The sequence below is a fragment of the Rubricella aquisinus genome (assembly GCF_014199445.1).
GTDB lineage: Bacteria > Pseudomonadota > Alphaproteobacteria > Rhodobacterales > Rhodobacteraceae > Rubricella > Rubricella aquisinus.
Genome location: NZ_JACIJS010000007.1, coordinates 1 through 110,226, shown reverse-complemented (window position 1 = coordinate 110,226; position 110,226 = coordinate 1). Strand labels below are relative to the sequence as shown.

Below are 110,226 nucleotides of genomic sequence, written 5' to 3'. Positions count from 1 at the left end.
CGGGGATGACATCACCGTTGACGGGACGTGGACCACGCGGCGCTGGTACTGGACCAATCAAATCGTCCTGACCGCCACCGGAAAAGCCATGCCCGACATGGCCCAAGACGCGTCAGGCTGAGTGCTGACGGGTGAAAGCTTCTGGCGCGTCACTAGGCACCATCCTGCTTCGGATCAGCCTGCTGATTCTCATTATCGGATTGGCCACATGGGGCGCGCATGAAATCCGCGACTCGCTCAATCTGCAAATTCGGCCCGATAACGAACAGCAGGTGCACAAGGCCATCATGCTGGGCGCCGTGGCCTATATCGGGCTTTTGGCGCTGCCTTTCGTTCCGGGGGCTGAGATTGGGATTGCACTGCTCGCGGCCTTTGGCGCCGCAATCGCCCCGCTGATCTATATCTGCACCGTTGCGTCCATGATGCTGGCCTTCACCGTCGGGCGTTTCCTGCCGATTGATGCGCTGGAGCGGTTGCTTTCCCTGTTGCGTATGCGCCGCGCCGCAGCGCTCGTCGCGCAAGCAGCGCCATTGTCCGGTGACGCGCGATTGGCCATGCTGCTGGACGGGCAATCGGGGCGCGTGGTGCGCGTGGCCCTGCGCCACCGCTATGTGGCAGTGGCCCTGGCGATCAACACGCCGGGCAATTCGATCATCGGCGGGGGCGGCGGTATCATGCTGCTCGCTGGGCTAAGCGGCATATTCTCACCGATTTGGACGTTTCTAACGGTCGCAATCGCAGTGTCCCCAGTTCCTATTGCCGTAATCTTCTTGGGGCTTCAGATCTAGGCGGTTGGACATTGGCTTAGACTGGTAGTGCATGTTCAAAGGCGCTGATTGGCGTACCGCGACAGCTCCTTGGTCTCCGCCTCCACGACGTAATGGGTTAAGGAGGTGCCTCCCTGCCCCGTCCCACCGTTGTTCTTCCACGCCAAACAGAAGCGCCTTGTCCGCAAAGGGGGAGACGCGCAGCACAAATGGCTAATACTCTTGAGGGGGAAATTTTGGCTCCGGCGGTAGGATTCGAACCTACGACCGATCGATTAACAGTCGAGTGCTCTACCACTGAGCTACGCCGGAACCGTGCACCGTCTCAGATGCTGACGCGTCTCTAACAAACGCGATTTGGGGCTGCAAGCGGGAAAATGCACGCAAGGCAAATTCCCCGCCCTCAGCCGATGCTGCGCAATGCAGGCTCTGTCGTGCCACCAAACTCGGCGGTGATCTCCGCCGCGATTTTCTGCACATTCGCCGCGATCTCGACAATCCGCGCGTCGGTGATCCGCGATGTGGGGCCAGAGACGGAAATCGCCGCAATCGGCTGGCCCAACTCGCCAAACACGCAGGACGCAACACAGCGCAGCCCTTCGGCATGTTCCTGATCGTCAATTGCAACGCCATCGGTGCGCGCCTTGGTCAGTTGGGCAATCAGCTTGCCCTGATCAACGACGGTGTGGGGCGTGATCTGCTCCAAAGGTATATCGGACATAATCCGCGCCTGCCGTTCGGGCGGCATTTGGGACAACAGCGCCTTGCCGGAGCCGGAGCAATGCATCGGCAGCCGTCCTCCCACCTGAGTGATCGCGCGCATGGTGAACCGGCTTTCCACCTGATCAAGGCAAACGACCTGCCCGCCATTCTCGACAAAGATATTCGCGGTCTCCCCCGTCAGGTCCATAAGGCGGCGCAGATAGGGCTTCGCGAGTGCCAAGAGGTTGCGCGTCCGGGTAAAGGCGGAGCCGACGACAAATGCATTCACCCCGATCTGCCAAACGCCCGATCCAGCGTCAAACCGGACGAAGCGTTCGCTCTCAAGCGTTGTCAGCAGCCGGTGCGTGGTCGAGGCGGGCAAGCCCGCACGCTCGGCCACTTCGGTCAGCGTCAGGCCGTTATCGGTCGCGGCAATCGCGCGCAATACGGTCAGTGAGCGCACGACAGACCGTACCTGCCCGGTGCGATCCTGCTCTGCCTCAGTCCTCGGTTGAATTTTCATGTCTGCTCCCACATGTGTGCAACATATCTAGCCCCACGCAGTGCGCTGACCAGTGCATGCGACACTTTTGCGACGTCAGAAGGCAATTACAGTGCAATCAAGCGAAAGAATGGCCCGCGATGGCGTCGCCTTGAAAGACATGCGCATCGGCCCCGCTGATGGGCCATTGGTTCTGTTTTTGCATGGTTTGGGGCTTGACCATCGCTATTGGGGCGATGTGGCGGCGGCCGTGCCCAGCGGGCTGTCGATCATTCTGGCGGATCTGCGCGGGCATGGGCGCAGCGGCTATGGGGCGCCAGTGGGGCTTGGCACGTTTGTTGCTGACGCAATCGGGAGCCTTGACCGCCCTGCGGTGGTCATTGGGCACGGCGTGGGCGGCATGATCGCGCAAGGCATCGCGGCAGAACGGCCCGATCTGGTGCGCGGTCTGGTTCTGGAAAGCAGTGCGGTCAAGCTAGAGACCGAAACCCGTTGGGAGGCCCGGGCCCGCAGCGTGGCGCAAGACGGTCTTGAGGCAGAACGTGACAGGCTCACCGCCGCCTTTCATCCCCGCACGCCGGAGGACACGCGCGACCGGGTCTTGGCCCCGCTCACAGATATGTCCGCTGGGGCCTATGCCGCCGCGTGTCAGGCATTGGCACATACCGACCTTCTGGAGAGTACCGCGCGGCTGACCTGTCCGGCGCTCGTGCTGTCGGGGTTGGCTGACCCGATTGTGCCGCCTGACCTTTCGGGCGAGGTCGCTGCCCTGATCGCGGGGGCGGAGCGTCAGATCATCCGCCGCACGGGCCATTTCCCGTCAGCCGAGGCACCGGGAGATGTGGCGCGCGCAATCGCAGGGTTCATGGACAATCTGCCGCCCGTTGCCGCGCCTGCCCCGCCGCGCCTGATCTGATCCCTTTTCGGGGCCTGTCCGCTCGGATACGCTGCACGCATTGGAACAAAAGGAGCCGACCTTGGCCTTTCACCCTGCCGACAGCCCGCTCTATCGTGACCTTTTCGGCGATGCGGACCTCGCCGCGCTCTTTACCGATGCAGCGGAGGTGCGCGCGATCCTGCTGGTGGAGGCCGCATTGGCCAAGGCGCAGGCCGCCCATGGCATCATCCCGCAAGACGCCGCTGGCGCCATCGAGCGCGCCGCGCGGGAGGGCACGGTCGATCCCGCGTCCCTCGCGGCTGAAACCGCCATGGCAGGTGTGCCGATACCTGCCATTCTCAAGGCGTTCCGCCATGAAATTGGCGATCCGACCTTGGCCGGGTTTCTGCATTTTGGTGCCACATCGCAGGATATGATCGACACCGGGTTGATGTTGCGGTTGCGGCAGGCGCTGACGATCCTTGAGACGCGATTGAGTGCGATATTGACCCGTCTGCGCGCCCTTGCCCTGGCGGAGGCGGATACGGTGATGGCCGCCCGCACACGCGGCCAAATCGCGACCGTGACCACGTTTGGCGCGCGTGTGGCGGGCTGGGCCGATCCGCTCTATCGCCATCACGCACAGCTTGCGCCGCTGCGGCAGGGGGCAATGTGCCTTTCCCTTTCCGGGGCCAGCGGAACGCGCGCTGCATTTGGGCCGAAGGCCCATCAGATCGCGCAGCACATGGCAGACGCGCTGCGCCTCACCCTGCCCGATCAGCCATGGCATACCAGCCGCGACCGGATTGCGGATATCGGGCATTGGCTGGCGAGCGTCACAGGGGCGCTTGGCCGGATCGGACAGGACGTGTTGATCCTGACTCGCAATGAGATCGGGGAGGTTCGGATAACCGGCGGTGGCGGCTCCTCCGCCATGCCGCACAAGGCCAATCCGGTTGCGGCGGAGATGCTGATCGCCCTTGCGCGTGCCAATGCAGATGCCATCGGCAGCCTCCATCACGCGCAGCTTCACGGGGAGGAGCGGGACGGCGCGGCATGGGCGCAGGAATGGCTGGGCCTGCCCCGGATGGTCGTGCAAACGGGGGCGGCGTTGCGCCATGCGGAGGCTCTGCTCACCGGGTTGGAGGTCAATCGCGCGGCGATGGCCCGGACGCTGGACGCAACGCAGGGACTGGTCTTTGCCGAGGCTGCGAAATGCGCGCTGGCCCAGAAAATGCCCATGGCGGAGGCCGCGTCGCTGGTATCGGCCGCTTGTGCGACCGTGCGCGACAGCGGACAGACCCTTCGCGTGGTGTTGGAGCAGATGGTGGACGGTGATCTTGATTGGGATACCCTGTTCGACCCACATGCTCAGGCCGGAGATGCGCCCCGCCGCGCCCGCGCCCTGCCCCCTTTGCCCGGAGACAGCCCATGAAAACCGCCAAAGAGATCATCGCCCAACTCGACCTTGCCCCCCATCCCGAAGGCGGCTGGTATCGGGAGACATGGCGCGCGGACGCAAACCCTGGCACCCGTGCGAGTGGCACCGCGATCTATTTTCTGTTGGAGGCCGAACAGTCCTCTCATTGGCACAAGGTTGACGCGACCGAAATCTGGCATTGGTATGCGGGGGGGCCGCTTGTCCTTTCGCTCAGCGCCAATGGCCATGACGCGGAGGCGCATCTTCTTGGTCCTGCACTGGATCAGGGGCAGATGCCCCAGCGGATCGTGCCACCTGGTGTGTGGCAATCGGCAGCCAGCCTTGGCGCGTGGACGCTGGTGGGATGCACCGTCTCCCCCGGTTTTGAGTTTGACGGGTTTGAACTCGCGCCACCCGATTGGCACCCGACGCCGCGCGCGGCGGACGGGTGAGGGATTGAGCCTTTGCCGACAAGCGCATAAGACACCTCAAACACCAATGCACAGGAGTGCGGCGCGATGACCACGCCCGATGGCCCCCAACTCTACCTTTTGACACCAGAGCGGTTTGAACTGGACAGTTTTGCCCCGCTTCTGGCGCGCGTGATGGATGCGCATCCGGTGGCCTGCCTGCGGCTGAACCTGCCCGATGAGGATGAGGCGGAGGCCCGCCGCGCCGCCGACCATCTGCGCGATCTGGCCCATGCCCGCGATGTGGCCGTGGTGGTCACGGATCACTGGCGCATGGTCGGGCCGCATGGGCTTGACGGTGTGCATCTGAGCGATGGCGCGCGCCGCCTGCGCGATGCGCGCAAGGCGATCGGGCCGGACGCGATCGTGGGGTGCTATTGCGCGGCCTCCCGCCATGACGGGATGACCGCCGGGGAGATTGGTGCGGATTACGTCAGCTTTGGCCCCGTGACCGATGGCGGGCTTTTGGGCGATGGCGAGGTGGCGGAGCCGGAGCTTTTCGCATGGTGGGCCCAGATGATCGAAGTGCCACTGGTGGCCGAAGGGCATATCACGCCCGCAATGGCTGCGGCCCTTTCGGGGGATGTGGAGTTTCTGGCGATTGGCCGGGAAATCTGGGGGCAGGACGATCCGGTCAAGGCGCTCAAGGCGCTGCTGCCCTAACCCGCCTCAATCCCGACTTCTGACAGCCCTTGCCGCACCGATTGTTCGGCAGCGGCGGCGAGCTGTTTGCGATTGGCGAAATTGCTCGGGCGGAGGGCCGGTCGCCAATTGACGATCACACGCCCACGGGAGGACCGACAGGCGATGTGCCAAATGCTGTCCCCCATCCCCATATCGCCCCACCAGCCATAGAAGATACCCGGCTGTCCGGCAGGCGGGATCCAGGCAAGGGAGACGGGTTGTATCTGCATCGTGTCGCGCAGATCGTCAGAGAGATAGACTTGGAACAGCGCCGGCTTGAACGGCACGATATGGCGGCTGTCGGTGCTTGTCCCTTCGGGGAAGAAGCACAGATGCGCGCCCGCGTCGATCCGCTCGCGCATTTCGATCTGCTGGCGATTGGCCTCTGCCGCGCGGCGGGCGATGAACATCGTGTCGTTAAGCTTGGCGATCAGGCCGATGCCGGGCCAGCCCGCGACCTCCTCCTTCGCCATGAAGGTCAGGAATGGGCCGACGCGCAGGGCCAGAATATCCATCCATGTGGAATGGTTCGCAACGACCGCCCCGCCCTCCGGCACGGGTGTGCCGCGCTGTTCGATCCGCACACCCAAAAGCCACAATACCGCCCGCGCCCAGGCCCGCGTCAACTGATAGCGCGGGCCAAAGGGCAGCCCCATCCGCTCTGCCCCTTTCAAGAGCGCGAAAAGCGCCAGCCCCACGACAGTGATCACGACGATCACAAGAAGCCGCAGAATGCCGCGCAGCGCCTGAAAAGGAGTGATTGCCGGATAGGATGGCTCCGGTCCGCCTTCCCACATCTGCATCAGCGGCGCGACGCCCGTGTATACATGTCGCGATATTTCGACTGCATTTTGCCCGTATCCATCAGAAGGCAGACATCCACGGTATTGAACGCATGGTCGATGAACGCGCCCTCCCCCACATAGCCGCCAAGCCTGAGATACGCCTTGATCAGCGGCGGGATCGCCATCAGTGCTTCGCGGCGGTCCACCTCTTCCAGCGGGAGGATGTCCATCGGCGTGAAATGCTCCGCCACCGCGCGCACCCTCAGATCAGCGGGCGCGAGATGCATGTGATGAAGATAGGACAATGGCTGGGCAAGCGGGGCCGCATCGGCACCATGAAAGCTCGCGACACCGAACAGCACTTCGATATCGTGGTCGATGACATATTGGCCCAGACCGCTCCACAAAAGATGCATCGCCATGCCGCTGCGGTAATCGCGATGCACGCAGGATCGGCCAAGCTCCAGAACCTCGCGCGTGCGGCTTTGCAAGGGGGAGAGGTCATATTCATCAGCACCGTAGAACCCGATCCCGTCCCGCGCGACCGCACCGCGCATCACGCGGTAGACACCGACGACCTGATCCATGATGTCGCCCGCGCCGCGCGCCTGATCGACCAGAATGAGGTGATCGAAATAGGGATCAAACCTGTCCCGTTCCAGCCGATCGGCACGATCCGCATCCGAGGCATGTGCGCCCATTTCCTCAACAAAAACGATGTAGCGCAGCCGCTGGGCTGCGCGGATTTCCTCCTCGGAGCGGGCGATCCGCACGGTTAAAGCAGTCTTGGCAACAGTCATACTCTATCCAAAATCCCGGCGCGGCAGACGCGGGCGGACCCTAATCCGCGTGACATAGAAACGCAATCGCGCTGCCGTTAACACTTGAGTAACCACTTCTTCCTAGAGTTCGTGATCATACACGCGAGAGAGGATCACATGCGCGCCATCTATGACGACCTTTCCCTCGTTCTGGAAATTCACCGTGATGCGATTGCCGATGACGGATTGGACCTGCCCGATCCCCCATTCGGCCCGCTCTGGATGGCGCACCAACATTCCCGGTTCTAGAAAGTCATTCACGTGCTATCACTCGCCCTGTCCAAAACATCCCAAGAACGGTCCCCGTCGATGGAAACCCCGCCCTGCCTGACCGAATTGATCACGTCGCGGCTGTGTCATGACCTGATAAGCCCGGTTGGCGCCATCGGCAATGGGGTTGAGTTGCTGCGCGCCCTCGGCCCGGCAGCGGGGGGTGAGGATCTGGACCTGATCGCGGACAGTGCTGACATGGCGCAAGCCCGGATCGGCCTCTTTCGTCGGGCGTTTGGCCAGCCGATGGACGGGGGCGGCATGGCCCATCAGGGTTTGCAAGCCACCTTGATCACAGCCTTTACCAAACCGCGGCTGCAAGCCGATATCACCCCCCTGCCCGAAGACCTGTCTGGCCTTGCGAGCCGTGCGCTGTGCCTTGCCGCACTTTGCATTGATCGCGCATTGCCGCGCGGCGGTGTGCTCACGATCCGCGCGGGCCACCGGATCGAGGTGCTGGGCACCGGCGACAAGGTTTCCCTGACGGAGCGGCAACGCGCCCTCCTGAGCAACGCACATTTGCCGCCCGAAGAGGCGCGAGAGCTGGAATTTCACTTTCTGGCCAAGATGTCCGGCCAATTGGAGATCGACTGGCGCGCGTCCGACAGCGAAGTGCGCGTGCTGATCAATCCAGCGCCTTGAGATCGCGCCGATAGTTGGCGCTGCGCTGCATATAGGCGCGCGCGGACTGGCGCAGCATGTCAATCCCTGCGTCATCAAGGGTGCGGACCACCTTGCCCGGCGCGCCCATCACGAGTGAGCCATCGGGGATCACCTTTCCTTCGGTGATCAGTGCATTGGCGCCGATCAGGCAATTGCGCCCGATTTGCGCGCCGTTGAGCACGGTCGCCCCCATGCCGATCAGGCTATTCTCCCCGATGATGCAGCCATGCAGCATCGCCCGGTGGCCAATGGTGCAGCCCGCCCCGATGGTCAGCGGATAGCCCGGATCATTATGCAGCACCGCGTTTTCCTGAATATTGGTGCCGTCGCCAATCACGATCGGCTCATTATCCGCGCGCAGCACCGCACCAAACCAGATGCTTGTCTCCCGACCGAGGCGCACATCCCCGATCAGCGTGGCGTTCGGGGCGATCCAATGGCTGTCATCTTGTGACAGCGTTGGCGCCTTGCCATCAATTTCATAGAGCGTGCTCATTCCAGCCTCCCCTCAAATTCGCGGTTCAGGCCCTGCACGAAATCGCTTAGGCCCGGTTGACGGTCCCGCCGCAGCCTTTCCGCCGTCAGGATCGCATCAAGTTCAGCGGCGCAGGCGTCGATATCACGGTTTACCAGCACATAATCATAGGCATCCCAATGGCTTATCTCAGAGCGGCTTTCGGCCATCCGCTTGGCGATGACCTCTTCGCTGTCTTGCGCCCGCGCGCGCAGCCGCCGATCCAGCTCTGCGATGGACGGGGGCAGGATGAACACCGACACGACCGCATCACGCAGCGCGGAGTTGCGGATCTGCTGCCCGCCCTGCCAATCCACATCAAACAGCACATCGCGCCCGGCATTGATCGCCTCCTCCACCGGCGCGCGGGGGGAGCCGTAGAGATTGCCGAACACTTCCGCATGTTCCAGCATCCCATTGGTGCGCACAAGCTCCTGAAAATCCTCGCGCGTCTTGAAATAGTATTCCCGCCCATCCTGCTCACCGGGGCGGGGCGCGCGTGTGGTGGCGGAGATGGAGAATTGCACCGTCTCATCGCGCGCCATCAGCCGCTTTGATAGGGTCGATTTGCCCGCACCGGAGGGGCTCGACAGGATGATCAGAAGGCCACGGCGCGGCGGTTGGGTCTGCATGGGCGAAAGGCTCCCCGCTTATTCGATATTCTGGCTTTGCTCGCGCATCCTGTCGATCACGACCTTCATGGCAAGCCCTGTTTGCGTCAAATCCACATCGCCTGACTTGGAACAGAGCGTGTTGGCCTCCCGATTGAATTCCTGCATCAGGAAGTCGAATTTGCGCCCCACCGGGGCATCCTCGATCAACAGCGCGCGGGCGGCAGTGATATGGGCGCGCAGGCGGTCGATCTCTTCGGCCACGTCGGATTTGACGAGGAGGAGCGCCATTTCCTGCTCCAGCCGGCCGGGATCAAGGCTGTCTGCCTCCCCCAAAAGCGCATTAACCTTCGCGCGCAGGCTCTGCCGTGTGGCATTCGCGCGCGCGGCGGCCTGAGTGGCGGCGGTGGCGACGAGCGTTTCAAGCTCATCCAGAGCCGCGCTCAGAACCACGGCAAGCGCCGCGCCCTCGGCCTGCCGCGCGGCGGTCATTGCCTCAAAAAGCGGGCCGATCCCGGCCTTCGCCGCGTCAAGCCAATCGTGATCGGGCGCATCGGGCGTGGCATTGGCAAGCATCGGAAGCGCGAGGATTTCGGCTGCCGTCCCGGCGCGCAGATCGACGCCCGCGTGCTGCGCTGCGGCCTCCACCTGCAAGAGCCGCGCCATGGTCGCGGAGAGGGCCGCCTCGGACAGAGCTGCTTGCCCCGGCTCCTCCTGCGCGCGGCTCAGGCGCAGGCCAATGGTGACGTTGCCCCGCGCCAGCGCGGCCTTTGCCGCCGCGCGCAGCGGAGCCTCCAGACCATCGGCAGCATCCGGCAGGCGCAGTCGTACTTCCAGCCCCCGACCGTTGACCGAACGCGCCTCCCAGACCCAAGAATACGGCCCGGATTGGCCCGGCACTTGGGCAAAACCGGTCATGGATTTCAAAGACATAGCTCACCTTTTGCGTGTAGGGGACAGGACCGGCGCACAGGCGCGTTAACCATTTGGAAAGGAAATACGGGCAATGTTTCTAAAAATTTAGTAGGTTTTTGGCAGAAAGTGACGCAAGCCTACCAACCCCCCGCGTCACTGGCAACGCGCGTCAGGAACAACCTGACCGATAGTGACAGGCAAGGACATGACCGACACATCCCCCGGCGTCATCATTCACGAATACTGGAACAGGCTGCGTGGCGGGCGGCTGGTTCCCATGCGCGAAGAGTTGGACCCCCGCCGTTTCGTTCCCGCGCTCGAACATCTCATTTTGCTTGAGCACGATCTGGACGGACCTGCACGCATCCGCGTCGGCGGTGTCCGGCTCAACGAGTTGATGGGCGCAGAGGTGCGCGGCATGCCAGGCCGCGCCCTTTTTCGTTCAGAGGATCAGCCACGCGCGGAGGCGACCTTCACCCGCGTTCTGGCGGAGCCCGCGATGGCCGATATGCGTGTCATGGTCGTGACCCCCGGCGGCATGACCCGGCGCGGCATCGTGACCCTGCGCCCCTTGGCAACGCAGGAGGCCGGCGTCAGCCGCATCATGGGCACCGTGGCGATTGACGGAAAAGACGTGCTCGACCCGCAGACCAAGCTCACCATCCTTTCGGTCAATGTGATCGCGCTGCGCCATGAAAAGCCCAAGCTGGTCGCTCAACCCGCCTTTGCCGAGGCGCAAGCCCCCTTCACGCCGCGCCCGCCGCGTGGGCGGCCGCAGCTACGGCTTGTGGTGTCACAGGATTAAGCGACGAAATCCGCTTCCGCGATCCCTTGCAGGAACAAGAGCGCCGTAAGGTCCGAATGGTCCAGCGTGGCGGTCGCGGCGGCTTTCAGCGCGGGTTTGGCGTGATAGGCCACGCCGATCCCGGCCACCTCGACCATCGCCAGATCATTGGCCCCGTCGCCGACAGCGATCACATCGGCCTGACCAAAACCGCCCTCTGCGGACAGCGCGTTGAGGCTTTCCAACTTGGCTTCCCGCCCGAGGATCGGATCGCCCACAGCACCCGACAGCACGTCGCCATCAAACAACAGCGTGTTGGCGCGATTGATCGCAAACCCGACCCGCTCCGCCACGCGGGAGGTGAAGAAGGTGAACCCGCCGCTGACCAGCGCCGTGACGGCCCCGCGTGCGTTCATCGTCCGCACCAAAAGTTCGGCACCCGGGTTGAGGCTGATCCGCTCGGCATAGCATTGCTCAAGGGCCGCGCGCGGCAAACCTTTGAGCAGGCCCACGCGTTCGCGCAGGGCCGCCTCGAAATCCAGCTCACCGCGCATTGCGCGTTCGGTAATGTCGGACACTTCGGCCTTCAGCCCCGCGAAATCGGCCAATTCGTCGATGCATTCGACGGGGATCATGGTGCTGTCCATATCCGCGATCAGCATCCGCTTTTCACGGTTTGCGGCAGGCAGGATGTTCACATCGGCCTCAGCCGCCGTGAGGGCGGGGGTCGCGCCGTCAAACGCGATCTCATAGCCCGCCGCGCCCAAGCGCCGCTCGCTCAGGATCACCGCACCGGCATCGCTCAGTTGCGTGGCAATATCGGCGGCAAGCGTGTCAGACACGCCCGCCGCCGCCGTGATAACGGCAACATGGGTCATCGGATCACCCTGCCGCGCGCGCGGCTTCGTGGGTTTTTTCCAGCTCTTCGGCCACGAGGAACGCCAGTTCCAGCGCCTGAGACGCGTTGAGACGCGGATCGCAGGCCGTGTGATAGCGGCTCGACAGATCCTCATCCGTCACGGCGCGCACGCCGCCGGTGCATTCGGTCACGTCCTTGCCCGTCATCTCGAAATGCACGCCACCTGCATGGGTGCCTTCGGCCTGATGAATGGCGAAGAATTCCTGCACCTCGCGCAGCACCGACTCGAAAGGCCGGGTTTTGAAACCCGTCTCCGATTTGATCGTGTTGCCATGCATCGGATCGCAGGACCACACCACCTTTTTGCCTTCACGCTCCACCGCCTTGATCAGGCCCGGCAGATGGTCGCCCACCTTGCCTGCGCCAAAGCGGGCGATCAGGGTCAACCGGCCCGCTTCATTGTTCGGATTGAGCCGGTCGATGAGTTCGATCAACTCATCCGGCTGCAACGAAGGGCCGCATTTCAGGCCAATCGGGTTGATCACGCCCCGGCAATATTCCACATGCGCGCCATCGGGCTGGCGCGTGCGGTCGCCGATCCAGATCATATGGCCAGAGCCCGCGACCCATTTGCCGGATGTGCTGTCGAGCCGGGTCAGCGCCTCTTCATATTCCAGCAAAAGCGCCTCATGGCTGGTGTAGAAATCCACACGGCCAAGGCTATCGACCTTGCTGCTGTCGAGCCCGGCGGCCTCCATGAAGGACAGGGAATCGGAAATGCGCGTGGCCAGCGCCTGATAGGCTTCGGCGCCCTTCTTGTCCGCGAACCCGAGCGTCCAGGAATGCACCCGGTGAATATCGGCAAAGCCGCCTTGGCTGAACGCGCGCAGCAGGTTCAGGGATGCCGCCGCTTGGGTATAGGCCTGCAACATCCGGTCCGGGTCGGGGATTCGGGCTTCGGGCGTGAAATCGAAGCCGTTGATGATGTCGCCACGATAGGAGGGAAGCTCCACACCGCCGACCTTCTCTGTGCCGGACGAGCGCGGTTTCGCGAATTGACCGGCCATTCGGCCGACCTTCACCACGGGCATTTTCGCGCCATAGGTCAGCACGACCGCCATCTGCAACAAAACCTTATAGGTGTCGCGGATCGTATCGGCGGAGAATTCACCAAAACTCTCGGCACAATCGCCGCCCTGAAGCAGAAACGCGCGGCCCGCCGCCACATCCGCCAGCTTGGCCTGAAGCGCGCGTGCCTCGCCCGCAAAAACCAGAGGAGGATAAGAGGCCAGCCGAGCCTCCGCCGCGTTCAGCTTTGCCGCATCTTCATAAACCGGCATCTGGATCCGCTCTTTTGCGCGCCAGTCGGATTTGGTCCATTGCGTGGACATGGGGCTATCCTCATCTCTTGATAGTGATTGTCAGGCAAAGCCCTAGCACGGTGCGCCGGGCGATTGCCAGCATGGGAAAGTGCAAATTTACGACCAGATGTCGTTTCCCGACTTGACCGCGCGTTTTTCCGGGTTTCAAGTCGACGTCCGACGCTATCGGAGGACGTAGTCAGCATGCCACCGCCACGACAGAATGAAGTGCAAACTTTTGTGTTTGCACTCACGAAGAATTACTCGCTTCTGTCCTATGCCTGCGCGATCGAGCCGCTGCGGCTGACCAATTTCACCCTTGGTCGGGAGGTCTATAAATGGCGGCTGGCCTGTGAGGGCGGCGACTCCATCGCCTGCTCCAACGGGACAGTGACGCAGGTGGATATGGGGTTTGACGATATTAATCGTGACGAAATCCTCATGGTCTGCTCGGGTATTGATGTGCAGGACGCCACCACCAAGCCGCTGCTGACATGGCTGCGGCGGGAAGGGCGCAAGGGCATCACCATCGGCGCGCTGTGCAACGCAACCTACATCCTTGCGCGCGCGGGGCTGCTGGATGGGAAGAAATGCACGATCCATTGGGACAATCGCGACAGTTTCGAGGAGGATTTCCCCGAGGTTGAGCTGACCCAAGCGATCTATGTGATTGATGGCAACCGCATGTCGTCTGCGGGCGGCTCCGCCTCTGCCGATTTGATGCTCAAGCTCATTTCCGATCAGCACGGGCCAGAGATCGCGGGGAAGGTCGCCGATCAGATGATCTACACGACCGTGCGGACCGAAAGTTACAGCCAGCGCCTGTCGATCCCCACACGGATCGGCGTGCGCCACCCGAAACTGGCTGCCGTCATTCAGGCGATGGAGCACAACATTGAAGAGCCTGTCTCCCCCTCCGCGCTCGCCAGTGACGTGGGCATGTCCACACGACAGCTAGAACGGCTGTTCCGCCGCTATCTCAACCGGTCGCCCAAGCGGTATTACATGGAATTGCGCCTGCAAAAGGCGCGAAACCTGCTGTTGCAAACCGATATGTCGGTGATCAACGTCGCACTGGCCTGTGGGTTCACGTCGCCCTCGCATTTCTCCAAATGCTACCGCGCGCATTTCGAGACGACCCCTTACCGCGAGCGGGGCACACGGGCCAATGCACAAGGCGGCAGCTAGGACGCGGCGCGCCATGCCGGTCCGGGTTCTGCCCCATGATCCAAGTTGGGCGGACGCGTTCGCCATTGAGGCCGCATCACTGATCCGCGCGCTTGCCCCGCTTCCGCTTGTCCTGCACCATATTGGCAGCACTGCGATTGCGGGTATCCATGCCAAACCGATCATCGACCTTTTGGGCGAGGTTCCCTCGCTCGCGCAGCTTGATGCGCGGGCGGAGACGATGACGCGGCTGGGATATGAGGTCATGGGCAGCTACGGGATCGACGGGCGGCGTTATTTCCGCAAATCCGATGCGGTGGGGCGGCGCAGCCATCACCTGCATATGTTCGAAGCACGCTCTCCCCATGTCGCGCGCCATCTGGCGTTTCGCGATTACCTGCGCGCCCATGCGGATATCGCCCGCGCCTATTCCGACCTGAAACGCCGGATTACCGAAGCCGGTGGCGCGTCATGGGACGACTACATGGATGCCAAAGACCCTTTTGTCGCACGGATCGAGCCTCAGGCGCTGGCATGGTACAACGCCCAACGACGCTGATCCTGATCTTTGAAGGAAGATGGTCGGGGCGATAGGATTCGAACCTACGACCTACGGTTCCCAAAACCGCCGCGCTACCAGGCTGCGCTACGCCCCGACTGTCGCGCGGTGTAGCGCGCTCTGTTCAAGATGGAAAGACCCTAATCGCAGGGCCAGGCCGGATCATTGGCGGCAAAGGCGGGATGGCGCATCACGGCCCCCTCCTCCAACCCCAGCATTGTGCTCATGCCACCGTTGATTTCCAGAACGGCAAGAATGTCATCGCCACCGGGAATGCTCGTCTCATCGAGCGGAATGGCGTTTTCATGGATGCGCTGCACCACGCCATGCTGATCGACAAACAGCATATCAAGCGGGATCAGCGTGTTGCGCATCCAAAACGAAACCGGCTGGGGCCGCTCATAGATAAAGAGCATCCCTTCAAACGCGCCCATTTCAGTGCGGAACATCAGACCCTGAGACCGCTCGTCCGGCTCATCCGCGATCTCGATATCGAAGGCCACGACAGTGGCACCGGATCGCACATCGACCCGCTCCATCTGGCAGGTCGCGGCGGCGGGTGCGGCCAGTACGCTTAAAAGAGCCGCAAGCCCCGCGCCCTTAATTGTCGATATCGTCCTGCCCATGTGCGTCATCCCATGCCCGTGCCAATGTCACGATTGGCCCTTTCGGCCCATCTCCGATCAGCACGGCAAGCGCATCACCCTGCTGCACCTCATCATGGCCATTTTCGCGCAAGGTTTCCATATGCAGAAACACATCCTGCGGCTCCCCGAACACATTGATGAAGCCAAAGCCCTTGACCCGGTCAAACCATTTGACGCGCGCGGGCAACAGGGCCGCGCGTTGCTCCTCGGTCAACGCGGGAACGAGGTGATCCTCTTCTTCCTGCTCGATGACCTCTGCCGACAGGATTTCGGTGGCCAAAAGGCCCCGATCCGTCCGTTCGACCACAACTTCGATTTGCTGACCCGTCACAAGCGGCGGCAACCCCTGCGCCTTGACAACATTGGCATGCACCATAATGTCGCCTTCACCCGTATCTGACAGGATAAACCCAAATCCCCGCTGTGGGTCGTACCACTTTACCCGACCGCTCAACACTCGCACAAACCCCCGATGCGCTACTCCTCAGAATGGACTAAATAAAGGTATGCTTTCAGAATGAACAAGAGAGGCTCAGGCTGACCTAGCGTCATTTTGAACGGCAGAACCGTGAAAAAGAAAAAGCATTGGAATTAGGCGAGTATCTGCCGATGAAAATATCCCAGTTCCTGTTGTGTAGTTGTTGTTTTGTTGTCGTGGCCTGTGCGCCGGTTCAAAATGATCGCCGCCCGCTGGAGCGCCCGGCAGACCCCGCCGCGCTGTTTGATCCGGCCTATCGGCTCTATATCGCGGATGCGCGCGGGGCGTTGGTCTCGGATGATCCGGATATGATCGCGGATGTGGCGCAGGCGGCGACGCGACCCTCCCTGATGGACCTTGCCACGCGGCGCGACACCGACCGCGTGTCGATCCGGCAGGTGCCGTTCCTGTTCGAGTCGCCCGAGGGGCAATCCTATCTGCTCGCTGACGGGGCAAAGGCGCTGGTGCGCGCAACGCCCGCCGAAAGCTGCCCCGTCAGCGTTCAGCTACAGATCAAGGGGCCGGGTGCGGCACTTCAGGATGCGGTCGAAGCGGCACTCACAATCTGTCACGAAAAGCTGGCGCAACGGGACAGCGAGGCCGATTGCGGCTGCGAGGTGCTGGCGCAGGGCGATTTGCTGCGCACGTCGCTGGAGGCATTCGATTATGTCCGCGACTACCCTGCCCGCCTGTTCCGCAATGGGCGGCTTGATCCCTTGCGCTATCTCGCGCGCGAAACGGTGGCGGAGGATGGAACCCTTGGCTTTGTCCTGACCGGACCACAGGGGCCGGAAATGTTATTGGAATATCAGGACGGCGCGGGCGTCACCGCGACCTTCCCCGACGGATCCGAGGCAAGCGGGACAACCGATCGCTCCGGCCTGTCGCGGGGGCGCTATATCGAGGTCATCACCCTCAATACCGAGGACGGGCAAATCCGCATCAGCCTTGGCCCCTGATCGGGTCAGACGTGCTGCCCGCCATTGATCTCGATCTCCACACCAGTGATATAGCTGCTTTCCGGTGTGCACAGATAATAAATCGTTCGGGCGACTTCTTCGGGCGTGCCAAGGCGGCGCAGCGGCAAAGTTTCGGCCAGTTTATCCGTACCGGGAGACAGGATCGCCGTTTCGATCTCTCCCGGGGCGATGGCGTTCACGCGCACGCCGAACGGCCCGAAATCATGCGCCATTTCGCGGGTCAACGCGGCAAGGGCCGCTTTTGACGTCGCATAAGCCGCCCCGGCAAACGGATGAACGCGCGCGCCCGCAATCGAGGTGACGTTGACAATCGCGCCATGTGCCTTTTGCAATTCCTCAAGCAATCCGCGCGCCAGCACCACCGGGCCAAACAGGTTCACGTTGAACACATGCCCCCATGTGCGCAGATCGGTGTCAAATGTGTTGAGCCGCTGGCCCTCCGGCCCTTTGGGGGAGATGCCAGCATTGTTCACCAGCGCCTCAAGCCGCCCCCCCTTGAGCCGCCGCTTGATCTCATCGACGGCATGGATCGTGCTTTCAGGATCGGAGAGGTCCACCTGAATATGATCCTCCTCCCCCGCTTCCCATGGGCAATCCTCGGGAAAGGCGTGGCGCGAACAGGTGATGACCCGCCACCCCGCAGAGGAGAACCGTTTGACGGTCGCGTGGCCAATGCCACGGCTGGCACCGGTCAGCAGCAATGTCTTGCGGTCGGGCATGGGGTCACCTTTTGGGTTTGGTTTACCCGACCATATCAATCGGGATTACGGATTCAAGCGGGTAATGCTCCACTCGGTGTCATTAACTGTCGGGCGTGTCCAGCGAAACCGATCATGGAGCCGCGCCGGACCATCGGCCCAGAACTCAATCTCCAAGGGTTTGATCCGGTAGCCGCCCCAAAATGGCGGACGTTTCGGATTTGGCCCCTTGGTCGCGGTGATCTTGGCCACTTCCGCCAAAAGATGCGCGCGGGACGCCAGAGGCTGCGACTGCTGCGACGCCCATGCGCCCAACCGCGATTGCAGGCCGCGAGAGGCGTAATAAGCATCCGCCTGCGGCCCGTCCTCCCGCATCACCGGCCCGCGCACGCGGATCTGACGATGCAGCGATTTCCAGTGCATCACAAAGGCGGCCTTCCCCGCGCCCTCGATCTCCTGCCCCTTTTGGGAGGTGTAATTGGTATAGAAAACAAAGGCGTTTGCCTCAATTTCCTTGAGCAAGACCATCCGCACATTGGGCAACCCGGTCGCGTCCACCGTCGCAAGCGCGATGGCGTTGGGGTCGTTCGGTTCGGTCTTGGTCGCCTCCGCAAGCCAAGCTTGCGCCAATGCAAACGGATCGTCGCCCGCGAAAATGCCGTCTCGTTTCGCCTGATCAGCCATGTCGTCCCCCAGTATTGCTTCGCCGCGCAGGGTAGTGTTGTTCGGTGCTTGTGCAAGATGGGATGATGACGAAACGCGTACAAGATAGGTCCAGCGGTCGCCTGCGGGAGGCCGCCCGGACGAAGACGCTTCGCGATTTATAGCGCAACCAGCGCCGGGCGGACCCGCTGATTGGATCCGTTGCAAAAGCGGCCGCCCGGGGGGCGGGCGACCGCTGGACCGGCGGCTTCGCCTTGATTCCGGTCCCTTTTCGGACAGGCATTCTTGATGCAGCGCCAAATGTGCCGTACATCCCTACCCTAAGGTGCCAAGCACGAACAAAAGGAACCATGCCCCATGAATATCAGCGGTCTTATGGCAGGAAAACGCGGCCTGATTATGGGCGTTGCCAATGACAAATCCATCGGCTGGGCGATTGCCAAGCATTGCGCGGATGCAGGCGCGGACATCGCGATGACCTATCAGGGGGATGCGCTGAAAAAGCGGGTCGAGCCTTTGGCGGCCTCTGTCGGCTCGGACATGGTGTTGCCCTGCGACGTGACCGATGAGGCATCCATGGACGCGCTGTTTCAGACCATCAAGGAGAAATGGGGCAAGCTTGACTTCCTGCTGCACGCCGTCGGCTTTTCGGACAAGAACGAATTGCGCGGCCGTTATGTCGATAACACGACCGCAGGCAATTTCGCGCAATCCATGGTGATCTCTGCCTATTCCTTCACCGATGCCGTGCGCCGGGCAGAGCCGCTGATGACCGATGGCGGCTCTTGCGTGACGCTGACCTATTATGGCGCGGAGAAGGTGATGCCCCATTACAACGTGATGGGCGCGGTGAAGGCCGCACTTGAGGCATCCGTCAAATACCTCGCGATGGATTGCGGCCCGAATGGCGTGCGTGTGAACGCGCTGAGTGCAGGCCCGATGAAAACCCTCGCCGCCTCCGGCATCGGGGATTTCCGCTACATCATGAAATGGAACGAGTTGAACTCCCCGCTGCGCCGCAACGTGACGCAGGACGATGTGGGCCGGTCGGGCCTGTTCCTCCTGTCCGATCTGTCGAGCGGCGTGACAGGCGAAAACCTGCATGTCGATGCGGGCTATCATGTTGTCGGCATGAAGGCAGAGGACGCGCCGGATATCGACGTTGTGACGGGGAGGAAATAAGCCATGGATAAACTCCCCCACGAAAAGGGTTTTCACGTCTCATGGGACCAAATTCACCGCGACAGCCGTGCGCTTGCGTGGCGTCTTGACGGGAAGGGGCCGGATGACGGCGCGTGGCGCGCCATTGTCGCGATCACGCGCGGCGGCATGGCCCCTGCAATGATCGTGGCACGCGAGCTTGATATCCGCACGGTCGATACGATCTCCGTCAAAAGCTATGACCATCAGGAACAGGCAGAAGCGCAGGTGCTCAAGGCCCCGGATGCGGCGATGATGGGCGATGGCACTGGCATTCTGGTGATCGACGATTTGGTCGATAGCGGCAAAACGCTGGAACTGGTCCGCTCCATGTATCCCAACGCGCATTTCGCCACTGTTTATGCCAAGCCCAAAGGCAACGCGCAGGTTGATACCTTCATCACCGAAGTGAGCCAGGACACCTGGATTTTCTTCCCCTGGGACATGGCATTGCAATATGTGCAGCCCTACCGGGGCCGCGACTGATGCTCGCTGACCTTTTGAAATTGCTCAGGGGCGAGGCGGAGCCGTCTGCCCTGTCCACCGAGGATCAGAAACTCGCGCTCGCAGCCCTCATGGTCCGTGTTGCGCGGGCGGATCACGATTACGCGGCCTCGGAAGTGGCGATGATCGACAGCGTGCTCAAGCGCCGGTTTGAGCTTGATGACGCTGCCGCCGCCGCGATCCGCGCCGATGCCGAAACGCTGGAGGCGCAGGCGCCCGACACCGTGCGCTTTACCCGCACGATCAAGGACACGGTGCCCTATGAGACCCGCGATGCCATTGCGGAGGCGCTGTGGTCCATAGCGCTGGCCGATGGCGACCGTGCGGATGAGGAAAACGCATTGCTGCGGATGGTGGTCAACCTGCTGGGAATCACGGATCAGGACTCAGCACTTGCCCGCCAGCGGGCAGAAGCTGCGATCGGGTCGCAATAATTGTCCGACTGTCGCGGGGTCAATTAACCGAAAAAATCAAATTTCCAAACCGGTTTGATTGTTTCCAAATCCCCAAAAATCTGTCGCAGCGTCATGACTGTGCAACAGTGCCAACTTCGCCTAAACCCCGCCCGGCAGTGACCGTGCTTCCACCTTGGAAGGCCACTGCATCAACTTTCGTTTCGGCAAAAGGGGCTTCTGGCCGATTGTCAGGAGGCGGTGGTGGCGCGCGCAGGTGGGTCTTGACGCGTGGCCAGCCGTGGGTTCGAAGCGGAGGGGGCGTGGGGCTGGCCTATGTCAGCCCCACGGTCTACTGCGGCAAAAGGTTCATTGCAGATGCAATGAATTGCGCTTATCCGCAGCCCGAATGGAAAAACCACTGAACCGATATGGTTTTCTTTTGCGATCAAATGGAGTAATTTGATCTGGATCAATTTTTTGATCGGAATTGGAGGCGCACTGTGAAATTTGATGCAAGGCTGAATACGGTCGAGCAGGACTGCGCCGATTGCCCGATCCGCCACAATGCGGTCTGCGCCCATTGCGAGACCGACGAGTTGGGCACGCTCGATGCGATGAAAACCTACCGCAATTTCGCTGCCGGAGAGACCGTTATCTGGGCGGGCGATGACCTGACCTTTCTTGGCTCCGTGATTGACGGCGTGGCCAGCCTGAGCCGCACCCTGTCCGATGGCCGGCGGCAGATGGTCGGGATGCTGTTTCCATCCGATTTCGTTGGCCGCCCCGGTCGCTCAACCACACCCTATGACGTGGTGGCCGCGACCGATTTGCGGCTTTGCACGTTCCGCAAGAAACCGTTTGAAGAGCTGATCGCGCGCACGCCCTCCATTGAGCGGAGGCTGTTGTCGATGACCCTCGACGAGTTGGACGCGGCACGCGAATGGATGACCCTGCTGGGCCGCAAAACCGCACGGGAGAAAATCTCCAGCGTTTTGTTGATCTTCGCCCGGCGCAGCGCCGCCCTGCAAAAGGATACCGTCGGGGATGGCTTTTCCTTTGCCCTGCCCGTGACCCGCGAAGTCATCGCGGACTATCTTGGCCTGACGATCGAGACGGTGAGCCGTCAGATCAGCGCGCTGAAAAAGGAGGGGCTCATCACCCTGAACGGCGCGCGTCAGGTCGTGATCAATGACCATGACGCCCTGAAAGAGCAGTGCGGCGACGACGATTGATGTGTCAGCCGTAAGGCTTGGGCCAGTCTTCCGTCACCTCCGCCTGAACGGGCCGTTCAAGATAGCTTGTGAGCGCGATATAGCTGCGCGTGGCAGTGACTTCATCCAAGGCATAAAGTTGTGCCAGCAGGTGTTCAAGCGCGTCTGACCCCGCCGTGCGCACCTTCAAAAGCATACAAGTATCGCCCGCGACGGAATGGATTTCCTCAATCTCCGGGTGGCGCGCCATCGCCATAAGGGCCGCACTTTTCCCCCAGCCGACCGTATCGACATGCACGAATGCCAAGAGCGGCTTTCCCGCCGCCTCGGGGGAGATATTGGCGTGGGTTCCGCGAATATGACCCGCCGCGCGCAGGCGTTTGACGCGCTCATGCACCGCAGGGGCCGAAAGCCCCACCTGCGCGCCAAGCTGGGCATAACTTTGCCCCGCATCAGCGACCAAAGCGCCGAGGATTTTTCGGTCGAACCCATCAAGTGCCGGGTGCCGCGCCCGGTTGGACGGAATATTTTCTGTTTTCACGCGCTGCCCCTCTGATCGTGATTGAATGCCGAATGAAATTCCGCATTTTTGCACTCATGACAAATCACGTTCAGCATACTCCCGCGTCACCCTCCCTGCAACTGCATCGCGATACCGCGACGCTGATGGCCGCGATTGGCATTGTTGGGGCAAACTCCCTGTTGATGGGGCCGATTGCGCCCGGGATCGCGGCCGCTTTGGGCATCAGCATCGGGGAGGTGCTGCGCGCGGCGGCGGCCTATGGGCTGGGCACCGCTTTGGGTGCGGTGGCCCTCGCCCCCCTGATCGACCGGATCGGGCCGCAACCCGCATTGCGCGCCGCCCTTGCGGTGTTGTTCGTGGCCCTTGGGGCAAGTGCGGCGGCACCGGGGCTGTTGGCGCTGATCGCGGCGCAAGGTTTGGCCGGGTTGGCAGCAGGTGCCGCCCTGCCCGCGACCTATGCGCTTGCGGTGGCGATTGCGCCTGCGGGGCGTGAAAGCGTCATACTGGGCCGCGTGTTGATCGGCTGGACGCTGAGCCTTGTTGGTGGGGTCGCGGGCGCGGCCCTGTTGGCGGACATCGCAGGCTGGCGGATGGTTTATCTGGTGCTGGCAGCCCTTTGCCTTGGCGTGCTGCTGGGGCTGTCGCGGATGCCAAAGGCGGATCATGCCCCGGTGACAGACGGACCGCTTTTGCCCTTTCATGCGGTTCGGATCGCGCAGGTGCCGCGCCTTTTGATGATCAACGCGATGTTCATGCTGGCTTTCTACAGCGTCTATGGGCTGATGGGCGCGCATCTGGTGGATGTGCTGGGCCAGCCCCTGCGCGCGACGGGTTGGATTGCGCTGAGCTATGGGGCGGGGTTTGGATTGGCCGCTTTTGGTGATCCACTGATTGACCGGTTTGGTGCGCGGCGGATCATGCCCCTAGCCATGGGCCTGATTGCACTGATCCTGACCGCGATCTCCCTGTTGGCGGGGGCATTGATCCCGCTTTTGAGCGTCACCTTCCTTTGGGGATTGGCCAATCATTTCGGATTGAACGTGGTGGTGGCGCGGCTCACCAATGTGGCCGGGCGACACAGGGGTGCGGTGCTGGGCCTCTATAGCGGGGTGACCTATCTGAGCGCGAGTGCTGCGGCCCTGATCGGTGCGGCACTTTATGCGGCGGACGGATTTGCGCTGGTTGCGCGCTTTGGCGCGGGCGCGGTTTTCCTTGGCCTCATTCTGTCGCTGACGCTGCTTCCGTCCCTCAAAAACGCATCCTGAATACGGTTTTCTTCAGAAACCAAGCATTGCGTTGATCCACATCAAGGAGGCTTTCCCGACAAAAGCGCATTCCAACTGCATGGAGCCCCTGCCCGAGGACCGATTCCTCAATCCAAGGCCGGGGCGTAGCAGAAGGAACAAGGGAAAATGGCAGGCTCGCTGAAATTGATAGCCTTGGCCCTTGTCGCGTTTTTCGCGGCAATCGGTGCCAATTTTGCTCAGGACCTTGCCTATCAAGTGCATGCGTTGATCGTTCTCGCCGTTGCGGCGTTTTTGTTCATCCGTCAGATGCGCATGATGGGCAATGGCCCGGCACTCACCCCGGAGACGGGATATATGGATGACGTAATCCGCTACGGCGTGGTCGCCACCGCCTTTTGGGGTGTGGTCGGGTTTGCGGCAGGCACGTTCATCGCGTTTCAGCTCGCATTTCCCGAACTGACCCTCGATATTCCGCAAACGAGCTTTGGCCGCTTGCGCCCCTTGCACACCTCTGCGGTGATTTTCGCGTTTGGGGGCAACGCGCTTTTGTGCACGTCCTTCTACATCGTGCAGCGGACGACCGCCGCGCGGCTTTGGGGCGGAAACCTCGCGTGGTTCGTGTTCTGGGGCTATAACCTGTTCATCGTGCTGGCCGCGACCGGGTACCTTTTGGGCGTGACCCAAGGCAAGGAATATGCCGAGCCTGAATGGTATGTGGATCTGTGGCTGACCGTGGTTTGGGTCGCCTATCTGCTGGTGTTCCTTGGCACGCTGTGGAAGCGGAAAGAGCCGCATATCTATGTGGCCAACTGGTTCCTTCTGGCGTTCATCGTCACCGTGGCGATGCTGCACCTCGTCAACAACCTTGCGGTGCCGGTGTCGATCTTTGGCTCCAAATCGGTGCAACTCTTTGCCGGTGTGCAGGATGCGATGACCCAGTGGTGGTATGGCCACAACGCTGTGGGCTTCTTTCTGACGGCGGGTTTCTTGGGCATGATGTATTATTTCGTGCCAAAGCAGGCAGAGCGTCCGGTTTATTCCTATAAGCTGTCCATCGTGCACTTCTGGGCGCTGATCTTCCTCTATATCTGGGCCGGTCCGCACCACTTGCATTACACCGCGCTGCCCGATTGGGCGCAGACGCTCGGGATGGTGTTCTCGATCATGCTGTGGATGCCCTCATGGGGTGGGATGATCAACGGTCTGATGACGCTGTCTGGCGCCTGGGACAAACTGCGCACCGATCCGGTGTTGCGGATGATGGTGATCTCCATCGGGTTCTACGGCATGTCCACCTTTGAAGGGCCGATGATGTCCATCAAGGCGGTCAACTCCCTGTCGCATTACACCGACTGGACCATCGGGCATGTGCATTCCGGCGCACTTGGCTGGAACGGGATGATCACCTTCGGCGCGCTCTACTTCCTCGTGCCGCGCCTGTGGAACCGCGAACGGCTCTATAGCCTTGCGATGGTCAACTGGCACTTCTGGCTCGCCACGATCGGCATCGTGCTCTACGCAGCATCCATGTGGGTGACCGGCATCATGGAAGGCCTGATGTGGCGCGAAGTCGATGCGCAGGGTTTCCTCGTGAACTCCTTTGCCGACACCGTGGACGCCAAATTCCCGATGTACCTCGTGCGCGGGCTTGGCGGGATCCTCTACCTCGCGGGTGGTGTGATCATGTGCGTCAACCTTTGGAAGACAGCCATCGGCGCGGGCCAAACCCGCACCGCCGCTGCCGTCCCCGCTGAATAAAAGGACAAGGACCAATGCATATCTTTGACTATCACAAGCCGATCGAAAAGCACGCGACGCTGCTGCTGGTTCTGTCGCTGGTCGTTGTCTCCATCGGGGGGATCGTGCAGATCGCACCGCTCTTCTATCTGGAGAACACCATCGAGGATGTGGAGGGCGTGCGCCCCTACTCCCCGCTGGAGATGGCCGGGCGCAACATCTACATCCGGGAGGGGTGCTATGTGTGCCACTCCCAGATGATCCGCCCGATGCGCGATGAAGTGCAGCGGTACGGGCACTACTCCCTTGCCGCAGAAAGCCAGTATGATCACCCGTTCCAATGGGGATCAAAGCGGACCGGGCCGGACCTTGCCCGTGTCGGTGGGCGTTATTCGGATCAGTGGCATGTGGACCATATGGAAGATCCGCGCGCGCTGGTGCCAGAATCGATCATGCCCGCCTATCCGTGGCTCGCCCGGACCGAACTTGATGCCGATGGGATCGAGGCGGTGATTGCGGCCAACCGGATGGTTGGCGTGCCTTATACCGACGAACAGGTCGAAATGGCCGCCGTGCATTTCGAGGCGCAGGCTGATCCTGATCACCCCGCCGCCTTTGATGTGGCGGAGATCTATCCCGGTGCGCAGGTCCGCAATTTCGATGGCGCCCCCGGCGTCAGCGAATTGGACGCGCTCATCGCCTATCTGCAAATGCTCGGAACACTGGTGGATTTCTCCACCTTTGAACCCGATGCGAGCCGCTAAGGAGACCCTGAGATGTACCATATCCTGAGAGAAATCGCAGATAGCTGGGGTCTTTTGTCGATGACGATCCTGTTCCTTGGCGTCGTGGTCTGGACCTTCCGTCCCGGCTCCCGCGAAGTGCATGACGACATCGCAAACATACCCCTGCGCAACGACGAATGGCGGGAGGATTGATCCATGGCCAAAAGAGACGATGACGACTACCCGACAACCGGCCACGAATGGGACGGTATCCGGGAATATGACAAGCCGATGCCCCGCTGGTGGGTGTGGTGTTTCTACGCGACCATCGTGTTTGCGATTGGCTACACCATCGCCTACCCGGCATGGCCCGGCATCACGGGGGCCACGCAAGGTGTGCTTGGCTATTCCACCCGTGGCGCGGTCGCGGAGGATATCGCCCGCTACGAGGCGCAGAATGCCGGGCTGATCAGCCAGATCAACGAAACCGAGCTTTCCACGATCCTTGAGACGCCCGAATTGCTGCAATTCGCCAATGCGGGCGGGGCGGCGGTGTTCCGCAACAACTGCTCCCAGTGCCATGGCGCGGGTGCGGCAGGTGCGATGGGATACTATCCGAACCTTCTGGATGATGACTGGCTCTGGGGTGGTGAGGTGGAGCAAATTCACCAGACCATCGCCCATGGCATCCGCTGGGACGAGGACTGGGATACCCGCCTGTCGATGATGCCCGCCTTCGGCGTTGATGGCATCCTCAACGACGCGGAGATCGAGGCCGTCGCGGACTATGTGATCAGCCTGTCCTCCAGCCCCGCTGCCGGAACGCTGGGGGAGACGCTTTATCTCGACAATTGCGCTGCCTGTCACATGGATAACGGCATGGGCGAGGTCGAGCTGGGCGCGCCGAACCTGACGGATGCGATCTGGCTCTATGGCGGCGACAAGGCGTCGGTCGTTGAGACGATCACCTATTCCCGCGCGGGCGTGATGCCCGCATGGGCAGACCGCCTCTCCGAAGCGGAGGTCAAGCAGGTGGCCGTCTATGTCCACTCCCTGGGTGGCGGTCAATAACCGCCCCCTCCTCCCTTTCTCCCTGACTGGCCGGCCCTTGCTGATCGCATGGGCCGGTTTTTTGTATCCTGATCCACACAGTAAAACGTGATGAGCGAGGGCGCATTTCGCCCTTGCAGATTCCTGCCTGTCCCCGATTATGGGGGCATGACATCAAGACATCGCAAAAATCTGCTTCGCGTGCTCGCCGCCGCCCTTTTCGGCGCGATGATGCCGCAAATTGCCACCTCAGCGACATTGCTGCGGGAGGGTGAGGCGTTTTCCGCGACCTATAACGTGCACGGCATCGTCCTTGCCCCGGCTGACGAGCGAAACCTTTCGCGCGGGGAACGGCAGGCGCGGACGATTTACCTTGGTGTTGGATGTGATGTGCTCAACGCCAATCAGGATCGCGGGCGCTGGCGCTGGTCCGGGCAATATGTGTTTGTCGAATATCTTGATGGCCGGACAGAGCGTTATGTCGGCCGGATCGAGGGTGACCTCGCGGAGCGCTGCGCACTTTGACGCACGCGTCAGTCTGACGGCTTTAAGCTGACTTTCATTGGCAACAATTTGATCCCGATCAAGGTCGACCGGTGCGCCGATCGTGATGATCACTCAAATGCCCGAAATTCGGAGAGAATCGCCCGTGTCCGCAGATACCAGCCAACCGCCCAAACTGTTTGAAGCGCGAGAGCCCATCTTCCCCAAACGTGTGAGCGGCGCCTTTCGTCGGTTCAAATGGTGGATCATGGCCGTCACGCTCGGCATTTATTACCTCACGCCGTGGATTCGCTGGGATCGCGGCCCGAACCTGCCGGATCAGGCGGTGCTGGTCGATCTGGCGAACCGGCGGTTTTATTTCTTCATGATCGAGATTTGGAGCCACGAATTTTATTTCGTGGCCGGTTTGCTGATCATGGCGGGGCTGGGCCTGTTTCTGTTCACCTCCGCGCTCGGGCGGGTCTGGTGCGGCTATGCCTGCCCGCAAACTGTGTGGACCGACCTCTTTATCCTTGTGGAGCGGTGGATTGAGGGCGACCGCAACGCGCGCATCCGGCTGTGGCGGCAGAAATACGATCTGCGCAAATGGCGGCTGCGTCTGACCAAATGGTTTGTCTGGCTGATGATCGCGGTCGCGACGGGCGGCGCATGGGTGTTTTATTTCGCGGATGCGCCCACCTTGCTGGTGGATCTCTTTACCGGGCAGGCCGCATTTGTCGCCTATGCCTCCGTCGCGGTGCTGACGGCGACGACATTCGTGTTCGGCGGCTTCATGCGGGAACAGATCTGCATCTATGCCTGCCCGTGGCCCCGCATTCAGGCCGCGATGATGGATGAAGAGACCATCACCGTCGCCTATCGCGATTGGCGTGGGGAGCCGCGCTCTCACGGCAAAAAGCGGGATGCAACGGAGCCGCATGGCGATTGCATTGACTGCAATGCCTGCGTCGCGGTTTGCCCAATGGGCATCGACATTCGCGATGGACAACAAATGGAATGCATCACCTGCGCGCTCTGCATCGACGCCTGTGACGAGATCATGGACAAGATCGGCAAGCCGCGCGGGCTGATCGACTATTGCACCTTGGGGGATGAAGTGCGTGAGCGGGCGGGCGAAAAACCGATCCCCGCGTGGAAGCATATCATCCGCCCGCGCACGATCCTCTACACCGTACTTTGGGCCGGGATTGGCATTGCCCTTATCGTCGGGCTGTTCATCCGCAGCGACATTGAGATGACCGTCAGCCCGATCCGCAATCCAACATTTATCACCCTGTCGGATGGCACGGTTCGCAACGCCTATGACGTGCGCCTGCGCAACAAGACCGGCGACAATCGCGATTTCCGCCTGTCGCTGACCTCTGAGGCACCGCTGCGCATCCGCGTGTCCGGCACCGATTTGCTAAGCGTGCCGGTGGCGGCGAACGAGACCCGCGTCCAGCGCATCTTTATCGAGGCGAAACCGGGCACGGATGCCGCCGAAACCCATGCCACCGATGTCACCATCTGGGTCGAAGACCTCGGCAGTCGCGAACGCGACAGCGTCGAAACCCTGTTCAACGGAAGGAACTGATCCCATGACCACCGAAACCGAACGCCGCTTTACCGGCAAACATATGGCCATGGTCATGGTCGGCGCGTTTGGCACCATCATCACAGTGAACCTGACGCTCGCCTATTTCGCGGTCGGCACCTTTCCGGGGCTGGAGGTGAAAAACTCCTATGTCGCAAGCCAGAGTTTTGATGACCGCAAGGCGGCACAATTGTCGCTGGGCTGGACCAGCCAAGCGGCATACGAGACCGGCGCACTGGTGATCGCCGTCACCGCCATCGACGGCACGCCCGTGCTGGCGGAGGACGTCCAGATCCGCGTGGGCCGCACCACCCATGGGCGGGAGGACAGCTTTTACGATTTCGCGAGCCTGCGCGCGGCTCAGGCCATTCCGATGGAGCTTGCCCCCGGCGCGTGGCGCGTCGACATCAAGGCAAAGGGCGCTGACGGCACCGATTTCGTGACCCGTCATACCGTCTACGTTCAGGGATAAGCGATGACCGACGCCGCCTATGCCCCCCGCGCGGCCTGTCCGGCCTGCGTTGGCTTGCCCGAAGGGGAACTGGAGCGCGCCACCGCCTCCATCCCCAAAGGGGGCGCGTTGCGGCGCATGGTCCTGTCCCTGCCCGATATCCATTGTGCGGCCTGTATCGACGGGGTGGAGCGGTTTCTCGCCGTGCAGCCCGGCGTGAGTGCCGCGCGCGTGAACCTCAGCCTGCGGCGCGTGACGGTCACGGTGGACGACCCGAGCCTCACCGCAGGCGATCTGGCCGATGATCTGACCCGCACGGGCTACCGCGCGCTGGAGCTGGACAGCGCGACCATTGCCGCGACCGAAACGGATAAGGAGGGCAAGGCCCTGCTCGCCCGGCTGGGGGTTGCGGGCTTTGCCACGATGAACGTGATGCTGTTGAGCGTGGCCGTTTGGGCCGGGGCCACGGATGCGACGCGGGACTTGCTGCACTGGATTTCCGCCGCGATTGCCTTTCCGGTGATCGCCTTTGCCGGGATGCCCTTTTATCGCAGCGCCTTCGCCGCCCTGCGTGGCTGGCGGCTCAATATGGATGTGCCGATCACGCTGGCCATCGTGCTGGCCGCTGGCTTGAGCCTGATGGAGGTGCGCGAAAGCGGGCATCACGCCTATTTCGACGCGGCGCTGACGCTGACCTTTTTCCTGCTGATCGGGCGCTATCTGGATCACCGGACCCGCGCCGCCGCCCGCTCTGCCGCGTCCGAACTGGCCGCTCTTGACGTGCTGACCGCCACCCGGATCGAGGGCGACACCCGCAAAACCGTGCCCGTGGACGCGTTGCGCACGGGCGATTTGCTGTTCGTCGCACCCGGCGCGCGCATCCCGGCCGATGGCCCGATCATCGAGGGGCGGTCCGATATCGACCGCGCCATGCTGACCGGCGAAAGCCTGCCCGACCCCGCCGGGCCGGGTGATCAGGTCAGCGCGGGCATGGTCAACCTCACCGGCCCCCTGACGATCCGTGCCGACGCATTGGGCGACGATACGCTCCTGCGCCAGATCGCGCGGCTGGTCGATGCCGCCGAGGGGGCAAAGAACAAATACACCCTTCTGGCCGACAAGGCCGTCGGCCTTTACGCGCCGGGGGTGCATATCCTGTCCGCGCTCAGCTTCATCGGGTGGTATGTGGCGACGGGCGATCTGCGCACCGCGCTCAACATCGCCGCCGCCGTTCTGATCATCACCTGCCCCTGTGCGCTTGGCCTTGCCGTGCCATCCGTGCAGGCTGCCGCCTCCGGATTGCTATACCGGATGGGCGTGTTGGTGAAGGACGGCGCGGCCCTGGAAAAACTGGCGGAGGTCGATCACGTCGTGCTCGACAAAACCGGGACGCTGACCACCGATCTGCCGCTTTATGCCACCGGGCCGGAGGGGGAGGCGCGCGCCGTTGCCCATGCGCTTGCCCGTGCGTCGCTCCATCCTTTGAGCCGCGCGATCGCGGCGGAGTGTGAGGGAGAAGCCCCCGCGCCCATCACCGACATCACCGAACATCCCGGCGAAGGACTGAGCGCGACCTATCTTGGCCAGCCCGTGCGGCTCGGCAATGCTCGGTTCACCGGTGCGACGGCGGAGGGTCTGTGGCTGCGCATGGGCAAGGACCTGCACCCCTTCACCTTCACCCACGCCCTGCGCGAGGGCGCGGCGGAGATGGTCGCGGGCCTGCGCGAAGCGGGCCTGCACGTCACGCTCCTCTCCGGCGACACGGCAGAGCAGACCGCCCATATCGCAAACACCCTTGGCATCGCCGATTGGCACGCGGGCGCGACGCCCGAAAGCAAAATCGCCCTGATCGAAGGGCTGAGCGCACAAGGCCGCCGCGTGCTGATGGTCGGCGACGGGATCAACGACACCGCAGCGCTGGCCGCCGCCCATGTCAGCATGAGCCCCGGTTCGGCGGCGGAAGCCTCCCGCTCCGTCGCGGATATGGTGCTCGTTGGCCCGTCCATTACGCTGGTGCTGCGCGCGCGCAAAGTGGCCATCGCGGCGCGCAAACGTATCGTGGAGAATTTCCAGCTCGCGAGCCTTTATAACGTCATCGCCGTGCCTGTCGCGATGGCGGGCTACTGCTCCCCCCTGATCGCGGCGATTGCGATGTCGTCTAGCTCCATTTGTGTTACGCTCAACGCATTGCGCCTGCGGAGGGAACCGAAGTGACTATTCTGAGCATCCTGATCCCTGTGTCCCTTCTGCTGGGGGCGGTCGGCCTTGCCGCCTTCCTTTGGTCGATCCGGTCGAACCAATATGACGACATGGACGGCCACGCCAACCGCATCCTCTCCGACCGGTATGACGACAGCCCGGAGGGGTGAGGCCGTGACGTTTCGCGAATGGGTCGGGCTCGATAAGCCTTTCAAATATGAAAATGCCAAGTGGCTCGGGCCGATATGTGCGGTCGTCGTTGGAATCGCGCTGATTGCTTCCATAGGTACGCTGAGCATCCGAGCGTTTGAGTTGGCGTTTGAAGCTGAGGCGGAGATGCGCGCCGTCGTCTACCTGTTGGTGGCCATTATCGGCTTCCCCCTCTTGATTTGGCGCAGCGTTGTGGCTCAGAAATCCGCAAACATCGCGGAGCAAGGCAACATCACCACCCAATTCACCAAAGCGGTGGAACAGTTGGGCGCGGAAAAAACGGTGAAACGGCGAGTATGGGAGCCGGAGTATGTCTCTGATACCGCTGAGGGCAACCGTACGGTTCGTGTCGACGAGCATGGGCGCGAAATTGGTCTTTGGGTCTTTAAAGAAGAAACCGTCCCCAACCTCGAAGTGCGCCTTGGGGCCATCTACCTCCTAGAGAAAATCGCCCGTGATCATCTGGAAATGCATATCAGCGTGATGGAATTGCTGTGTGCGTATGTGCGGGAGAATGCTGCTCTTAATTCTCAGTATGCCGAAGATTTCAAAGAAAGATCACCGCGCGTTGATATTCAATCTGTCCTGACTGTAATTGGGAGAAGAAATGCAACTCAGCTGGCGCACGAAAATTCACTTCGATTAATTGGTAAAGAAATTTATTTTGATTTCTCCATGAGCCATTTAGTAAAATTAAAAATGTCCAAAGGGAATTTCAATTTTTCAAATTTCGAAGGTGCCAGACTGAACAACTCAATGATTATGGGTGCAAAGATTGAAAATTGCTGGTTTTTTCAATCGGACTTACAAAATTCCTTCTTAGAAGATGCCTACTGCAAACAGTCTCTTTTTTCGTTGGCAAACCTCGAAAATTGCTATTTGGGTGGTGCGGAAATGCTGACTTATCCTTGTCTGGATAAACAGCAATTGTCCGACGCTATCGGGAGCGACGACACATTACTACCAGAAGCCTCTGAAAGGCCGCCAAAATGGCCAACTCACAAAGAGCAGGCACGAGAGGTATGGATGAAACGTACAGCCGCAACCGGATTGCCCACCTCAAAATAATCCTCCATAACCCCCGCCAAACCAACCAGCCTAACCCGGAGGCACCCCCATGCATGACATTCGCATGATCCGTGACAACCCTGAGGCGTTTGACGCGACCCTCGCGCGGCGGGGGCTGTCGGGTGTGTCCTCTGACATTCTGGCCATCGACACCGCGCGCCGGGCGGCCATTCAGGCGGCTGAGGCCGCCTTGGCCGAGCGCAACGCCGCCTCGAAACAGGTGGGTGCGGCCAAGGCAAAGGGTGATGACGCGGAATTTGAACGCCTGCGCGCCCTCGTCGCCGCCAAAAAGGACGAAATCGCCGCTTTGGAGGCAGAGGCAAAGGCGGCGGATGAGAAGCTGACCGAAATCCTCCTAACCCTCCCCAACCTGCCCCATGATGACGTGCCCGACGGCGCGGATGAGGCGGATAACGTGGAAATTCACCGTTGGGGCACGCCGCGCACGCTCGATTTCGCCCCGAAGGAGCATTACGAGCTTCCCGCCGTGCAAGGTGCGATGGATTTCGAGACGGCGGCGAAACTGTCGGGCAGCCGCTTTGTGATCCTGTCGGCGGCCACCGCCCGCCTGCACCGTGCGCTCGCGCAATTCATGCTCGATACCCATGTGGAGGAGCATGGCCTGACCGAGGTTATCACGCCCGTTCTGGTGAAATCGGAAACGATGCTTGGCACCGGGCAATTGCCGAAATTCGCCGAGGACAGCTATCAGACCACGAATGGCTGGTGGCTGATCCCCACGGCGGAGGTGACGCTGACCTCGATCCCGGCTGGGGAGATCATGGATGAGAGCTACCTGCCGCGCCGCTATACCGCGCATACCAACTGCTTCCGCTCGGAGGCGGGCAGCGCGGGCCGGGACACCGCCGGGATGCTGCGCCAGCACCAGTTTGAGAAGGTCGAAATGGTGTCGGTCGTGCATCCTGAGGAAAGCCGCGCGGAACTCGACCGGATGACGGAATGCGCGCAGGCGATCCTTGAGAAACTCGGCCTGCCCTACCGCACGGTTGTGCTGTGCACGGGCGATATGGGCTTTGGCGCCCAGCGCACCCATGACATCGAGGTTTGGCTACCGGGGCAGAACACCTATCGGGAGATTTCGAGCTGCTCGACCTGCGGGGATTTTCAGGCGCGCCGGATGAATGCGCGCTTCCGCCCGGCAGAGGGTAAGCCTGAGTTTGTGCACACGCTGAATGGCTCTGGCCTTGCCGTGGGGCGCGCGCTGATCGCGGTGCTGGAGAATTATCAGGAGCCTGACGGCGCGGTCACGATCCCCGAGGTGCTGGTGCCCTATATGCGCGGCAAAACCCGGATCGAGGCGGACGGCACGCTGTCCTGACGGATGGAGGTCACGCGCGACATCCCCTTTGCCACACGGCTGCGCGCCGATGGGCGGGAGGAGGTGCTGCGCGCGGAACTGACCCATCCAGGGGCTGACGCGCCGCTGGTCCTGCTCGCCCATGGTGGCGGGTTTCGGAAAGGATCGCGGCACAATCCCGGCCTTGCCCGAATAGGGATGGCGCTCAATGAGGCGGGCTTTGCGACCGCGACTGTCGATTACCGTCTTAACACGAGCATGGACGAACTGCCCGAGCAGGTGCACCCCATCCTGACCCAAAACATCCGCCGCGTGAAAAAGCGCGGCCTGCCGGTGCCGGACAATCTGATGAGCACGCGGATGATGGGCGCGGTGCTGGACCTGTCGGAGGCCGTTGGCTTTTTCTCCACACAACCGCAGATTTCCGGCCCGCCGATGATCCTTGGCGTGAGCGCCGGGGCGATTGCGGGCATGACCCTTGCCCATCCACCTGCGGGGATGGACCTGCACCAACCGGCAGCGGTAATCTCCATCGTTGGACTTGTCCCGTTTCCGTGGAACCTCAGCGCGGCTGGCGCGCCTGCCCTGATGATCGGGGCGGGGCGGGACCGGGTGATCCCCGCCAAATCCCTGCCCATCGCCGGGCGCTGGGCCGCGCGCAATGCAGCCCCGGTTGAGCGGCACATGCTGCCCGATGCGCGCCACAACAAGATCAACCTGGCGGAGGCCACGCTCCCCAATGGCGTGAACGCCCTTTCGCATTGCATCGCCTTCTTGCGGACACATGCAGGCTAACGCACCACCCCGGTGTTTCTTTTTTCCCTAAATACCTCCCGCCGGAGGCTCCGACAGAGGCAGCGCAGGATCCGGGTGGCGTCAACGCACCCCGTCCGCCACACCGGTTTGAGCAAACCGGAGGACAAAATGCTGACCTACACCCCTCTTGATGGCGATCATGTCGCCCGCCTGAAACGTGTTGACGATCATGGCAACACGCCTGAACGCGCCCTATCGGGCGGCACGGGAACGCCCTGCCGTCATTGCTTGTGTGACGTGCCCGAGGGGGAGGAGATGTTGATCTTGTCCCTCCGCCCTTTCCCGGACCTTCACCCCTATGCCGAACAGGGGCCGATCTTTCTCTGTGCTGCGGACTGTGCTGCGCATGATCCCCGGCGCGTTCCGCCTGTCCTGACGACATCGCCCGATTATCTGGTGAAGGGTTATACGTCGGCGGATCGCATCCTCTATGGCTCGGGCGGGATCGTGCCTGCCCATGAGATCGCGGACTATGCGACACGGCTGTTCACCAATCCCGACATCGCCTATATCCATGTGCGATCCGCACGAAACAATTGCTATCTGTGCCGGATTGACCGCGACGCGCCCGAACCATAAGGCCCTCCCGCGCGTTGGGTCGGGAAAGGAGACCTTTCATGCCCACCCTGCGTGCCTTATCCGTGCTGTTGTTCACGATTGCCTTTGCCGTCAGCCCGATCCTGTCTCCCGGCTTTAACGGGTTTGACCCGGATCGGTATCCGGTGCCCCAGATTGATCCGGCGGCCCAGCCTGCGGGCTATGCCTTTGCCATCTGGGGGCTGATTTATCTCGCGCTGATTGCCCATGCGGTCTGGGGCCTGTGGAAGCGGCGCGATGATCCGACATGGGATGAGGGCCGCTTGCCCCTGATCGTGAGCCTTGGCGTGGGTGCAATCTGGCTGCCCGTCGCTCAGGTCAGCCCGGTTGCGGCCACCATCATGATTTTCGTCATGCTCGCGGGCGCGCTGGTTGCCCTGTCGCGCAGCGTCCCTGCGCCGGATTTCTGGATGATGAACCTGCCCCTCGGGCTTTATGCTGGCTGGCTGACAGCGGCGAGTTTCGTCTCTGTCGCGCTTCTGGGGGCAGGCTATGGCGTGATTTGGGGAGAGACCGGCTGGGCCGTCGTCTCCCTCAGTCTGACTGTGATTGTGGCAAGCGCCTTTATCGGGCGCACAGGCTGGGTGCCGTTTTATGTCGCTGCCCTGATCTGGGCGCTCATCGCGGTGATCATTGCCAATCTTGGATCGAATTGGACCATCGCCATGGTCGCAGCCATCGGGATCGTCATCGTCGCCGCCATTCTATCAAGCGTCCGGCATCAGCGCGGGTAATTCGCGCACTGGACGCGCCCGGCGCATCCCCTTACACCAAAGCGCAACAGAAATTGCGGCAAACGGGGTAAGCAATGCGCATTTTGGTCACGAATGATGACGGGATCACCGCGCCCGGGCTTGTGGTGGCCGAAGCGATTGCAGCCCATCTGGCCGGGCCGGAGGGCGAAGTGTGGACCATCGCGCCCGCTTTTGAGCAGTCGGGCGTGGGCCATTGCATCAGCTATGTGCGCCCGATGCGGATTGAGCAGATGGCGGAGCGCCGCTTTGCCGTTGAAGGCTCCCCTGCCGATTGCGTGATGGCGGGCCTGTTCGACATCATGAAGGACGCAGCCCCCGATCTGGTGCTGTCCGGCGTCAACCGGGGGCATAACGTGGCCGAGGACACGCTTTATTCCGGCACAATCGGGGCCGCGATGGAAGCCGCACTGCACAAGACCCGCACCATCGCGATGTCGCAATATTACGGCCCGCCCGATCAGGGCCCCGCCGATCCGTTCGAGGCTGCGCGCGTGCATGGCCCCGGCATTGCGCAGCGCCTCTGGGACCACGCGAAATGGGAACAGGACGGGCGCTATGGCGTGTTCTACAACGTGAATTTCCCGTTTTGTGCCGCCGATGACGTGAAGGCCGTGAAAGCCACCGCGCAGGGGGAGCGCGGCGGATCACCCTTTGGCGGGAAGGTGCAAGTCGCCCCCAATGGCCGCCGCTATATGTGGATCACCCATGGCATGGGCAACCACACTTGCGCGCCGGGCACCGATGCGCGCGAAGCGTCCGAAGGCAACATCACCGTGACGCCCTTGCGCGCCGATCTGACCGCGCGCGATATGATATCCGACCTAGATATCCTCTTGAACAAGGACGCCTGAGCCATGCCCGTTGATCCCGATCTGCGCGAGAAGAAGATGCAGTTCATCTTTGCCCTGCGGCAGGGCGGATTGCGGGACAAGACGATCCTTGACGCGCTCGAAGCCACACCGCGCGATCTGTTTCTGGATGGCATTTTCCGTGCCCGCGCATGGGAGGATATCCCATTGCCGATCTCCTGCGGGCAGACGATCAGCCAGCCCTCTGTTGTGGGGCACATGACACTCGCGCTGGAGGTCACGCCGCGCTGCAAGGTGCTGGAGGTCGGCACCGGCTCCGGCTATCAAGCGGCGGTGCTGTCATTGCTGGCGCGTCGGGTCTATTCCGTGGAGCGGCACCGCCCGCTTGCCCGGCAGGCCCGCCGCGTGATGGAGGCGCTTGACCGGCACAATGTCACCATCCTCACGGGCGACGGCACCAGCGGATTGCCCGAGCAGGCCCCCTTTGACCGCATCATCGTCACCGCAGCGGCAGAAGACCCGCCCGCAGTGCTGTTGGAACAGCTCAAGCCCGGCGGGATCATGATCCTGCCCGTTGGGCAAAGCGATACGGTCCAACATCTCATTAAAGTCATTAAAACACCGGCCGGTTTGGACTATACTGAGCTTGGCGATGTGCGTTTCGTGCCCCTGCTGGAAGGCGTGGCCGAGGATGTCATCGACTGAGGCAAACAAAGCTGCCAAAGGCGGCATATGAGTAATGAGCAGAACCATGACCCGCGCAAATCTCCTTATCCCGCTGACATCATTGGCTTTCCTTGCCGCCTGCGCGGTGGAGGAAACCGCCACGCCAGCGCCGATCCAGTTTGAGGGAACGAACCCTTCCGTGTCGCAAATCCCGGTCGAGCGGCCCTTGCAGCCGGGTGAGCCGGATGCGCGCGGTGTGATCTCCTATCCCGGCTATCAGGTGATCCGGGCGCGCGAAGGCGACACCGTGGCCTCTATCTCCGCGCGGGTTGGCGCGGATGCGGCGACCGTGGCCTCCTATAATGGGTTGGTGCCGGATTATACGCCGCGCGCGGGCGATCTGATCGTTTTGCCCCCGCGAGACGACCGCTATGGCGTGAACCTTGCCGGAAATACGAGCGACACGGGCGGCTGGAATATCGGCCTTGCCGCTGCGGCCATCGCGCGAGCGGGCGACAGCACAAGCGGGCCGACGCCCGTCGCCTTCCCGAATGAACCCGCGGTTGAGGCCGCGCGGGTCAGTTCCAACGATCCCTCCGTCCCGCGCAACGGTATCCAGCCGGTGCGCCACCTTGTCGGCCCGGCAGAGACGCTGTTCTCCATCGCGCGGCTTTATGATGTGAGCGTGACCTCGATCACCACATGGAACGGAATGAGCACCAATCTGGTCGTGGCACCGGGCGATGTGATCTATGTCCCCCTGCCCGAAGACCCCACCGCAGAGGCCGCGCTGGCCGCCGCAACACCCGCCCCGGCAGTGCAGCCGGTGGCCGTGACGCCAAGTGCCAACAGCGCGCCGCCCCCACCGCCAAGTGCGACCAATGCCCTGCCTCAGCCCGTGACGGCAACCGTGCCACCGCTCAGCCCGAATATGTCGGCGGCCGCTGCGACTGGCGCGTCTGACGCGATCTTCATGCGGCCGGTGGATGGGGAGATTTTGCGCCCCTTCTCCGCCGCGCCGGGTGCAAGCCGCAATGACGGGATCGACTTTGCCGCGACCGCAGGCACGCCGGTGCGCGCCGCCGATGATGGGGAGGTGATCTATGTCGCCCGCTCCGTCGGGGATTTCGGCAATATCGTGATGATCCGTCACCCCAATGAGATCGTCACCGCCTATGCCCGGCTTGGCGCGGTGACCGTGGCCAAGGGCGACATGATCTCGCGCGGCGCAACACTCGGTGAAGTGGCCGCGAATGCTTCCCCCAGCATGCAGTTTCAGGTGATGCGCAACATGGCCCCGGTCGATCCGGCACCGTTCCTTTAAGCGCGATATCGGAAACAGTTTGTGGGTTCAGGCGGGATTTGTTCCCGCCTGAGGATGCGCTACCTCTTCTCACACCATTGAGGAGAACCACCATGTCCCTGCGCCCCGTCACCCACCAATCCCACGCCCAACCCACGATGGAGGGCGCGGGCGTGCATTTGCACCGCGCCTTCGGCTTTGGCGAGCCGGAATTGAGCGATCCTTTCCTGCTGTTCGACGATTTCCGCAATGACGTGCCAGAGCATTACGAGCGCGGTTTTCCGTGGCATCCGCATCGGGGGATCGAGACGATCACCTATGTGCTGGCAGGCGAGGTGGCCCATGCCGACAGCCTTGGCAACGCGGGCACGCTCGGGGCGGGCACTGTGCAATGGATGACCGCTGGCTCCGGCATCCTGCATCAGGAAATGCCTGCGGGCGATTTCGCGGGCCGGATGCATGGCTTCCAACTTTGGGCCAACCTGCCCCGCGATCAGAAAATGACCGCCCCCCGCTATCAGGACATTCAGGCCAGCGATATTCCCGAGGTTATAGATGATGACGGCACCAAAGTGCGCGTGATCACGGGCGCGTTTTGGGGTGCGAAAGGGCCGGTCGATGGGATTGCGACCGATCCGCAATACCTCGATATCACGGTCCCGCCCCTGAAAACCAAGCGGTTCAAGGTCGATACCCGCCGCCGGGCCTTCGCCTATGTGTTTGGCGGTGAGGGGCGGTTTACGGATGCGGCCGCCCCCACGGGCGTGCTGGTGGAAAAGGAATTGATGGGCGAAGAAATCCTCATGCGCGACAATTCCGGCGACCGCACCCTCATCCGGCTTGGCGCAGGCGACGAGGTGCAGGTGACGGCGGGAGAGAAAGGCATCCGTTTCCTTCTGGTGTCAGGCGCGCCGATCAATGAGCCGGTTGCCTGGCATGGGCCCATCGTGATGAACACCCGCGCCGAACTGGAACAGGCGATGCGCGATCTGCGCACCGGGAATTTCATCCGCGCGCATTAAACAAAGGCCGCGTCAAACAGCGCGCGGGTATAGGGGTCGCGGGGGGTGGTGAACACATCCTCCGCCGCACCGGCCTCCACGACATCGCCCTGTTTCATCACCATCACCTTATGGGACAGCGCGCGCACGACCCGCAGATCGTGGCTGATGAACACATAAGCCAGCCCATGCCGCCGCTGCAAATCCCGCAACAAATCAACGATTTGCACTTGCACGGTCATATCCAGCGCGCTGGTCGGTTCATCAAGGATCACCAGTTTCGGGCGCAGGATCATGGCGCGCGCAATCGCGATGCGCTGCCGTTGCCCGCCGGAAAACTCATGCGGGTAGCGGTCCATGGTTGCGGGATCGAGGCCAACCTCGGACATGATCTCCGCCACCCGCGCGCGGGGGTCCGGCTCATCGGGGAAGTGGATGGCCAGCCCTTCGGCGATGATTTCGACCACGCTCAGGCGCGGCGACAAGCTGCCGTAGGGATCCTGAAACACGACCTGCATGTCCCGGCGCAAGGGGCGCATGTCTTTTGACTTCAGCCCCTGAATGTCGCGCCCCTGAAACACAATCGGCCCGTCCGATGAGATGAGCCGCAGCATAGCAAGCGCCAGCGTCGTTTTGCCCGAGCCGCTTTCGCCGACAATGCCCAGCGTCTCCCCCGCGCGCACGTCGAGCGTTGCGGCATTCACCGCCTTCACATGGCCCGTAACCCGGCGCAAAAACCCTGTCTTGATCGGGAACCAGATGCGCAGATCGTCGGTGCTGAGGATTTCGGGGCCGGGCGCGGCAGGCTCCGGCGTGCCCTTTGGCTCTGCCGCGAGCAGCATCTGGGTATAGGGATGCTGGGGCGCATCGAACACATCGGCCGTGCGGCCCGTCTCCACGATCTCCCCGTCTTTCATGACGCAGACCCGATCCGCGATGCGCCGCACAATGCCAAGGTCATGGGTGATGAACAGCATCGCCATGCCGACATCGCGCTGGATGTCTTTCAACAGGTCCAGAATCTGCGCCTGAATGGTCACGTCAAGCGCGGTGGTCGGTTCATCCGCGATCAGCAGGTCCGGGCCGTTGGCAAGCGCCATGGCGATCATCACCCGCTGCCTTTGCCCACCCGACAATTCATGAGGATAGGCGGTGAGGCGGCTTTCCGGGTCGCGGATGCCCACCTTGGTGAGCAGATCAAGGATACGGGGCCGTGCAGCCTGCGCATCCAACCCCTGATGCAGCGCAAGGCTTTCGCCCAACTGTTTTTCGATGGTGTGGAGCGGGTTGAGCGATGTCATCGGCTCCTGAAAGATGAAGCTGATGTCATTGCCCCGGACCCGGCGCAGGGTCCGTTCCGGCGCGCCGATCATCTCTTCTCCCGCGTATTTGACAGAGCCGCCGATGGTCGCCGTGTCGGGCAGCAGGTTGACCGTAGAGAGGGCCGTGAGCGATTTGCCGGAGCCGCTTTCGCCCACAATCGCCACCGTCTCCCCCTTTTCCAGAGTGAAGGACACGCCGCGCACCGCTTGGGCCGCCCCGAAAGAGATCGTGAGGTTTTCGACCGATAAAAGGCTCATTGGAACGTCTTTCTGGGGTCGAACGCGTCACGGATGCCCTCAAAGATGAACACCAGCAAGGACAGCATGATCGCGAAGGTGAAAAACGCGGTAAACCCGAGCCACCACGCGCTGAGCGCATTTTTGGCCTGAAGGGTCAATTCGCCCAAGGACGGGTAAGAGGCGGGCAAGCCAAAGCCGAGGTAATCGAGCGTCGCAAGCCCTCCGATTGCGCCTGTCACCAGAAACGGCATCAGGGTCACGGTCGCGACCATCGCGTTAGGCAGCACATGGCGGAACATGATCTTACCATCCGACAGGCCCAGCGCGCGGGCGGCGCGCACATATTCGAAATTCCGCGCACGCAGGAATTCTGCGCGGACCACGCCCACCAGCGCGGTCCACCCAAACAGCGCGATCAATAATGTCAGCGACCAGAAACTCATGGTGAAAAAGGCCGACACGATGATGAGGATGTAGAGGGTCGGCGTGGATGTCCAAATCTCCACCACCCGCTGGAAAATCAGATCGGTCAGCCCCCCGAAATATCCCTGCACCGCCCCTGCCGCGATCCCGATCACGGAAGAAATGAGCGTCACCGCAATCGCGAACAGCACCGAAATACGAAACCCATAGATCACCCGCGCCAGCACGTCTCGCGACTGGTTGTCAGTGCCAAGCCAATGGTTCGCATCGGGTGCCGAGGGCGCGCGCAGCACTTCGTAATTGATCGTGTTGTAGGAATAACGGATCGGCGGCCAAAGGATCATGCCCGTGTTGACCTCTTGCCCGTCCACGACGCCATCGGCGGCATCTTCGATCACGCCCTCGGGATCATCGAAACAGGCGTCGAGCCCTTGCGCGATGATGAGGCATTGCACCTCGGGCGCGGGATATTCCGCCTCCGTCTCGAACTCCCCACCGAAGGTGGTTTCGGGATAGGCGGCAAAAACGGGCATGAAATATTCACCGTCATAGCGCACCAGCAGCGGCTTATCATTCGCCACGAATTCCGCAAACAGCGTGATCAGGAACAACACGCCAAAGATGCGCAATGACCACAGCGCGCGGCGATTGGCACGAAAGGTCGTGATCCGGCGGCGGGCAAGGGGGGACAGTTTCATGTCTCGCGGCTCTCGAAATCAATGCGCGGATCGACCAGCACATAGGTCAGATCACTCAACAGCCCGACAATCAGGCCGATCAGGCCGAACACATAGAGCGTGCCGAACACCACCGGATAATCCCGCTGCACCGCGCTCTCAAACGCAAGGCGGCCAAGCCCATCAAGGCTGAAGATTGTCTCGATAATCAGGGAGCCGCCAAAGAACACGCTGACAAACAGCCCCGGAAAGCCCGCGATCACGATGAGCATCGCGTTGCGGAAGATGTGACCGTAGAGCACCCTGCCCTCGCTCAGCCCCTTGGCCCGCGCGGTCATCACATATTGCTTGCGGATCTCGTCAAGGAACGAGTTTTTCGTCAGCAGCGTCAACGTGGCGAAGGCCGCGATGGTGGAGGCCGTCACGGGCAGCGCGATATGGTGGAAGTAATCGAGCACCTTGCCAATCGCGCTCAACTCCTCCCAATCATTGCTGACCAGCCCGCGCGACGGGAACCATTGGAAAAAACTGCCCCCCGCGAACAGGACAAGCAGCATGATGGCGAACAGAAATCCGGGGATCGCATAGGCCACCACGATGATGGCGGATGTCACGGTGTCGAATTTCGTGCCGTCATTCACCGCCTTGCGAATGCCCAGCGGGATTGAGATCAAATAGGCGATCAGCGTGGACCACAGCCCCAGCGTGATCGACACGGGCATCTTTTCGAGTACCAGATCAACGACGGAGATAGAGCGGCGGTAACTTTCCCCCAAATCAAAGACAAGGTAATCGCCAATCATAAGGAAGAACCGCTCAAGCGGCGGCTTATCCAGCCCGAACTGTGCCTCAAGCTCTGCGATGAATTCGGGCGGCAGCCCGCGCGCGCCGCGATAGCCCGACTCTTCACCAGCACCCGCATCGACCGTGCCGCCGGTGAACCGTTCGGTCGCACTTCCCGCCCCTTCCAGATCCGCGATGATCTGTTCAATCGGGCCGCCGGGCACGAATTGCACCAGCGTGAAATTGATCAGCAGGATGCCGAACAGCGTGGGAATGATCAGCAGCAATCGCCGCAGGATATACGCACCCATGGATTAATAGACGCCCCGGTCGCGCAGCGCCTGTTCCTTTTCCTCCGAATACCACCAGAAATCCGTCTCCCCGAGCAGGTAGGGCGGCAAGGGATCAGGGTGGTCAAACACATCGACATAAGCGACCCAGTTGGAGTTTTTGTACCATTGCGGGATGCCGATCCGCTCTGCTCGCAACACGCGATCCAGCGCGCGGGCAGCGACCTGCATCTCCTCGCGGGTGGCGGCGTTGATGACCTCCTCGATCAGCGCATCAACCGCCTCGCTTTGCAATCCGGCAAGGTTGCGCGACGGCACCATCGCATTTTCAGAGCCGAACCATTGGCGCAGCGACAGACCCGGCGACAGATCATTCACAAAGCTGGAGGTGAGCATATCGAAGTCAAAGCTCCGGCGGCGTTCAACGAATTGGCTGACCTCGACCCGCTCCAATTGCGCGTTCACGCCCAATGTCTTGAGGTTTTCGACAATCGGGTTCGAAATCCGCTCAAACGCGGTGGAAAACAACAGGAACGACACATCCAGCGTTTCCCCGTCCGCATTGCGGCGCAGCCCGTCCTGCACCGTCCAGCCCGCTTCATCAAGCAGGCGTCCGGCCTCCCGAAACACACTGCGCGAAATGCGATCCGGGGAATTGACGATTGGCTCCAGCGCCGGATCGGTCAGCACACCCTCAGGCAAGAGATCGGCAAGTGGTTCCAAAAGCGCCAATTCAGCGTCACTCGGTGGGCCAACGGCCTCCAACGGGGAGCCGGGCCAGAAACTCTTGGACCGCTCATAAAGGCCATAGAACTGCGTGCGATTGGTCCATTCGAAATTGAACATCATGCTGATCGCCTCGCGCACGCGCGGATCGGCAAATTTCTCTTCTCGTAGGTTAAAGAGGAAATTCTGCGCGTTCGACACGTTGCCATCGGGGTAGTCGCGCTTGACGATCCGGCCCTCTTGCACAGCCGGGAAATCATATTCGAGCGCCCAAATCGCGGAGGTGTTCTCCACCCGGAAATCATACGCCCCCGCCTTGAACCCCTCAAACGCGGCGGTGCCATCGGCATAATGCTCAAAGCGGAGCGTGTCGAAATTGTGCCGTCCGCGATTGATCGGCAGATGCCAGCCCCAATAATCGGGATTGCGCGTGTAGATGATCTGCCGCCCCGGATCGACACTTTCCAAGATATAAGGCGCGCTGCCTGGTCCAGGCTCAAGCGTGGAGCGGGAAAAATCCTTATCCGCCCACCAGTCTTCCGAAAACACCGGCAGACCTGCGGCGGTCATCGGCAATTCGCGGGTATTGGCCCCATCGCGGAAATCAAAGCGCACGCGGTGGGTGCCTATTGCCTCCACCGTCTCGAAATCGGCAAACACGCTGCGCAGCGCGGGAATGCCCTTTTCGCTCAGAATGTTGAAGGTAAAGACCACATCATCAGCGGTGATGGGTGTGCCGTCCGAAAAGGTCGCCTCGGGCCGCATGTTGAAAACGGCCCAAGAGCGGTCCGCGGGGTATTCGATGGTCTCAGCGATCAGACCGTAAAGCGCGTCCGGCTCATCCGCCGTGGCGACCATCAACGGCTCAAAAAGGATCGCAGCACTCGCCGCACCCGTTCCAGCGGTGGTGTAGAGATGGAGCGTATCAAAACTGCCAATCGCCCAGGTCGAAAACTCCCCCCCTTTGGGCGCGTCAGGGTTCACATAGTCGAGAAGCTCGAAATCCGCGTCATATTTCAACTCGCCAAAGGTGGAGATGCCATGGGCAATAATCACGTCCTCCTGCGCCCAGACGGCAGCGGGCAGCGCGAGGGTGACACAAAGGGCGGGCAATCGCAGAGTGAACATACGCAAGGCAGTCTCCTTTTGGTGAATTCCCATATTGTAATGGTTATGGGGCGATCCGAGATGTTTCAAGGCGCGATCCTGTGAGCGGGCCGTGAGGTGGGGGCCCTCCCGCCCGTCGTTCCGTCGCTGACGCTCCGTCCTCCCGTTTGGCCGGGCCGCCCGCTGGCGCGGGCGGGTGCCTCCGGCGGGGTATATTTGAAGAAAGTGAATTGGACTGGGTGGAGCAAGAGCAGCCCCCGCGATTCGGCCGTGGGTCAAGGTCCGAGGAACGAGCGGCCTTGACGCGCGGGCGAATCGTAGCCGCACAATTGAACGGGTGATTTGAGGAACAGACCTGTTCCTCAAACACCTCATGACAGGCGAAGCCCCAGCGCCGAAGGCGCTGCCGGGCCAAACGGGAGGAGGGAGCGTCAGCGACTGAACGACGGGCGGGAGGGCCCGCTCGCCGCTGAACACCTAGGCGCGGCCATATCCGCCGCCCGAGGGGGTATCGAGCCAATAGGTGTCACCCGGATGCATCTCTGTCTGATCGGCGGAACGGAGGGTTTCGACAGCGCCATCCGCCCGCACCACGCGGCTCACGCCCAGCGCGCCCGGCCCGCCGCCATCAAGCCCCGGAGGCGGCACCACCCGGTGGCCCGTCAACACGGCAAGCGTCATCCCCTCAAGGAACCGGATGCGGCGGCGGGTGCCATCCCCGCCCCGGAAGGCGCCCTCCCCACCGGAGCCGCGCCGCAGGCTGAACTCCTCCAACACCACCGGGAAGCGCCATTCCAGCACTTCCGGATCAGTCAGGCGCGAATTGGTCATATGGGTATGCACCCCGCCCGTGCCCGCGTGGCCGGTGCCATCATTCAGCACCCCAGCCCCGGACCCGCCGCAGATCGTCTCATAGTACTGATAGGTCGCGTTGCCCCAAGTGGTGTTGTTCATCGTCGATTGCGCCGCTGCCTGTACGCCGAGGGCGAGGAACAGCGCCGATGTCACGGCTTGCGATGTCTCCACATTGCCCGCGATCACCGCCGCCGGATATTCGGGGCTAAGCATCGTGCCTTTGGGCAGCACCACATTCAGCGGTTTCATCACCCCTTCGTTCATTGGGATGTCATCATCCACCAGACAGCGGAACACATAAAGTACCGCCGCTTTCGTCACCGGCTCGGGCGCGTTGTAATTCGTCGCAAGTTGACCCGTCGTACCAGTAAAGTCGATCGTGGCCTCGCGCGCGGCCCGGTCCACCGTCACCTTCACGCGGATTTCGCGCGGATTGCCGTCAAAATCGGAGTCCATCGGGTAGACATATTCCGCGTCCCGCAACGTCTCGATCGCGCGGCGGACGCATTCTTCGGCGTTGTCCTGCACATGATCCATATAGGCGCGCACCACGGGCAGGCTGAACAGATCGACCATCCGGCGCAATTCGCGCGCACCCTTTTCGCAGGACGCGACCTGCGCCTTGAGATCCGCGATGTTGATATCGACGGCGCGCACCGGGTAGGCCGCACCGGTCAGCAGCGCGCGGGTCTCCTCCTCCCGGAAGCGGCCCTTCTCCACCAGTGTCCAATTGTCGATATAGGCGCCTTCTTCCTCCACCCGGCGGCTGTCAGGCGGCATGGAGCCGGGGGTGAGGCCGCCCACATCGGTGTGATGGCCACGCGCGGCAGTAAAGAACAACACCTCTTCCCCCGCATCATCCCAAACCGGCATCACCACCGTGATATCGGGAAGATGCGTGCCGCCATTATAGGGCGCGTTGAGGCAGAACACATCGCCCTGCCCCATGCCGGGGTTCTCACGGATCACCGTTTTCACCGACGCGCCCATGGAGCCAAGATGCACCGGCATATGCGGCGCGTTCGCAATCAGATCGCCGGATGCATCAAACACCGCGCAGGAGAAATCCAACCGCTCCTTGATCGTGACCGAAACGGCGGTGTTTTCCAGCACCGCGCCCATCTGCTCCGCGATGGACATATAAAGGTTGTTGAACACTTCGAGCATCACCGGATCGGCCTCTGTCCCGATGGCGTGCTGATCGGCGCGGGCCTCGATCCGGTGGAGTTTGACATGGTCATGGGCGGTGATGCGCGCCTGCCAGCCCGGCTCGATCATGATGGAGGTGTGTTCCTCGACCAGCACGGCCGGACCAGTGAGCGTATCGCCGGGGCGCATATCGCCGCGACGGACAAAGCGGGCCTCGTGCCAGCCCCCGACATAGACAGGTGCTGTGAGCGCGGTGGGGTAGGCCGCCTCGTCCCGCACCGCAGTGTCTGTTGCCGTCTCCGAAAGGTCGGCGGCCTGACCCACCGCCTCCACCGAGACGCTTTCGATGACCAAGGTCGCCTCGCCCGGATCAAAGCCAAAGCGCTGGCGATGCTCCACGGCAAAACGTGCGGTCAGATCATCGAGATCGCCGAACGGGATCGGAAGCGCGGTATCTGTCCCCTGCACTTTCAGGTGCAGCATCGGGGTGATGCCGATGCGCGCCTCTGCCACGCCCTGCCCCTCAACCTCCCCGAGTGCGGAGACGGACAACCCTTCGATCAGGCTTGCCGCCTCAAGCCGCGTGGTCGGGTCGAGCGGTTTTTCCAGTGCCTGCTGGCGGCTTGCGCGAATATCGGCAAGGCCCATGCCATAGGCAGACAGAAGCGAGGCAAAAGGATGGATCAGGCACGTCTCCATCCCCAAAGTGTCGGCAATCGCGCAGGCATGTTGCGCCCCCGCCCCGCCAAACACCGTCAGACAGTAGCGCGACACGTCATAGCCACGCTGGACGGAGATTTTCTTGACCGCGTTGGCCATGTTCTCAACCGCGATGCGCAGGAAGCCGTCGGCCAGCTCCTCTGGGCTTTTGCCAACCTCAGCGGCCATGTCCTCAAACCGCGCGCGGGTTGCCGCCACATCCAGCGGGCGGTCGGCATCGGGACCGAAAATCGCCGGGAAGAACTCTGGCCGCAATTTGCCCGTCATCACATTGGCGTCCGTCACGGCCAATGGCCCGCCACGCCCGTAGCAGGCAGGGCCGGGATCGGCACCTGCGCTTTCAGGGCCGACGCGCATCCGCTGCCCATCAAAGGTGAGGATCGAACCACCCCCCGCCGCGACCGTGTGAATATTCATCATCGGCGCTGTGATCCGCACGCCTGCGACTTCTGTGTTCAGCACCCGCTCATAGTCACCCGCGAAATGGCACACATCGGTGGAGGTGCCGCCCATGTCAAAACCGATGATATTCGGCTCCTCCGCGATCTGGGACGTGCGCACAGCCCCGACCACACCACCCGCCGGGCCAGACAGGATCGCGTCCTTGCCCTGAAACAGCCGCGCGTCGGTCAACCCTCCGGAAGATTGCATGAACATCAGTCGCCCCGCCGGATCCCCGTCAAAGGCCGCCGCCACACGGTCCACATAGCGCCGCAAGATGGGGGAGAGATAGGCATCGACCACGGTGGTATCACCGCGGCTGACCATCTTCATCAGGGGGGAGACTTCATGGGACACGCTGACTTGCGTGAAGTCCATCTCCCGCGCGATGCCCGCGGCTGCGGCCTCATGGGCGTGGTGGCGGTACCCGTGAACGAACACGATGGCGAGCGCGTCGATGCCCTTTGCCCGCACGGCCTCCAGATCGGAGCGGAGGGCGGCCTCATCGAGCGGGTGTTCCACATGCCCATCGGCGCGGACACGCTCCTGCGCTTCGATCACATGGGAATAGAGCATTTCAGGCAGGATAATCTGCCGATCAAAAAGGCGCGGGCGGTGCTGATAGGCCAAGCGCAATTGATCCGCGAGCCCGCGCGTGATCACCAGCGCCGTCGGCTCCCCTTTCCGCTCCAACAGGGCATTGGTGGCGACGGTCGTGCCCATCTTGACCGAGGCGACGCGCGACAGCGGGATTTGCTCGTCCGCCCCCAACCCCAGAAAGCGCCGGATGCCATGCAGCGCCGCATCGGCATAGACTTCGGGGTTTTCGCTCAGGTGTTTGGCCGTATGCAAGTGCCCCTCGGGATCGCGCGCGACGATATCGGTGAACGTGCCCCCACGGTCGATCCAGAAATCCCAAGCGGTCATCATGTGCTCCCTCGACGCAGGCCAGTAACTTGGCCTAGGTTTTGGCGGGTTCAGGCAAGGAGGGCAAGCCATGGTTGTGGAAATACGCGAAGCGACCGATGCCGACCTGCCCGGAATTGCCGCCATCTGGAACCCGATCATCCGCGACAGCGTGGCCACATTCACCACTGCTGAGAAAAGCATTGACGATCTGCGCGCATGGCGGGCGGAACGGCTGGCCAATGATCATCCCATTCTTGTCGCGCGCGACGCGGAGGGGATCACGGGCTTTGCCGTCTATTTCCAGTTTCGCGGCGGGCCGGGTTATGCCCATACCATGGAATTGACCATCCATCTGGCCAAGCGCGCCCGTGGGCAGGGAACCGGGCGCGCGCTCATGGCCGCACTTGAGGAGGTGGCCCGCGCACGAGGTGTGCATTCCCTATGGGGCGGATGTTCGGGGGAGAATCCGGGGGCTGTAGCGTTTCACGAACGCTGCGGCTTCACCCGCGTGGCGACACTGCCCCAAGTGGGTCGCAAATATGGGCGCTGGTTCGATCTGGTTCTGGTGCAGAAAATCCTCGCCTGACGTCACGATTTGGAATGCTACACATCTGCAATCGTCGTTTGTGATCCGCCGCCGGGTCGGTGAGGCTGCGGACCAAACGAAGGAGACCATCATGAACATTCAACGCATCGCCGCTTTTTCGCATGGAACAGAGGGCGGCAATCCCGCGGGCGTCGTGATCGCGGACACGCTGCCAGAGGCGGCGGATATGCAGCGGATCGCGGCCGAAGTCGGCTATTCGGAGACCGCATTCGCCACACCGCAGGGAGACGGCTTTCGCGTGCGTTATTTCGCGCCCGACATGGAAGTGCCGTTCTGTGGTCACGCCACGATTGCCCTTGGCGCGGCTCTCGGTGCGGCCTATGGCGCGAAATCCTATCCGCTGATCCTGAATGAGGCGGAAATCACCGTGCGCGCCTACCGTGAGGGGGAGCAATGGGGGGCAGAGCTGACGTCCCCCCCGACCTCCCATGCGGCACCGGGGCGGGATGTGCTGCGGGACGTTCTGGACCTGTTTGCGCTCACAGCAAGCGATCTGGATCAGAGCCTCCCGCCGATGCTCGTGCATGGTGGGGCACCACATCTGGTGGTGCCTTTGGCCAGTCGCGCGCGCCTGTCCGAGATTGCCTATGACCAGCCCACCGGGGCTGCGATCATGCGTGCGGCTGGACTGGTGACGATCAACCTCATCCACCGCGATGCGGAGGGCACGATCCATTCGCGCAATGCCTTTGCGGCGGGTGGGGTGTATGAGGATGCAGCCACCGGTGCGGCGGCGGCGGCCCTTGCCGGATGGCTGCGCGACACAGGGCGCTGGACAGCACCCTTGAGCATTCATCAGGGCGACGACATGGGCGTGCCATCCCGCCTGACCACATCGCCCTTGCCCGCGAAGGGTGCGGGCGTGCGGGTGCGTGGCCTTGCGCGGTCCATTTAACGCGGAGCTTGCCATGGCGGCGGGCGCGGGACGTGATATAGTCAGCCCCATGTCGATTTGGTCCCGCATTGCTGACGCGATTTCGGCCCTCGCCTCGGGCGAGGGTCTCTCAAAGGTGTTTGAGCGCCTGCGCACCCCGCCCGAACGCTCCGTTGCGTTCACTATTGGCGTGATCGCGCTTGGCGCCAAGATGGCCAAGGCGGATGGCCATGTGTCGCGTGCGGAGGTGTCTGCGTTTCGCGAAGTGTTCCACATCCCGCCCGAAGACCTGCCAAAAGCGGCGCAGGTCTTCAACCTCGCGCGGCAGGATGTCGCCGGATATCGCCAATATGCGCGCCAAATCGGGCGAATGTTTGCCGATGACCGGCCCGTTTTGGAAGATTTGCTCGAAGGTTTGATGCATATCGCGGTCGCCGATGGGGTCTATCATCCCAAGGAAAACGACTTTTTGCGCAACGTGGCAGAGGCGTTTGGCATTGATGAGCGCAGCTTTCTGACCCTGCGCGCGCGCCATGTGCCCGACGCTGAACGCGATCCGCATGACGTTCTGGGGATCGAGCCGGACATGAATTATGCTGAGAAAAGAGCACGTTGGCGGGAATTGGTCAAAGAGGCCCACCCCGACCGGATGATGGCTCGCGGCGTCCCGGAGGAGGCGGTGAAGCTTGCGCAGGCCCGGCTGAGCGCCATCAACGCGGCATGGGAGAAAATCCAAGACACTGAAAATTCTTCTGTTTCCAGTGGAACTGTCTGACGGGATACACTGTTGTTAATGTGTACCATCTGGCTATAATTTTGCTGGATATGTGCGGTGACGTGTGAAGTTTGTTGTAAACGGAAACACTTTGTCCACATGTGTGCGTATCGCGAATTTTCGCGTATGGAATCAATGAGGCATGCCGAGTGGGTGCCCTGAAATATCGGAGAGTGGGATGAAAGCAGTATCCTCAATCATGATCGCTGGTGCGGCGTTTGCGCTTGCAGCATGCGGTGGTTCGCAGATGGACGACTCCTCTGGCACGTCGACGACAATGGCACCGCCGCCGCCGGCAGAGTACACCGTGTACTTCGGCTTTGACCGGTCTGACCTGTCCTCGCTGGCAGCAGCAACCGTGAACCGTGCGACTGAGGCGGCTGTCTCGACCAGTGCAAACGTTTCGCTCGTGGGTCACACCGACACCACCGGCTCCAACGCCTATAACCAGGCGCTGTCTGAAGCACGCGCCGCAACCGTGTCCGCAGCAATGACCGCTGGTGGCGTGAACCCGGCAGTGATCTCCGCATCCGGCCGTGGCGAGATGGACCTCGCAGTGGCAACCGCCGATGGCGTGCGCGAGCCGCGCAACCGTCGCGTGGAAGTCACCCTCTCCGACATGATGATGGCGGAAATGGAAGTGGCAATGGAAGCAGCACCGGCCATGGCTGACACCGCAAACTGCGTGATGTCCGGCGGCAAGTGCGTGGTTCTGACCAACCACCCGGACGAAGAAGTCACCAACTAATCTGTTCTGACGGATTAGCAGAATTTGAACGCCCCGGCCCTAGCGCCGGGGCGTTTTTCGTTTGCCCCCTTTGAACCCGCCTCGCCACGGGTTACCTGTCAAGAAACTGTCCATCAAATGTAGAGGTCCTGCGCCATGTTCACCCTTCCCTTGCCCCGCCCTGTTCTGGATGCTGAACCGACCGGAGGGGCGGGCGCATTCGGTGCGCTGCCCGAATGGGATTTCAGCGCGCTCTACGCCGGCGAGGACGACCCGAAACTTCAGGATGACCTTGCGCAGCTTGACACGGATACCGCAGGCTTCGCCGCTGATTATGAGGGCAAACTCGCGACGCTGCCCGCCTCCGCGCTGGCACAATCCATCCTGCGCTATGAAGCGATGGATGTGGTGATGGGGCGGGTGATGTCCTTTGCCGGATTGCGCTATTACCAGAACACGACCGATGCGGCCCGGTCCAAATTCATGGCCGATATGCAGAACAAAATCACGGAGCTGTCGGCGCGTCTGGTATTCTACACGCTTGAACTGAACCGGATCGAGGATGCCACGCTTGACGCCGCGCTGGCGGCGGATGAGACGCTCGCGCGGTATAAGCCGTGGATTGACCGTGTGCGCGCGGCAAAGCCTTATCAGCTTTCCGACGAGATGGAGAAATTCCTCCATGACAAATCGGTGGTCGGCACAGCCGCCTGGAACCGCCTGTTTGATGAGACCATGGCCGGGCTGACCTTCACCGTGGATGGGGAGGAATTGCCACTTGAGGCGACGCTCACGCTTTTGTCGGACACCGACCGCAGCAAGCGGGAGGCTGCCACCCACGCGCTGATCGCTGTGTTTCGCGGTCATCTGCCGCTTTTCGCCCGCATCACCAACACGCTGGCCAAGGAGAAAGAGATTGAGGACCGTTGGCGCGGCCTGCCTACCCCGCAGGCCGGGCGGCACCTTGCCAACCATGTGGAGCCGGAGGTGGTGGAGGCCCTGCGCAACGCCGTGGTCGCCGCCTACCCGCGCCTGTCGCACCGCTATTACGCGCTGAAAGCCAAATGGATGGGGCTGGAGCGGATGCAGGTCTGGGATCGCAACGCCCCCCTGCCCGACAGCGATGACCGCAAGATCGGCTGGGACGACGCACGGGACATGGTCATGCAGGCCTATGCGGGGTTTGATCCGCGCATGGCCGATTTGGCCGAGCCGTTCTTTACCGAAGGCTGGATTGATGCCCCCGCCAAGGCGGGCAAGGCCCCCGGCGCCTTCGCCCATCCCACCGTGACCGACGCGCACCCGTTCGTGATGCTCAACTATCTGGGCAAGCAGCGGGACGTGATGACACTTGCCCATGAGCTTGGCCATGGCGTGCACCAGCGGCTGGCCGCATCGCAGGGGGAATTGCTGTCCTCCACGCCGCTGACGCTGGCCGAAACCGCCTCGGTGTTTGGGGAGATGTTGACCTTCCGCCGTCTGCTGGATCAGGCCCCGGACCAGAAGGCGCGCAAGGTGCTTTTGGCAGGCAAGGTCGAGGATATGATCAACACGGTCGTGCGCCAGATTGCGTTCTATGATTTTGAATGCAAACTCCACGCCGCCCGGGCCGAGGGCGAGTTGACCCCCGATCAGATCAACGACATCTGGATGAGCGTGCAGGCCGAAAGCCTTGGCCCCGTGTTCGATTTCGTGGACGGGTATGAAACCTTCTGGACCTATATCCCCCATTTCATCCATTCGCCGTTCTACGTTTATGCTTACGCGTTTGGCGATGGGTTGGTGAACGCGCTCTATGCCCGCTATGAGGAGGCACCCGAAGGCTTCCAAGACAAGTATTTCGACATGCTGCGCGCCGGTGGATCGAAGCACCATAAGGAGCTTTTGGCCCCGTTCGGCCTTGATGCGTCCGACCCGGCATTCTGGGACAAGGGGCTGTCCCTCATCGAGAGCATGATTGACGAGTTGGAGGCGATGGACAGCTGATACTTTCGGTTGAATCGGGGTTAATGTGGTCGCGCGTTAACCCCAGCTTTACGAGAATCTTGCGAGAAATACCCCCGCTGGGCCGTAGGGGTGGCCGCAGACTTTTTCGGGGGATGAGATGCCGGATATTACCTTTCACCATGTACGCGCCGAAGATGTGGGATTGCTCGCCTTCCCGTCGCCGGACCTGTTCGATGCACAGATCAACCACGAACGTTTGAAGGTCTATCTGGACCGTCCGTGCCATTTTCTGTTCGTCGCCCTGCATCGCGGCATGGCTGTCGGCATGATGATGGGGGTGGTCCATTATCATCCGGATGTTGAGACGGATTTCGTGATTGAGAATTTTTATGTGGACAGTCGTTTTCGCGGACGGGATATCGGCCGCAGGCTGCTTGCCACGGCACGGGTGGAGGCACAGGCGCGCGGGTGCAGCACGATCCTTTTCACAACCACGACGGACAACGCATCCGCGCGGCGGTTCATGCAGACATCAGGGTTCGTCAAAGTGCCCAGCGTCACCTATCTGCAATCGGTGGACCAACTGGATGCTAACGTCACTGAGCCGCTGACGCCCCTGCAAACCGCGTTCGCCCAGAAACAACGCCCCAGCAACACGCTGCGATCCGCGGGGCAATAACCGGGTACAAGCAGAAACGAAAAACCCCTCCCTGTGGGTCAGGGAGGGGTCTGATTTTTTACCACCGGTCCGGCGATCAGGCCATTTCTGGCAACATGCCCTTTTCCTTGGCCAGTTCGAGCATCTTTTTCTGCACCTTTTCAAAGGCGCGCACTTCGATCTGGCGGATACGCTCCCGGCTGACATTGTATTCCTGGCTCAGATCCTCAAGCGTGACCGGATCGTCGCGCAATTTGCGCTCCGTCAGGATATGTTTTTCGCGATCATTCAGCTCACCCATCGCGGCGATCAGCAGCGCGCGGCGGCCCTCAAGCTCATCCTGCTCCTCATAGGCTTCCGCTTGATCGGCATCATCATCGGTCAGCCAGTCCTGCCATTCCGACGCGCCCTCGCCATCGGTTTTCAGGGGCGCGTTGAGGGACGCGTCGCCCCCCGACAAGCGCCGGTTCATGGAGGTCACTTCGGCTTCCGTCACGCCAAGGTCATTGGCGATCTTGGCCACATGCTCGGGCCGCAGATCGCCCTCTTCCAGCGCGCCGATCCGGTTTTTCGCCTTGCGCAGGTTGAAAAAAAGCTTTTTCTGCGCGGCGGTGGTTCCCATTTTCACGAGCGACCATGAGCGCAGGATATATTCCTGAATGCTCGCACGGATCCACCACATCGCATAGGTCGCAAGGCGGAACCCCTTTTCAGGGTCGAAGCGTTTGACGGCATGCATCAAGCCGACATTCGCCTCCGACACCACCTCCGCCGTGGGCAGGCCATACCCGCGATAGCCCATCGCGATTTTCGCGGCCAGACGCAGGTGAGACGTTACGAGTTTATGCGCGCTCTCCTTGTCCTGATGATCGACCCAAGCCTTGGCGAGCATGTACTCCTCCTCCGGCTCAAGCATCGGAAATTTACGAATCTCAGAGAGGTAGCGGCTCATCCCCTGTTCGGGGGACGGTGCGGGAAGGTTTGAATATGCCATGTCTGTATTCCCTGAACGACTTTTGTTGAGATTAAGTTAATGGGCTTCACATCCGATTCAAGAGGTTGGAAACATTCCCTCTCAATCCTGTGAGTTTTCCCGCAGTTCCCGCAACAATTCCGCGAAATCCGGCGGTAAATCGCTGATGAAAGTCAGGGTTTCGCCCGTGACCGGATGCACAAATCCCAATCGCAGCGCGTGCAATGCCTGCCGTGGAAAGGCCGCGATCGCCTCGCGCGCCGGGGCGGGCAGCCCCTGCCCCACTTTGCGACGTCCTGCATAGACCGGATCACCGATCAGCGCATGTCCCACATGGGCCATATGCACGCGGATCTGATGGGTGCGCCCCGTCTCCAGCCGACAGGAGATCAACGCCGCCTGCCCTGCGAACGGCTCCAACACTTGCGCACGGGTCACCGCATGGCGCCCCTCCGCCCCGACCGCCATCTTTTTCCGATCCGCACGGTGGCGGGCGATGGGGGCCTCGATTTTCAGCACGGGCCCCTCAAAGGACACACCCGCAATCCCCGCAAGCCGCGCCGACGCGCGCTCCGGCACGCCAAAGGACAGCGCGCGGTACTCACGATCCACCGAATGGGCGGCGAATTGCGTCGAAAGCCCCTGATGCGCCAGATCGGATTTCGCCACGACCAACAGGCCCGACGTGTCCTTGTCGATCCGGTGCACGATGCCGGGCCGCCGCTCCCCCCCGATCCCAGACAGGCTGTCGCCGCAATGGTGCATCAGCGCGTTGACAAGCGTTCCATCCGGCGCGCCGGGGGCGGGATGCACCACCATGCCCGCAGGCTTGTTCACAACGATCAGCGCGTCGTCCTCAAATACCACATCAAGCGGGATATTCTGCGGCAGGGGCGCGCTGTCCGTGACCTCCGGGATCAGCAGCGTCACCATGGCCCCCGCACGCACCTTTTGCGACGGATTGGCCAGAGAGGCGCCGTCCACGGTCACAGCGCCGCCTTCGATCAGCGCGCGCAGACGCGACCGGCTCACGGCCAAATGATCGGGCAAGTCCGCCGCCAGCACCTTGTCAATCCGGCCCGAGGCCGTCAGGTTGAGCGCAATCTCATTTTCATCAGGATCCGACATGACGGGCAGTTACACTCCAGAACCCGAAGAAGGGCAAGAGCCGCCGCAGATAAGGCGCCTGCGCCAGCTTGTCATGGTGCTGACGGGCACGCTGACGCTCGCCATTATCATCGTCGTCGGCTTGATGACCATACGGCTTCTGGCACTTGGAGAGACGTCTGGCCCCAGCCTGCCGCCCGACCTTACCCTGCCCAGTGGCGAACGCGCGCAGGCCGTCACCCTTGGCACCGGATGGGTCGCCGTGGTGACGCGCGACGCGGAAGGACAGGAGCGCATCCGCCTGTTTGACAGCGCAGGCACCCCACTCACGACGACGGAGATTACACAATGACCGCAACCCTGATCCTGGTGGATATTCAAAAGGGCATGGACGTGTCCGATTATTGGGGGCCCCGCAACAACCCCGACGCCGAACAGCGCGCCGCTGACCTTTTGCACCATTGGCGGGCGCAGAATTGGCCCGTGATCCATGTGCGCCATGACAGCACAAACCCGAAATCCCCGCTGCAAGGACCGGGGATCGAGATCAAGGACGAAGTCGCCCCCCTCCCCCATGAACCGGTCCTGACCAAGAGCGTCAATTCCGGTTTCATCGGCACCGATCTTGAGGCCCGGTTGCGCAACGCGGACGCGACCGATCTGGTGATCTGCGGGATCACGACGCCCCATTGCGTGTCCACCACCGTGCGCATGGCTGCAAATCTCGGCTTTACCGTGCAGGTCGCCGCCGATGCCTGCGCGACCTTCGCAGCGGCCGCAAACACCTCCTTCGATGATGGGCCAAGCCCCACGGCAGAGGAAGTGCACCGCGCCGCCTTGTCGCATCTTCACACCGAATTTGCCACTGTCACGACCTCAGACAAAATCATCGCCGGATGACCCCAGATCAGATCAAACGCAAGCGCCTGCGCAACGGGATCGTGAGCGCCATCGTTCTGATGGTGATGATGATCCTTGTGGGCTATCAGATGCTGTCGAGTTGGGGGGAGATGGATTTGCCGGGGCAGATCATCTTTCTTGGCTGGTTGGCGGTGGCCGTGTTTCTGTTTGCGCGCAGCCTCAAACGGCTCTCCGCGCTGTTTGCGGATATGGTCCCCCCCGAAGAGGCCGCCGCCGATCGCTACCGCGCGCAATCCGACGAAAAGGATCCGCCCGCATGACGGCTTTTCTGGGCGTGGAAAGGTCACTCTCCGGTCGGCGCTGGCAGGGGCCGGACGCGGCGCAGGATCGTGCGGCCATGGCGCTGACACAGGCCACGGGGCTGCCCGAACTGGTCTGCCGCCTTTTGGCCGCGCGGGATGTGACGGCAGGGGAGGTCGCGGCCTATCTCACGCCCCGGCTGCGCGATCTGACCCCCGATCCTTCCAGCCTCAAGGATATGGATAAGGCGGTCGCGCGCCTGCTCACGGCATTACGCGGGAAAGAGCGGATCGCGGTGTTCGCGGATTATGACGTGGATGGTGGTGCCTCCGCCGCACTTTTGCTGACATGGCTGCGCGCGTTGGGGCATCGCGCGACGCTCTATATCCCTGACCGGATCGACGAAGGTTATGGCCCGAACGTGCCTGCGATGGAGGAACTTGCCACCGCGCATGATCTTATCATCTGCGTCGATTGCGGAACCCTCTCCCATGACCCGATTGCCGCCGCGCGGGCGAAAGGCGCGGATGTCATCGTGCTTGACCATCACCAGGGCGGGGAAACCCTGCCCCCCGCGCTGGCCGTGGTGAACCCGAACCGACAGGATGAGGACAGCCCGCTTGGGCATCTGTGTGCTGCGGGTGTCGTGTTCCTGATGCTGGTCGGGGCCAATCGGGCTTTGCGCGCGGCGGGGGCCAAAGGGCCGGATCTGATGGCCATGCTGGATCTGGTGGCGCTGGCGACGGTGGCGGATGTGGCACCGCTTCAGGGGCTCAACCGCGCGTTCGTGCGGCAGGGGCTGGCTGTGATGGCCGCGCGGAGCCGACCGGGCCTGACGGCGCTGGCCGATGTCGCAAGCATGACAAGCGCCCCAAGCAGCTATCACCTTGGCTATCTGCTGGGGCCACGGGTCAACGCGGGCGGGCGGATCGGGGCTGCTGATCTGGGCGCGCGGCTCCTTGCGACGGAGGACGCGCAGGAGGCGGCGGACCTTGCCCAACGGCTCGATCACCTAAACGCGGAGCGGCGCGCGATTGAGGCGCTGGTGCTTGAGGAGGCTAAGGCGCAGGCCGAAGCGCGCGGCCTTGACGGCCCGCTCGTGTGGGCAGCGGGGGATGGGTGGCACCCCGGTGTCGTCGGTATTGTCGCGGCCCGGCTTAAGGAATGGGCCAACCGGCCCGCCGTGGTCATCGGGCTTGATCAGGGCGAGGGCAAGGGATCAGCGCGCTCCGTCGCGGGCGTGGACCTTGGCGCGTCCATTGCGCAGATCACGCGCGAAGGATTGCTGCTGAAAGGCGGCGGGCACGCGATGGCCGCGGGCCTCACCGTGGATGCGGCGCAGCTGCCCGCGGCGATGGAACGGCTTGGCGTGCTGTTGGCAAAACAGGGCGCGGGCGCGACGGGGCCGCAGACATTGCGCATTGACGGCGCGTTGCAGCCCAGTGGATGCACGCTTGATCTTATACAGCAGCTTGAACAGGTCGGCCCCTTTGGCGCGGGCAGCCCCGCCCCCCGTTTCGCGCTGCCCGATGTGCGCATCACTTTCGCCAAGCGCGCGGGAGAAAAGCATCTGCGCCTCAGTTTCGCGGATGATCAAGGGGGCCGGATCGACGCGATCGCCTTCAACATCTGCGACACCCCTATGGGCCACGCGCTGGAGCAGCATAACGGCGCGCGGTTCAACATCGCGGGCAAGATCGAGATCGACGATTGGGGCGGCAGATTGAAGCCGAAACTCAAGCTAGATGACGCGGCCCCGGCGCAAGCCCAGCCCTGAAACCAATGGGCCAATACGCCCCGGATGCCGGTTTTTTCCGACCGGGAAAAGGAAGTGTAAAAAAGCGTCAAAAGCCTCTTGCGCGGCCCCGTCGATTCCCCTAAACACCGCCTCACGCACAGCGATGCGCCCTTCGTCTAGTGGTCTAGGACGCCGCCCTTTCACGGCGGAAACACGGGTTCGAGTCCCGTAGGGCGTACCACCCTCCCGCAGGAGGGGGCGACGCGAAATCCCAAAAAATGAAGTTGTTTCAGACCCTTATTAGGGGATGAGCACGATCTTTGGCGTTGCCGCACGGCCCGCCGCGATATCGTCAAAGGCCCCCGCGCCGTCGGTCAGCGCGCGCTGTTCGGTCCAATCGAGCGGACCAAGGCTGCCGTCAAAAATGGCGGCTGCCGTGTCGCGGAAATCCTGCTTGGTGTAGGTATAGGTGCCGATAAAGGTGATTTCCTGAAGCGTCATGCGGCGGATATTCAGCCCCGCCCCTCCGCCGCCAAGGCCGACATGCACGATCACCCCGCCGGGGCGCGCCATGTCGCTCGCGGCGGCCCGTGTCGCCTCGAATCCGACGCCATCAACCACGAAATCCACATCGCGCGGCGCGTCCTGCGCCATCGGGTTGAGCACCTCGAAGCCTTGCGCCGCGACAATCGCGCGGCGGCCCGGATGCGGCTCACTCACGATGATCTGTTTCGCACCCTGCGCACGCAGCACAAGGGCTGCGCCGAGCCCAATGGCCCCGCCGCCCTGCACCACGCAGACAGCCTCGCTCAAAGGTATGTCGAGCGCATGTGCCCCCAACCGGACCGCGTGCCAGCCACAGGCCAAAGGCTCCGCCAAGGCGGCCTTTTCCAGCGGTACGCCATCGGGCACTTCAACAAGGTTTTCGGGCGGCATCGCCACCATCTCGGCAAAGCCGCCTTCGCGCGGCGGCATGGAGATGATCTGCCGTGTCGGGCAAAGGTTGTCGCGGCCCGCCTTGCAGGCCCGGCAGGTGCCACAGGTGACCAGTGGATTGACCGTCACACGTTTGCCCATCATCGGTCCTGCGATGACCTCTCCGGCGACCTCATGACCAAGGATCAGCGGCGCCGGGCGGCGGTCATCATGCCCCGCCCATGCGTGCATGTCAGAGCCGCAAATGCCCACGGCCGCGATGCGGATCAGCGCGTCCTCGCCCGGCTGGGGGTCCGGCATGTCTCGCATCTCAAGCTGATGCGGCCCTGTATACACGAGCGCCTTCATTTTGCGGTATATCCCCCGTCAACATAGAGTATCTGCCCGGTCACATAGCGGCTTGCCTCCGAGCAGAGGAACAGCGCCGGGCCGACCAGATCATCGCCCTCGCCATTGCGCCCGATGCAGGTTTGCGCCGCGTTGCGCGCCGCGCGTTCGGGATCGGCAAACACCGCGCCGGTCAGTTCGGTCGGAAAGAAACCGGGTGCCAGCGCGTTTGCGGTGATCCCATGCTTTGACCATGCTTCGGCCATGGCCCGGGTCATCTGCCCAACCCCACCCTTTGACGCGCCATAAGCGATGCCACCGGGAAAGGCGCGCTCGGTCTGGAGCGACGCGAAGTTCACGATCCGGCCCCAGCGCTTTTCCTGCATCGCAGGTACCAGCGCCTGAGCAAGGAAAAAGGGCGTCGAGAGGTTCAGATCAATCGTGACCTTCCAGCCTTCGGCGGTCACGTCATCGGCGGCTTCACGCGTGTTGATCCCCGCCGCGTTCACGAGGATATCGGGCGCGCCGAATGGCTCTGCCGCGGCCTTTGCGATTGTGGCCATTTGGGATGGGTCCGACAGGTCACAGGGCAGGATAGCCGTCTCCCCCGATGTCGCATCGGACCAGTCTTCCAACTGGCCCGCGCGGCGGGCAAGGCCCACGACCTTTGCCCCCCGCTCTGCCAATGCCGTGGCGATGACCTGACCAAGGCCAGAACTGGCCCCGGTCACGCAGGCCACACGGCCTGCCACATCGAACATCGCGTCAGCCATTTGCCGTCAGGTCGAACTTTTCGTTCGGGAAGTATTTTTCCAGACGAATATCCGCAGCTTTTGCGTGCCCTTCCATCCCTTCAAGGCGGGAAATGCGGGCCGTCGCCTCGGCCACGTCTTTCGACGCGGCTTCGGTCGCGCGCTGCCATGTCACGAGCTTCATATACTTGTGCACCGACAGACCACCAGTGTAGCGCGCGGCCCCCGATGTGGGCAGAACGTGGTTCGGGCCAGCGGCCTTATCCCCGAAGGACACCGTCGTCTGCTCCCCAAGGAAGAGCGAGCCATAGCACTGCAACCGGTTGAGGAACCAATCAAGGTCCGCGGCCTGCACATGCAAATGCTCAGGCGCGTAATCGTCGGCAACCTGCGCAAGACCCTCACGATCGGGCACGACCATCACTTCGGCCATATCGGCCCAAGCGCGCGCTGCATTCTCCGCGTTGAGGTTCGGCAGCTCGCTAATCATCTGCGGCACCATCTCCATCACCTTCTCGGCCAAGGGGCGGTGCGTCGTGGCGAGCCATACGGGCGAGTTGTAGCCATGCTCCGCCTGGCTCACCAGATCCCACGCGACCATGTAAGGATCGGCGGTTTCATCCGCGAGGATCAGGCTGTCCGTCGGACCGGCGAACATGTCGATGCCAACGCGGCCAAAAAGGATACGCTTGGCCTCTGCAACAAACTGGTTGCCGGGGCCAACGAGGATGTCCGCTTTTGGCAGGCCAAACAGGCCAAACGCCATCGCGGCAATTCCCTGCACACCGCCAAGGGCGAGGATCTTATCCGCGCCGCACAGATCAGCGGTATAGATGATCGCAGGCGCAATCCCGATCCCCGGACGCGGCGGGGAGCAAGCGGTGATGTGACCACAGCCTGCGACCTTCGCCGTGGTAACGGTCATCAATGCGGATGCGATATGGCTATAGCGCCCACCGGGGGCATAACAGCCCGCCGCCTGACAGGGGATCGCGCGCTGCCCCGCGATCAGACCGGGGCGGATTTCGACCTCCATATCCTGAATGGTCGATTTCTGCGCTTCCGCAAACATCCGCACATTGTCATAGGCGAACCGGATATCGTCCTTCAGCTTTTGCGGCACTTCGGCAGCGGCAGCGTCGATCTCGTCGCGGGTGAGGACGACATTGCCCTCATAGCGGTCGAACTTGGCTGCGTATTTCTTGGCTGCTTCGTCACCACCTGCCTCGATCTCATCAAGGATGGCCTGCACGGTTGCCCGCACGTCGCCCGCATCGTCAGTTGCGTGTTTGGTCGCTTTTTTGAGGTAGTCCACACTCATTGGATCAATCCTATTTATAGATATCTGGAAGCATCGCTGTGGAGATCACCGGGATGTAGGCAATCATCAGCGTCACGATCAGCATGAAGAAAACGAAGGGAATGGCGCGGTAGGCGATCTTGAGGATCGATTCACCCGTTATCCCTGACACCACAAAGAGGTTCAGCCCCAGTGGTGGTGTGATGAACCCGACACCCAGCGCCGTAATCATCATGATGCAGAACTGGATTTCGTTCATTCCGATATTCTCGGCCAGTGGCAACAGGATCGGCGCGAGGATCACGATGTTCGGCGTCGTCTCCATCACGCAGCCCGCTGCAATCAGGATGCAGATCATCATCAGGATCAGAACCCACGGCTCCTCGCTCACGCCTGTGGCGACAGCGACAAAGCCCTGCGGAACACCGATAATGGCCAGTGCTTCGGCCAGCGGGATGGAGAAGGCGATGATCGGGAGGATCACACCATTCACCTTCGCGGAGCTGACCAGCATCGCCGGGAAGTCGGAGAATTTCAGCGTGCCAAGGAAGAAGCCCATCCCGATGGTCACAACCACCGCTGTGGCGCCTGCCTCCGTCGGGGTCAGACGACCCGAGAAAATGCCATAGAAGATGATGCCGGGTACGATGAACGCATACCAACCCGATTTCAGCGCCTGCCACAGGCGGGAGAAATACTCCCCAGCGGAAATGTTCCCGCCCCCTTCCCAGCCATAGAGCCGGTTCATGATGATGTTGGTCACTAGGATCGAGACGAGGATCGCTAGCCCGGGAATGACCGCGGCAAGGAACAGCGTGGAGGCCGATATGCCCAGCACAAGACCGATGATGATATAGGCGATGGAAGGCGGGATCAGGATACCGGTACAGGCACCCGCCGCGACCAGCGCACAGGCATAGGGGCGCGGATAGCCGCTTTCGACAAGGCGGTCGATGGTCATCCGACCGACCGCGGCAGCGCCAGCGGCATCAGACCCGGAGATCGCCGCGAACATACCACAGACCAGAACGGTCGCGGAGCCAAAGCCACCCTTGGCGAATTGCGTCAATGCCTCCGCCACGTCGAGGAATTTTCGACTGAGCCCGGTTCGGACCAGCACGTCGCCTGTCAGGATGAACAATGGCACGGCGGTCAGCGCGAAGGCGTCGATGCCGGAGAAAAGCTTCTCCCCGACAAGGCTGAGCGGCAGCGCGCCCGACCACATCAGCATAAGGATGGCGGAGGTGCCGATGGCCGCCCAGACGGGCACGGCAAGTGCGACCAACACCACGAAAATCAGAACCGGGCCGTAAAAATCCCACCCAAGTTCGACGGTCTGCGGACCAAGTTGAGCCCAAAGCATAGCGATACCCCCCTTAGTCGAACAATTTGTCGCCTTCGTAAACGTCATTGCCGTTTCGAAGGTCTTTGATGTCGCGCAGGAGCGACTGGATCAGGCGGAAGATCACCATGGCGAAACCGATCGGCACAGCGGCAAGGAACCAGACCTGCCCAATGCGCAACCCGTGGGTCACGTTGCCGAATTTTTGCGCGATATGCGCGGTTTCGTAGGAATAATAGAACGCCACGACGGCCACGGCGAGCATCACCAGATCGCCAAAAATGTAGAGCAGCGTCTTTATCCGCTTGCCCAGATAATGCAGTAGCACGTCAATGCGGATGTGCCCCCGCTCCTTTACAGCAGCGGCGGCACCAATCCATGCCAGATAGATAAAGGAGTATCGCACGATCTCCTCACCCCAGATCGACGAGTAGGAAAACACCTCCCGCCGGATCACTTCGATGAACATCGTCGCGACCAGCATGACGTAGAAAACCAACAGCGCCCAGCGCTCCAGATTTCTGTCAATGGCCTTGAGTGTAGGTGACATACAATCCTCCCGTCTGGATGCGGATGGACCCCGCACCACTCACGTTACCGGCATAGGTATTCTTGTTTTTATTGGATCGTCATGTGAGCGGGGCGGCCCCTGCGCAGGACCGCCCCGTCAACATTATGCGTCGTGGACGTAGTAGCGGCCCATGGTGCCGGCGGCCTCTTCAAGCCGCGCGAACGCGTCCATGGAGCCCGCGAGATCGACCTTGAACTGGTCCCACTCGCTGTTCTGGTAGCCACCAGCGGCCTGCCACTCGGCCAATTGATCGTCGGAGAGGGAGTGGAACTGCACGCCCGCCTTGGCAAGCTCGGCCATGGCGTAGGTGCGTGCGGACGGCACTTTGGCGAGGTTCTGGTGCGCGGTCAGCTCACCCGCGAACTCAATCCCTTCCTGCACGTCCATCGGCAGGCTGTTAAACCACTCAAGGTTCATGGAATAAACCTGACTGTCCGGCACCGCCTGAGTGAAGGTGACATGGGACAGGATGTCCTTGAAGCCGAACACATAGAGTGCGCCGACGGACGGATCGAGTGCGTCTGCAACGCCCTGCTTGATCGCGGACGGGGTTTCGCCCCATGCAACCGGCGTCGGGTTCGCGCCGACCATGCGGTAATACTGCTGAAGCATCGCGGAGCCCGGCACGCGGAACTTCACGCCATCCAGATCGCCCGGCGTCAGGACAGGGCCTGCACCGCCTGCGCGGACTGCAACGACGCGCGGGTCGATGTTGATATACATCAGCGCCTTGAAGCCTGCGGCTTCGACCTTCGGGTGCACTTCGGTTTTCCAGGTGTCGGAGGTCACGAGGTTGGTGAAGCGCTGGTTGGACCCGCACAGATAAGGCATGTTGATCAGATCAACGGTGGAAGCAAACGGCGCGAAGTTCGCCAGCGAATGCTGCGCACACTGGATCGTGTTTGCCTGCACCGCCTGTGCGAGCGCGCCACCTGCACCAAGCTGCCCACCGGGTGCGAGCTTGACATAGACCTTACCGTTGGTCGCGTTCTGGATGTTTTCTTTCAGGTCGAGTTGCATGATCGGATAGGACCGGGATGCACCCAGCACATAGGCTGTTGCCAGCGTCATGGTGTATTCGGCGGCTGCCTCACGCTCACGCTCTTCATTCGCGGATTGCGCAACGGCCTCGGACGACCACAGGGTGCCTGCCGCACCAGCCACAACGGCTGCGGTGAAGCCGCCCGTGCTGGCCAGCTTGAGGAAGTTGCGTCGCTCGACGGATGCGATCTCCGCCTTGGTCTTTTGGTCTGTCATGGAAAATGTCCTCCCTATTGGACTTGGTGTCGTCTTATTTTCTGGATTTCCCGGGGGCGTTTGCTTCTTTGATGAGCACACCGGCGACAAAAAAGATCACGGAAAGCAGCAAGGTCAGCATCTCCGGCACATCCGAGAGGAATTTGGCCTGATCCGCCGCGCCAAGCGCCACATTTCCGAAATAGATGAGAAAGATCACAAGCGAGATCAGCAGCAGTCCAGTGCCGTTGCGAGCCATGTTCTTCTCCCTTTTGTCGCGGATCGAATCGTCCGCCTATGAAATTTGTAAGCGCTTACATATCGCAAAGCAAGCGTTTACATTTTCCGTATCCTTCCGGCCAATTCCGTGTACCATGCCCGAAAATACCCAAGAGGAATGAGACAGGCGTGAAACGACAGCCGACCATTCAGGACGTGGCGACCCTTGCGAATGTTTCGACAGCGACGGTTTCGCGCGCATTGAACTCCCCTGACCGTGTGCGTGAGACGACGCGAGATGCGGTGCAACAAGCGGTGCAAGCCCTTGGCTATACGCCCGATTTTGGCGGACAGGCGCTTGCCTCGGGACGGACCAACACGATCGGCGCGGTGATCCCGACGATGGACAACGCGATTTTTGCGCGCGCCTTGCAAAGCCTTCAGGAAGAATTGACGACCATGGGCGTAACGCTTCTGGTGGCGACCTCGCAATATGATCCAGAGCGCGAAGAGCAGCAGGTCCGCGCGCTCCTGTCGCGTGGCGTGGATGGATTGATCCTGATCGGGCAGGCGCGCGCGGCACGGGTCTATGAGCTTCTGGAGGGGCGGGCGGTGCCCTATGCGCTTTTATGGACCACCGCGCCATCGGGTCAGCAGTTAAGCATCGGGTTCGACAACAGTGCGGCGGCGGCAAAACTGGTCACGCAGGCGCTTCAACTCGGGCACCGGCGGTTCGCGATGATCGCCGGGATCACCAAGGGCAATGATCGTGCCCGCGCCCGTGTGGACGGTGTGCGAGCCACTCTTGCCGACGCGGGGCTGACGCTTGAGCCGCCTTATCTTGTCGAGGGCAGCTACGATATCGAGCAGACCGTAGGCATCGCGCGGGCCCTGATTTCGCTGCCGGAGCCGCCAACGGTGATCCTATGCGGCAACGACGTTCAAGCTGCTGGTGTGCTCAAGGCCGTGCGGCAGGCGGGGCTGAGCGTTCCGCGCGATGTGTCCGTCCTCGGATTTGACGACATCGAACTGGCCACGGCGGTGGATCCGGCGCTGACGACGATCCGCGTTCCGCACCGCCGGATGGGCCGGATGGCCGCGCACCTCCTGATCGGCTGGATCAAGACCGGACAGCGGCCGGACTCCGTCCAGTTCGATACGGATTTGATTTGGCGCGCGTCGCTTGGCCCGCCCCCGGCCTGACACTGCCTATCCCGGTGCCGCGGCAGACCCCGCAAGGATACCGCCGTCAATCGTCAATTCCGATCCGGTCATATAGGCCGCCTCGTCGGAGGCCAGCAGGACGGCCAATGCTGCGACCTCCTCCGGGCGACCAAAGCGGCGCAGGGGCGTGTCAGCCACGAACGCATCCGCGCGCGCCTGCCGATCCGGCCCGGTGCCCAGCATCGGCTCCCACATCGGCGTCATCACAGCGGCAGGGTTGATGGAGTTACAACGGATCGCCAACCCCTGCCCCGCGCAATAGAGGGCCACGGTTTTGGTGTGATTGCGGATCGCGGCCTTGGACGCAGCATAAGCCGCTGCCATCGGAATACCGACCTGCCCCGACCGGGAGGAGATGTTGATGATCGACCCCGCCCCCATGGCCCGCATCGCCGCAATCGCGTAGCGACAGCCTAGAAACGTGCCATCAAGGTTGACCGCATGAACGGCGCGCCAATCCTCGAGGCTCGCGCGTTCAGGATCATGCGGCACAGCCCCGTCCTCAAACCCCGTGACGCCCGCGTTGTTCACCAGAACATCAATCTGGGGATGGGCGGTGGCGAGCGCATCCCAGTCCTCCTCCGCGCGCACGTCAAGGCGCATGGCCTCAGCGCCGATGCGCGCGGCGACAGACTGCGCCGATGCTGCGTCCTTATCCGTGACGATAACATGTGCACCCTCATGGGCGAATGCCGTGGCGATCGCGGCACCAATGCCGCGACCCGCGCCGGTGACGACGCAGAGTTTCGATGTAAGTCGGGTCATGAGACCTCCAGTGTATAGATGTAAAGCATCACCCCGCGCGATTGCAGGGCGGACAAGCGGTTCATGCTGCTTTGGTCATCGGCTTTACTCCATCTGGATGCGAAGCTGATACCACAGGGCAGCCCCAAACGGCAATGCGCAATCCCCGACACGCCACCGCGCCGCTCAAATCCGGGGTTTTTATCCCGCCCCTCCGCCGCTACGGTCACTCCCAACACGCGCGAGGGAGGCAGATATGCTGGCCGGTCATCTTTTGGTGAAATGTCTTGAGGTACAGGGGGTGGAACGCGTGTTTTGCGTGCCGGGCGAAAGCTACCTCGCCGTGCTCGATGGGCTGCATGACGCCGCGATTGACGTGGTCAATGCCCGTCACGAGGGCGGCGCAGCGATGATGGCCGAAGCGGATGGCAAGATGACCGGGCGGCCCGGCATCTGCATGGTCACGCGCGGGCCGGGGGCGACCAATGCGGCGGCGGGCGTGCATGTCGCGGCACAAGATTCGACCCCGATGATCCTGTTTGTGGGCCAAATCGGGCGCGACATGCGCGGGCGCGAAGCGTTTCAGGAGGTCGACTACCGCGCTCTGTTCGGCGGCATGGCCAAATGGGTCGAGGAGATCGACCGCGCCGAGCGTATTCCCGAAATCATCAATCACGCGTGGCATGTAGCCCTCTCGGGTCGCCCGGGCCCCGTGGTGATCGCGCTGCCGGAGGACATGCTGCGCGATGCGGTCGCCGCCCCGCCCGGCCCGCGTGTGGAGGTGGCCGCCCCTGCCCCAGCACCTGACGATGCGGCAAAGGTCGCGCAGATGATCGCGGCGGCGGAGCGGCCGCTCCTGATCCTTGGCGGTAGTCGTTGGCAACAGGCTGACCGGGCGAAACTCACCGATTTCGCGGAAGCGTTCAGCCTGCCGGTTGCCGTGTCCTTTCGCAGGCAGGATCTGTTTCCGCAAACCCATGACCACTATGTCGGGGATGTGGGATTAGGGATCAATCCGGCGCTTAAGGCGCAGGTCGCTGAGGCCGATCTTGTGATCCTTCTAGGCGCGCGTTTCTCGGAAAATCCCAGTCAGGGGTTCAGCCTCTTTGGCATGCCCGATCCGGGGCGCGCGCTGATCCATATCCATCCGGGAGCGGAGGAATTGGGGCGGATCTACACCCCCACACTTGCCATCAACGCAACACCCGGCCGGTTCCTTGATGCGATGAAAGGCCAGTCTGCGCCCAAGCGCGATGTGCCGGGCCGTGCGGCCTATCTGGAATGGACCGCCATGCCCCCTGCCGGGGTCGGGCAGGCGACCATGTCCCACACCATCGCCGTGCTGCGCGAGCAGTTGCCCGAGGATGCGATCCTCACGAATGGTGCCGGGAATTACGCGATCTGGCTGCACCGGTTCTGGCGCTATGGGGCGGACAGCCAGTTGGCCCCGACAAGCGGGTCAATGGGCTACGGCATGCCCGCCGCAGTGGCTGCCGCTGCCCGCTATCCCGGGCGGGAGGTCGTGTGCCTTGCCGGGGACGGCTGTTTTCAGATGACGGGAATGGAGTTTGGCGCGGCGGTCGAACGGGGCCTGCCCCTGCGCGTGATCCTGTGTGACAACGCGCTCTACGGCACGATCAAGATGCATCAGGCGCGCGATTACCCCGCGCGCTCGGTCGCGACGCGGATCACCAACCCCGATTTCGCCGCGTGGGCGCGCAGCTATGGCGCGGTTGGGGTCACGGTGGACCGGGACGCGGATTTCGCAGAGGCGCTCGCCACCGCTCGCGCCGCCGACGGCCCGTCGCTGATCCATATCAGGCTTGATCCGCGCGACATAGCCCCCGGTCGGACCATTGCGGAGACGGAGCTTTAGCGCAGGCACCCACTCACAAAAGCCGCTAATCGCGCGTGATACTCCCGCGCGATCTCCAGATCGAACGCATCAAACGCATGCACGCCACCGGGATAGACTGCGAGCGACGTCTCATTCCCGGCACCCGCCCAGTGCGCGGCCATCAGCAGCGTATCGTCCAATAGCGGATCAGCAGTGCCGATCTGGAACAGGGCGGGCGGCATGTCGGACACATCCGCCAGAAGCGGCGACAGGCCAGGCCCGCCGCGATGCGCCGCACCCGGATCAAGCATATCGGCAAACCATTCGACCACCGGCGTGTTCAGGATGAGCTTGCGCGTGCCCCAGTTCCGCATGGAACCCGTCAGCCGCAGGTCAAACAGCCCGTAATTCAACACCAGCCCCGCGAGGCGATCCGCCAGCCCGCGCTCCTTGAGCGCCAGCGCGGTCACGGCGGTCAGGTGTCCGCCCGCGCTTTCGCCGCCGATCAGCACCTGATCCGTGCCGAATTCCGCGACGCCATGCTCCAGCAGCCATAGGGCCGCGTTCAGGCAATCATCGCGGCAGGCAGGCCATGGGTGCTCCGGCGCGAGGCGGTACTCGACAGAGACGACCGTCACCCCCGCTGCCGCCGCGAGCCTCTGACATCCTTTGTCGAAATGCGAAGGGCGGCCAAGCGCCCAGCCGCCGCCGTGGATGTGCAGATAGAGCGCGCGCGGCGTGCCCGGGGCCGGGCTGATCCGCACGCGCCCGCCGGGAATGTCGCGCCATTCGGACCCGTCGAGCGGCCCGCCCGATGGAAACACGCCCTGTCCCGCATCCCGCGCGGCGCGGGTCTCCTCCACCGGCATTTCGTTGGTGGCGGGCAGGTCGGCCAATTGCGCCTCCAACCGGGCGAGGAAAGCTGCCGTTTCCTCACTGATCGCGCTGGGATGGAAAAGCTTGGGATCTATGGTGAGCATGGGGCCTCCGGCGGTGTTTGAAACACGTTGCCCCCAAACGACCACAGAATGCGCGAAACGAAAAGCCCGTTCAGATGGCGCGCAACAGGCGCGCGCGCGCCGGCGGGATGCCCTTGATCTCCAACCCGGTAAAGACGTGGAGCGTGTTCAGATCGGTATCCACGACCGCGTGATCGCTGACCCACCCCCCCATGGCGAGGTAGCTGCGCAAGAGCGGTGGCATCGCGCGCTGCGCGGCTTTCAGATCCGGTTTGCGCAGGCTTTTGGCGAATTGGATGACGCGCGGTGCCTTGACCCGTGGCAGCCAGCGTTTCGGCGCAAGGTGGCGCTCCCGCAACAGGGCCAGCGCATCAAGATGGGCCTCTGCCTCCGCCCCCTGAAAGGAGGAACAGCCAAAGAGCAGCTCCACGTCATGGGCATCCACAAACTTGGCCATCGCCCCCCATGCAACGCGCAGAATATCCGCGTCCCCCTGATATTCAGGCGCGATGCAGAAGCGGCCCATCTCGACAATCGGGCCGCTGAACCCTTCAAGCGCGCTGAGGTCATAGAATTGCGCGGAATAACTTTTGCCGATCTCGGCCCCCGATTGCAGATGGATCAGCCGAAAACAGCAGGCCAGCGATTGCGTCCGCGCATCCTCGATCATCACATGGAGGCATTGGGCGTCGAACGCGTCCGCGTCCGGCTGTGCGCCGGGGCCGCGAAATGTGCGGGCGCGCAGGGTCTGAGCAGCGAGCACATCCGCGCGCGTGTCGGCAAAACGGGTCTGGTAACGACCTCGTGCAAAGACACCCATCGGTTCGCCCCTCCAATTGATCCGGCCTTGTCCTATATAGGGCTTGAGGCCGCCATATCACTTAGGTGGGATCAGCTAGGAACGATTTGCAAGGGAAAGCAGCGACATGCATGAAAAGTTCACAAAAACCGATGCCGAATGGCGCGCGCAACTGTCTGATCTTGCGTATAAAGTGACGCGAAAGCACGGGACGGAGCGGGCAGGCACCCATGACAATTTCCCGAAAATGCCGGGCCGGTTCCACTGCATTTGCTGCGATCAGCCGCTGTTCGATCAGGATGCAAAATTCGAATCCGGCACTGGCTGGCCCAGCTTTTTCGCACCGCTCGACGCCGAAGTGGTGGAGGAGAAAGAGGATCGCAGCCTGTTCATGCGCCGCACGGAGGTGCTTTGCGCACGCTGTGACGCGCATCTGGGCCATGTCTTTCCCGACGGGCCTGCACCGACCGGTCTGCGCTATTGCATGAATGGTGTGGCCCTCCGGTTTGAACCGGAGGATTAACGCTTATTCCTGAACCTGTAGGTTCAGCACGTTGCGCAGCAGCTGCTGGACCGCAGAAATCTCACTGCCGAAGGTCGGTGTCGTGCGCACAACTAGCGGCACAGTCCGCCCGTCCTCCAGCCCCGCTTCGGCGATGTCTTCGACAATGCCGAATTCGTCAAAGGTGATGGTGACAAGCCGCCGTTCAGTCACTTCAGGCTCGTTATAGGTGTAATTGCGCACGCGCGAGGCTGCGTAATACCACGCTTCATTGGTGATCAGCCCCTCATTGATGGGGCGGCCGATCTTTTGCTCGACGCTGATCTTGTCATCGACGCCGGGCTGAACCAGCGCGAGTTGCGCCTCTGGCGGGGCATAGCCGTGATTGACGAATGTGGGCGCGCAGGCACTCAGCATTGCGACGGTTGCCGCAATCGCAACTGGGCCAATGATGCGTGATCGTGCCATTCTTGTTCTATCCCCGTTTTTATGCCCCCCGGAGTATCTTGCCCCCGGTGCCAATTCAAGCAATCTTGCGCCCCGAGATAGGAGAGACCGCATATGAATGACAGCCTGCCCTCCCCCACCCCGGAATTTTCACGCCGGATCGACCTGCGCCGTGCCAATCGTGGCGCGGCCATCCCGATAGATGAAACCGCAACCCCGGCGGAACAAGAGGCGCTCGCGGCGATTTTGGATGCGATCGAGGTGCCGAAATTCCGCATGACGGCGACGCTCTCTCCACTGGGGCGCGACGGATGGTCGTTGAAAGGGTCGGTGCGGGCCACCGTGATCCAGCCCTGCGTCGTGAGCCTGCGCCCGGTGGTCAGCCGGATTGATGCGCCGATCTCCCTGCGCTACATGCCCGAGGAGCGGCCAAATGCGGATATCGAAGTGATGACCGAATTGTCCGACGATGTGGATACCGAGCCATTGACCCCACAGATCGACGTGGGACTGGCCGCGCAAGAGGCGCTGGCCCTCGCATTACCGCCCTATCCCCGGCACAAGGATGCGTCCCTTCCGGCGATGGATGACGCAGGCGACACGCCCGACGCGGCGGAAGAAAAGCCAAATCCCTTCGCCGCACTGTCAGAACTGCGTGACAAGCTCGAAGGAAAAGAGTAATCGGGCGTCATATGGGTGAGAAAGGGCTTGCGCCCTGCACGGCAATGACTATTTTGCCGCTCTCATTCGACGCTTGCGAGTCAACGGGTTTGTGACCTTCGACGGGTTGGCGCGAAATCGAAATTTGGGCAAATTGGCCCCTGAACGAATAAGGTGTGGCATGGCTGTCCCTAAGAGTAAGATCACCCGGATGAAGCGTGGCTTCCGCCGGTCCCACGATGCCCTGACGGCATTCAACCCGAATGAATGCGCAAACTGCGGTGAGCTGAAGCGCCCGCATCACGTTTGCTCTGCATGCGGTCACTACGACAACAAAGAAGTCGTTGCTCAGGCAGACGAGATCGATTTCGAGGACGACGCGGCATAATCCGCCGATTGTCGCCCACACCTTCCCCGTGGAAGCAAGTGAGCGTAGCGCAGCATGCCTCGTGACATCGTAATATCTGTCGATGCCATGGGCGGCGACGCCGGCCCTGCCGCCGTTATTGGCGGCATGGCCAAATCTGCCCGAAAGAACGACGAGATTCGTTTCATCGTTCATGGGGATGAGGCCATCCTCCAGCCGCTGATCGCAAAGCGGCGCGAATTAACCGACATCGTGGAAATCCGGCACGCACCCGACGTGGTGTCGATGGACGCAAAGCCAAGCCGCGTCGTGCGCAACGGCAAGACCACCTCCATGTGGGCCACATTGCAAACGGTGGAGGCAGGCGACGCGCCCGTGGCCGTGTCGTGCGGCAACACCGGCGCGCTGATGGCCATTGCGATGCTACGGCTCCGCAAGGCCCCGGGCGTGGACAGACCCGCGATTGCCGTCCTGTGGCCCAGCCCGCGCGCGGGCAGTCACAAGGTGGTGCTTGACGTGGGCGCCGATATCCGTGCTGAGGCGGACAACCTGTTGCAATACGCGATCATGGGCGCGGAATACGCGCGCATCGGGCTTGGCATCGACATGCCGCGTGTTGGCATCCTCAATGTCGGCACCGAAGAGCACAAGGGCCGCCCCTCCCTGCAAGACGCCAACAAACTGCTCGAAGCTGCCGCACAGGGCGATGGGTTCACCCATGTCGGCTTCGTCGAAGGCGGCGATCTGGCCTCGGATACGGTGGATGTGATCGTGACAGACGGCTTTACCGGCAATGTCGCGCTGAAAACCGCTGAAGGCACAGCGAGCCTCATTCGCGGCTTCCTCAAGGAAGCGATGATGCACACGATTTTTAGCCGCATTGGCGCGCTTTTTGCCCTGACATCCCTGCGCCGCTTGCAAAAGCGGGTCGATCCGCGCCGGGTGAATGGCGGCGTGTTTCTGGGCCTGAATGGTGCGGTGGTGAAATCCCATGGTGGCGCGGATGCGACCGGTGTGTCCGCCGCGATCAAACTGGCCTTCACGATGGCCAAGGGAGGGTTCTCCGAAACACTGGCTCAGCGTATTGCATCCCACGCGACAAAGCATGAAGATGCCCCGAAAACACAAGGGGATACCGCATGACAACGATCCGCGCCGTGCCTGTGGGCTGCGGGCATTACTTGCCCGAACGCGTCGTTGAAAACGTGGAATTCGAGAAAACCCTCGATACGTCGGATGAATGGATTCGCGCCCGCACCGGGATCGAGCGGCGCCATTTCGCCGCCGAGGGTGAAAAGACATCCGACCTAGCGATTGCAGCCGCCAAAGCAGCGCTCGCCGATGCGGGGCTTGAGGCGCATCAGATCGACGCGATTGTCGTGGCGACCGCCACGCCCGACCAGACATTTCCGTCCACGGCGACCCGTGTTCAGGCCGCTCTCGGCATGGAGAACGGCTTTGCCTTTGATATGCAGGCCGTCTGCGCCGGTTTCATCTATGCGCTGGCCAATGCGAACGCGATGATCATGGCAGGCCAAGCCAAGCGCGTGATGGTGATCGGGGCGGAGACGTTTTCGCGCATCATGGACTGGACGGATCGCGGCACCTGCGTGCTGTTCGGGGATGGTGCAGGCGCGCTGATTTTGGAGGCGCAAACCGGCGCAGGCGATCAGAGCGATTCCGGTATCCTCTATACCGATCTGCATTCCGACGGGCGCTTTAACGATATCCTCTATGTCGATGGCGGCCCCTCCACCACAGGGACCACGGGCCATCTGCGGATGCTGGGTCAAGACGTGTTCAAGCACGCGGTGGCAAAGCTGTCCGCCTCGGGTGAGGCCTCCATGTCAGCGCTTGGCATCACGGCGGATGACGTGGATGTCGTGGTGCCCCATCAGGCCAATCTGCGGATCATCAAGAAGGTCGCGCAGAAGATGGGCATCCCGCTTGAGCGGGTGATTCTGACGGTGCAGGACCATGGCAACACCTCTGCTGCATCCATCCCTCTCGCCATGTCCGTCGCCCGCCAGCAGAAGCGAATCGCAAAGGGCGACCTGATCCTGATCGAGGCGATTGGCGGTGGTTTGGCATGGGGTTCCGCGCTGATGCGCTGGTAATTCCGCCTAACGGCAGTTGTTTCCGCTTCTCACCTCCCCGCTGCAAGCCGTTGTTATTGACTCCCTTTCCCCCCGCACCGTACCGTCACGGGATAACAGCGCAGGCGCAATCCATGTGCCGCCCATCATGGAATAGGGAACAGCAGAATGAGTGGAAAAACCCTCACACGGATGGATTTGAGCGAAGCCGTCTATCGTGAAGTTGGCCTCTCCCGCAACGAATCTGCACAATTGGTCGAAGATGTGCTGGAGCATGTGGCGAGCGCGCTGGTCAGTGGCGAGAACGTGAAAATCTCCTCCTTCGGGACGTTTACTGTCCGCTCCAAGACGGCGCGTGTCGGGCGGAACCCGAAAACCGGCGAAGAAGTGCCGATTGAGCCGCGCCGTGTGATGACCTTCCGCCCGTCTCATTTGATGAAAGAGCGCGTGGACGCGGGCAATAAAAGCTAACCCTCAATAGGGCGTTAACCAGACATGGAGAAATCGCCGCAAGCGTTTCGCACCATTTCCGAAGTGTCGGAAGTCATCAACGTGCCCGCGCATGTCCTGCGGTTCTGGGAGAGCCGCTTTAGCCAAGTGCGCCCGGTCAAACGCGGCGGCGGGCGGCGCTATTACCGGCCCGAGGATGTGGACCTGCTGCGCGTGATCCGCGAGCTGCTCTATACCGAAGGGCTGACGATCCGGGGTGTGCAAAAGCTGCTGAAAGAATCAGGCCAAAAGCAACTGATCGAAAAATATGCCGATGGCATCACGATTGACGATTTCGGTGCGACGCAGGATGAGGCCGCTGCTGAGGCCGACAGCCCCGATGAGGCGCTTTTTGACGACATGTCCGGTGTCGAACTCGTGGATGAGACGCCCGAGGATGACAGCCCTGCCCCCGCCCCCATGGCGGCGGAAAAGCGCGCGGCGCTGGCGCGGATCCTTGGCGATCTGGAAACGCTGCGCGGGCGTATGGCCACGCCGGTATCCCTGTCCGATCCCGAATGAAACAGGGCCGTTTCGCGCTTGCCCTCCCCGATCAGATGGGGCATTACACCGCCCAGTGTCGGGCCATAGCGCAGCTTGGTAGCGCGTTCGTCTGGGGGACGAAAGGTCGTGGGTTCGAATCCCGCTGGCCCGACCACTTCACCAAAATGCGGAGGACAGGATGACCGATAATCCGGGTGTCATCGCCTCTCAGGGTATCGCGCGGATGATCGCGGCAGGGCAGATTACGTCCGCCACACCGATCCCCGATCCCCAAATCCAGCCCGCGAGCCTCGATTTGCGGCTTGGCACGGTTGCATGGCGTGTGCGCGCGTCCTTCCTGCCGGGGCGGGGCAACACGGTGGCCGACCGCGCCCGCGATTTCGAGATGCATGAGATTGATCTGAGCCGGGGTGCCGTGCTGGAGAAAGGCTGCGTGTACCTTGTGCCGCTCAATGAAGGGCTGGCGCTGCCCACCACCGTCAACGCGGTCGCCAATGCCAAAAGCTCCACCGGTCGGCTTGATCTATTTACTCGCCTGATTGCGGATCACGCGGTGGAATTTGACCGTGTTGACGCGGGCTATACCGGCCCCCTTTATGCGGAGATCAGCCCGCGCTCCTTCTCCGTCTTGGTGCGGCCCGGGATGCGGCTCAATCAGATCAGGTTCCGGGCTGGCAAAGTGGCGCTTGATGACGCGGCCCTCGCCGCCCTCCATGATGCGGAGACGCTGGTGAATGGTCCCGCGCAGATCGACAATGGCCTTGGCTTTTCGGTCGATCTCAAACCCGGCAAGGGCGATATCGTGGGCTACCGCGCCAAACCGCACACCGCGCTGATCGACCTTGATAAACTTGGGCATTATGCCGTCGATGAGTTCTGGGAGCCGGTGCGGGCGGAGGATGGCCGCATCATCCTTGATCCCGGCGCGTTCTATATCCTTGTCAGCCGTGAGGCGGTCCATGTGCCGCCGCAATACGCCGCCGAAATGGCCCCTTACCTTGCGATGGTGGGCGAGTTCCGGGTGCATTACGCGGGCTTCTTTGATCCGGGATTTGGCAATGCCACTGCGGGCGGTGCCGGATCACGCGGGGTGCTGGAGGTCCGCTGTCATGAGGCGCCCTTCGTGCTTGAACACGGGCAAAGCGTCGGGCGGCTTGTCTATGAGCAGATGCAGGAGGTGCCAGAGCGGCTTTATGGTGCCGATCTGGGCTCAAACTATCAGGGCCAAGGGCTGAAACTGTCCAAGCATTTCAAAGCGCCGGAGTGACCCGACGCTTGGATGAGGTATTTATGGAAAAAAGAAACGATCAGCGATCTTCGCGCCGCTGATCCTGATCGGGCATGGTTTCGCTCATCGGCGCCTTTTTCTTTTGCCCGATCTTTTTGATCTGGCCGGAGGCCGCGTTGATGCCCTGCCGCGTCAGCGTGTTGACGACCTGACGGATCACCATGTTGAGAATGCGTTCGAGATTCATCTGATAGTCTCCGTCCCTCAGTCGAACAATTCGTCCTGATCTTCGTCTTCGTCCTCCTCCCCATCGGGGAGGGTCGGTGCTGGGCGATTGTCCAAAAGGCCCGCCGCCCGCAACTCCTTCAAATCGGGCAGGTCACGCGCATTTTCAAGGCCAAAGTGGTCCAAAAATCCTTGCGTCACGGTAAACGTGACGGGACGTCCCGGTGTTTGACGGCGGCGGCCCAGTTTGATCCAGCCAAGTTCCATCAACAGATCAACCGTACCGCGGGACACGCTAACGCCCCGGATTTCCTCAATCTCTGCCCGCGTCACGGGCTGATGATAGGCAATGATCGCGAGCGTTTCGATGGCCGCGCGGGAGAGTTTGCGCTGCTCCACCGTTTCGCGCTGCATCAGGTGGCCAAGGTCAGGTGCCGTGCGAAACGCCCATTCATCCCCCGCCTTCATCAGCCGCACGCCGCGCCCGTCATACCGCTTTTGCAGCATGGTCAGCACCTGCGCCACCTCGCACCCATGGGGCAGGCGCGCGGCAAGCTCAGCTATTTTCATCGGCTTTGCTGTCGCGAACAGGATCGCCTCGACCATGCGTTCCTGTTCGGCCAGCGGCGGGGCCTCGAAAAGGCTTTCGGGCTCCATCACACAGCCCGTTTTCGCATCTGGATCGGCTCGAACGTCCCAGATTGGCGCAGCTCAAGGCTGCCTTCCTTCGCCAGTTCAAGCGATGCCGCGAAGGTGGCCGCGATGGCGGAGCGGCGCTTTTTCGGGTCGTGCCGCCACTCTTCGGGCAGGAAGCTTTCCAGATCGGACCAATCGACGATGGTGCCGATGATCCCTTTCATGCGGGTCAGCGCCTCCTCCATCGACAGGACAGGCTCCCGCTCGAAATGAAGGGGGCGGAAATCTTCGCGGGTGCGGATCCCCGCATAGGCGCGCATCAGGTCCACCAGAGTGGCCTCATATTCCACGCGGCGGGTGGCGCGGACCTCCTCGATCTGGCCGCGCGGGAAGAAATCCCGGCCAAGCTGATCACGCCCCATGATTTTTGCCGCCGCCCGGCGCATTGCCTCCAACCGTTCCAACTGAAAGGCCAGATGCGCGGCAAGGTCTTCGGCACTGGGGCCGTCCTCCTCGGGGTCGGGCGGCAGGAGAAGGCGGGATTTGAGGTAGGCGAGCCACGCGGCCATCACCAGATAATCCGCCGCCAATTCGATGCGCAGGCGCTTTGCCGCCTCCACAAACACAAGATATTGCTCGGCCAATGCGAGGATGGAGATTTTGCGCAAGTCCACTTTCTGCGTCCGCGCGAGCGTCAAGAGCAGGTCAAGCGGACCCTCATAGCCATCCACATTGATGACCAGCGCTTCGGCCTGCATCCGCTCATCGCGGTTGTCGAACAGGAAATCATCCGGCATCGCGCACCTCCATCAGGGCGGTGACTTCGGCCAGAGCGGTCGCGAAATCAAAGGGTTGCGGGGTGGCGCGGGCTGCAGCGGCAGCATCCGCGCGACGCGCGGCATCACCCGCCAGACGCGGGGTTGCCTCGGCAATTTCCAGCATCTCCGCCCGGTCCGCGTTGCAATGAAGGATCATGTCACAGCCTGCATCAAGGCTGCCTGCGACACGTGCGGCAAACGGACCGCCCAGCGCGTGCATCGACAAATCATCCGTCATCAGCAACCCGTCAAAGCCGATCTCATCGCGGATCAGCCCGATCATGGTTGGCGACAGTGTCGCGCAGCGGTCCGCATCAAACGCGTCATAGACAAGATGCGCGGTCATCGCCATCGGCAGGTCGTTCAGCGCGCGAAACGGGGCGAAATCCACATCGCGCAGCGTCTCAGCCGACACATCGACACGCGGCAGCGACAAATGGCTGTCCCCTGCCGCACGGCCATGGCCCGGAATATGCTTGAGGATCGGCGCGACCCCACCGGCCAAAAGACCATCAGCGACCGCGCGGCCCATCTCCGTCACCGTGTCAACGCTGGTGCCATAGCAGCGGTTTTTGAGGAACGGATGCGTTTGCGGGGTCGCGATATCGGCCAAGGGCGCGCAATTGACGTCAATCCCCAGCGCCAACAACTCAGCCGCCATGATCCGGGAGCGCAGCCAAAAGGCGCGCGCGCGATCGGGGTGCCCATCGGCATAGTGCAGCGCCGGGCTCCACCCTTGCCAATGCGGCGGTTCCAGCCGCGCGACGCGCCCGCCTTCCTGATCAATCAGGATGGGTGCATTGCGGCCCACGGCCTCCCGCAATTGGGTGGTCAGCTTGCGGATTTGATCTGGCGTATCGAGGTTACGCTTGAACAGGATAAAGCCCCACGGGTCACTGTCGCGAAAAAACGCTTGCTCCCATGGGGTCAATTCCAGCCCCTCTGGCCCGAATATCGTGGCGCGGGCGGTCATCGTTTCACCGTGGGGATGCAATCCTGCCCGCGCGATTGCAGCGCGGCACAGGCGGCGCGCGTCTCTGTCCCATCGGCAAACCCGACCGCGCGCAGGCGGAACAGGGTCGCGCCACCAGAATTCACCGGCTCGATATAGCGCTGGAGATTGCCAAGGATGACCGGGTGCGCCTCAACGAAAGACACCCATTGCAGGATCGCGATCTGCTCGGAATCAAACGCGCCAAGCTGGATCAGCGGAGTGCCTGCGGGCACCTGATCGGCGGTCAGCGGCTCCTGACTTCCCGGTGTAATAACCGGGGCGGGCGGCTCCGGCTGGGTCGTGCGCAGGCTCGCGGGGCGCGGGCGCGGGGCAAAGGCGGCGCTTGGGGCCACGGCGCTGTCGGTCGTCGGGGCCTCTGCCAGATCGGTTTCGGGGGCCGCGGCCGGCTCTTCTTCAGTCACAGCTTCGGTCACGGCGGGCGGGATCGGGTCTTCCTCCACCGGGAGCGGCGTTGCGAGTTCGGCCAAGGGCGCGTCCTCCTCCGCCGGGGCAATCGGTGCGGGAGCGAGGGCCACATCGCGGCGGGTTTCGGCCTCGCCCGAGATCAGCGCATTGACCGCGCGGCCCTGATGCGGTGCGACAGTGCCGCCCGGATCATCCGGCACGATCCGCATCGGGCCAAGTTCCGCCTGAATGACCGGGATCTCACCCACATCGCGGGTATAAAGCGACCATCCCCAATACCCGACAACCGCCAAAAACCCGACCGAAAGCGCCGCGCCCAACCAGCGCAACCCCTTCGCTACCGTTCCTTCACGGAGCTCATAATCCGAATCTTCTGCTGCCATATCGCGCATTGGTGCTGTCGCCTGTTGACTGCGTACACTCTATATTGTGTACGACACTGCTCCAACCCCTAAATCCTTGCGCCTCTACAAGGGATGCGGATGCGTTCAGCGCATCTCATTCATCGGGGTGACGCCAAGGATACCAAGTCCTGCGGCAATAACAACTTGCACGGCGCGGATCATTGCAAGGCGCGCTGCGGTTTCCGCGGGCTTATCCTCTTGGATAAAGCGGATCTCCGGCTCGTCATTGCCCCGGTTCCACAGGCCATGCAGCGCTCCGGCAAGGTCATAGAGGTAGAACGCGACCCGGTGCGGCTCATGGCTGTCCGCTGCCTGCTCGACCAGACGCGGGAACTCCGCGACCTTCTGGATAAGCGCAATCTCCGCCGGGTGTTGCAACAGACCCAGATGCGCCGCATCGGGTGCGACGCCTGCCTTGCTCATCACCGAATGCACCCGCGCATGGGCGTATTGGACATAAAAGACCGGGTTGTCCTTGGACTGTTCGAGCACCTTGTCGAAATGGAAATCAAGCGGCGCGTCGTTTTTGCGCGTCAGCATGGTAAACCGCGTGACGTCCTTGCCCACCTTGTCGATCATGTCGCGCAAGGTGACGAAAGTGCCCGCCCGTTTCGACATCTTGAACGGCTCGCCCTTGTTGTAGAGCTTCACCAGTTGGGTGAGCTTGATATCAAGCGGCACTGTACCGCCCGACAGCGCGGACACAGCCGCCTTCATCCGCTTCACATAGCCGCCATGATCCGCGCCGAACACGTCGATCAGCATATCGAACCCACGCTCGACCTTGTCGAAATGATAAGCGATATCGGGGGCGAAATACGTCCAGCCGCCATCGGATTTCTTCACCGGGCGGTCCACATCATCGCCATGGGCGGTGGAGCGGAACAGGGTCTGTTCGCGTGGCTCCCAATCCTCGGGCAGTTTGCCCTTAGGCGGCTCCAGCGTGCCCTGATAGATCAGGCCCTTGTCATCCAGGGATTTCAGCGCCGCCTCGATCCGGCCCGTGCCGTAGAGCGACTTTTCGCTGAACCATTCGTCCATCACCACGCCGAGCGATTTGAGGTCGTCCCGGATCATATCGAGCATGGCCTTGGTCGCGAAATTGCGCACTTCGGCCAGCCAGATGTCCTCCGGCTGATCCATCAGGCTGTCACTGTATTTCGCCTTAAGCGCCTCACCCACCGCGACAAGGTAGTCGCCGGGATAGGTGCCTTCAGGAAATTCGACAGCCTTTCCGTGCGCCTCAAGATACCGCAGATAGACCGACCGTGCGAGCACATCGACCTGCGCGCCGCCATCATTGATGTAGTATTCGCGCGTCACGTCAAAGCCCGCAAAATCCAGCAGGCTCGCCAGCGCGTCGCCAAACACCGCGCCCCGCGTATGGCCCACATGGAGCGGCCCCGTCGGGTTGGCGGAGACGTATTCGACATTAACGCGCTTGCCCTGCCCCAGCGTGGAGCGGCCAAAATTGGTGCCCTGCTCCAGCACGGTGGGGATAATCGCGCGCCATGTGTCTGCCGTGAGCCGCAGATTGATGAAGCCGGGGCCAGCCACCTCGACAGTCTCGACCCGCGCATCGGCGCGCAGCTTTTCTGCCAGCGCCTCGGCAATATCGCGGGGTTTCAATTGCGCCGGTTTGGCCAGCACCATCGCCGCGTTTGTCGCCATATCACCATGGCTTGCATCGCGCGGCGGCTCTACCGTGACGTTGCGCAGATCAAGCCCGTCGGGCAGGCGCCCTTCGGCTGCGAGCGCGGCAAGGCTATCGGTGACAAGCGTGCGAATATCGGCAAAGAGGTTCATCGGTCTACTCTGTGTGAATGCTGCCTCGCGGTGTAGTCCCACCACCGCGCGGGGTCAACGCTGGCAAAGCCGCGCATGCTCCTGAATCGCGAACCGGTCGGTCATGCCCGCGATATAGTCCGCCACGATCCGCGCAAGCGCCGTCTCATCCACGGCGTCCTCCACATCCTTGCGCCATTGTTTCGGCAACAGATCGGTGCGCTCCATGAACAGCGGGAACAAATCGTTGATCATCGCGGTCACATCGCGGCGCATTTCTACCACTTTGGGCGCGCGGTACATGCGGTGGAACAGGAAGCTGCGGATCACCTTCAGATCCTCCCACAGCGCAGGGGTGAAGGCGATGATCGGGCGGCCCGCATGGCGGATATCTTCGACCGACCGGGCGTCAATCTCCGCCAATGCCTTACCGCTGACGGCCAGCACATCCTCCACCAACACACCGAAAAAGCGGCGCAGGGTTTCGTGGCGGCGGCGGTAATAGTTGAGGCCGGGATAGCGGCGATCCACCTCGGCAAAGCAATCGCGCAGCACCGGCAATTCGGCCAGCTCATCGGTCGAAAACAGCTCTGCCCGCAGCCCGTCATGCAGATCGTGATGGTTATAGGCGATGTCATCGGACAGGGCCGCGACTTGCGCCTCCGGCCCCGCATGGGTGTCGAGTTCCAGATCGTGCCGGGCGTTATATTCTGCGAGCGCGAAGGGCAGCGGCCCGGTCACCGGGCCGTTATGTTTGGCGATCCCTTCAAGGGTTTCCCATGTCAGGTTCAGCCCGTCCCATTCCGCGTAATGCCGTTCCAGATTGGTGACGATGCGGATGGCCTGCGCGTTGTGATCGAACCCACCATAGGGCGCCATCAGGGCCTCAAGCGCGTCCTCCCCCGTATGGCCGAACGGTGTGTGGCCAAGGTCATGGGCCAGCGCCACGGCCTCCGCCAGATCCTCGTTGAGGTGCAGCGTGCGCGCAATCGTGCGCGCAACCTGTGCCACCTCAATCGAATGGGTCAGGCGGGTGCGAAAATAATCGCCCTCATGTTCGATGAACACTTGGGTCTTGTGCTTGAGCCGCCGAAAGGCCGAGCAATGGATGATCCGGTCGCGATCCCGTTGGAAAGGCGTGCGATGGGCGCTTTCCTCCTCCGTGAACAGGCGGCCGCGCGTGGCATGTGACTGGGTTGCAAAAGGCGCGCGCATGGATCACTCCGGCAGGGGCACCCTTGCAAGGCAGGGGGCCGGTTTCTACATTGCCTATGTGACACCGCATCGCGTGAGGATCAACCAATGGACATGACCGTACCCCCGCAAGTCTCAGATCGTGCTTTCGCCCGGCTGGCAGAGATCAATGACGGGGCCGACGCCCCGCAGGCGCTGCGCGTGGCCGTGGATGGCGGCGGCTGCTCCGGGTTCCAGTATGACATCAAGCTCGAAGAGCGTGCCGCCGATGACGACCTCGTGCTGGAACGGGACGGGCAAAAGGTGCTGGTCGATCCGGTTTCCCTCCCCTTCTTGTCGAATGCCGTGATTGATTTCAGCGAAGAGCTGATCGGCGCGCGTTTCGTCATCAACAACCCGAATGCGACGTCAAGCTGCGGCTGTGGCACCAGCTTTTCCATGTGACGCCGCGCCCAGGGGCGACAGTCTTTCGTAGCCGTAGGCCGCCATCAGATCGGCGGGCACCTGATCGTTGATCATGCGGATTGCCTCATCATTGAGGGCCGCGCGCCATCCTTCCTGCTGGTAATAGGCCTGAATGTCCGCGACGCTACGACCATCCGATTTGGTATTCTCCACCGGTTCGGGCTGTTCGTCCGCATGGCCAAGGGCGGTCAGGGCCATGGTTGCCTGCGCGACGGGATCGGCCACGAAATCCTCGAACCGGATAAAGGTGGAGGGCACGCCCTCCATCTCCGCCAATCGGGCGAAGCGGCGATAGCTGATCACTTTCTCCACCCAAAGCGCCATGATGCCGGGCATCAACGGCTCCAGCCCTTCCCGCCCCACGGTGGCCCAGGGCCGGGCGAGCAATTCGTCGAGGGTTTCGGGCCGGGGGCCGCGTATGTGATAGGGACGGCGCAGCATCGACACGGCCCATGAATAGGGATTGCGGATCGTGAACACCGCCGCGGCCCCCGCATTCGCGAAACTGCCATCATAGCTGGGCGCTGCGTGTTTCCATTGTGCCAGCGCCCCACGCCGGGCTGCGCGCGTATCGCGTAGAAGGTCGGTGTAGAATTGCCGCCAAGTGCCATCGAAACAGCACTCGATCCGGTCCTGCAACAGCAATTCATCGGGATGCGCCCCGCGCATCACCGGGCCGGGCGTGGTGCGAAACCCGCAGCTTTCGATCATCGCGGCAAGGGCGCGCGTGCCGGTATTCCGTTCCCCAAATACGCGGATCAATTGACGTGACATTCCGGCCTCCCCTGCAATCCATGTCGATGCTGATGAGCCTAGTCCGCCAAACCTTGATACAGGGTTAACGCCCCTTGCCGCGACCCTGCCGCCCCGTTACCGTCGCCCGCGCGGATCAAAGGAGTGGGCCGATGTGGATTGCGAGTTTCAACATCAACGGGATCAAGGCCCGCGCAGGCCAGCTTCCCAAATGGCTGGAAGAGGCGCAGCCCGATGTCGCGGTCCTGCAAGAGATCAAATCGAGCGATGAAACCTTCCCGCGCGGCCTGATCGAGGATCTGGGCTATAACCTTGAAACCCATGGGCAAAAGGGCTTCAACGGGGTCGCGATCCTGTCGAAACGCCCGATGTTTGACGTCTCACGCGGCCTGCCCGGTGACCCGGAGGACGCGCAAGCGCGCTGGATCGAAGCCAGCGTCGAGGGTGATCATGGCGCAGTGCGGGTCTGTGGGCTTTACCTGCCCAATGGCAACCCCGCGCCGGGGCCGAAATATGACTATAAACTGGCGTGGATGGCGCGGTTGCAGGCGCGGGCCGCTGACTTGATCGCCTCCGAAGAGATCGCCGTGATGGGCGGGGATTACAACATCATCCCGCAGGCCGAGGATGCCGCGCGCCCGGATGCGTGGCGGGAGGACGCGTTGTTTCGCCTCGAAAGCCGCGACGCGTTCCGCCGGATCATGACGCTTGGATTTACCGATGCGCTGCGCGCCACCACAAATGCCGCCGAAACCTATACATTCTGGGATTATCAGGCGGGCGCGCGGCAGCGTAATGACGGCATCCGCATTGACCATATGCTGTTGACCCCACAGGCCGCAGACCGGCTCACGGAATGCACCATTGATGCCCATGTCCGCGACTGGGAGAAGCCATCGGATCACGTCCCGATCCGCATTAACCTTGACGTTTAGCGGGTCACATCTCCGCCATAGATCCAATCATATCGTCCCGCGCCAAACCCCGGCGCCACGGCGTTGACCATGCGCATACCAAGCTGCACCAGAGGCCGGACCGGCCCTTCAAGGTGATAGAGCGTCGATTGATCGGCAGAGGCCGCCTGCACTTTGCCCGCCCGTGGCATCCGGGCGGATTGATAGGCCAATAGCCCGGTGGGCACGTCATCTGCCTGCTCCAGCGCTTCGGCCAGAACCCACGCGTCCTCCAGCGCCATCACCGCCCCTTGCGCGAGGAATGGCAGCATCGGGTGCGCCGCATCACCGATCAGCGCCATATTGCCGTCAACCCAACGCGGCAAAACGGGATGCGCGAACAGCCCCCAGAGGAAGGTTTCCTCACAGGCCGCCAGCGTTTCGGTGACAAGCGGGCACCACCCGGCAAAGGCCGCGCGCAGGTTTGCCGGATCATCCGCTTGGGTCCAGCTTTCTTCCGTCCAGGTGTCGCGTTCCTCAATGGCCACGAAATTCACCAGATCGCCGCCGCGCAGGCGGTAGATCACGATATGCTTGCCCGGTCCCATGATGAGGGAGGTCACGGGGGGGACTTTGATGCCGATCCGGCTTGCCGGGATTGTCCCGCGCCATGCGACCTGACCGGTAAAGCGGACCTCCTGCCCTTCCCACATCTGGGAGCGCAGGGCAGAGCGCACGCCATCAGCCCCGATCACCGCATCCGCTGCGACGTCTCCGCCCTCAAGGCGCAATGCGCCGTTCGGCATGTCGAAGCCCAGCGCGGTTTGGCCCAGCGCCACCGTGACACCCGCCGCGCGGGCCGCTTCGGTCAGAATCCGGAGCAGATCCGCGCGGTGCAAATGCAGATAAGGGCGACCCCAGCGCTCCTCCGCCCTGCGGCCCAACGGCACGGTCATCAGAACCGCGCCTTTCTTGTGGGAACAGACATGGATCGCCTCAGGCCGGGTGCCTGCCGCGCGCACGGCCTCCCCCAGCCCAAGCGCGTCGAGCACCGCCATCCCATTCGGCCCGATCTGAAGGCCCGCGCCGACCTCCGCCAATTCCGGGGCGCGCTCATGCACGGTGACGGCGGCCCCCCGCTGCGCGAGCGCAAGCGCGCTTGCAAACCCGGCGATGCCGCCGCCCGCGATTGCGATCTTCTGTCCGTTCAGTGCCATGATGTCCGCTCCCCTCCTATCGGGCAATGCGCCCGCTTGCCCGCCAGTATGCATGCCGCAGGCGCCCTACCCTTGAGCCTGATCAAATCGTGGTCAGCCGCGGTACAAGCAAAACGCCGCCCCGGGTGCGCGAGGCGGCGTTTGACTGTTTCGGTGCGTTTTGGTCAATCAGCGGTCGTCGCGATAGACCTTTTCCTTACGCTCATGACGCTCCTGCGCCTCAAGGCTCATGGTCGCGATCGGGCGCGCGTCGAGCCGTTTGAGGCTGATCGGCTCACCGGTGACTTCGCAATACCCAAAGGAGCCGTCTTCGATCCGACGCAGGGCGCTGTCGATCTTGGCCACCAGTTTGCGCTGACGGTCGCGGGTGCGCAATTCGAGCGCGCGATCGGTTTCCTCGGATGCGCGATCCGCGATGTCGGGGATGTTGCGCGTCCCCTCCTGCATCCCTTCGATGGTGCCGCGGCTGTCATCGAGAAGCGAGCTTTTCCAATCCAGAAGCTTCTGGCGGAAATACTCAAGCTGACGGTCATTCATGAACGGTTCGTCTTCGGCTGGCTTATACTCGGAGCCTTCAACAACGTCTTGTTTCATTGTTTTTCACCCTTGCCCTATGGGTTCGGCCGCCTGCGAATTGGGCCAAACAGGGGGCCATAACCGGTCTATGGCCCCCACATACTGGGGTTTTGAAGGGTTGTCATCCCAAACCTACGGAAAAATGAACAAGCGTTAACACTAGTGGCGATGGGGGCGCTTCACGCCGCGGGCTTCGTCGCACATTCCCCGCTATTGCCGATTGTCGCGCCCGGTTCGCCATGTCATGACTGCGCAGACCCGATGTGAGGAGGACGATATGCGGTTTGATGGCACGAGCGATTACATCTCCACCGATGACCTGACCGTGGCGGTGAACGCGGCGATTGCGCTGGAGCGCCCGCTTTTGGTCAAGGGAGAGCCGGGCACAGGAAAGACCGAGCTTGCCCGTCAGGTGTCCTCCGCACTTGGGTTGCGGATGATCGAATGGTCGATCAAATCCACCACCCGCGCGCAGCAGGGCCTCTATGAATATGACGCGGTGAGCCGCCTGCGCGACAGCCAGCTTGGCGATGCGCGGGTCGAGGACGTGGCCAATTACATCAAGCGCGGAAAGCTTTGGGAAGCATTCGACGCTGATGAGCGGGTCGTGCTGCTGATTGATGAGATCGACAAGGCGGATATCGAATTTCCCAACGATCTGTTGCAGGAACTCGACCGGATGGAATTCTTTGTCTACGAGACCGGAGAGACGATCCGCGCGAAACACCGGCCCATCGTCATCATCACCTCCAACAACGAAAAGGAGCTGCCGGATGCGTTTTTGCGCCGCTGTTTCTTCCACTATATCCGCTTTCCTGACGCGGAAACGATGGCCGCCATTGTGAATGTGCATTTCCCCAACCTGAAGCCCCGCCTTCTGGAGACGGCCCTCACCCAGTTTTTCGAGATACGCGAAACCCCGGGATTGAAGAAAAAGCCGTCCACCTCCGAAGTGCTTGATTGGATCAAGCTGTTGCTGGTTGAGGATCTGGAGCCGGAAGACCTGCGCCGGGACGGGAAAGACGCGCTGCCGAAGCTGCATGGTGCGCTGCTCAAGAACGAGCAGGACGTGCATCTGTTCGAACGGCTCGCCTTCATGGCTCGCTCCCGCGCGCGGTGATCGCGGCCTCAGCCGCGATGCCTTCGGCGAGGCATATTTTAAGAAAGTGAAACCGGGGGTGGCGCGCTGCCCTGACTGCGTTGGATACCTGACATGCTGCAAACCCTCGCCAATCCGATCCTGCCCATCTTTGCCATTTTGGGCATCGGCTTTGTCGCCGGGCGCGTGGGCTGGTTTGATGCAGGCTTTGCCAAGAGCCTCAACCGCTTCGTGTTCTTTATCGCGCAGCCCGCTTTGGTGTTTTATGTCGTCGCACGCGCGCCCTTTGCCGCCTTTGAATGGGGGGCATTGGCGATTTATTTTGTCAGTGAAGTGGCGGTTTACGCGCTGGGCACATGGGTGGCCTACAAGATATTCAAGCGCCCCTTCCGCGAGGCGCTGCTCCTTGGCATGACCTGTGCCTTTGTGAACCATGTGTTCTACATCCTGCCGATTGCCGAGCTGATCTATGGGCCGGATGCGGCCATGCCGATTGCGGGTGTCATCGTGATCGACGTCGCCATCCTGTTTTGCGGAACGATCCTGATCCTCGATATGCTCAAGGCTGGGTCAGCGCGGCCCGTTGCGGTGATGGGGATGATGCTGCGCAATCCGGCCCTGCTGGCGATCCTCGCAGGGATCGGGGTGAATATCGCCGCGGGGCTCGCTCCGCCGGGGCTGTTTACCTTTGCCGAATTTGTCGGGCAGGCCGCCCCGCCAGCATCCCTGTTTGCGCTTGGGATCATCATGGCCGCAGCCAAGTTCTGGCCGATCGGCGGGGCGACCGTCAGCGTTGTCGCGATCAAGGTCATCATCCATCCCATGATCGCCTTTGGCCTGTTCTGGCTGATGCAGACCGAGGTCGAATGGGCCGACATCCTGCTGCTGACCGCAGCAGGGCCATGTGGCGCGATGCCCTTCGTCATTGGCTTGCAGTATGGGGTCAAGACGGACACCATCGCCAAGGCGATCTTGATCTCCACCGTCTTGACGTTGTTCACGCTGGCAGCACTCACGGCCTGACCCAGAAGGAGCCAACCATGCTTACCATCCGACCGCTGACGAAGGACGACGAGGCGCATTGGCGGCGGCTATGGACCGCCTATCTGGCGTTCTATGAAGCGACCGTGAGCGAGGACGTGTACCAATCCACATTCGCCCGGTTGCTGGGCGATGATCCACAGGATTTTTCCTGCCTTCTGGCGGTCGAGGACGGCAGGCCCGTAGGTCTGGCGCATTACCTGTTCCATCGGCACGGCTGGAAGGTGGAGAATGTGTGCTACCTGCAAGACCTGTTCGTCGATCCAGAAATACGCGGCACTGGGGCCGGGCGCGCCTTGATCGAGGCGGTTTATGAAGCAGCAGATGCAGGCGGCGCACCTTCTGTCTATTGGCTGACGCAGGAGTTCAACGCGGTCGGGCGCAGGCTATATGACCGGGTGGGTGTGTTGACGCCCTTCATCAAGTATCAGCGCCCATGATCCATGCGCAGATCAGGACGCCGCGCCTGCTCATCCGCGCCGCGACGCGGGCCGATGCGGGCCTGCTTGCCCAACACATAACACCCGCGATCAGTCGTTGGACAGCCGCGTGGCGCCCTGACATGACGACAGACGCGGTGGAGCAGCTCATCACGCCATGGCTTGAAGGGGCCGCGCGCGGGGACACGTTTCCCGGGATCATCGAGAGGCGGGATCGCGGTGAGATGATCGGCTGGATGAAAATCGGACTGGCAGACGGTTTAGCGGATCTGAGCTACTGGATCGCCGCGCCCGCGCAGCGACAGGGATTTGCGCGCGAAGCGGCGGACGGCACGATCCGGTTTGCCTTTGACACGCTCGGGGCCAACGCCGTTACTGCGGGCGCACAAAGCAGCAATGCAGCGTCTCATGCGCTTTTGGCGGCACTCGGCCTGCGGCCGGATGGCAGGCGCGACGTGTATGCCCCCGCGCGCGACCGGATGGAGCCCTGCGACTTCTGGCGCATCGACCGCCCCGGCTGATTGCATCCCCCCTGCCCCCGGCCTATCTTCCGCGACAGGTTTACAGGAGAGGCTCCATGCTCATTCCAATCGTTTCCCTTGCCGTTCTGGTCGGTGGGTTCTTTGGCGGATATCGCGCGCACAAACGGGGGGGAGAGATCCTCGATATCCTGCAATACGGCTTTGGCCATGCGGTCGCGTTCGGGCTTGTCGCGTTGTTGGGAATGCTGATCCTCGATCTGTTCCTCTGATGTTTCTGACCCTGTTCGACAATATGCGTCGGGCAAAGCTGCCCGTGTCGTTGCGCGAATACCTGTCGTTGCTGGAGGCGATGTCGCGCGGGGTCGTGCAATATGATGTCGAGGGGTTTTACTATCTCGCGCGCACAGCCTTGGTGAAGGATGAGCGGCATCTTGATAAGTTCGATCAGGTGTTTGCCCATACCTTCAAGGGGTTGGACGCCATCAGCACGGGCGACATGCTGGAGGCAATGGGCCTGCCCGAGGATTGGCTGCGCAAAATGGCCGAAAAGCACCTCTCCCCCGAAGACATGGCGGAGATTGAGGCGCTCGGTGGGTTCGACAAGCTGATGGAGACCCTCAAACAGCGGCTTGAGGAGCAGAAAGGCCGCCATCAGGGTGGCTCGAAATGGATCGGCACGGCGGGCACCTCGCCCTTTGGCGCCTATGGCTACAATCCCGAGGGCGTGCGCATCGGGCAGGACAAATCCCGCCACCAGCGCGCGGTGAAGGTTTGGGACAAGCGCGAGTTTCGCAATCTTGACGACAGCGTCGAGCTTGGCACCCGCAACATCAAGGTTGCACTCAAACGCCTACGCCGCTGGGCGCGTGATGGCGCGCAGGAAGAGTTGGACCTTGGTGGTACGATCCGCGCGACGGCGGAGCATGGCTATCTCGACGTGAAAACCCGACCCGAGCGGCGCAACGCGGTGAAGGTGCTTCTGTTCCTCGACGCAGGCGGCTCGATGGACCCGCATGTGAAGGTGGTGGAGGAGTTGTTCAGCGCCGCCCGCGCCGAATTCAAACACCTTGAGCACTACTATTTCCACAACTGCGTCTATGAGGGCGTGTGGAAAGACAACCGGCGCCGCTGGGCCGAGCAGACACCGACTTGGGACGTGCTCAACAAATACGGGCCAGACTACAAGGTGATCTTTGTCGGGGACGCGTCGATGTCCCCCTATGAGGTCGCCATGGCGGGTGGCGCGAATGAACATTGGAACGAGGAGGCCGGGCAAGTCTGGCTCGCGCGGTTGCGGGACAAATGGCCCGATGCGATCTGGATCAACCCAATCCCAGAGCGGCATTGGGGCTATACCCAATCCATCCAGATGATCCGGGAGATTTTTGCGGATCGGATGTTCCCGATGACCCTCAAAGGGCTGGAGTCGGGGATGAAGGAGTTGGGGCGCTAGGGCGCATCCGGTATCACCGCTTTACAAAACTAGAAATATAGTTATATTGAGTCGCATGATGCAGGATCACGATATCGCACATGCGCTTGCCGCCCTTGGCCATGAGGCCCGGCTTGGCGTGTTTCGCCTTTTGGTGCGCGCCGGAAAGGATGGCCTGACGGTTGGTGAGATCGGCACGCATATGGGCCTGCCGCCATCGACGCTTGCCCATCACCTTGGCACGCTCGTGGATGCCGGGCTGGTGGTGCAAGAACGCCACGGACGCAAGATCGTGAACCGGGCCCATTACGCCGCAGTCCGGCGCACTTTGGCTTTCCTGACCGATGAATGCTGCGTCGGGGTCACACTCACTCAGGAGGATGCCGCATAACACGCGGCCTCCTTTTCTTTCGCTCAAATATAACGACAAAACTGGATATATCGCTATGACGGAACTTGCACTCACCCTCCGCGCCCGCGCGACCGACATGGCGCAGAGCCTTTGGTCGAAAGAGCGGGTCTGGCTTTTGACCGCTTCGATCGTTGCGGGCCTTTTGATCTTTGCCCCGGCTCAAGGGGTCGAGACCGCGCAATTTGCCCTGACAAGTTTTGCGGGCGTTTTGCCCTTTCTCCTTCTGTCGATCGGGATCGCGGCCTATGCGGCGGCAAGCTCGGCGGATGGGCTGATCGCGCGGGCCTTTACCGGCTCCCCCCTTGTGATGATCGGGATTGCAGCGATTGTCGGCGGCCTGTCGCCCTTTTGCTCTTGCGGGGTGATCCCGCTTATCGCGGCCCTCTTGGTGATGGGCGTGCCGCTCTCTGCCGTGATGGCGTTCTGGCTGGCCTCCCCCATTATGGACCCGTCGATGTTCGTGCTCACCACTGGCGTCTTGGGGCTGGAATTTGCCATTGCAAAAACGGTTGTCGCGGTGGCGCTTGGTTCCTTTGGCGGGCTTGTGGTGCATATGCTGATGCAGGCGGGCCACCTTACTGATCCGCTGCGCGACGGCGTGGGCAATGGCGGTTGCGGCGGCGCGGCGGTGCGCACCCCCGCGCCGGTGGTCTGGGCGTTCTGGAACGATCCGGCCCGGCGCAGCAAATTTCAGCGTGAGGCCGTCAAATCGACGCTGTTCCTTGCCAAATGGCTGCTCTTTGCCTTCGTTCTGGAAAGCCTGATGCTTGCATGGCTGCCTGCGGATGTGATCGCCGGAGTGGTGGGCGGCACCGGCATCGCCCCGATCCTGATCGCCACGCTGGTTGGCGTGCCGGCCTATCTCAACGGTTACGCCGCGCTGCCCCTTGTCGGTGGTCTGATCGAGCAGGGCATGGCACCGGGTGCGGGCCTTGCCTTTCTGGTCGCGGGCGGTGTGTCCTCCCTTCCGGCAGCGATTGCGGTCTGGGCTTTGGTCAAGCGGCAGGTCTTTGCGCTCTATATCGCGCTGGCGCTCGTGGGGTCGTTTTCCGCCGGGCTGATGTTCCAGATGTGGTCGGTGCTGTGAACTGGGTTCCTTGACCCATTCCCTCTTTCGGGCGCAGGGTTGGACCATGTCCACAGTGCCCGAATTCCCGATTGATCCGGCCTCCTTTGCCGCCGACCCGTATCCGACCCTGAAGCGGATGCAGGCAGAGGCGCCGATTGCTTACGTTCCGCAACTGGGCGCGACCCTTTTGACCAGACGCGCCGATATTTTCCTCTGTGAAAAGAACACGGAGGTGTTTTCCTCCCATCAGCCCGCGGGCCTGATGAATGTGCTGATGGGCCATAACCTGATGCGCAAGGATGGCGCGGCGCATCTGGCCGAGCGTAAGGCGATCTTTCCAAGCCTCTCCCCCCGCACCGTGCGCGATCATTGGGCCGGGCTGTTTCGTGCCGAGGCGGAGCGGATCCTTGATGCCCTGCCGCAGGAGGCGGATCTGGTGACCGACTATGCGATGCCCGTCTCCGCTGAGGCGCTCAAGCATATCACGGGCCTCACGAACATGGATTTTCGCGACATGGACGCGTGGTCGCAGGCGATGATCGACGGGATCGCGAATTACGCGGGCGATCCGGCGGTGGAGGCGCGTTGCCATGCGGCCACCGCTGGGATTGACGCCACAATCGACGCGCGGATCGCGCTGGGCTTCGCGCCCGATGACCCGAGCCTATTGGCCGTCACACTGCGCGCCGGGATGCCGATGGACAGCATCCGCGCCAACATCAAGCTGACGATTTCCGGCGGGCAGAACGAGCCGCGCGATGCCATTGCCGGGGCGGCTTGGGCGCTCTTGGCGCATCCAGACCAGCCGCGCGCGGATTGGCGCCGGGTGTTTGATGAGTATGTCCGATGGATCAGCCCCATCGGCATGTCCCCGCGCCGCATCGCCATGGCGCACAGCTATGGCGGTGTGACCTTCGCAGCCGAAGATCGCGTTTTCCTGATGTTCGGCGCGGCCAATCGCGATCCTGATGTGTTCGATAACCCGGACAGGTTCGACCTGAGCCGCGATCCCGGCCAGCATATCGCCTTTGGCGCAGGGCCACATTTCTGCGCGGGGGCGGCCGCGTCTCGCAGCCTCGTGGCAGAGGTGGCTCTGCCGCTCCTGTTCACGCGCTTCCCCGAGATGACGCTAACGGGACCGGCCCCGTTCGCCGGATGGGCGTTTCGCGGGCCAACACGCGTCCCGGTCAGACTGTCAGGCTGACCCTGCGTTTCTTTTTTCCACAAATACCTCGCCCGCGCGGCGAGCGCGCATCTCTCCATCTTGCGGAACGGTGCCGATTTACGCGAATTGCTCCCGGATCAGGCGCTCTTCCAACCCGTGACCAGGATCAAACAGGATGTGATGCACCACGTCCGGCTCGGACTGGATATCGACACTCAGGACATCGCGCACCTCAAGCCCGTCGGCAGTGGCGGCAACCGGGCGCTTTTCATCCTCCACCACCTCGAACCGAACCCGCGCCCGGATCGGCAAAAGCGCGCCACGCCAGCGCCGGGGTCGGAAGGCCGAAATCGCCGTCAGCGCCAGAATATCCGCCCCGATGGGCAGGATCGGGCCATGGGCGGAATAATTATACGCGGTGCTGCCTGCGGGTGTGCAAACCAGCGCGCCATCGCAGACCAGTTCGGCCATCCGCTCCCGCCCATCGACGAAAATGCGCAATTTGGCCGCTTGTGGGCCCATGCGCAGCATCGACACCTCGTTGATCGCGAGCGCCGTGCGCGTCTCCCCCGCGCGGGTCTGTGCGGACATGCGCAACGGATGGATGCTGGCATCTTCCGCCGCCTCCAGCCGCGCGCGCAGATCCTCCAGCGCAAACGCGTTCATCATGAACCCGACCGTGCCCCGGTTCATCCCGTAGACTGGCGCGCGCAGATGTTCGGTGTCGTGCAGGGTTTGCAACATGAACCCGTCGCCGCCCAGCGCCACGATCACATCCGCTTCCTCCACCGCGCAATCGCCATAGAGCGACACCAGCGCCTGACGCGCCAGCTCGGCCTCCTGCGCGTGGCTAGCCACGAAGCTGATGTTTTGAAATCGCACGGCGCTGCCCTGCCTTTTGTTGCATCCCGTTTTCCTCTGACTACACCCGATCCCCCAGCGCGTGCCAAGGGAAATGCGCCGCAATTGGAAACGAAGTTTCCTCCCCTGCCCCCTTTTGACGTTTTTATTGCGGAGAGTGACGTAAAGGTCGTTTGCACCCACCCCCGCGCCGCGTTACATCCTGCGCCAAGATTGACCCTTCAGGAGTGGCCCAATGCTCAAGACCGTCCGTGACACTGGCTTTTTCACCGAAACCCTCGCTTCCCGCGATCCCGAGCTTTGGGGCTCGATCACCGACGAGTTGACGCGCCAGCGCGACGAAATCGAACTGATCGCTTCCGAGAACATCGTCTCTGCCGCCGTGATGGAAGCGCAGGGCCATGTCATGACCAACAAATACGCCGAAGGCTATCCTGGCCGGCGCTATTATGGCGGGTGTCAGCATGTGGATGTGGCCGAAAACCTCGCCATTGAGCGCGCCAAGCAATTGTTCAACTGCGGCTTTGCCAATGTGCAGCCCAATTCCGGCTCGCAAGCGAACCAAGCGGTGTTCATGTCGCTGATGCAGCCCGGTGACACGTTCATGGGCATGGACCTGTCCGCCGGGGGCCACCTGACCCATGGGGCCAAGGTCAACCAGTCGGGCAAGTGGTTCAACGCGGTGCATTACGGCGTGCGCAAGCAGGACAGCCGGCTTGACTATGATCAGGTGGCGGAGCTTGCGGCAGAACATAAACCGAAAGTCATCGTCGCAGGCGGCTCCGCCGTTCCGCGCCAGATCGACTTTAAGGTATTCCGGGAAATCGCGGACAGCGTCGGCGCCTATCTGCATGTGGACATGGCCCATTTCGCGGGTCTTGTGGCGGGCAAGCAGCACCCGAATCCGCTTGATCACGCGCATGTCGCCACCACCACGACGCATAAGACCCTGCGCGGCCCGCGCGGCGGCATGATCCTGACCAATGACGAGGCCTTGGCCAAGAAATTCAACTCCGCCATCTTCCCCGGCATTCAGGGTGGCCCGTTGATGCATGTCATCGCGGCCAAGGCTGTTGCCTTTGGCGAAGCGCTCCGCCCTGAATTCGAGACCTATCAGGCGCAGGTCATCCGCAACGCGCAGCAGCTTGCCGAGACGCTGATGAAAGGGGGGCTTGATATCGTCACGGGCGGTACAGACACCCATGTCATGCTCGTTGATCTGCGGCCCAAGGGCGTAAAGGGCAACGCCACCGAACAGGCACTTGGCCGCGCGCATATCACCTGCAACAAGAACGGCATCCCGTTTGATCCCGAGAAGCCGATGGTCACCTCCGGCGTGCGCCTTGGCACGCCCGCAGGCACCACGCGCGGGTTTGGCGAGGCGGAATTCGCTGAAATCGGTGAGATGATCGTCAAGGTCGTCGATGGCCTTGCCGCCAACGGCGAAGAGGGCAATGGCGAAGTTGAGGCGCAGGTCAAGGCGCAGGTCAAGGCGCTCTGCGACCGCTTCCCCATCTACCCGAATATGTGATCTGATACCGGGCGCGCGGCCATCGCGCGCCCAGCTTCGGAAAGGAGCGGAAGTGCCCGCCCCGTTTGTGGATCAGATCGACTGGACCGACCCGCGCCCCAATTGGAATGACGCGCCCCGCGCAGCCGCGTTTCGCCTGCATGTCGCGGCCCTTGCGCAGGGACCGGGGCAAAACCAGATCGCCGCTTTCTACAATCGCTTTGCCGAAACCATGCAGGACGCGGGCATCCGCTTTGACTGGCAGGTGCAGCGCGAAAACCATCCTCGCTATTTCGAACATGCGCTGCGCCGCGCGCCACGGACCAAGCATATCCTGTTCCACGGACGTCAGCGCCACCCGAATGCGCTCTATCTCAGTCAGGATGCGCTGCCGGGATTTTTCCGGCTGGACCGGCACGGATTTGCCGCTTTCTCACATCTGGCGCAATCGCGCTATGAGCCGGAGGCGGCACCCATCCAGCCGGGCCTGCGCGTGGCCCTGTTGCAGCGGTTTCGCGCGGCGAACCTGTCGAAACTGGCGCAACCGCCGCAAGGTGCCTTGCCCCTGCCCGACACCAGCGACGCGATTGCGGTGATGCTGCAAGTGCCCGGCGATCTGGTCCTCTCGCTCACCACCCTGTCGCGAGAGGATATTCTGCGCGGCGTTCTGGCCGCACGCGGCACGCGGCCCGTGATCGTGAAGCCGCACCCGGCGGCCCCACCGGATCAGGCGCTCGCGCGGTTGCACGATCCGGCACATGGGGTCTGGGTCACGCAAGCCAGCCTGCATGACATCTTTCCCCGCGCGCGCACGGTCGTGACGGGCAATTCCGGCACGGGGCTTGAGGCGCTTTTGCACGGCTGCCATGTGATCACCTGCGGGATGGCCGATTATGGACATGCCACGACCCGCTGCGACACGGGCGGCGCGCTGGCCCGCGCGCTTGATTTACCCCGACCTGCGCAGGCGGCTCTTGATCGGTATCTTGCGTGGCGATTGGGGCAACAGGCGCTGGACCTGTCATCGGAGGATTTTGCCGAACGCCTGCTTTCCACCCTGCACACGCACGGGTTTCTTTAGGATTATTCGGCCACGGCCAGCATGGGCACATGCGCGCCCGCAAGGCGCAGCGACATGGAAATGTAATGGGCCGCAATGTCATCCGGCCCCAACCGGCCCCCTTCGCGGAACCATGTGCTGACCCCGGTGAGCATCGCGATCATCGCCATGGTTGTGACCCGGATATCTTCCATCACGAACACGCCCTTGGCCGCGCCATCGCTCAGGATTTCGCCCAGCACATCCTCATAGAGCCGCCGCAATCGCTCAATCTCCACGAAATTATCGGGGGAGAGGTTGCGCAACTCCATATAGGAGATGAAAACCCGGTCCTGCCGGGAGATATGATACCGGATGTGGAAGCGGACAAACCGCTCCAGCCGGGCCTCGGGTGCCATATCGGAACCGGGCGCTTCGTCCTGCCAGGAAGATAGCAGATCCTCCATATGGCTTTTGAGGATATCGAACAGCAGCGATTGCTTGTCCGGGGTGTAGAGGTACAAGGCCCCTGCCTGAACGCCCACTTCCCGCGCGATCTGGCGCATGGAAACGGCCGCAAACCCGTGCTGGGCAATCAACCGGATGGCTGCCTCCCGCACGGCAATCGCCGTTTTCTCACCGCTTGATCCGCTCTTGCGCGCCATCGGCTTTGCTCCCTTTGATCGGGAGCATAACTGAACGCTCGTGCAGTAAGCAAGACTTCGGTTAGCCCAACCGCCCATAGAAGGTCATGCGCGCATTCTCGGACAGGGCCACCCCCGGCTGTGCGTTATAGGCAAGGACCGCCAGCATTCGCGTCGTTTCCCCCTCATTGGGGGACACCCGGTGGATCGCGTTGCGCCCCCGAAACAGCACCAGCGTTGCGGGCTCCATCGTAAGAACCGTTGGCGTCATTTCCTCATCCAACAGCTTTCGAACGCCCTCGAAATTCATCTCCCCCGCATCGGCGCGGCGCAGGTCTTTCACATACTCAAACCGGCTGCCGGCCTCGGGTTTCTGGATCAACAGCGTGATCGCGAAGGACGAATTGTCGAAATGCCAGCCAAGCTCCTGCCCCCGATGCGCATAGTGAATGTTGATGGAGGACAGCGGATCGGCATAGGGATAGAGCGCGGCCTCTCCGGTGACAGCGGCCACGAATGCCCGAAACCCCGGATCATCATAGAGCGTGCGCAAGGGCGAATTTGCCCCGATCACGTCGTCACAGATACAGCCTTTGGACGATTCCACTTGCCGGTTTGCGGGATGCTCTGCCGGATAGGCCGGATCGGCGGGCGTCAGATAAACCGAATGCCGGGAGGTGCAGAAATACGCCTTATCCTGCGCCCCACGCGCCTCATTGAGCATCGCCTCCAATGCTGCCGGTTGGATGAAATCGGGCAGGCAGAGCACACCGTCACGATCCAGCGCCGCGCGACACGCCTCCCGGAACGGGGCCGCGCCCATTGGATGAGTGACACCATCAACGATCTCGTCCATCCGCATTAGCACGCCTCCCCTGCTCCACAGGCTATCCTGCGGCGCAAGGGATGCTGTCGTAAAGGCGGCTTGGCCTGATCGGCTTCTTTTTTCCCCAAATACCTCCCGCCGGAGGCATCAATCCTTTTCGTCGAAACGGACCTTCACATAAGACCCCGGTGCAGGCTCAATCGTGCCAAGCACCTTGCCCGGTGTGCGCGCGTTCACCTTGCGGCCCGATTGCTTAGACAGCCACGCGTCCCAATCGACCCACCAGGAGCCGGGGCGTTCTTCGGCCTGTTCGAGCCATCCGGTGATGTCCTCCGACGAATAATCGTCATTCACCCAATACTGGTATTTGCCAAGGGCAGGCGGGTTGACCACGCCCGCGATATGGCCCGAGCCTGCGAGCACGAAATGCACATCCGCCCCCGTCATCATCCGCGCCCCGCGATAGACGGACGCGGCAGGGGCGATGTGATCCTCTTTTGCGGCAACGTGGTACACCGGCACGTTGATATCGGACAGTTTCACGTTCAGACCGCCGATTTTCAGATCGCCACAGGCGAAATTATTGTCTTGATAGAACTGCTCCAGATAGAAGCGATGCACCCGCGCGGGCATGCTGGTGCTGTCACTGTTCCAATACAAAAGGTCGAACGGGAACGGCTCTTTCCCGAGCATGTAATTGTTGATCACATAGCCCCAGATCAGATCGCTGGAGCGCAGCATGTTGAACGCGCTCGCCATGCTTTGCGCAGGCAGATAGCCCTTTTCCATCTGGCCCTCGACGGCCTCGATGGTCTGCTCGTCCACAAACACCTGCAATTCGCCGGCATCCTCGAAATCAAGCTGCGCGGTAAAGAAGGTGGCAGAGGCAACGCGCTTGTCCTTCGTCTTGCCCGCATGGGCAAGGAAGGTGCCCGCCATCGTGCCGCCAATGCAGTAGCTCGCAATATGGGTCTGCTTCTGGCCTGTTTCCTCCAGCACCTTGTCGATCGCGGTCGACACACCCTTTTCCCGGTAGCTTTCCCATGTCTCCCCGGCGGAGCGTTCATCGGGGTTCACCCATGAGATGATGAACACGGTGTAGCCCTGCTCCACCAGCCATTTCATCATGCTCTTCTTCTCATTGAGGTCGAGCACATAGTATTTGTTGATCCACGGCGGGATCATCAAAAGCGGCTTGGCATAGACCTTTTCGGTCAGCGGCGCGTATTGGATCAGTTGCATCAGCTCGTTTTCGAACACGACCTGTCCTTCGGTCATCGCCATGTTCTGGCCGACCTTGAACTGCTCCATATCGGTCTGACGGATCAAAAGTTGCCCTTTGCCCCGGTCCAGATCCTGCAACATCATGTTGAGACCCCGGACAAGGTTTTCACCCTTCTCATTCATCGTGCTTTCCAGCACTTCGGGGTTGAGGCCGAAAAAGTTGGTCGGGCTCATCGCCTCCACAAAGGTGCGGGTATAAAACTCGACCTTCTTGCGGTCGCGCGGGTCCATTTCCCCCAGATCATGCGCGTTCTGCTGAAGGTGGTTGGCGGTCAAGAGGTAGGATTTCTTGAGGTAGTCGAACAGCAGGTTCTCCGACCATTCCTTGTGTTTGAACCGCTTGTCGGGGCGTCCCTGCTCCTCCGGCATCTCGGCACCCAACCAGCGCAGCGTCGTGTCGCGCCACAACTCCCCCATGGAGGTCCAATAGGCCAGCGTCGCCTCCGCCACCTCATTGGGATGGGCGGCGAGCGTGTTGGCAAATTCGGTGAAGGCCGGCATCGTGTTGAGCGGATCGCTGTGCATCGGCCCCGTGCTATCGCCCTGCGCGCTCAAGAACCGGGTCCAGATTTCCTGCGATGTCTCGGACACTTTCGCCATGTTCGCGGCAAACTCGGCGCTGGATTGCATCCATTCGGGCACGTCTTTCGCGATATCCTCGGGCAGTGTGATCTTTTGATCGGCCATGATTTCCTCGTGCGTCCAACGATCTTGCGCGTTGGTTTAGGGGGTGACGTTGATGTCAGCGGTCTGATACGCACAGGAGTATAGGGAAAACCTCGATCTTGCGCAAAACGCGGATCGTCGCAGCTAGGTAAGTGATGTTGACGCAACCAAAAATTCTCTGCACTGCCCTGTGTGTCATTCTTGCCGGGTGCAGCATCGGGGAGGTGTTCGGTGCCTATGACCTGCCGGACGAAGTGGTCACCTCCGGCGATACATTCCCCGAACTCGTGGATCGCACCACCGGGGACGCACGCCCCCCCGCCCCCCTGACGGAGGCGGAGAAAGCAGCATTACAAGCGGAAATCGACGCGCTCGAGGGCAGCCTCGATTAAGCGCAAATCATCAGGTCAAGGTTTTGCACCGCAGATCCCGACGCCCCTTTGCCAAGGTTATCGAGCACGGCCACGGCCACCATTTGACCCGTCTCTGCGTTGCCGCGCACATGGATAGACATCGTGTTGGTGTCATTATGCATCTGCGGGTCAAGCCGCGCCTCGGTATCGGAGACCACGATCACATCGCCACCATGGGCATAATGCGCCTGATAGACCGCCAGCAGGGCCTCCCGATCACCATCGACCATCCCTTTGGGCAAAGAGAGCGTGAGCGCCATGCCTTGCGCATATTTTGCCACGGCTGGCACAAAAATCGGCGGGCGCGAGAGCAGCCCGTATTTCGTGATCTCCGGCAGGTGCTTGTGCCCCTGATCAAGACCGTAGAGGAAAAAGTCGGACGATCCTGCTGCTTCCATCTCCGCAATCAGCGCCTTGCCGCCGCCAGTATAGCCCGAAACGCCATGGATCGTCAGACCGGCATCCGCCGCCAGCAATCCCGCCTCGACCAAGGGCCGGATCAGCGAAATGGACCCGGTGGCATAACAGCCCACATTGGCCACGAACCGCGCGTTGGCCACAGCCTCCGCGTGGCCTTTGGTCAACTCCGGAAAGCCATAAACCCATCCATCGGCCACGCGATGCGCGGTCGAGGCGTCGATCACCCGCGTGGTGTCATTCTCGATCATCTCCACAGAGTCGATTGCGGCGGCATCCGGCAGGCACAAGATCGCCACATCCGCTGCGTTCAGCGCATCGCGCCGCGCGTCCAGATCCTTTCGGCGGTCTTCGCCCAGTTGGATCAGCGAAATGTCGCTCCGATCCTTCAACCGGTCAAAGATTTGCAAACCGGTGGTGCCGGCTTCCCCGTCGATAAAGACTTGCGTGGTCATCTGGTTGCTCCTTGGGTACCCGCCCGCATCTACACTGCGCGGAACCCTGCCGTCAAATACTCCCGCCCCCGTTTCTTTTTTCCAAAAATACCTCCCGCCGGAGGCATTCCGACGCGCGCAGATCAGATCACCATTGCCGTTTAGGGCCTGCCCCCTATAAAGCGAGGATCAACCCCTAGCCCGAAAAGCCCTGCCATGACCGAAGAATTCTACCGCATCAAACGCCTGCCCCCTTATGTGTTCGCCGAGGTGAACCGGCTCAAGGCGGAATACCGAGCGGACGGGATGGACATTATCGATTTCGGGATGGGCAATCCGGACATGGATACGCCGCCCCATATCGTCCAGAAACTGATCGAGACGGTGCAGCGCCCGCGCACGCATCGCTATTCCTCTTCCAAGGGCATTCCGGGGCTGCGCCGCGCGCAGGCGGGCTATTATGAGCGCCGCTTTGGCGTGAAGCTCAACCCGGAGACGGAGGTGATCGCCACGCTTGGCTCGAAAGAAGGGCTTGCCAACCTCGCCATGGCGATCACGGCGCCGGGTGATGTGATGCTGGTGCCAAACCCCAGCTATCCGATCCATCCCTATGGTTTCATGATTGCGGGCGGGACGCTGCGCCATGTGCAGGCGCTGGTCAATGGCCGCTTCGATCCAGAGGATTACATCCGCAGCCTTGAAAAAGCGGTGATGCACTCGGTGCCAAAGCCCGTGGCGATCGTCGTGAGTTTCCCGTCGAACCCGACCGCGCAGGTCACTGATCTCGATTTCTACAAGGATTTGGTTGCCTTCGCGAAGAAGCATCACCTTTGGGTGCTGAGCGATCTGGCCTATTCGGAGATCTATTTCGACGACAACCCGCCGCCTTCAGTGTTGCAGATCGAGGGGGCAAAGGACATCGCGGTGGAATTCACCTCCCTGTCCAAGACCTTTTCGATGCCCGGTTGGCGCATGGGCTTTGCGGTGGGCAATGAGCGGTTGATCAGCGCGCTGACGCGGATCAAATCTTATCTTGATTACGGCGCATTCACACCGGTGCAGGTGGCAGCCGCCGCCGCGCTGAATGGGCCGACAGAGTGCATCGACGAGGTGCGTGACATCTATCGCTGCCGCCGGGACGTGCTGATCGACGCGATGGGGCGTGCCGGATGGGACATCCCCTCCCCGCCCGCAACGATGTTTGCATGGGCCCCGGTCCCTGCGCAATTCGCGCGGCTTGGCTCGATGGAGTTTTCCAAAATCCTGCTGCGGGAGGCCGAGGTCGCCGTCGCCCCCGGCGTCGGATTTGGGGAATATGGCGAAGGCTATGTCCGCCTCGGGTTGGTGGAGAACGAACACCGGATCCGGCAGGCCGCACGCGGCGTGAAGCGGCTCTTGGCGCGGGCGGATGACATTCTGTCCGAATATGACAATGTCTGACCTGCCCGAGCAATTGTCCCCGCAAGAAGCCTATGCGCTGACCGCGATGACGCTGGAACAGATTTTCGGGGATAGCGATGTGGCCGAAGGCACCCCGGTGACGCTGGATTTCGATCTGCTGGCGGGACCGGAGGCGCGCGCCGCTGACCTGACCCGCGCATTGGGCATGTTCGGCTATCAGGTGAGCGAGGGCGACGGAAAGGTCACCGCGAGCGTATCGGACGTGCCGCTGACACTTGCCGACATATGGACCCATGAGGAGCGGATCACGACGATTGCGGTGGCGCGCGGCTATATCTCCGACGGGTGGGGTTTTCTTGAGCCATAGGGCGCTCCCGCACGCCGCTGGGCCTTGCGGCCCGCGCCCTTTGGGCGTGGCCCGGCAGATGCGATGCATCCGCCGGGTGCGCTCGCCGCGCGGGCAGATATTTTTGGAAAGTGAATTGGCGCTGAGGCGCTCCGCATGAAGGCGACGCTGGCGCAGAACCTGCGCGGCGCGGTCCTGATGATCGCGGCGATGGGCGCGTTTCGCGGCAATGACGCGGCGATGAAGGCAGTATTGCAGGATCTGCCATTTTCGCAGGCAGTGTTCCTGCGCGGTCTTTGCGCCACGCTCCTGTTGTTTGTCATCGCGTGGCGCAGCGGTGCGCTCGCCGCATTGCCACGGGGGCGGGACCGGCGGGCGGTGGCGCTGTGCGTGACAGGGGAGATGGGATCGACCCTGACCTATCTGACAGCCATCGCGCTCGTGCCGCTCTCCGTTGCGGTGGCGATCCTTCAGGGTGTGCCATTGATCCTGACTATTGCCGGGGCGCTGTTGTTCGGGGAGACAGTCGGCTGGCGGCGCTGGATCGCGGTGTTTGTGGGCCTCGCGGGTGTGTTGATGATCATCCAGCCGGGGGCGGACGGGTTCAACGTCATGTCCCTTCTGGTTGTGGCAACCGTGTTCTGCATCGCTCTTAGAGACCTCGCTGCGCGCAGCCTGACCGCCGCCGTACCGTCGCAGGTCATGGCACTTATCACCGGGGCGATGGTCACGCTACTCGCACTTGTCCTATCCATTGGCTCGGATTGGGTGATGCCCACGCCGGGGCAAAGCGTGATCATCGTGACAGCAGCCGTCCTTGTGTCCCTCGCATATATCTTTGCCGTCTCGGCAATCCGGGCGGGGGATGTGGGGTTCGTGGCGCCGTTTCGGTATAGTGGGCTATTGTGGGCGGCCGCCCTCGGTATCCTGTTGTTTGGGGAGCGACCGGGGCCATGGCAACTGACCGGAGCGGCCATCGTGGTGGCCACCGGGTTGTTCATCCTGCATCGGGAGCGGGTCGCGGCGCGGTGACGCAGCGACAGGGCGCGGAACGACCCTACTTCTCCGGTATGAGCAAGAACCAAAACATATCCGCCATCTATTACGATGGGGCCTGCCCGATTTGCAGCCGCGAAATCGCGATGTACAAATCCTCCGGGACGGTCCCGGAGGAGGCCTTTCAGGACATCGCCACTGGCCCCGTGCCCGAGGACGCGACGCGCGAGGCACTGCTGGCCCGGCTTCATGTGCGGCTGGCGGATGGACAAATGGTGAGCGGCGCGCGGGCTTTTCTGGCGATTTGGCGCACCCAGACCGCGCTGCGCCCCTTTGGCATTTTGTTGGATCGTCAGCCGTTCATCTGGTTTCTGGACCTCGGCTATGCTGGTTTTTTGAAAATACGCAAACTCTGGCGCTGAGGGTGCGTTGCCCTTGACCCGCCCATCGGATACGACCTGAGCACCATTACTCAAGCTGTTCGAAAGAGGCATTCCATGACATCCCCCCTGCGCATCGCAATCGCTGGCCTTGGCACTGTTGGCACGGGGGTTGTGCGAATGATCCAGACCCATGGGGAGCTGATCGCGCAGCGCGCTGGTCGGCCCGTGGAGATTGTGGCTGTCTCTGCTCGCAGCAAGGACAAGGCCCGCGACGTGGACCTGTCCGCTTATGCTTGGGAAGATGACGCCGCAGCGCTCGCGCAGCGCGCCGATGTGGACCTTGTCGTCGAAGTGATTGGCGGCACGTCCGGCCCTGCACGGGATGCGGTGGAGCAAAGCCTCGCCAATGGCAAACATGTGGTGACCGCCAATAAGGCGCTGCTCGCTGAGGGGGGGCATGCGCTGGCCAAAGCGGCGGAAGCGGCGGGCGTTGCCCTGCGGTTTGAGGCGGCGGTGGCAGGCGGTATCCCGATCGTCAAGGCGCTGACAGAAGGCCTCGCCGGGAACCAGATCACCCGGGTGATGGGCGTGATGAACGGCACCTGCAACTATATCCTGACCACGATGGAGCACACGGGTGCGGCCTATGCGGATGTGCTCGCGGATGCGCAGAAACTCGGCTATGCGGAGGCCGATCCGAGCTTTGACGTGGGTGGCATTGATGCGGCCCAAAAGCTCGCCATCCTGTCCTCCATCGCCTTTGGCACCGAGGTGGATTTCGACGGTGTGAAGGTCGAAGGGATTGAGCGTGTGAGCCTGATGGATATCGAGCAGGCTGCCGAGATGGGCTACCGGGTGAAACTGCTCGGCGTGGCGCGGATGAATGGCGCGGCCCTTGAGCAGCGGATGCAGCCTTGCCTTGTTCCCGCGACCTCCCCCATCGGCCAGTTGGAGAGTGTGACAAATATGGTCGTCGTTGAGGGCGACTTTATTGGTCAGACGGTCTATCAGGGCCCCGGCGCGGGCGAAGGACCGACGGCTTCCGCAATTTTGGGAGATATCATCGACGTGGCCCGTGGCCTGATGATCCCGGCCTTTGGCCAGCCCGCCACCAATCTGGTCAAGGCAGAACGGGCAGAGACGGGGCTAGGGGCCGCTTATTACCTGCGGCTGACATTGGAGGACGCGCCCGGCGTCCTTGCCCGTGTTGCGGATGCGCTGGGGCGGCAAGGCATTTCCATCAATCAGATGCGCCAGAATGCGCATGAGGCAGGGACAGCACCTGTGTTGATCGTGACCCATCCGTGTGGGCGGATCGCACTCGACAAGGCGCTTGAGGAGATCGCGGCGCACAAGACCTCCCTTGATCAGCCGGTGGCCCTGCGGATCGAACAGGTCTGACCGCTCCTGCCCCGCCCGGGGCCATGTTACGCATGACCCTTGCGGCCTCTTTCCTTGAAAAATGGGACGGCTCGGCGCAAAAGGGGCGCGGCGCATGGCCCGCGCCCACAAACAGGAGTTTAGTATGACATCCCCGACCCAAGAATTTGCAGACCGTTTGCTGTCCCTCGGGCTTGCCCGTGTGTCCGAGGCAGCAGCGATTGCCTCCGCCAAGCTGATCGGGCGGGGTGACGAGAAAGCTGCCGATCAGGCGGCGGTCGATGCAATGCGCACCCAGCTTAACATGCTCGATATCGCGGGTGTCGTTGTGATCGGTGAGGGGGAGCGGGACGAGGCTCCGATGCTCTATATCGGTGAGGAAGTCGGCACCGGCAATGGCCCCGGCGTCGATATCGCGCTTGACCCGCTGGAAGGCACGACACTGACCGCGAAAGACATGCCGAACGCGCTGGCGGTGATCGCGATGGGGCCGCGCGGCTCCATGCTGCATGCACCGGATGTGTATATGGACAAGCTGGCCATCGGGCCGGGCTACGCGAATGAGGTCGTGACGCTGGATATGACACCAACGGAGCGGATCCACGCGCTGGCACAGGCCAAAGGCGTGCAGCCATCCGAGATCACGACCTGCGTGCTGGAACGCCCGCGGCATGAGGATCTGGTCCGCGAAATCCGCGAAACCGGCGCTGCGATCCGCCTGATCACGGATGGGGACGTGGCCGGCGTGATCCATTGCGCCGAGGCCTCCACCGGGATCGACATGTATATGGGCTCTGGTGGTGCACCCGAAGGTGTGTTGGCCGCCGCGGCGCTGAAATGCATGGGTGGGCAGATGCAGGGGCGGCTGTTGTTCCGCAATGATGACGAACGGGGCCGCGCGACCAAGGCAGGGATCACCGACCTCGACAAGATCTACGCCCGCGATGAGATGGTGCGCGAGGATGTGATCTTTGCCGCGACCGGGGTGACGGACGGCTCCATCGTGCGCGGCGCACGGCGGGACGGGGCTTATCTTGAAACGGATACGATCCTGATGCGCTCCAAAACTGGCTCGATGCGGCGCCTGACCTATCGCAGCATCGTCTGACGCCCCGAACGGAGCGCTCCCGCACGTCAAAGGCCCGCTCACGCGTGCCTTTTCCCTTTGGGCCGGGCGCCGCGCCTTGCGGCGCCGCGATGCCTCCGGCGGGGTATATTTGAAGAAAGTGAACCACTACCGACTGACGTCGGTAGCATCTGGGCTGTGCGTCGCGAGGTACTGAAGTACCAGGT

The 110,226-nt window shown here is 62.1% G+C and carries 122 protein-coding genes and 4 tRNA genes (1 of these 126 only partly in view); 76 read left to right on the top strand and 50 right to left on the bottom strand.

The genetic code is table 11. From position 1 onward, the window contains the following. Both FHS89_RS12295 and FHS89_RS12290 read left to right on the top strand, forming a co-directional pair. A protein-coding gene (locus FHS89_RS12295) for a hypothetical protein (protein WP_184012064.1) crosses the window boundary here: on the top strand, positions 1–121 show its final stretch. It extends 362 nt beyond the left edge of the window; 121 of the gene's 483 nt are visible here — the last part of the coding sequence; its start codon lies beyond the left edge, outside the window; its stop codon occupies positions 119–121. 10 nt (positions 122–131) lie between these two features. Beyond that, positions 132–788, top strand: coding sequence for a hypothetical protein (locus tag FHS89_RS12290; RefSeq protein ID WP_184012062.1), 657 nt, complete (start codon positions 132–134; stop codon positions 786–788). 216 nt (positions 789–1,004) lie between these two features. Here FHS89_RS12290 and FHS89_RS12285 read toward each other — a convergent pair. Beyond that, a tRNA-Asn gene (locus tag FHS89_RS12285) sits at positions 1,005–1,079 on the bottom strand. Between the two features lie 91 nt (positions 1,080–1,170). Beyond that, positions 1,171–1,992: an IclR family transcriptional regulator gene (locus FHS89_RS12280; protein WP_184012060.1), complete on the bottom strand. Its 822-nt coding sequence runs from the start codon at positions 1,990–1,992 to the stop codon at positions 1,171–1,173. A 109-nt stretch (positions 1,993–2,101) separates the two neighbouring features. Here FHS89_RS12280 and FHS89_RS12275 point away from each other — a divergent pair, with 109 nt between their 5' ends. The 4 genes from FHS89_RS12275 to FHS89_RS12260 all read left to right on the top strand — a co-directional run bounded on the left by FHS89_RS12275 (position 2,102) and on the right by FHS89_RS12260 (position 5,401). After that, positions 2,102–2,887, top strand: coding sequence for an alpha/beta fold hydrolase (locus tag FHS89_RS12275; RefSeq protein ID WP_184012058.1), 786 nt, complete (start codon positions 2,102–2,104; stop codon positions 2,885–2,887). Positions 2,888–2,948: 61 nt separating this feature from the next. Further along, on the top strand, positions 2,949–4,283 hold the full coding sequence (locus FHS89_RS12270; RefSeq protein ID WP_184012056.1) for a class-II fumarase/aspartase family protein: 1,335 nt from the start codon (positions 2,949–2,951) through the stop codon (positions 4,281–4,283). Beyond that, entirely contained in the window at positions 4,280–4,720 is a 441-nt protein-coding gene (locus FHS89_RS12265) for a cupin domain-containing protein (RefSeq protein ID WP_184012054.1), read from the top strand. Before FHS89_RS12270 ends, FHS89_RS12265 begins: the two co-directional genes overlap by 4 nt. A 66-nt stretch (positions 4,721–4,786) precedes the next feature. Beyond that, complete coding sequence (locus FHS89_RS12260; RefSeq protein ID WP_184012053.1) at positions 4,787–5,401, top strand: thiamine phosphate synthase; 615 nt, start codon at positions 4,787–4,789, stop codon at positions 5,399–5,401. Here the strand turns inward: FHS89_RS12260 and FHS89_RS12255 are convergent. The 3 genes from FHS89_RS12255 to FHS89_RS12245 form a co-directional block, all read right to left on the bottom strand. Further along, complete coding sequence (locus tag FHS89_RS12255) at positions 5,398–6,225, bottom strand: lysophospholipid acyltransferase family protein (RefSeq protein ID WP_184012051.1); 828 nt, start codon at positions 6,223–6,225, stop codon at positions 5,398–5,400. The two genes, FHS89_RS12260 and FHS89_RS12255, sit on opposite strands and share 4 nt — an antisense overlap. Continuing rightward, complete coding sequence (gene olsB, locus FHS89_RS12250; RefSeq protein ID WP_184012049.1) at positions 6,225–7,007, bottom strand: L-ornithine N(alpha)-acyltransferase; 783 nt, start codon at positions 7,005–7,007, stop codon at positions 6,225–6,227. The genes FHS89_RS12255 and olsB overlap by 1 nt, the downstream gene beginning before the upstream one ends. Positions 7,008–7,109: 102 nt before the next feature. After that, on the bottom strand, positions 7,110–7,265 hold the full coding sequence (locus tag FHS89_RS12245) for a DUF3553 domain-containing protein (protein ID WP_184012414.1): 156 nt from the start codon (positions 7,263–7,265) through the stop codon (positions 7,110–7,112). A gap of 72 nt (positions 7,266–7,337) precedes the next feature. On the opposite strand from FHS89_RS12245, the gene FHS89_RS12240 reads away from it, so the two are divergent. Further along, positions 7,338–7,940: a histidine phosphotransferase family protein gene (locus FHS89_RS12240; protein ID WP_184012047.1), complete on the top strand. Its 603-nt coding sequence runs from the start codon at positions 7,338–7,340 to the stop codon at positions 7,938–7,940. Here FHS89_RS12240 and FHS89_RS12235 read toward each other — a convergent pair. The 3 genes from FHS89_RS12235 to FHS89_RS12225 are packed head-to-tail and all read right to left on the bottom strand — an operon-like array spanning position 7,924 to position 10,019. Continuing rightward, positions 7,924–8,457, bottom strand: a complete 534-nt coding sequence (locus tag FHS89_RS12235) for a gamma carbonic anhydrase family protein (RefSeq protein WP_184012045.1) — start codon at positions 8,455–8,457, stop codon at positions 7,924–7,926. The two genes, FHS89_RS12240 and FHS89_RS12235, sit on opposite strands and share 17 nt — an antisense overlap. Continuing rightward, positions 8,454–9,107 carry a guanylate kinase gene (gmk, locus tag FHS89_RS12230; RefSeq protein ID WP_184012043.1) on the bottom strand — a complete coding sequence of 218 codons (654 nt, stop codon included), beginning with the start codon at positions 9,105–9,107 and terminating at the stop codon, positions 8,454–8,456. The genes FHS89_RS12235 and gmk overlap by 4 nt, the downstream gene beginning before the upstream one ends. Positions 9,108–9,125: 18 nt before the next feature. After that, positions 9,126–10,019, bottom strand: coding sequence for a YicC/YloC family endoribonuclease (locus FHS89_RS12225; RefSeq protein ID WP_246413837.1), 894 nt, complete (start codon positions 10,017–10,019; stop codon positions 9,126–9,128). 187 nt (positions 10,020–10,206) lie between these two features. On the opposite strand from FHS89_RS12225, the gene FHS89_RS12220 reads away from it, so the two are divergent. After that, positions 10,207–10,806, top strand: a complete 600-nt coding sequence (locus FHS89_RS12220; RefSeq protein ID WP_184012041.1) for a PAS domain-containing protein — start codon at positions 10,207–10,209, stop codon at positions 10,804–10,806. Here FHS89_RS12220 and serB read toward each other — a convergent pair. Next, positions 10,803–11,663 carry a phosphoserine phosphatase SerB gene (gene serB / locus FHS89_RS12215; protein ID WP_184012039.1) on the bottom strand — a complete coding sequence of 287 codons (861 nt, stop codon included), beginning with the start codon at positions 11,661–11,663 and terminating at the stop codon, positions 10,803–10,805. The genes FHS89_RS12220 and serB overlap by 4 nt on opposite strands. Positions 11,664–11,667: 4 nt before the next feature. Beyond that, positions 11,668–13,035, bottom strand: a complete 1,368-nt coding sequence (locus tag FHS89_RS12210; protein ID WP_184012037.1) for a class II 3-deoxy-7-phosphoheptulonate synthase — start codon at positions 13,033–13,035, stop codon at positions 11,668–11,670. A gap of 174 nt (positions 13,036–13,209) precedes the next feature. Here FHS89_RS12210 and FHS89_RS12205 point away from each other — a divergent pair, with 174 nt between their 5' ends. Both FHS89_RS12205 and FHS89_RS12200 read left to right on the top strand, forming a co-directional pair. Beyond that, positions 13,210–14,193 (top strand): GlxA family transcriptional regulator, encoded by a 984-nt coding sequence (locus FHS89_RS12205; protein ID WP_184012035.1) that lies wholly within the window; start codon positions 13,210–13,212, stop codon positions 14,191–14,193. 13 nt (positions 14,194–14,206) lie between these two features. Next, complete coding sequence (locus FHS89_RS12200) at positions 14,207–14,731, top strand: GrpB family protein (protein WP_221229428.1); 525 nt, start codon at positions 14,207–14,209, stop codon at positions 14,729–14,731. Between the two features lie 20 nt (positions 14,732–14,751). Here the strand turns inward: FHS89_RS12200 and FHS89_RS12195 are convergent. From FHS89_RS12195 to FHS89_RS12185, 3 genes are all read right to left on the bottom strand, one after another. Beyond that, positions 14,752–14,828 (bottom strand) — tRNA-Pro (locus FHS89_RS12195). A gap of 43 nt (positions 14,829–14,871) precedes the next feature. Next, entirely contained in the window at positions 14,872–15,357 is a 486-nt protein-coding gene (locus FHS89_RS12190) for a DUF192 domain-containing protein (RefSeq protein ID WP_184012031.1), read from the bottom strand. Beyond that, positions 15,332–15,835 (bottom strand): cold-shock protein, encoded by a 504-nt coding sequence (locus FHS89_RS12185; protein ID WP_343051475.1) that lies wholly within the window; start codon positions 15,833–15,835, stop codon positions 15,332–15,334. Before FHS89_RS12185 ends, FHS89_RS12190 begins: the two co-directional genes overlap by 26 nt. 152 nt (positions 15,836–15,987) lie before the next feature. Between FHS89_RS12185 and FHS89_RS12180 the strand changes: the two genes are divergently transcribed. Beyond that, positions 15,988–16,815, top strand: coding sequence for a hypothetical protein (locus FHS89_RS12180; protein WP_184012028.1), 828 nt, complete (start codon positions 15,988–15,990; stop codon positions 16,813–16,815). 5 nt (positions 16,816–16,820) lie between these two features. On the opposite strand, the gene FHS89_RS12175 is transcribed toward FHS89_RS12180, so the two are convergent. Next, complete coding sequence (locus tag FHS89_RS12175; protein ID WP_184012026.1) at positions 16,821–17,555, bottom strand: SDR family NAD(P)-dependent oxidoreductase; 735 nt, start codon at positions 17,553–17,555, stop codon at positions 16,821–16,823. 45 nt (positions 17,556–17,600) lie between these two features. Continuing rightward, on the bottom strand, positions 17,601–18,218 hold the full coding sequence (pdxH, locus tag FHS89_RS12170; RefSeq protein ID WP_184012023.1) for a pyridoxamine 5'-phosphate oxidase: 618 nt from the start codon (positions 18,216–18,218) through the stop codon (positions 17,601–17,603). A 336-nt stretch (positions 18,219–18,554) separates the two neighbouring features. Here pdxH and fabI point away from each other — a divergent pair, with 336 nt between their 5' ends. From fabI to fnrL, 4 genes are all read left to right on the top strand, one after another. Beyond that, on the top strand, positions 18,555–19,379 hold the full coding sequence (gene fabI, locus FHS89_RS12165) for an enoyl-ACP reductase FabI (protein WP_246413832.1): 825 nt from the start codon (positions 18,555–18,557) through the stop codon (positions 19,377–19,379). Positions 19,380–19,382: 3 nt separating this feature from the next. Then, positions 19,383–19,883, top strand: a complete 501-nt coding sequence (gene gpt / locus FHS89_RS12160) for a xanthine phosphoribosyltransferase (RefSeq protein ID WP_184012021.1) — start codon at positions 19,383–19,385, stop codon at positions 19,881–19,883. Next, the gene (locus tag FHS89_RS12155) at positions 19,883–20,335 is read left to right on the top strand and encodes a tellurite resistance TerB family protein (RefSeq protein ID WP_184012019.1); all 453 of its coding nucleotides are present in this window, start codon (positions 19,883–19,885) and stop codon (positions 20,333–20,335) included. Before gpt ends, FHS89_RS12155 begins: the two co-directional genes overlap by 1 nt. Before the next feature lie 461 nt (positions 20,336–20,796). Then, positions 20,797–21,528 carry a transcriptional regulator FnrL gene (gene fnrL / locus FHS89_RS12150; protein ID WP_343051464.1) on the top strand — a complete coding sequence of 244 codons (732 nt, stop codon included), beginning with the start codon at positions 20,797–20,799 and terminating at the stop codon, positions 21,526–21,528. Between the two features lie 4 nt (positions 21,529–21,532). Here fnrL and FHS89_RS16455 read toward each other — a convergent pair whose 3' ends face one another. Then, the gene (locus FHS89_RS16455) at positions 21,533–22,048 is read right to left on the bottom strand and encodes an AsnC family transcriptional regulator (protein WP_184012017.1); all 516 of its coding nucleotides are present in this window, start codon (positions 22,046–22,048) and stop codon (positions 21,533–21,535) included. 56 nt (positions 22,049–22,104) lie between these two features. Here FHS89_RS16455 and FHS89_RS12140 point away from each other — a divergent pair, with 56 nt between their 5' ends. From FHS89_RS12140 to FHS89_RS12050, 19 genes are all read left to right on the top strand, one after another. Beyond that, the gene (locus FHS89_RS12140; RefSeq protein ID WP_184012015.1) at positions 22,105–23,295 is read left to right on the top strand and encodes an MFS transporter; all 1,191 of its coding nucleotides are present in this window, start codon (positions 22,105–22,107) and stop codon (positions 23,293–23,295) included. 147 nt (positions 23,296–23,442) lie between these two features. Then, positions 23,443–25,035, top strand: coding sequence for a cytochrome-c oxidase, cbb3-type subunit I (ccoN, locus tag FHS89_RS12135; RefSeq protein WP_184012013.1), 1,593 nt, complete (start codon positions 23,443–23,445; stop codon positions 25,033–25,035). Positions 25,036–25,049: 14 nt separating this feature from the next. After that, positions 25,050–25,778, top strand: a complete 729-nt coding sequence (gene ccoO / locus FHS89_RS12130; protein WP_184012011.1) for a cytochrome-c oxidase, cbb3-type subunit II — start codon at positions 25,050–25,052, stop codon at positions 25,776–25,778. Positions 25,779–25,790: 12 nt separating this feature from the next. Next, positions 25,791–25,952: a cbb3-type cytochrome c oxidase subunit 3 gene (locus tag FHS89_RS12125; protein ID WP_184012009.1), complete on the top strand. Its 162-nt coding sequence runs from the start codon at positions 25,791–25,793 to the stop codon at positions 25,950–25,952. Between the two features lie 3 nt (positions 25,953–25,955). Next, positions 25,956–26,810: a cytochrome-c oxidase, cbb3-type subunit III gene (gene ccoP / locus FHS89_RS12120; RefSeq protein ID WP_184012007.1), complete on the top strand. Its 855-nt coding sequence runs from the start codon at positions 25,956–25,958 to the stop codon at positions 26,808–26,810. A 180-nt stretch (positions 26,811–26,990) separates the two neighbouring features. Beyond that, entirely contained in the window at positions 26,991–27,314 is a 324-nt protein-coding gene (locus tag FHS89_RS12115; RefSeq protein WP_184012005.1) for a hypothetical protein, read from the top strand. A gap of 124 nt (positions 27,315–27,438) precedes the next feature. After that, complete coding sequence (gene ccoG / locus FHS89_RS12110) at positions 27,439–28,866, top strand: cytochrome c oxidase accessory protein CcoG (protein WP_343051463.1); 1,428 nt, start codon at positions 27,439–27,441, stop codon at positions 28,864–28,866. A 4-nt stretch (positions 28,867–28,870) separates the two neighbouring features. Next, a complete protein-coding gene (locus FHS89_RS12105) occupies positions 28,871–29,338 on the top strand; it encodes a FixH family protein (protein WP_184012001.1) in 468 nt (155 codons plus the stop codon). 3 nt (positions 29,339–29,341) lie between these two features. Next, positions 29,342–31,531, top strand: a complete 2,190-nt coding sequence (locus FHS89_RS12100) for a heavy metal translocating P-type ATPase (protein ID WP_184011999.1) — start codon at positions 29,342–29,344, stop codon at positions 31,529–31,531. Further along, on the top strand, positions 31,528–31,686 hold the full coding sequence (gene ccoS / locus FHS89_RS12095; protein WP_184011997.1) for a cbb3-type cytochrome oxidase assembly protein CcoS: 159 nt from the start codon (positions 31,528–31,530) through the stop codon (positions 31,684–31,686). Before FHS89_RS12100 ends, ccoS begins: the two co-directional genes overlap by 4 nt. A gap of 4 nt (positions 31,687–31,690) precedes the next feature. Beyond that, the gene (locus FHS89_RS16450) at positions 31,691–32,794 is read left to right on the top strand and encodes a pentapeptide repeat-containing protein (protein ID WP_184011996.1); all 1,104 of its coding nucleotides are present in this window, start codon (positions 31,691–31,693) and stop codon (positions 32,792–32,794) included. A 49-nt stretch (positions 32,795–32,843) separates the two neighbouring features. Further along, positions 32,844–34,133: a serine--tRNA ligase gene (gene serS / locus FHS89_RS12085; protein ID WP_184011994.1), complete on the top strand. Its 1,290-nt coding sequence runs from the start codon at positions 32,844–32,846 to the stop codon at positions 34,131–34,133. Between the two features lie 3 nt (positions 34,134–34,136). Then, a complete protein-coding gene (locus FHS89_RS12080) occupies positions 34,137–34,907 on the top strand; it encodes an alpha/beta hydrolase (RefSeq protein ID WP_184011992.1) in 771 nt (256 codons plus the stop codon). A 129-nt stretch (positions 34,908–35,036) separates the two neighbouring features. Further along, on the top strand, positions 35,037–35,507 hold the full coding sequence (locus FHS89_RS12075; RefSeq protein WP_184011990.1) for a DUF1203 domain-containing protein: 471 nt from the start codon (positions 35,037–35,039) through the stop codon (positions 35,505–35,507). 38 nt (positions 35,508–35,545) lie between these two features. After that, positions 35,546–36,259, top strand: a complete 714-nt coding sequence (locus tag FHS89_RS12070; RefSeq protein ID WP_184011988.1) for a hypothetical protein — start codon at positions 35,546–35,548, stop codon at positions 36,257–36,259. A gap of 74 nt (positions 36,260–36,333) precedes the next feature. Then, entirely contained in the window at positions 36,334–37,131 is a 798-nt protein-coding gene (gene surE, locus FHS89_RS12065; protein ID WP_184011986.1) for a 5'/3'-nucleotidase SurE, read from the top strand. A 3-nt stretch (positions 37,132–37,134) separates the two neighbouring features. Next, positions 37,135–37,794 carry a protein-L-isoaspartate(D-aspartate) O-methyltransferase gene (locus FHS89_RS12060; RefSeq protein WP_184011984.1) on the top strand — a complete coding sequence of 220 codons (660 nt, stop codon included), beginning with the start codon at positions 37,135–37,137 and terminating at the stop codon, positions 37,792–37,794. Positions 37,795–37,840: 46 nt separating this feature from the next. Next, positions 37,841–39,079 (top strand): LysM peptidoglycan-binding domain-containing M23 family metallopeptidase, encoded by a 1,239-nt coding sequence (locus FHS89_RS12055; protein WP_184011982.1) that lies wholly within the window; start codon positions 37,841–37,843, stop codon positions 39,077–39,079. Between the two features lie 92 nt (positions 39,080–39,171). Further along, a complete protein-coding gene (locus FHS89_RS12050) occupies positions 39,172–40,080 on the top strand; it encodes a pirin family protein (RefSeq protein WP_184011980.1) in 909 nt (302 codons plus the stop codon). Here FHS89_RS12050 and FHS89_RS12045 read toward each other — a convergent pair. The 5 genes from FHS89_RS12045 to FHS89_RS12025 all read right to left on the bottom strand — a co-directional run bounded on the left by FHS89_RS12045 (position 40,077) and on the right by FHS89_RS12025 (position 49,719). Then, positions 40,077–41,639, bottom strand: coding sequence for an ABC transporter ATP-binding protein (locus FHS89_RS12045; RefSeq protein WP_184011978.1), 1,563 nt, complete (start codon positions 41,637–41,639; stop codon positions 40,077–40,079). The two genes, FHS89_RS12050 and FHS89_RS12045, sit on opposite strands and share 4 nt — an antisense overlap. Continuing rightward, positions 41,636–42,742, bottom strand: a complete 1,107-nt coding sequence (locus tag FHS89_RS12040) for an ABC transporter permease (RefSeq protein ID WP_184011976.1) — start codon at positions 42,740–42,742, stop codon at positions 41,636–41,638. Before FHS89_RS12040 ends, FHS89_RS12045 begins: the two co-directional genes overlap by 4 nt. Further along, positions 42,739–43,815, bottom strand: a complete 1,077-nt coding sequence (locus tag FHS89_RS12035; protein WP_184011974.1) for a microcin C ABC transporter permease YejB — start codon at positions 43,813–43,815, stop codon at positions 42,739–42,741. Before FHS89_RS12035 ends, FHS89_RS12040 begins: the two co-directional genes overlap by 4 nt. Before the next feature lie 3 nt (positions 43,816–43,818). Then, complete coding sequence (locus FHS89_RS12030; RefSeq protein WP_246413861.1) at positions 43,819–45,648, bottom strand: extracellular solute-binding protein; 1,830 nt, start codon at positions 45,646–45,648, stop codon at positions 43,819–43,821. Between the two features lie 456 nt (positions 45,649–46,104). After that, positions 46,105–49,719: a hydantoinase B/oxoprolinase family protein gene (locus tag FHS89_RS12025; RefSeq protein ID WP_221229425.1), complete on the bottom strand. Its 3,615-nt coding sequence runs from the start codon at positions 49,717–49,719 to the stop codon at positions 46,105–46,107. A 70-nt stretch (positions 49,720–49,789) separates the two neighbouring features. On the opposite strand from FHS89_RS12025, the gene FHS89_RS12020 reads away from it, so the two are divergent. The 6 genes from FHS89_RS12020 (at position 49,790) to FHS89_RS11995 (ending at position 55,310) form a co-directional block, all read left to right on the top strand. After that, a complete protein-coding gene (locus tag FHS89_RS12020) occupies positions 49,790–50,287 on the top strand; it encodes a GNAT family N-acetyltransferase (RefSeq protein ID WP_184011968.1) in 498 nt (165 codons plus the stop codon). Between the two features lie 91 nt (positions 50,288–50,378). Continuing rightward, positions 50,379–51,203: a PhzF family phenazine biosynthesis protein gene (locus FHS89_RS12015; RefSeq protein WP_184011966.1), complete on the top strand. Its 825-nt coding sequence runs from the start codon at positions 50,379–50,381 to the stop codon at positions 51,201–51,203. 49 nt (positions 51,204–51,252) lie between these two features. Then, a complete protein-coding gene (locus tag FHS89_RS12010; protein WP_184011964.1) occupies positions 51,253–51,957 on the top strand; it encodes a molecular chaperone DjiA in 705 nt (234 codons plus the stop codon). A 178-nt stretch (positions 51,958–52,135) separates the two neighbouring features. Continuing rightward, entirely contained in the window at positions 52,136–52,705 is a 570-nt protein-coding gene (locus tag FHS89_RS12005) for an OmpA family protein (RefSeq protein WP_184011962.1), read from the top strand. A gap of 135 nt (positions 52,706–52,840) precedes the next feature. Continuing rightward, complete coding sequence (locus FHS89_RS12000; protein WP_184011960.1) at positions 52,841–54,670, top strand: M3 family oligoendopeptidase; 1,830 nt, start codon at positions 52,841–52,843, stop codon at positions 54,668–54,670. A 118-nt stretch (positions 54,671–54,788) separates the two neighbouring features. After that, on the top strand, positions 54,789–55,310 hold the full coding sequence (locus FHS89_RS11995) for a GNAT family N-acetyltransferase (protein ID WP_184011958.1): 522 nt from the start codon (positions 54,789–54,791) through the stop codon (positions 55,308–55,310). Positions 55,311–55,386: 76 nt separating this feature from the next. Here the strand turns inward: FHS89_RS11995 and rpoH are convergent, their stop codons facing one another. Beyond that, positions 55,387–56,283: an RNA polymerase sigma factor RpoH gene (gene rpoH / locus FHS89_RS11990; protein ID WP_184011956.1), complete on the bottom strand. Its 897-nt coding sequence runs from the start codon at positions 56,281–56,283 to the stop codon at positions 55,387–55,389. A gap of 81 nt (positions 56,284–56,364) precedes the next feature. Further along, positions 56,365–57,390: an RluA family pseudouridine synthase gene (locus FHS89_RS11985; protein WP_184011954.1), complete on the bottom strand. Its 1,026-nt coding sequence runs from the start codon at positions 57,388–57,390 to the stop codon at positions 56,365–56,367. Here FHS89_RS11985 and FHS89_RS11980 point away from each other — a divergent pair. From FHS89_RS11980 to FHS89_RS11960, 5 genes are all read left to right on the top strand, one after another. Continuing rightward, positions 57,389–57,721: a DUF6476 family protein gene (locus FHS89_RS11980; RefSeq protein WP_184011952.1), complete on the top strand. Its 333-nt coding sequence runs from the start codon at positions 57,389–57,391 to the stop codon at positions 57,719–57,721. The two genes, FHS89_RS11985 and FHS89_RS11980, sit on opposite strands and share 2 nt — an antisense overlap. Then, positions 57,718–58,269, top strand: a complete 552-nt coding sequence (locus FHS89_RS11975) for a cysteine hydrolase family protein (protein ID WP_184011950.1) — start codon at positions 57,718–57,720, stop codon at positions 58,267–58,269. Before FHS89_RS11980 ends, FHS89_RS11975 begins: the two co-directional genes overlap by 4 nt. Continuing rightward, the gene (locus tag FHS89_RS11970) at positions 58,266–58,550 is read left to right on the top strand and encodes a hypothetical protein (RefSeq protein ID WP_184011948.1); all 285 of its coding nucleotides are present in this window, start codon (positions 58,266–58,268) and stop codon (positions 58,548–58,550) included. Before FHS89_RS11975 ends, FHS89_RS11970 begins: the two co-directional genes overlap by 4 nt. Beyond that, positions 58,547–60,307, top strand: a complete 1,761-nt coding sequence (recJ, locus tag FHS89_RS11965) for a single-stranded-DNA-specific exonuclease RecJ (RefSeq protein ID WP_184011946.1) — start codon at positions 58,547–58,549, stop codon at positions 60,305–60,307. Before FHS89_RS11970 ends, recJ begins: the two co-directional genes overlap by 4 nt. A gap of 126 nt (positions 60,308–60,433) precedes the next feature. Beyond that, positions 60,434–60,509, top strand: a tRNA-Glu gene (locus tag FHS89_RS11960). 59 nt (positions 60,510–60,568) lie between these two features. Here the strand turns inward: FHS89_RS11960 and FHS89_RS11955 are convergent. The 7 genes from FHS89_RS11955 to FHS89_RS11925 all read right to left on the bottom strand — a co-directional run bounded on the left by FHS89_RS11955 (position 60,569) and on the right by FHS89_RS11925 (position 66,991). Further along, the gene (locus tag FHS89_RS11955) at positions 60,569–61,552 is read right to left on the bottom strand and encodes a zinc-dependent alcohol dehydrogenase (protein ID WP_184011944.1); all 984 of its coding nucleotides are present in this window, start codon (positions 61,550–61,552) and stop codon (positions 60,569–60,571) included. Beyond that, positions 61,549–62,304 carry an SDR family NAD(P)-dependent oxidoreductase gene (locus tag FHS89_RS11950; protein ID WP_184011942.1) on the bottom strand — a complete coding sequence of 252 codons (756 nt, stop codon included), beginning with the start codon at positions 62,302–62,304 and terminating at the stop codon, positions 61,549–61,551. The genes FHS89_RS11955 and FHS89_RS11950 overlap by 4 nt, the downstream gene beginning before the upstream one ends. Further along, positions 62,297–63,604, bottom strand: a complete 1,308-nt coding sequence (gene hisD, locus FHS89_RS11945; protein ID WP_184011940.1) for a histidinol dehydrogenase — start codon at positions 63,602–63,604, stop codon at positions 62,297–62,299. Before hisD ends, FHS89_RS11950 begins: the two co-directional genes overlap by 8 nt. Before the next feature lie 10 nt (positions 63,605–63,614). Beyond that, on the bottom strand, positions 63,615–64,946 hold the full coding sequence (locus FHS89_RS11940; protein ID WP_184011938.1) for a TRAP transporter large permease: 1,332 nt from the start codon (positions 64,944–64,946) through the stop codon (positions 63,615–63,617). A gap of 13 nt (positions 64,947–64,959) precedes the next feature. After that, a complete protein-coding gene (locus FHS89_RS11935; RefSeq protein WP_184011936.1) occupies positions 64,960–65,475 on the bottom strand; it encodes a TRAP transporter small permease in 516 nt (171 codons plus the stop codon). A 123-nt stretch (positions 65,476–65,598) separates the two neighbouring features. Continuing rightward, positions 65,599–66,753: a TRAP transporter substrate-binding protein gene (locus tag FHS89_RS11930; RefSeq protein ID WP_184011934.1), complete on the bottom strand. Its 1,155-nt coding sequence runs from the start codon at positions 66,751–66,753 to the stop codon at positions 65,599–65,601. A gap of 34 nt (positions 66,754–66,787) precedes the next feature. After that, the gene (locus tag FHS89_RS11925) at positions 66,788–66,991 is read right to left on the bottom strand and encodes a hypothetical protein (RefSeq protein ID WP_184011932.1); all 204 of its coding nucleotides are present in this window, start codon (positions 66,989–66,991) and stop codon (positions 66,788–66,790) included. Between the two features lie 149 nt (positions 66,992–67,140). On the opposite strand from FHS89_RS11925, the gene FHS89_RS11920 reads away from it, so the two are divergent. Next, complete coding sequence (locus FHS89_RS11920; RefSeq protein ID WP_343051460.1) at positions 67,141–68,154, top strand: LacI family DNA-binding transcriptional regulator; 1,014 nt, start codon at positions 67,141–67,143, stop codon at positions 68,152–68,154. Positions 68,155–68,160: 6 nt separating this feature from the next. On the opposite strand, the gene FHS89_RS11915 is transcribed toward FHS89_RS11920, so the two are convergent. Both FHS89_RS11915 and FHS89_RS11910 read right to left on the bottom strand, forming a co-directional pair. Further along, complete coding sequence (locus tag FHS89_RS11915; protein ID WP_184011929.1) at positions 68,161–68,940, bottom strand: SDR family NAD(P)-dependent oxidoreductase; 780 nt, start codon at positions 68,938–68,940, stop codon at positions 68,161–68,163. Continuing rightward, positions 68,937–69,155 (bottom strand): hypothetical protein, encoded by a 219-nt coding sequence (locus FHS89_RS11910; protein ID WP_184011927.1) that lies wholly within the window; start codon positions 69,153–69,155, stop codon positions 68,937–68,939. Before FHS89_RS11910 ends, FHS89_RS11915 begins: the two co-directional genes overlap by 4 nt. Before the next feature lie 20 nt (positions 69,156–69,175). Between FHS89_RS11910 and FHS89_RS11905 the strand changes: the two genes are divergently transcribed. Next, the gene (locus FHS89_RS11905; protein ID WP_184011925.1) at positions 69,176–70,795 is read left to right on the top strand and encodes a thiamine pyrophosphate-dependent enzyme; all 1,620 of its coding nucleotides are present in this window, start codon (positions 69,176–69,178) and stop codon (positions 70,793–70,795) included. Here the strand turns inward: FHS89_RS11905 and FHS89_RS11900 are convergent. Both FHS89_RS11900 and FHS89_RS11895 read right to left on the bottom strand, forming a co-directional pair. Beyond that, positions 70,792–71,736, bottom strand: a complete 945-nt coding sequence (locus FHS89_RS11900; protein WP_184011923.1) for an alpha/beta hydrolase — start codon at positions 71,734–71,736, stop codon at positions 70,792–70,794. The genes FHS89_RS11905 and FHS89_RS11900 overlap by 4 nt on opposite strands. Before the next feature lie 70 nt (positions 71,737–71,806). Then, entirely contained in the window at positions 71,807–72,535 is a 729-nt protein-coding gene (locus tag FHS89_RS11895; RefSeq protein WP_184011921.1) for a GNAT family N-acetyltransferase, read from the bottom strand. 106 nt (positions 72,536–72,641) lie between these two features. On the opposite strand from FHS89_RS11895, the gene msrB reads away from it, so the two are divergent. Next, entirely contained in the window at positions 72,642–73,037 is a 396-nt protein-coding gene (msrB, locus tag FHS89_RS11890; RefSeq protein ID WP_184011919.1) for a peptide-methionine (R)-S-oxide reductase MsrB, read from the top strand. A gap of 3 nt (positions 73,038–73,040) precedes the next feature. On the opposite strand, the gene FHS89_RS11885 is transcribed toward msrB, so the two are convergent. Further along, complete coding sequence (locus FHS89_RS11885) at positions 73,041–73,484, bottom strand: outer membrane protein assembly factor BamE (protein WP_184011917.1); 444 nt, start codon at positions 73,482–73,484, stop codon at positions 73,041–73,043. A 93-nt stretch (positions 73,485–73,577) separates the two neighbouring features. Between FHS89_RS11885 and FHS89_RS11880 the strand changes: the two genes are divergently transcribed. From FHS89_RS11880 to FHS89_RS11845, 8 genes are all read left to right on the top strand, one after another. Then, positions 73,578–74,144: a YceD family protein gene (locus FHS89_RS11880; protein WP_184011915.1), complete on the top strand. Its 567-nt coding sequence runs from the start codon at positions 73,578–73,580 to the stop codon at positions 74,142–74,144. Positions 74,145–74,304: 160 nt separating this feature from the next. After that, a complete protein-coding gene (gene rpmF / locus FHS89_RS11875) occupies positions 74,305–74,511 on the top strand; it encodes a 50S ribosomal protein L32 (protein ID WP_184011913.1) in 207 nt (68 codons plus the stop codon). A 54-nt stretch (positions 74,512–74,565) separates the two neighbouring features. Continuing rightward, positions 74,566–75,633: a phosphate acyltransferase PlsX gene (gene plsX, locus FHS89_RS11870; RefSeq protein WP_184011912.1), complete on the top strand. Its 1,068-nt coding sequence runs from the start codon at positions 74,566–74,568 to the stop codon at positions 75,631–75,633. Further along, entirely contained in the window at positions 75,630–76,607 is a 978-nt protein-coding gene (locus FHS89_RS11865; RefSeq protein ID WP_184011910.1) for a beta-ketoacyl-ACP synthase III, read from the top strand. Before plsX ends, FHS89_RS11865 begins: the two co-directional genes overlap by 4 nt. 147 nt (positions 76,608–76,754) lie before the next feature. Beyond that, the gene (gene ihfA / locus FHS89_RS11860) at positions 76,755–77,057 is read left to right on the top strand and encodes an integration host factor subunit alpha (protein ID WP_184011908.1); all 303 of its coding nucleotides are present in this window, start codon (positions 76,755–76,757) and stop codon (positions 77,055–77,057) included. Positions 77,058–77,081: 24 nt separating this feature from the next. Beyond that, a complete protein-coding gene (locus FHS89_RS11855) occupies positions 77,082–77,597 on the top strand; it encodes a MerR family transcriptional regulator (protein WP_184011906.1) in 516 nt (171 codons plus the stop codon). Between the two features lie 59 nt (positions 77,598–77,656). After that, positions 77,657–77,733, top strand: a tRNA-Pro gene (locus FHS89_RS11850). A 24-nt stretch (positions 77,734–77,757) separates the two neighbouring features. Next, on the top strand, positions 77,758–78,846 hold the full coding sequence (locus tag FHS89_RS11845) for a 2'-deoxycytidine 5'-triphosphate deaminase (RefSeq protein ID WP_184011904.1): 1,089 nt from the start codon (positions 77,758–77,760) through the stop codon (positions 78,844–78,846). A 40-nt stretch (positions 78,847–78,886) separates the two neighbouring features. Here the strand turns inward: FHS89_RS11845 and FHS89_RS11840 are convergent, their stop codons facing one another. The 7 genes from FHS89_RS11840 to FHS89_RS11810 form a co-directional block, all read right to left on the bottom strand. After that, a complete protein-coding gene (locus tag FHS89_RS11840; protein ID WP_184011902.1) occupies positions 78,887–79,054 on the bottom strand; it encodes a hypothetical protein in 168 nt (55 codons plus the stop codon). Positions 79,055–79,071: 17 nt separating this feature from the next. Continuing rightward, a complete protein-coding gene (gene scpB, locus FHS89_RS11835; RefSeq protein WP_184011900.1) occupies positions 79,072–79,689 on the bottom strand; it encodes an SMC-Scp complex subunit ScpB in 618 nt (205 codons plus the stop codon). Then, positions 79,689–80,465, bottom strand: coding sequence for a segregation and condensation protein A (locus FHS89_RS11830; RefSeq protein ID WP_184011898.1), 777 nt, complete (start codon positions 80,463–80,465; stop codon positions 79,689–79,691). The genes scpB and FHS89_RS11830 overlap by 1 nt, the downstream gene beginning before the upstream one ends. Continuing rightward, positions 80,455–81,459: a glycoside hydrolase family 3 N-terminal domain-containing protein gene (locus tag FHS89_RS11825; protein WP_184011896.1), complete on the bottom strand. Its 1,005-nt coding sequence runs from the start codon at positions 81,457–81,459 to the stop codon at positions 80,455–80,457. Before FHS89_RS11825 ends, FHS89_RS11830 begins: the two co-directional genes overlap by 11 nt. Next, positions 81,456–82,289 carry an SPOR domain-containing protein gene (locus FHS89_RS11820; RefSeq protein ID WP_184011894.1) on the bottom strand — a complete coding sequence of 278 codons (834 nt, stop codon included), beginning with the start codon at positions 82,287–82,289 and terminating at the stop codon, positions 81,456–81,458. Before FHS89_RS11820 ends, FHS89_RS11825 begins: the two co-directional genes overlap by 4 nt. 105 nt (positions 82,290–82,394) lie before the next feature. Then, positions 82,395–84,116 (bottom strand): arginine--tRNA ligase, encoded by a 1,722-nt coding sequence (argS, locus tag FHS89_RS11815; protein WP_184011892.1) that lies wholly within the window; start codon positions 84,114–84,116, stop codon positions 82,395–82,397. 54 nt (positions 84,117–84,170) lie between these two features. After that, positions 84,171–85,310 (bottom strand): deoxyguanosinetriphosphate triphosphohydrolase, encoded by a 1,140-nt coding sequence (locus FHS89_RS11810; protein WP_184011890.1) that lies wholly within the window; start codon positions 85,308–85,310, stop codon positions 84,171–84,173. Between the two features lie 93 nt (positions 85,311–85,403). Here FHS89_RS11810 and erpA point away from each other — a divergent pair, with 93 nt between their 5' ends. Next, positions 85,404–85,733, top strand: coding sequence for an iron-sulfur cluster insertion protein ErpA (erpA, locus tag FHS89_RS11805; protein ID WP_184012406.1), 330 nt, complete (start codon positions 85,404–85,406; stop codon positions 85,731–85,733). Here erpA and FHS89_RS11800 read toward each other — a convergent pair. Continuing rightward, positions 85,698–86,528, bottom strand: a complete 831-nt coding sequence (locus tag FHS89_RS11800) for a hypothetical protein (protein WP_184011888.1) — start codon at positions 86,526–86,528, stop codon at positions 85,698–85,700. The two genes, erpA and FHS89_RS11800, sit on opposite strands and share 36 nt — an antisense overlap. A gap of 131 nt (positions 86,529–86,659) precedes the next feature. On the opposite strand from FHS89_RS11800, the gene xth reads away from it, so the two are divergent. Further along, positions 86,660–87,442: an exodeoxyribonuclease III gene (xth, locus tag FHS89_RS11795; protein ID WP_184011886.1), complete on the top strand. Its 783-nt coding sequence runs from the start codon at positions 86,660–86,662 to the stop codon at positions 87,440–87,442. Here the strand turns inward: xth and FHS89_RS11790 are convergent. Both FHS89_RS11790 and dksA read right to left on the bottom strand, forming a co-directional pair. Beyond that, positions 87,439–88,617 carry an FAD-dependent monooxygenase gene (locus FHS89_RS11790; RefSeq protein ID WP_184011884.1) on the bottom strand — a complete coding sequence of 393 codons (1,179 nt, stop codon included), beginning with the start codon at positions 88,615–88,617 and terminating at the stop codon, positions 87,439–87,441. The two genes, xth and FHS89_RS11790, sit on opposite strands and share 4 nt — an antisense overlap. Before the next feature lie 168 nt (positions 88,618–88,785). After that, a complete protein-coding gene (gene dksA / locus FHS89_RS11785; protein ID WP_184011882.1) occupies positions 88,786–89,211 on the bottom strand; it encodes an RNA polymerase-binding protein DksA in 426 nt (141 codons plus the stop codon). 259 nt (positions 89,212–89,470) lie between these two features. Here dksA and FHS89_RS11780 point away from each other — a divergent pair, with 259 nt between their 5' ends. The 9 genes from FHS89_RS11780 (at position 89,471) to FHS89_RS11740 (ending at position 96,372) form a co-directional block, all read left to right on the top strand. Continuing rightward, positions 89,471–90,313, top strand: coding sequence for an AAA family ATPase (locus FHS89_RS11780; RefSeq protein ID WP_184012404.1), 843 nt, complete (start codon positions 89,471–89,473; stop codon positions 90,311–90,313). A 93-nt stretch (positions 90,314–90,406) separates the two neighbouring features. Next, entirely contained in the window at positions 90,407–91,315 is a 909-nt protein-coding gene (locus FHS89_RS11775; protein ID WP_184011880.1) for an AEC family transporter, read from the top strand. A 17-nt stretch (positions 91,316–91,332) separates the two neighbouring features. Continuing rightward, positions 91,333–91,773 (top strand): GNAT family N-acetyltransferase, encoded by a 441-nt coding sequence (locus tag FHS89_RS11770; protein WP_184011878.1) that lies wholly within the window; start codon positions 91,333–91,335, stop codon positions 91,771–91,773. After that, the gene (locus FHS89_RS11765) at positions 91,770–92,294 is read left to right on the top strand and encodes a GNAT family N-acetyltransferase (RefSeq protein WP_184011876.1); all 525 of its coding nucleotides are present in this window, start codon (positions 91,770–91,772) and stop codon (positions 92,292–92,294) included. Before FHS89_RS11770 ends, FHS89_RS11765 begins: the two co-directional genes overlap by 4 nt. A gap of 56 nt (positions 92,295–92,350) precedes the next feature. Then, the gene (locus tag FHS89_RS11760) at positions 92,351–92,524 is read left to right on the top strand and encodes a hypothetical protein (RefSeq protein WP_184012425.1); all 174 of its coding nucleotides are present in this window, start codon (positions 92,351–92,353) and stop codon (positions 92,522–92,524) included. Next, positions 92,524–93,708, top strand: a complete 1,185-nt coding sequence (locus FHS89_RS11755; protein ID WP_184011874.1) for a vWA domain-containing protein — start codon at positions 92,524–92,526, stop codon at positions 93,706–93,708. Before FHS89_RS11760 ends, FHS89_RS11755 begins: the two co-directional genes overlap by 1 nt. Before the next feature lie 55 nt (positions 93,709–93,763). Beyond that, positions 93,764–94,078 (top strand): ArsR/SmtB family transcription factor, encoded by a 315-nt coding sequence (locus FHS89_RS11750; RefSeq protein ID WP_184011872.1) that lies wholly within the window; start codon positions 93,764–93,766, stop codon positions 94,076–94,078. Between the two features lie 55 nt (positions 94,079–94,133). After that, on the top strand, positions 94,134–95,186 hold the full coding sequence (locus FHS89_RS11745; protein ID WP_184011870.1) for a permease: 1,053 nt from the start codon (positions 94,134–94,136) through the stop codon (positions 95,184–95,186). 46 nt (positions 95,187–95,232) lie between these two features. After that, positions 95,233–96,372 carry a cytochrome P450 gene (locus tag FHS89_RS11740; protein WP_184011868.1) on the top strand — a complete coding sequence of 380 codons (1,140 nt, stop codon included), beginning with the start codon at positions 95,233–95,235 and terminating at the stop codon, positions 96,370–96,372. A gap of 78 nt (positions 96,373–96,450) precedes the next feature. On the opposite strand, the gene FHS89_RS11735 is transcribed toward FHS89_RS11740, so the two are convergent. After that, positions 96,451–97,215: an NAD kinase gene (locus tag FHS89_RS11735; RefSeq protein ID WP_184011867.1), complete on the bottom strand. Its 765-nt coding sequence runs from the start codon at positions 97,213–97,215 to the stop codon at positions 96,451–96,453. A gap of 214 nt (positions 97,216–97,429) precedes the next feature. On the opposite strand from FHS89_RS11735, the gene glyA reads away from it, so the two are divergent. Further along, complete coding sequence (glyA, locus tag FHS89_RS11730) at positions 97,430–98,725, top strand: serine hydroxymethyltransferase (protein ID WP_184011865.1); 1,296 nt, start codon at positions 97,430–97,432, stop codon at positions 98,723–98,725. A gap of 52 nt (positions 98,726–98,777) precedes the next feature. Then, positions 98,778–99,785 (top strand): capsular polysaccharide export protein, LipB/KpsS family, encoded by a 1,008-nt coding sequence (locus FHS89_RS16370; protein ID WP_184011863.1) that lies wholly within the window; start codon positions 98,778–98,780, stop codon positions 99,783–99,785. A gap of 2 nt (positions 99,786–99,787) precedes the next feature. Here the strand turns inward: FHS89_RS16370 and FHS89_RS11720 are convergent, their stop codons facing one another. The 3 genes from FHS89_RS11720 to FHS89_RS11710 form a co-directional block, all read right to left on the bottom strand. Then, on the bottom strand, positions 99,788–100,408 hold the full coding sequence (locus tag FHS89_RS11720) for a TetR/AcrR family transcriptional regulator (protein WP_184011861.1): 621 nt from the start codon (positions 100,406–100,408) through the stop codon (positions 99,788–99,790). Between the two features lie 61 nt (positions 100,409–100,469). Beyond that, a complete protein-coding gene (locus FHS89_RS11715) occupies positions 100,470–101,243 on the bottom strand; it encodes a HalD/BesD family halogenase (RefSeq protein ID WP_246413826.1) in 774 nt (257 codons plus the stop codon). 117 nt (positions 101,244–101,360) lie between these two features. After that, positions 101,361–103,184, bottom strand: a complete 1,824-nt coding sequence (locus FHS89_RS11710) for a PHA/PHB synthase family protein (RefSeq protein ID WP_221229422.1) — start codon at positions 103,182–103,184, stop codon at positions 101,361–101,363. A 134-nt stretch (positions 103,185–103,318) separates the two neighbouring features. On the opposite strand from FHS89_RS11710, the gene FHS89_RS11705 reads away from it, so the two are divergent. Continuing rightward, complete coding sequence (locus FHS89_RS11705) at positions 103,319–103,555, top strand: hypothetical protein (protein WP_184011857.1); 237 nt, start codon at positions 103,319–103,321, stop codon at positions 103,553–103,555. Here the strand turns inward: FHS89_RS11705 and argC are convergent. Beyond that, a complete protein-coding gene (gene argC, locus FHS89_RS11700) occupies positions 103,552–104,448 on the bottom strand; it encodes an N-acetyl-gamma-glutamyl-phosphate reductase (protein WP_184011855.1) in 897 nt (298 codons plus the stop codon). The two genes, FHS89_RS11705 and argC, sit on opposite strands and share 4 nt — an antisense overlap. A gap of 195 nt (positions 104,449–104,643) precedes the next feature. On the opposite strand from argC, the gene FHS89_RS11695 reads away from it, so the two are divergent. The 6 genes from FHS89_RS11695 (at position 104,644) to glpX (ending at position 110,041) form a co-directional block, all read left to right on the top strand. Continuing rightward, a complete protein-coding gene (locus FHS89_RS11695) occupies positions 104,644–105,867 on the top strand; it encodes an LL-diaminopimelate aminotransferase (protein ID WP_184011853.1) in 1,224 nt (407 codons plus the stop codon). After that, entirely contained in the window at positions 105,854–106,195 is a 342-nt protein-coding gene (locus FHS89_RS11690) for a hypothetical protein (RefSeq protein ID WP_184011851.1), read from the top strand. Before FHS89_RS11695 ends, FHS89_RS11690 begins: the two co-directional genes overlap by 14 nt. A gap of 135 nt (positions 106,196–106,330) precedes the next feature. Continuing rightward, positions 106,331–107,206: a DMT family transporter gene (locus tag FHS89_RS11685; protein ID WP_184011849.1), complete on the top strand. Its 876-nt coding sequence runs from the start codon at positions 106,331–106,333 to the stop codon at positions 107,204–107,206. 38 nt (positions 107,207–107,244) lie between these two features. Next, positions 107,245–107,592, top strand: a complete 348-nt coding sequence (locus FHS89_RS11680) for a thiol-disulfide oxidoreductase DCC family protein (RefSeq protein ID WP_184011847.1) — start codon at positions 107,245–107,247, stop codon at positions 107,590–107,592. A gap of 75 nt (positions 107,593–107,667) precedes the next feature. Beyond that, positions 107,668–108,954 carry a homoserine dehydrogenase gene (locus FHS89_RS11675; protein ID WP_184011845.1) on the top strand — a complete coding sequence of 429 codons (1,287 nt, stop codon included), beginning with the start codon at positions 107,668–107,670 and terminating at the stop codon, positions 108,952–108,954. A gap of 124 nt (positions 108,955–109,078) precedes the next feature. Beyond that, a complete protein-coding gene (glpX, locus tag FHS89_RS11670; protein ID WP_184011843.1) occupies positions 109,079–110,041 on the top strand; it encodes a class II fructose-bisphosphatase in 963 nt (320 codons plus the stop codon). Positions 110,042–110,226: the final 185 nt, after the last annotated feature.

Coding starts and splice junctions, on each gene's coding strand:
- FHS89_RS12220 (WP_184012041.1), top strand. CDS start 10,207: ATGACCGACACATCCCCCGGCGTCATCATTCACGAATACTGGAACAGG.
- FHS89_RS12240 (WP_184012047.1), top strand. CDS start 7,338: ATGGAAACCCCGCCCTGCCTGACCGAATTGATCACGTCGCGGCTGTGT.
- glyA (WP_184011865.1), top strand. CDS start 97,430: ATGCTCAAGACCGTCCGTGACACTGGCTTTTTCACCGAAACCCTCGCT.
- FHS89_RS11980 (WP_184011952.1), top strand. CDS start 57,389: ATGACGGGCAGTTACACTCCAGAACCCGAAGAAGGGCAAGAGCCGCCG.
- FHS89_RS11845 (WP_184011904.1), top strand. CDS start 77,758: ATGACCGATAATCCGGGTGTCATCGCCTCTCAGGGTATCGCGCGGATG.
- olsB (WP_184012049.1), bottom strand. CDS start 7,007: ATGACTGTTGCCAAGACTGCTTTAACCGTGCGGATCGCCCGCTCCGAG.
- msrB (WP_184011919.1), top strand. CDS start 72,642: ATGCATGAAAAGTTCACAAAAACCGATGCCGAATGGCGCGCGCAACTG.
- FHS89_RS11745 (WP_184011870.1), top strand. CDS start 94,134: ATGACGGAACTTGCACTCACCCTCCGCGCCCGCGCGACCGACATGGCG.
- FHS89_RS11780 (WP_184012404.1), top strand. CDS start 89,471: ATGCGGTTTGATGGCACGAGCGATTACATCTCCACCGATGACCTGACC.
- FHS89_RS12175 (WP_184012026.1), bottom strand. CDS start 17,555: ATGCCCGACCGCAAGACATTGCTGCTGACCGGTGCCAGCCGTGGCATT.
- FHS89_RS11865 (WP_184011910.1), top strand. CDS start 75,630: ATGACAACGATCCGCGCCGTGCCTGTGGGCTGCGGGCATTACTTGCCC.
- FHS89_RS11770 (WP_184011878.1), top strand. CDS start 91,333: ATGCTTACCATCCGACCGCTGACGAAGGACGACGAGGCGCATTGGCGG.
- FHS89_RS12255 (WP_184012051.1), bottom strand. CDS start 6,225: ATGCAGATGTGGGAAGGCGGACCGGAGCCATCCTATCCGGCAATCACT.
- FHS89_RS12205 (WP_184012035.1), top strand. CDS start 13,210: ATGCCACCGCCACGACAGAATGAAGTGCAAACTTTTGTGTTTGCACTC.
- FHS89_RS12030 (WP_246413861.1), bottom strand. CDS start 45,648: ATGTTCACTCTGCGATTGCCCGCCCTTTGTGTCACCCTCGCGCTGCCC.
- FHS89_RS12075 (WP_184011990.1), top strand. CDS start 35,037: ATGCTGACCTACACCCCTCTTGATGGCGATCATGTCGCCCGCCTGAAA.
- FHS89_RS11975 (WP_184011950.1), top strand. CDS start 57,718: ATGACCGCAACCCTGATCCTGGTGGATATTCAAAAGGGCATGGACGTG.
- FHS89_RS11950 (WP_184011942.1), bottom strand. CDS start 62,304: ATGGCTGACGCGATGTTCGATGTGGCAGGCCGTGTGGCCTGCGTGACC.
- FHS89_RS11985 (WP_184011954.1), bottom strand. CDS start 57,390: ATGTCGGATCCTGATGAAAATGAGATTGCGCTCAACCTGACGGCCTCG.
- FHS89_RS12210 (WP_184012037.1), bottom strand. CDS start 13,035: ATGTCCACGCAATGGACCAAATCCGACTGGCGCGCAAAAGAGCGGATC.
- FHS89_RS12140 (WP_184012015.1), top strand. CDS start 22,105: ATGACAAATCACGTTCAGCATACTCCCGCGTCACCCTCCCTGCAACTG.
- FHS89_RS12105 (WP_184012001.1), top strand. CDS start 28,871: ATGACCACCGAAACCGAACGCCGCTTTACCGGCAAACATATGGCCATG.
- ihfA (WP_184011908.1), top strand. CDS start 76,755: ATGAGTGGAAAAACCCTCACACGGATGGATTTGAGCGAAGCCGTCTAT.
- FHS89_RS11790 (WP_184011884.1), bottom strand. CDS start 88,617: ATGGCACTGAACGGACAGAAGATCGCAATCGCGGGCGGCGGCATCGCC.
- FHS89_RS11690 (WP_184011851.1), top strand. CDS start 105,854: ATGACAATGTCTGACCTGCCCGAGCAATTGTCCCCGCAAGAAGCCTAT.
- ccoP (WP_184012007.1), top strand. CDS start 25,956: ATGGCCAAAAGAGACGATGACGACTACCCGACAACCGGCCACGAATGG.
- gpt (WP_184012021.1), top strand. CDS start 19,383: ATGGATAAACTCCCCCACGAAAAGGGTTTTCACGTCTCATGGGACCAA.
- FHS89_RS12180 (WP_184012028.1), top strand. CDS start 15,988: ATGAAAATATCCCAGTTCCTGTTGTGTAGTTGTTGTTTTGTTGTCGTG.
- FHS89_RS11970 (WP_184011948.1), top strand. CDS start 58,266: ATGACCCCAGATCAGATCAAACGCAAGCGCCTGCGCAACGGGATCGTG.
- FHS89_RS11695 (WP_184011853.1), top strand. CDS start 104,644: ATGACCGAAGAATTCTACCGCATCAAACGCCTGCCCCCTTATGTGTTC.
- FHS89_RS12060 (WP_184011984.1), top strand. CDS start 37,135: ATGCCCGTTGATCCCGATCTGCGCGAGAAGAAGATGCAGTTCATCTTT.
- FHS89_RS11750 (WP_184011872.1), top strand. CDS start 93,764: ATGATGCAGGATCACGATATCGCACATGCGCTTGCCGCCCTTGGCCAT.
- FHS89_RS12010 (WP_184011964.1), top strand. CDS start 51,253: ATGTCGATTTGGTCCCGCATTGCTGACGCGATTTCGGCCCTCGCCTCG.
- argC (WP_184011855.1), bottom strand. CDS start 104,448: ATGACCACGCAAGTCTTTATCGACGGGGAAGCCGGCACCACCGGTTTG.
- serS (WP_184011994.1), top strand. CDS start 32,844: ATGCATGACATTCGCATGATCCGTGACAACCCTGAGGCGTTTGACGCG.
- FHS89_RS11675 (WP_184011845.1), top strand. CDS start 107,668: ATGACATCCCCCCTGCGCATCGCAATCGCTGGCCTTGGCACTGTTGGC.
- FHS89_RS12015 (WP_184011966.1), top strand. CDS start 50,379: ATGAACATTCAACGCATCGCCGCTTTTTCGCATGGAACAGAGGGCGGC.
- FHS89_RS12050 (WP_184011980.1), top strand. CDS start 39,172: ATGTCCCTGCGCCCCGTCACCCACCAATCCCACGCCCAACCCACGATG.
- FHS89_RS12235 (WP_184012045.1), bottom strand. CDS start 8,457: ATGAGCACGCTCTATGAAATTGATGGCAAGGCGCCAACGCTGTCACAA.
- FHS89_RS11885 (WP_184011917.1), bottom strand. CDS start 73,484: ATGGCACGATCACGCATCATTGGCCCAGTTGCGATTGCGGCAACCGTC.
- FHS89_RS11855 (WP_184011906.1), top strand. CDS start 77,082: ATGGAGAAATCGCCGCAAGCGTTTCGCACCATTTCCGAAGTGTCGGAA.
- FHS89_RS12190 (WP_184012031.1), bottom strand. CDS start 15,357: ATGGGCAGGACGATATCGACAATTAAGGGCGCGGGGCTTGCGGCTCTT.
- FHS89_RS11940 (WP_184011938.1), bottom strand. CDS start 64,946: ATGCTTTGGGCTCAACTTGGTCCGCAGACCGTCGAACTTGGGTGGGAT.
- FHS89_RS11705 (WP_184011857.1), top strand. CDS start 103,319: ATGTTGACGCAACCAAAAATTCTCTGCACTGCCCTGTGTGTCATTCTT.
- FHS89_RS11880 (WP_184011915.1), top strand. CDS start 73,578: ATGAATGACAGCCTGCCCTCCCCCACCCCGGAATTTTCACGCCGGATC.
- FHS89_RS12200 (WP_221229428.1), top strand. CDS start 14,207: ATGCCGGTCCGGGTTCTGCCCCATGATCCAAGTTGGGCGGACGCGTTC.
- hisD (WP_184011940.1), bottom strand. CDS start 63,604: ATGAGTGTGGACTACCTCAAAAAAGCGACCAAACACGCAACTGACGAT.
- xth (WP_184011886.1), top strand. CDS start 86,660: ATGTGGATTGCGAGTTTCAACATCAACGGGATCAAGGCCCGCGCAGGC.
- FHS89_RS11930 (WP_184011934.1), bottom strand. CDS start 66,753: ATGACAGACCAAAAGACCAAGGCGGAGATCGCATCCGTCGAGCGACGC.
- ccoN (WP_184012013.1), top strand. CDS start 23,443: ATGGCAGGCTCGCTGAAATTGATAGCCTTGGCCCTTGTCGCGTTTTTC.
- FHS89_RS12260 (WP_184012053.1), top strand. CDS start 4,787: ATGACCACGCCCGATGGCCCCCAACTCTACCTTTTGACACCAGAGCGG.
- FHS89_RS12025 (WP_221229425.1), bottom strand. CDS start 49,719: ATGACCGCTTGGGATTTCTGGATCGACCGTGGGGGCACGTTCACCGAT.
- FHS89_RS12125 (WP_184012009.1), top strand. CDS start 25,791: ATGTACCATATCCTGAGAGAAATCGCAGATAGCTGGGGTCTTTTGTCG.
- FHS89_RS12100 (WP_184011999.1), top strand. CDS start 29,342: ATGACCGACGCCGCCTATGCCCCCCGCGCGGCCTGTCCGGCCTGCGTT.
- FHS89_RS12080 (WP_184011992.1), top strand. CDS start 34,137: ATGGAGGTCACGCGCGACATCCCCTTTGCCACACGGCTGCGCGCCGAT.
- FHS89_RS11720 (WP_184011861.1), bottom strand. CDS start 100,408: ATGGCGCGCAAGAGCGGATCAAGCGGTGAGAAAACGGCGATTGCCGTG.
- FHS89_RS12020 (WP_184011968.1), top strand. CDS start 49,790: ATGGTTGTGGAAATACGCGAAGCGACCGATGCCGACCTGCCCGGAATT.
- FHS89_RS11820 (WP_184011894.1), bottom strand. CDS start 82,289: ATGGCAGCAGAAGATTCGGATTATGAGCTCCGTGAAGGAACGGTAGCG.
- FHS89_RS11900 (WP_184011923.1), bottom strand. CDS start 71,736: ATGCTCACCATAGATCCCAAGCTTTTCCATCCCAGCGCGATCAGTGAG.
- FHS89_RS11680 (WP_184011847.1), top strand. CDS start 107,245: ATGAGCAAGAACCAAAACATATCCGCCATCTATTACGATGGGGCCTGC.
- FHS89_RS11905 (WP_184011925.1), top strand. CDS start 69,176: ATGCTGGCCGGTCATCTTTTGGTGAAATGTCTTGAGGTACAGGGGGTG.
- FHS89_RS12000 (WP_184011960.1), top strand. CDS start 52,841: ATGTTCACCCTTCCCTTGCCCCGCCCTGTTCTGGATGCTGAACCGACC.
- FHS89_RS12055 (WP_184011982.1), top strand. CDS start 37,841: ATGACCCGCGCAAATCTCCTTATCCCGCTGACATCATTGGCTTTCCTT.
- FHS89_RS12265 (WP_184012054.1), top strand. CDS start 4,280: ATGAAAACCGCCAAAGAGATCATCGCCCAACTCGACCTTGCCCCCCAT.
- recJ (WP_184011946.1), top strand. CDS start 58,547: ATGACGGCTTTTCTGGGCGTGGAAAGGTCACTCTCCGGTCGGCGCTGG.
- FHS89_RS11955 (WP_184011944.1), bottom strand. CDS start 61,552: ATGAAGGCGCTCGTGTATACAGGGCCGCATCAGCTTGAGATGCGAGAC.
- FHS89_RS12045 (WP_184011978.1), bottom strand. CDS start 41,639: ATGAGCCTTTTATCGGTCGAAAACCTCACGATCTCTTTCGGGGCGGCC.
- FHS89_RS12005 (WP_184011962.1), top strand. CDS start 52,136: ATGAAAGCAGTATCCTCAATCATGATCGCTGGTGCGGCGTTTGCGCTT.
- FHS89_RS11810 (WP_184011890.1), bottom strand. CDS start 85,310: ATGCGCGCGCCTTTTGCAACCCAGTCACATGCCACGCGCGGCCGCCTG.
- FHS89_RS11800 (WP_184011888.1), bottom strand. CDS start 86,528: ATGTCACGTCAATTGATCCGCGTATTTGGGGAACGGAATACCGGCACG.
- FHS89_RS11830 (WP_184011898.1), bottom strand. CDS start 80,465: ATGCCGGATGATTTCCTGTTCGACAACCGCGATGAGCGGATGCAGGCC.
- pdxH (WP_184012023.1), bottom strand. CDS start 18,218: ATGGCTGATCAGGCGAAACGAGACGGCATTTTCGCGGGCGACGATCCG.
- FHS89_RS12155 (WP_184012019.1), top strand. CDS start 19,883: ATGCTCGCTGACCTTTTGAAATTGCTCAGGGGCGAGGCGGAGCCGTCT.
- FHS89_RS11765 (WP_184011876.1), top strand. CDS start 91,770: ATGATCCATGCGCAGATCAGGACGCCGCGCCTGCTCATCCGCGCCGCG.
- FHS89_RS11760 (WP_184012425.1), top strand. CDS start 92,351: ATGCTCATTCCAATCGTTTCCCTTGCCGTTCTGGTCGGTGGGTTCTTT.
- glpX (WP_184011843.1), top strand. CDS start 109,079: ATGACATCCCCGACCCAAGAATTTGCAGACCGTTTGCTGTCCCTCGGG.
- fabI (WP_246413832.1), top strand. CDS start 18,555: ATGAATATCAGCGGTCTTATGGCAGGAAAACGCGGCCTGATTATGGGC.
- FHS89_RS11710 (WP_221229422.1), bottom strand. CDS start 103,184: ATGGCCGATCAAAAGATCACACTGCCCGAGGATATCGCGAAAGACGTG.
- scpB (WP_184011900.1), bottom strand. CDS start 79,689: ATGGAGCCCGAAAGCCTTTTCGAGGCCCCGCCGCTGGCCGAACAGGAA.
- FHS89_RS11825 (WP_184011896.1), bottom strand. CDS start 81,459: ATGACCGCCCGCGCCACGATATTCGGGCCAGAGGGGCTGGAATTGACC.
- FHS89_RS11925 (WP_184011932.1), bottom strand. CDS start 66,991: ATGGCTCGCAACGGCACTGGACTGCTGCTGATCTCGCTTGTGATCTTT.
- FHS89_RS11895 (WP_184011921.1), bottom strand. CDS start 72,535: ATGGGTGTCTTTGCACGAGGTCGTTACCAGACCCGTTTTGCCGACACG.
- surE (WP_184011986.1), top strand. CDS start 36,334: ATGCGCATTTTGGTCACGAATGATGACGGGATCACCGCGCCCGGGCTT.
- plsX (WP_184011912.1), top strand. CDS start 74,566: ATGCCTCGTGACATCGTAATATCTGTCGATGCCATGGGCGGCGACGCC.
- FHS89_RS12245 (WP_184012414.1), bottom strand. CDS start 7,265: ATGTTGGTGCGCCATCCAGAGCGGGCCGAATGGGGGATCGGGCAGGTC.
- serB (WP_184012039.1), bottom strand. CDS start 11,663: ATGACCCATGTTGCCGTTATCACGGCGGCGGCGGGCGTGTCTGACACG.
- FHS89_RS11995 (WP_184011958.1), top strand. CDS start 54,789: ATGCCGGATATTACCTTTCACCATGTACGCGCCGAAGATGTGGGATTG.
- FHS89_RS12275 (WP_184012058.1), top strand. CDS start 2,102: ATGGCCCGCGATGGCGTCGCCTTGAAAGACATGCGCATCGGCCCCGCT.
- FHS89_RS11740 (WP_184011868.1), top strand. CDS start 95,233: ATGTCCACAGTGCCCGAATTCCCGATTGATCCGGCCTCCTTTGCCGCC.
- gmk (WP_184012043.1), bottom strand. CDS start 9,107: ATGCAGACCCAACCGCCGCGCCGTGGCCTTCTGATCATCCTGTCGAGC.
- argS (WP_184011892.1), bottom strand. CDS start 84,116: ATGAACCTCTTTGCCGATATTCGCACGCTTGTCACCGATAGCCTTGCC.
- FHS89_RS11755 (WP_184011874.1), top strand. CDS start 92,524: ATGTTTCTGACCCTGTTCGACAATATGCGTCGGGCAAAGCTGCCCGTG.
- FHS89_RS12035 (WP_184011974.1), bottom strand. CDS start 43,815: ATGGGTGCGTATATCCTGCGGCGATTGCTGCTGATCATTCCCACGCTG.
- FHS89_RS11715 (WP_246413826.1), bottom strand. CDS start 101,243: ATGGACGAGATCGTTGATGGTGTCACTCATCCAATGGGCGCGGCCCCG.
- rpmF (WP_184011913.1), top strand. CDS start 74,305: ATGGCTGTCCCTAAGAGTAAGATCACCCGGATGAAGCGTGGCTTCCGC.
- FHS89_RS11685 (WP_184011849.1), top strand. CDS start 106,331: ATGAAGGCGACGCTGGCGCAGAACCTGCGCGGCGCGGTCCTGATGATC.
- FHS89_RS12040 (WP_184011976.1), bottom strand. CDS start 42,742: ATGAAACTGTCCCCCCTTGCCCGCCGCCGGATCACGACCTTTCGTGCC.
- FHS89_RS11935 (WP_184011936.1), bottom strand. CDS start 65,475: ATGTCACCTACACTCAAGGCCATTGACAGAAATCTGGAGCGCTGGGCG.
- FHS89_RS12280 (WP_184012060.1), bottom strand. CDS start 1,992: ATGAAAATTCAACCGAGGACTGAGGCAGAGCAGGATCGCACCGGGCAG.
- rpoH (WP_184011956.1), bottom strand. CDS start 56,283: ATGGCATATTCAAACCTTCCCGCACCGTCCCCCGAACAGGGGATGAGC.
- FHS89_RS11775 (WP_184011880.1), top strand. CDS start 90,407: ATGCTGCAAACCCTCGCCAATCCGATCCTGCCCATCTTTGCCATTTTG.
- FHS89_RS11840 (WP_184011902.1), bottom strand. CDS start 79,054: ATGAATCTCGAACGCATTCTCAACATGGTGATCCGTCAGGTCGTCAAC.
- dksA (WP_184011882.1), bottom strand. CDS start 89,211: ATGAAACAAGACGTTGTTGAAGGCTCCGAGTATAAGCCAGCCGAAGAC.
- ccoO (WP_184012011.1), top strand. CDS start 25,050: ATGCATATCTTTGACTATCACAAGCCGATCGAAAAGCACGCGACGCTG.
- FHS89_RS12070 (WP_184011988.1), top strand. CDS start 35,546: ATGCCCACCCTGCGTGCCTTATCCGTGCTGTTGTTCACGATTGCCTTT.
- FHS89_RS11915 (WP_184011929.1), bottom strand. CDS start 68,940: ATGACCCGACTTACATCGAAACTCTGCGTCGTCACCGGCGCGGGTCGC.
- erpA (WP_184012406.1), top strand. CDS start 85,404: ATGACCGTACCCCCGCAAGTCTCAGATCGTGCTTTCGCCCGGCTGGCA.
- FHS89_RS12225 (WP_246413837.1), bottom strand. CDS start 10,019: ATGTCTTTGAAATCCATGACCGGTTTTGCCCAAGTGCCGGGCCAATCC.